Origin of the sequence: Streptomyces sp. HNM0575, from assembly GCF_012726265.1 — a bacterium.
Classification (GTDB): domain Bacteria; phylum Actinomycetota; class Actinomycetes; order Streptomycetales; family Streptomycetaceae; genus Streptomyces.
This window is the reverse complement of the sequence record NZ_JAASAG010000008.1, coordinates 114,519-229,861: the sequence shown is the minus strand read 5'-3', so window position 1 is coordinate 229,861 and position 115,343 is coordinate 114,519. Positions and strand designations below refer to the sequence as shown.

General features: G+C 71.6%; 84 protein-coding genes and 1 riboswitch (2 of these 85 cut by a window edge). Of the genes, 29 read left to right on the top strand and 55 right to left on the bottom strand.

Annotated elements, in window-relative coordinates:
- The 3 genes from HCC61_RS20280 to HCC61_RS20270 form a co-directional block, all read left to right on the top strand.
- Positions 1-153, top strand: the final stretch of a protein-coding gene (locus HCC61_RS20280; protein WP_169137320.1) for an allophanate hydrolase. It extends 1,500 nt beyond the left edge of the window; only the last 153 of its 1,653 coding nucleotides appear in the window; its start codon lies off the left edge, out of view; its stop codon occupies positions 151-153.
- A gap of 352 nt (positions 154-505) precedes the next feature.
- Positions 506-1,573, top strand: coding sequence for a glycoside hydrolase family 16 protein (locus tag HCC61_RS20275; protein ID WP_206322746.1), 1,068 nt, complete (start codon positions 506-508; stop codon positions 1,571-1,573).
- 315 nt (positions 1,574-1,888) lie between these two features.
- Positions 1,889-3,493 (top strand): glycosyl hydrolase family 28-related protein, encoded by a 1,605-nt coding sequence (locus HCC61_RS20270; RefSeq protein ID WP_169137551.1) that lies wholly within the window; start codon positions 1,889-1,891, stop codon positions 3,491-3,493.
- 111 nt (positions 3,494-3,604) lie between these two features.
- Here HCC61_RS20270 and HCC61_RS20265 read toward each other — a convergent pair whose 3' ends face one another.
- Positions 3,605-4,492 carry an aminoglycoside phosphotransferase family protein gene (locus HCC61_RS20265; RefSeq protein WP_169137318.1) on the bottom strand — a complete coding sequence of 296 codons (888 nt, stop codon included), beginning with the start codon at positions 4,490-4,492 and terminating at the stop codon, positions 3,605-3,607.
- 218 nt (positions 4,493-4,710) lie between these two features.
- Between HCC61_RS20265 and HCC61_RS20260 the strand changes: the two genes are divergently transcribed.
- Entirely contained in the window at positions 4,711-5,460 is a 750-nt protein-coding gene (locus HCC61_RS20260) for a GNAT family N-acetyltransferase (RefSeq protein ID WP_169137549.1), read from the top strand.
- A gap of 122 nt (positions 5,461-5,582) precedes the next feature.
- On the opposite strand, the gene HCC61_RS20255 is transcribed toward HCC61_RS20260, so the two are convergent.
- From HCC61_RS20255 to HCC61_RS20220, 8 genes are all read right to left on the bottom strand, one after another.
- Positions 5,583-6,062: a DinB family protein gene (locus tag HCC61_RS20255; protein ID WP_240969156.1), complete on the bottom strand. Its 480-nt coding sequence runs from the start codon at positions 6,060-6,062 to the stop codon at positions 5,583-5,585.
- A gap of 253 nt (positions 6,063-6,315) precedes the next feature.
- Positions 6,316-7,905: a phosphoglycerate dehydrogenase gene (serA, locus tag HCC61_RS20250; protein ID WP_169137316.1), complete on the bottom strand. Its 1,590-nt coding sequence runs from the start codon at positions 7,903-7,905 to the stop codon at positions 6,316-6,318.
- 261 nt (positions 7,906-8,166) lie between these two features.
- The gene (locus HCC61_RS20245) at positions 8,167-10,854 is read right to left on the bottom strand and encodes a glycoside hydrolase family 3 protein (protein WP_169137314.1); all 2,688 of its coding nucleotides are present in this window, start codon (positions 10,852-10,854) and stop codon (positions 8,167-8,169) included.
- A 302-nt stretch (positions 10,855-11,156) separates the two neighbouring features.
- Complete coding sequence (gene ilvC, locus HCC61_RS20240; protein WP_169137312.1) at positions 11,157-12,155, bottom strand: ketol-acid reductoisomerase; 999 nt, start codon at positions 12,153-12,155, stop codon at positions 11,157-11,159.
- Between the two features lie 145 nt (positions 12,156-12,300).
- Positions 12,301-12,825, bottom strand: coding sequence for an acetolactate synthase small subunit (ilvN, locus tag HCC61_RS20235; protein ID WP_169137310.1), 525 nt, complete (start codon positions 12,823-12,825; stop codon positions 12,301-12,303).
- 38 nt (positions 12,826-12,863) lie between these two features.
- Positions 12,864-14,732, bottom strand: coding sequence for an acetolactate synthase large subunit (locus tag HCC61_RS20230; RefSeq protein ID WP_169137308.1), 1,869 nt, complete (start codon positions 14,730-14,732; stop codon positions 12,864-12,866).
- A gap of 286 nt (positions 14,733-15,018) precedes the next feature.
- A complete protein-coding gene (locus HCC61_RS20225; protein WP_346777297.1) occupies positions 15,019-18,843 on the bottom strand; it encodes a bifunctional diguanylate cyclase/phosphodiesterase in 3,825 nt (1,274 codons plus the stop codon).
- Positions 18,844-19,258: 415 nt separating this feature from the next.
- Complete coding sequence (locus tag HCC61_RS20220) at positions 19,259-20,236, bottom strand: 2-hydroxyacid dehydrogenase (protein WP_169137304.1); 978 nt, start codon at positions 20,234-20,236, stop codon at positions 19,259-19,261.
- Between the two features lie 271 nt (positions 20,237-20,507).
- Between HCC61_RS20220 and HCC61_RS20215 the strand changes: the two genes are divergently transcribed.
- From HCC61_RS20215 to HCC61_RS20200, 4 genes are all read left to right on the top strand, one after another.
- Entirely contained in the window at positions 20,508-21,512 is a 1,005-nt protein-coding gene (locus HCC61_RS20215) for an aldo/keto reductase (RefSeq protein ID WP_169137302.1), read from the top strand.
- A 249-nt stretch (positions 21,513-21,761) separates the two neighbouring features.
- Positions 21,762-22,931, top strand: coding sequence for a PQQ-dependent sugar dehydrogenase (locus HCC61_RS20210; RefSeq protein WP_206322786.1), 1,170 nt, complete (start codon positions 21,762-21,764; stop codon positions 22,929-22,931).
- Positions 22,932-22,978: 47 nt separating this feature from the next.
- Positions 22,979-23,308: a DUF6191 domain-containing protein gene (locus HCC61_RS20205; protein WP_169137055.1), complete on the top strand. Its 330-nt coding sequence runs from the start codon at positions 22,979-22,981 to the stop codon at positions 23,306-23,308.
- Positions 23,308-23,568, top strand: a complete 261-nt coding sequence (locus HCC61_RS20200) for a DUF6191 domain-containing protein (RefSeq protein WP_169137300.1) — start codon at positions 23,308-23,310, stop codon at positions 23,566-23,568. Before HCC61_RS20205 ends, HCC61_RS20200 begins: the two co-directional genes overlap by 1 nt.
- A gap of 113 nt (positions 23,569-23,681) precedes the next feature.
- On the opposite strand, the gene HCC61_RS20195 is transcribed toward HCC61_RS20200, so the two are convergent.
- From HCC61_RS20195 to HCC61_RS20140, 12 genes are all read right to left on the bottom strand, one after another.
- The gene (locus HCC61_RS20195) at positions 23,682-26,834 is read right to left on the bottom strand and encodes an AAA family ATPase (RefSeq protein ID WP_346777296.1); all 3,153 of its coding nucleotides are present in this window, start codon (positions 26,832-26,834) and stop codon (positions 23,682-23,684) included.
- A gap of 140 nt (positions 26,835-26,974) precedes the next feature.
- Positions 26,975-27,139: a hypothetical protein gene (locus HCC61_RS20190; RefSeq protein ID WP_169137299.1), complete on the bottom strand. Its 165-nt coding sequence runs from the start codon at positions 27,137-27,139 to the stop codon at positions 26,975-26,977.
- A gap of 368 nt (positions 27,140-27,507) precedes the next feature.
- Entirely contained in the window at positions 27,508-28,149 is a 642-nt protein-coding gene (locus HCC61_RS20185) for a hypothetical protein (RefSeq protein WP_169137298.1), read from the bottom strand.
- 6 nt (positions 28,150-28,155) lie between these two features.
- Positions 28,156-30,762 carry an MMPL family transporter gene (locus tag HCC61_RS20180; protein ID WP_169137297.1) on the bottom strand — a complete coding sequence of 869 codons (2,607 nt, stop codon included), beginning with the start codon at positions 30,760-30,762 and terminating at the stop codon, positions 28,156-28,158.
- A gap of 402 nt (positions 30,763-31,164) precedes the next feature.
- Positions 31,165-32,673, bottom strand: coding sequence for an Asp-tRNA(Asn)/Glu-tRNA(Gln) amidotransferase subunit GatB (gene gatB, locus HCC61_RS20175; RefSeq protein ID WP_169137296.1), 1,509 nt, complete (start codon positions 32,671-32,673; stop codon positions 31,165-31,167).
- 14 nt (positions 32,674-32,687) lie between these two features.
- A complete protein-coding gene (locus tag HCC61_RS20170) occupies positions 32,688-32,933 on the bottom strand; it encodes a hypothetical protein (RefSeq protein ID WP_169137295.1) in 246 nt (81 codons plus the stop codon).
- Complete coding sequence (gene gatA, locus HCC61_RS20165; protein ID WP_169137294.1) at positions 32,930-34,423, bottom strand: Asp-tRNA(Asn)/Glu-tRNA(Gln) amidotransferase subunit GatA; 1,494 nt, start codon at positions 34,421-34,423, stop codon at positions 32,930-32,932. Before gatA ends, HCC61_RS20170 begins: the two co-directional genes overlap by 4 nt.
- 3 nt (positions 34,424-34,426) lie before the next feature.
- Positions 34,427-34,723, bottom strand: coding sequence for an Asp-tRNA(Asn)/Glu-tRNA(Gln) amidotransferase subunit GatC (gatC, locus tag HCC61_RS20160; RefSeq protein ID WP_169137293.1), 297 nt, complete (start codon positions 34,721-34,723; stop codon positions 34,427-34,429).
- Between the two features lie 396 nt (positions 34,724-35,119).
- A complete protein-coding gene (locus HCC61_RS20155; protein WP_169137292.1) occupies positions 35,120-37,408 on the bottom strand; it encodes a bifunctional diguanylate cyclase/phosphodiesterase in 2,289 nt (762 codons plus the stop codon).
- Positions 37,409-37,664: 256 nt separating this feature from the next.
- A complete protein-coding gene (ligA, locus tag HCC61_RS20150; protein WP_169137291.1) occupies positions 37,665-39,857 on the bottom strand; it encodes an NAD-dependent DNA ligase LigA in 2,193 nt (730 codons plus the stop codon).
- Positions 39,858-39,872: 15 nt separating this feature from the next.
- Positions 39,873-40,991 carry a methionine synthase gene (locus HCC61_RS20145; protein WP_169137289.1) on the bottom strand — a complete coding sequence of 373 codons (1,119 nt, stop codon included), beginning with the start codon at positions 40,989-40,991 and terminating at the stop codon, positions 39,873-39,875.
- Complete coding sequence (locus HCC61_RS20140; protein ID WP_169137287.1) at positions 40,988-41,677, bottom strand: SDR family oxidoreductase; 690 nt, start codon at positions 41,675-41,677, stop codon at positions 40,988-40,990. Before HCC61_RS20140 ends, HCC61_RS20145 begins: the two co-directional genes overlap by 4 nt.
- Before the next feature lie 345 nt (positions 41,678-42,022).
- Here HCC61_RS20140 and HCC61_RS20135 point away from each other — a divergent pair, with 345 nt between their 5' ends.
- Entirely contained in the window at positions 42,023-43,087 is a 1,065-nt protein-coding gene (locus HCC61_RS20135; RefSeq protein WP_169137543.1) for an ATP-binding cassette domain-containing protein, read from the top strand.
- The gene (locus HCC61_RS20130; protein WP_169137285.1) at positions 43,084-43,968 is read left to right on the top strand and encodes an ABC transporter permease; all 885 of its coding nucleotides are present in this window, start codon (positions 43,084-43,086) and stop codon (positions 43,966-43,968) included. Before HCC61_RS20135 ends, HCC61_RS20130 begins: the two co-directional genes overlap by 4 nt.
- Positions 43,969-44,062: 94 nt before the next feature.
- On the opposite strand, the gene HCC61_RS20125 is transcribed toward HCC61_RS20130, so the two are convergent.
- Entirely contained in the window at positions 44,063-44,611 is a 549-nt protein-coding gene (locus HCC61_RS20125; RefSeq protein ID WP_240969134.1) for a TIGR00730 family Rossman fold protein, read from the bottom strand.
- Here HCC61_RS20125 and HCC61_RS31535 point away from each other — a divergent pair.
- On the top strand, positions 44,610-47,072 hold the full coding sequence (locus HCC61_RS31535) for an NAD-binding protein (RefSeq protein WP_346777295.1): 2,463 nt from the start codon (positions 44,610-44,612) through the stop codon (positions 47,070-47,072). The genes HCC61_RS20125 and HCC61_RS31535 overlap by 2 nt on opposite strands.
- On the opposite strand, the gene HCC61_RS20110 is transcribed toward HCC61_RS31535, so the two are convergent.
- On the bottom strand, positions 47,036-48,697 hold the full coding sequence (locus tag HCC61_RS20110) for a methyltransferase domain-containing protein (RefSeq protein WP_346777307.1): 1,662 nt from the start codon (positions 48,695-48,697) through the stop codon (positions 47,036-47,038). The two genes, HCC61_RS31535 and HCC61_RS20110, sit on opposite strands and share 37 nt — an antisense overlap.
- 296 nt (positions 48,698-48,993) lie before the next feature.
- On the opposite strand from HCC61_RS20110, the gene HCC61_RS20105 reads away from it, so the two are divergent.
- Complete coding sequence (locus HCC61_RS20105) at positions 48,994-50,007, top strand: rod shape-determining protein (protein ID WP_169137283.1); 1,014 nt, start codon at positions 48,994-48,996, stop codon at positions 50,005-50,007.
- Between the two features lie 125 nt (positions 50,008-50,132).
- On the opposite strand, the gene mnmA is transcribed toward HCC61_RS20105, so the two are convergent.
- Positions 50,133-51,299: a tRNA 2-thiouridine(34) synthase MnmA gene (gene mnmA, locus HCC61_RS20100; RefSeq protein WP_169137281.1), complete on the bottom strand. Its 1,167-nt coding sequence runs from the start codon at positions 51,297-51,299 to the stop codon at positions 50,133-50,135.
- A gap of 82 nt (positions 51,300-51,381) precedes the next feature.
- On the opposite strand from mnmA, the gene HCC61_RS20095 reads away from it, so the two are divergent.
- The gene (locus HCC61_RS20095) at positions 51,382-52,050 is read left to right on the top strand and encodes an N-acetylmuramoyl-L-alanine amidase (protein ID WP_169137279.1); all 669 of its coding nucleotides are present in this window, start codon (positions 51,382-51,384) and stop codon (positions 52,048-52,050) included.
- Positions 52,051-52,223: 173 nt separating this feature from the next.
- Here HCC61_RS20095 and HCC61_RS20090 read toward each other — a convergent pair whose 3' ends face one another.
- The 5 genes from HCC61_RS20090 to HCC61_RS20070 form a co-directional block, all read right to left on the bottom strand.
- Positions 52,224-55,115 (bottom strand): penicillin acylase family protein, encoded by a 2,892-nt coding sequence (locus tag HCC61_RS20090; RefSeq protein WP_346777294.1) that lies wholly within the window; start codon positions 55,113-55,115, stop codon positions 52,224-52,226.
- 163 nt (positions 55,116-55,278) lie between these two features.
- A complete protein-coding gene (locus tag HCC61_RS20085) occupies positions 55,279-56,526 on the bottom strand; it encodes a hypothetical protein (protein ID WP_169137277.1) in 1,248 nt (415 codons plus the stop codon).
- 163 nt (positions 56,527-56,689) lie between these two features.
- Positions 56,690-58,315: an aminotransferase class V-fold PLP-dependent enzyme gene (locus HCC61_RS20080; RefSeq protein WP_240969152.1), complete on the bottom strand. Its 1,626-nt coding sequence runs from the start codon at positions 58,313-58,315 to the stop codon at positions 56,690-56,692.
- Between the two features lie 187 nt (positions 58,316-58,502).
- Positions 58,503-59,915 carry an MFS transporter gene (locus HCC61_RS20075; RefSeq protein WP_169137275.1) on the bottom strand — a complete coding sequence of 471 codons (1,413 nt, stop codon included), beginning with the start codon at positions 59,913-59,915 and terminating at the stop codon, positions 58,503-58,505.
- Between the two features lie 307 nt (positions 59,916-60,222).
- On the bottom strand, positions 60,223-61,401 hold the full coding sequence (locus HCC61_RS20070) for a cysteine desulfurase family protein (protein WP_169137273.1): 1,179 nt from the start codon (positions 61,399-61,401) through the stop codon (positions 60,223-60,225).
- Between the two features lie 316 nt (positions 61,402-61,717).
- Between HCC61_RS20070 and HCC61_RS20065 the strand changes: the two genes are divergently transcribed.
- The gene (locus tag HCC61_RS20065) at positions 61,718-63,424 is read left to right on the top strand and encodes a hypothetical protein (protein WP_169137271.1); all 1,707 of its coding nucleotides are present in this window, start codon (positions 61,718-61,720) and stop codon (positions 63,422-63,424) included.
- A gap of 57 nt (positions 63,425-63,481) precedes the next feature.
- Here HCC61_RS20065 and HCC61_RS20060 read toward each other — a convergent pair whose 3' ends face one another.
- Complete coding sequence (locus HCC61_RS20060; protein WP_169137269.1) at positions 63,482-64,225, bottom strand: Clp protease N-terminal domain-containing protein; 744 nt, start codon at positions 64,223-64,225, stop codon at positions 63,482-63,484.
- 219 nt (positions 64,226-64,444) lie between these two features.
- On the opposite strand from HCC61_RS20060, the gene HCC61_RS20055 reads away from it, so the two are divergent.
- Positions 64,445-65,209, top strand: coding sequence for an A24 family peptidase (locus HCC61_RS20055; protein WP_169137267.1), 765 nt, complete (start codon positions 64,445-64,447; stop codon positions 65,207-65,209).
- 124 nt (positions 65,210-65,333) lie between these two features.
- On the opposite strand, the gene HCC61_RS20050 is transcribed toward HCC61_RS20055, so the two are convergent.
- Positions 65,334-65,798, bottom strand: a complete 465-nt coding sequence (locus HCC61_RS20050) for a DNA starvation/stationary phase protection protein (protein WP_346777293.1) — start codon at positions 65,796-65,798, stop codon at positions 65,334-65,336.
- 208 nt (positions 65,799-66,006) lie between these two features.
- Here HCC61_RS20050 and HCC61_RS20045 point away from each other — a divergent pair, with 208 nt between their 5' ends.
- A complete protein-coding gene (locus HCC61_RS20045; protein WP_169137263.1) occupies positions 66,007-66,897 on the top strand; it encodes an alpha/beta hydrolase in 891 nt (296 codons plus the stop codon).
- Positions 66,898-67,111: 214 nt separating this feature from the next.
- Positions 67,112-68,467 carry an acyltransferase family protein gene (locus HCC61_RS20040; RefSeq protein WP_346777292.1) on the top strand — a complete coding sequence of 452 codons (1,356 nt, stop codon included), beginning with the start codon at positions 67,112-67,114 and terminating at the stop codon, positions 68,465-68,467.
- Between the two features lie 129 nt (positions 68,468-68,596).
- Here HCC61_RS20040 and HCC61_RS20035 read toward each other — a convergent pair whose 3' ends face one another.
- From HCC61_RS20035 to HCC61_RS20015, 5 genes are all read right to left on the bottom strand, one after another.
- Positions 68,597-69,256 (bottom strand): response regulator transcription factor, encoded by a 660-nt coding sequence (locus HCC61_RS20035; RefSeq protein WP_169137259.1) that lies wholly within the window; start codon positions 69,254-69,256, stop codon positions 68,597-68,599.
- Positions 69,253-70,485 (bottom strand): sensor histidine kinase, encoded by a 1,233-nt coding sequence (locus HCC61_RS20030; protein ID WP_169137257.1) that lies wholly within the window; start codon positions 70,483-70,485, stop codon positions 69,253-69,255. Before HCC61_RS20030 ends, HCC61_RS20035 begins: the two co-directional genes overlap by 4 nt.
- Positions 70,482-71,318, bottom strand: a complete 837-nt coding sequence (locus HCC61_RS20025; protein WP_169137255.1) for a CPBP family intramembrane glutamic endopeptidase — start codon at positions 71,316-71,318, stop codon at positions 70,482-70,484. Before HCC61_RS20025 ends, HCC61_RS20030 begins: the two co-directional genes overlap by 4 nt.
- 368 nt (positions 71,319-71,686) lie before the next feature.
- A complete protein-coding gene (locus HCC61_RS20020; protein WP_169137253.1) occupies positions 71,687-72,523 on the bottom strand; it encodes a thioesterase family protein in 837 nt (278 codons plus the stop codon).
- 150 nt (positions 72,524-72,673) lie between these two features.
- Positions 72,674-73,345, bottom strand: a complete 672-nt coding sequence (locus HCC61_RS20015) for a trimeric intracellular cation channel family protein (protein WP_346777291.1) — start codon at positions 73,343-73,345, stop codon at positions 72,674-72,676.
- 428 nt (positions 73,346-73,773) lie between these two features.
- Here HCC61_RS20015 and HCC61_RS20010 point away from each other — a divergent pair, with 428 nt between their 5' ends.
- Complete coding sequence (locus HCC61_RS20010; protein ID WP_169137249.1) at positions 73,774-74,520, top strand: transglycosylase SLT domain-containing protein; 747 nt, start codon at positions 73,774-73,776, stop codon at positions 74,518-74,520.
- 231 nt (positions 74,521-74,751) lie between these two features.
- Here the strand turns inward: HCC61_RS20010 and HCC61_RS20005 are convergent, their stop codons facing one another.
- The 8 genes from HCC61_RS20005 to HCC61_RS19970 all read right to left on the bottom strand — a co-directional run bounded on the left by HCC61_RS20005 (position 74,752) and on the right by HCC61_RS19970 (position 84,394).
- Positions 74,752-75,870 (bottom strand): dipeptide ABC transporter ATP-binding protein, encoded by a 1,119-nt coding sequence (locus HCC61_RS20005; protein WP_169137247.1) that lies wholly within the window; start codon positions 75,868-75,870, stop codon positions 74,752-74,754.
- Positions 75,871-75,884: 14 nt separating this feature from the next.
- Positions 75,885-76,982, bottom strand: coding sequence for an ABC transporter ATP-binding protein (locus HCC61_RS20000; protein WP_169137245.1), 1,098 nt, complete (start codon positions 76,980-76,982; stop codon positions 75,885-75,887).
- Positions 76,979-77,977 (bottom strand): ABC transporter permease, encoded by a 999-nt coding sequence (locus tag HCC61_RS19995; protein WP_169137243.1) that lies wholly within the window; start codon positions 77,975-77,977, stop codon positions 76,979-76,981. Before HCC61_RS19995 ends, HCC61_RS20000 begins: the two co-directional genes overlap by 4 nt.
- Positions 77,978-78,101: 124 nt before the next feature.
- Positions 78,102-79,868, bottom strand: coding sequence for an ABC transporter substrate-binding protein (locus HCC61_RS19990; RefSeq protein ID WP_169137241.1), 1,767 nt, complete (start codon positions 79,866-79,868; stop codon positions 78,102-78,104).
- A 103-nt stretch (positions 79,869-79,971) separates the two neighbouring features.
- Entirely contained in the window at positions 79,972-80,973 is a 1,002-nt protein-coding gene (locus HCC61_RS19985; protein WP_169137239.1) for an ABC transporter permease, read from the bottom strand.
- 606 nt (positions 80,974-81,579) lie between these two features.
- On the bottom strand, positions 81,580-82,338 hold the full coding sequence (locus HCC61_RS19980) for an enhanced serine sensitivity protein SseB C-terminal domain-containing protein (protein ID WP_169137237.1): 759 nt from the start codon (positions 82,336-82,338) through the stop codon (positions 81,580-81,582).
- A 436-nt stretch (positions 82,339-82,774) separates the two neighbouring features.
- On the bottom strand, positions 82,775-83,545 hold the full coding sequence (locus tag HCC61_RS19975; RefSeq protein WP_169137235.1) for an enhanced serine sensitivity protein SseB: 771 nt from the start codon (positions 83,543-83,545) through the stop codon (positions 82,775-82,777).
- A gap of 237 nt (positions 83,546-83,782) precedes the next feature.
- Entirely contained in the window at positions 83,783-84,394 is a 612-nt protein-coding gene (locus tag HCC61_RS19970) for an AAA family ATPase (RefSeq protein WP_346777306.1), read from the bottom strand.
- A gap of 544 nt (positions 84,395-84,938) precedes the next feature.
- Positions 84,939-85,047, top strand: a riboswitch (glycine riboswitch).
- Positions 85,048-85,191: 144 nt separating this feature from the next.
- Between HCC61_RS19970 and gcvT the strand changes: the two genes are divergently transcribed.
- The 4 genes from gcvT to HCC61_RS19950 all read left to right on the top strand — a co-directional run bounded on the left by gcvT (position 85,192) and on the right by HCC61_RS19950 (position 89,808).
- Complete coding sequence (gene gcvT / locus HCC61_RS19965) at positions 85,192-86,346, top strand: glycine cleavage system aminomethyltransferase GcvT (protein WP_169137233.1); 1,155 nt, start codon at positions 85,192-85,194, stop codon at positions 86,344-86,346.
- 198 nt (positions 86,347-86,544) lie between these two features.
- Positions 86,545-86,925 carry a glycine cleavage system protein GcvH gene (gcvH, locus tag HCC61_RS19960; protein ID WP_169137231.1) on the top strand — a complete coding sequence of 127 codons (381 nt, stop codon included), beginning with the start codon at positions 86,545-86,547 and terminating at the stop codon, positions 86,923-86,925.
- Between the two features lie 135 nt (positions 86,926-87,060).
- Positions 87,061-88,335, top strand: coding sequence for a serine hydroxymethyltransferase (glyA, locus tag HCC61_RS19955; protein ID WP_169137229.1), 1,275 nt, complete (start codon positions 87,061-87,063; stop codon positions 88,333-88,335).
- Between the two features lie 75 nt (positions 88,336-88,410).
- Entirely contained in the window at positions 88,411-89,808 is a 1,398-nt protein-coding gene (locus HCC61_RS19950) for an L-serine ammonia-lyase (protein WP_169137227.1), read from the top strand.
- 64 nt (positions 89,809-89,872) lie between these two features.
- Here the strand turns inward: HCC61_RS19950 and HCC61_RS19945 are convergent, their stop codons facing one another.
- Positions 89,873-91,690, bottom strand: a complete 1,818-nt coding sequence (locus tag HCC61_RS19945) for an NAD(P)/FAD-dependent oxidoreductase (RefSeq protein ID WP_169137225.1) — start codon at positions 91,688-91,690, stop codon at positions 89,873-89,875.
- 250 nt (positions 91,691-91,940) lie between these two features.
- Here HCC61_RS19945 and HCC61_RS19940 point away from each other — a divergent pair, with 250 nt between their 5' ends.
- Positions 91,941-93,086, top strand: a complete 1,146-nt coding sequence (locus tag HCC61_RS19940; protein ID WP_240969133.1) for a GAF domain-containing protein — start codon at positions 91,941-91,943, stop codon at positions 93,084-93,086.
- Positions 93,087-93,176: 90 nt separating this feature from the next.
- Here the strand turns inward: HCC61_RS19940 and HCC61_RS19935 are convergent, their stop codons facing one another.
- Positions 93,177-94,280: a hypothetical protein gene (locus HCC61_RS19935; protein ID WP_169137223.1), complete on the bottom strand. Its 1,104-nt coding sequence runs from the start codon at positions 94,278-94,280 to the stop codon at positions 93,177-93,179.
- A gap of 117 nt (positions 94,281-94,397) precedes the next feature.
- Positions 94,398-95,027 carry a TetR family transcriptional regulator gene (locus HCC61_RS19930; RefSeq protein WP_169137221.1) on the bottom strand — a complete coding sequence of 210 codons (630 nt, stop codon included), beginning with the start codon at positions 95,025-95,027 and terminating at the stop codon, positions 94,398-94,400.
- A 403-nt stretch (positions 95,028-95,430) separates the two neighbouring features.
- Here HCC61_RS19930 and HCC61_RS19925 point away from each other — a divergent pair, with 403 nt between their 5' ends.
- The gene (locus tag HCC61_RS19925) at positions 95,431-96,096 is read left to right on the top strand and encodes a methyltransferase domain-containing protein (protein WP_169137219.1); all 666 of its coding nucleotides are present in this window, start codon (positions 95,431-95,433) and stop codon (positions 96,094-96,096) included.
- A 431-nt stretch (positions 96,097-96,527) separates the two neighbouring features.
- Positions 96,528-97,847 carry a sugar ABC transporter substrate-binding protein gene (locus HCC61_RS19920; protein ID WP_169137217.1) on the top strand — a complete coding sequence of 440 codons (1,320 nt, stop codon included), beginning with the start codon at positions 96,528-96,530 and terminating at the stop codon, positions 97,845-97,847.
- Between the two features lie 102 nt (positions 97,848-97,949).
- Here the strand turns inward: HCC61_RS19920 and manD are convergent, their stop codons facing one another.
- The 7 genes from manD to HCC61_RS19885 form a co-directional block, all read right to left on the bottom strand.
- The gene (manD, locus tag HCC61_RS19915; RefSeq protein ID WP_169137215.1) at positions 97,950-99,191 is read right to left on the bottom strand and encodes a D-mannonate dehydratase ManD; all 1,242 of its coding nucleotides are present in this window, start codon (positions 99,189-99,191) and stop codon (positions 97,950-97,952) included.
- A 154-nt stretch (positions 99,192-99,345) separates the two neighbouring features.
- Entirely contained in the window at positions 99,346-101,304 is a 1,959-nt protein-coding gene (locus HCC61_RS19910) for a cellulase family glycosylhydrolase (protein ID WP_169137213.1), read from the bottom strand.
- Between the two features lie 104 nt (positions 101,305-101,408).
- Positions 101,409-102,023: a hypothetical protein gene (locus tag HCC61_RS19905; protein ID WP_169137211.1), complete on the bottom strand. Its 615-nt coding sequence runs from the start codon at positions 102,021-102,023 to the stop codon at positions 101,409-101,411.
- 193 nt (positions 102,024-102,216) lie between these two features.
- On the bottom strand, positions 102,217-102,672 hold the full coding sequence (locus HCC61_RS19900; RefSeq protein ID WP_240969149.1) for an ATP-binding protein: 456 nt from the start codon (positions 102,670-102,672) through the stop codon (positions 102,217-102,219).
- A 500-nt stretch (positions 102,673-103,172) separates the two neighbouring features.
- Positions 103,173-103,940 (bottom strand): enoyl-CoA hydratase-related protein, encoded by a 768-nt coding sequence (locus tag HCC61_RS19895; protein WP_169137207.1) that lies wholly within the window; start codon positions 103,938-103,940, stop codon positions 103,173-103,175.
- 95 nt (positions 103,941-104,035) lie between these two features.
- The gene (locus tag HCC61_RS19890) at positions 104,036-105,262 is read right to left on the bottom strand and encodes an Ig-like domain-containing protein (RefSeq protein ID WP_346777305.1); all 1,227 of its coding nucleotides are present in this window, start codon (positions 105,260-105,262) and stop codon (positions 104,036-104,038) included.
- 472 nt (positions 105,263-105,734) lie between these two features.
- Entirely contained in the window at positions 105,735-106,919 is a 1,185-nt protein-coding gene (locus tag HCC61_RS19885) for an Ig-like domain-containing protein (RefSeq protein ID WP_240969132.1), read from the bottom strand.
- 254 nt (positions 106,920-107,173) lie between these two features.
- Between HCC61_RS19885 and HCC61_RS19880 the strand changes: the two genes are divergently transcribed.
- The 4 genes from HCC61_RS19880 (at position 107,174) to HCC61_RS19865 (ending at position 113,520) form a co-directional block, all read left to right on the top strand.
- The gene (locus HCC61_RS19880; RefSeq protein ID WP_169137201.1) at positions 107,174-107,317 is read left to right on the top strand and encodes a hypothetical protein; all 144 of its coding nucleotides are present in this window, start codon (positions 107,174-107,176) and stop codon (positions 107,315-107,317) included.
- 95 nt (positions 107,318-107,412) lie between these two features.
- Positions 107,413-109,644 carry an ABC transporter ATP-binding protein gene (locus HCC61_RS19875; RefSeq protein WP_169137534.1) on the top strand — a complete coding sequence of 744 codons (2,232 nt, stop codon included), beginning with the start codon at positions 107,413-107,415 and terminating at the stop codon, positions 109,642-109,644.
- 131 nt (positions 109,645-109,775) lie between these two features.
- Positions 109,776-111,629 carry an ABC transporter ATP-binding protein gene (locus HCC61_RS19870; protein ID WP_169137532.1) on the top strand — a complete coding sequence of 618 codons (1,854 nt, stop codon included), beginning with the start codon at positions 109,776-109,778 and terminating at the stop codon, positions 111,627-111,629.
- A 280-nt stretch (positions 111,630-111,909) separates the two neighbouring features.
- Positions 111,910-113,520, top strand: a complete 1,611-nt coding sequence (locus tag HCC61_RS19865) for a M4 family metallopeptidase (RefSeq protein ID WP_169137199.1) — start codon at positions 111,910-111,912, stop codon at positions 113,518-113,520.
- A 228-nt stretch (positions 113,521-113,748) separates the two neighbouring features.
- Here the strand turns inward: HCC61_RS19865 and glgP are convergent, their stop codons facing one another.
- Positions 113,749-115,343, bottom strand: the 3' portion of a protein-coding gene (gene glgP / locus HCC61_RS19860) for an alpha-glucan family phosphorylase (RefSeq protein ID WP_169137197.1). Its footprint extends 1,141 nt past the window's final position; 1,595 of the gene's 2,736 nt are visible here — the last part of the coding sequence; its start codon lies off the right edge, out of view; it ends in the stop codon at positions 113,749-113,751.

Below are 115,343 nucleotides of genomic sequence, written 5' to 3'. Positions count from 1 at the left end.
GCGCTGCCGTCTCCCATGGCGCTGGGTCCCGTCGAGCTGGCGGACGGTGAGCACGTCACCGGATTCCTCTGCACGCCCCAGGCGCTGGAGGGAGCCGAGGACATCACGGCATACGGAGGCTGGCGCGCCTACCGCGCACACATGGCGAGTTGACGGCCGCGACGTCCGGGAGTTCACGCAACGAAGGCAGCGTCAGGCGGGGGCCGTTGCCGTGCGGCGGCTCATCGTCGGAGCTGACACGCCACCTCGGCCGGTGAGTTGGGCGTCGGCGTGGATTCGACAGGTGAACTCATCGCAGACTCTTGACGGTTGGGTGAAGCTGCATGACAGTGACTTGTGAATGAGAGCGCTCTCAGCGGCCGTTCCGCGCGACCGTTCCAGTCGGCCGTTCCGAGCGGCCGTTCCGAGCGCGCCCATCCACCTTGTACGTGCTTTTCCCGCTTCTGTCGGGCTCGCGTGTCCGTACGTCACCAACCGACGTTCCTCCGAGTGAAAGCAGCCCCCCATGTACAAGCTCACTCCCCCACGCAGGACGGCGAACCGCCAACTCCGGCCCAGGCGACGCTTCTTGATTCCGCTGGCCGCCGTATCGCTCGCGCTCCTGGGCCTCACCGCGTCCTCCGGTGCGGCCGCCGCCGGCGAACCGGCCGGACCCGCCGCCGCGAACAAGACGGCTCCGGCCGAGACGAAGGCAGCCGCGGCGAAGACAGGCGAGACGAAGGCAGCCACGGCGAAGGCCGGCGACGCCGCTTCCGCGGCCGACTGGACCACCGTCTTCAAGGACGACTTCGACGGCGCCGCGGGCACCGGCCTCAACCGCGACGACTGGCTCTACGACATCGGCACCGGCTACCCGGGCGGTGCCGCGAACTGGGGCACCGGCGAGATCGAGACGTCCACGGACTCGACCGAGAACGTCTACCAGGACGGCGAGGGTCACATGGTGATCAAGCCGATCCGCGACGACGCCGGGAACTGGACCTCGGGCCGCGTGGAGACCCAGCGCACCGACTTCGGCGCCCCGGCCGGCGGCCAGATGGAGATCAGCGCCTCCATCCAGCAGCCCAACCCGGAGAAGGCGCTGGGCTACTGGCCCGCGTTCTGGGCCATGGGCGCCGACGCCCGCCCCGTCGGGGCCACCAACTGGCCGAGCATCGGCGAGATCGACATCATGGAGGCCGTCAACGGTCTCAGCCAGCACTCGACCACGTTCCACTGCGGCGAATGGGCCGGGGAGTGCCACGACCCGGACGGCATCACCAGCGAACTGCAACCCTGCGAAGGCTGCCAGACCGGCTATCACACCTACTCCGTCATCGTGGACCGCACCGACGCCTCCGCCGAGCAACTGCGCTTCTACCTCGACGGCGACGAGACCTTCACCGTGAACCAGAACCAGGTGTCCGCAGCGACCTGGGAGAAGGCGGTGGACCACGGGTTCTTCGCCATTTTCGACGTGGCGATCGGCGGTTCCTACCCGAACAAGGTCTGCGGCTGCACCTCGCCGGGGGCGGACATCACTTCGGGCGCGGGGATGAGCGTCGACTGGTTCAAGGTGAACGTGAGCGAGTAACCGCACAGCCCCCGGCTCTCGGGGCCGCGCATCGGCAGGCCCCGAGAGAGCCCCCCGAGAGCTACCCCAAAGAGACCCCGTCCCTCCACGTGGGACGGGGTCTCTTCAACGCCGTTCCTCAGCTTGCTCTTTGGGGGGTCACGCGTCCCCTTCCGCGTCCGCCGTCTCCATGGCATGCTCGCGCTCGGCACTCACATGAACAGGGTTCACATATATACATGGTGAGGGGTGGCGGCAGTGCGGCACTTCGGGAACGTCGGGAACGTCAGCAGACGCGGCGTACTGGGCGGGGCGATCGCAGTGGCCGCCGCGGCGATGACCGGAGGACCTGCCTCCGCCGCCACCGCGGGCGGCGGCCGACTGCCGGACATCTGGCGCGAGTTCACCGAGACCCCCTACCGGCACTCGCAGATTCCGTACATCGGCCGTGCCGGATACCGCACCGGCAGCACCGCCTTCGCCCGCCCCCGCCGCACCCTGCGCGCCGAGTCCTATGGCGCCGTCGCCGACGGCGCGACCGACTGCGCGCCCGCGATCAACCGTGCCCTCGCTGCTGCCGGAAGGGCCGGCGGGGGCACGGTTCTCCTCGGCCCCGGCACGTACCGGATCGACGGCCTGATCCACATCGGCCACGACGACGTCGTGCTCAAGGGCGCCGGCAGCTCCCGCACCAGGGTCTACGCCACGAGGAGCCTCACCGAACTGATCGGCGTCTACGGTTCCCGCTACGGCGGCGACAAGTCGTCCTGGTCCTGGGCGGGCGGCCTGATCTGGCTCTGCCCCGAGGACCGCTTCCGTGCGCTGACGGATGCCATCAGGGCGAAGGCCTGGCCCTTCGAGGGATGGACCGGCAACGAGCGCGACGAGTGGCAGACCCTGACGAGCGTTCAACCGGCGGGACTGGGCTCCTGGTCGGTGACGGTCGCGGACCCCGGCCGGCTCCGCGAGGGCGACCTGGTCCTGCTCCGCCTCGCCGACGACGCCGGCCACACGCTCCTGGAGCACATGGCGGGCGGCGGGCCCGGACCCGAGGCGTACGCCTGGGACGACAAGACGAAACTGACCTCGTACGTCCCCTACGAGTGGCCGGTGCGCATCGCCTCGCTCCAAGGGGACCGGGTCACCTTCGAACGCCCGCTCCCCCTCGACGTACGACCCGAGTGGGACCCGCGCCTCACCACGCACGTCAAGGCCCTTACCGGCGCCGGGGTCGAGGGCCTGACCCTGGAGGCGGTCGAGACCCCGCAGTCGCCGCATCTGCTCGACAAGGGCTACAACGGGGTCGCGCTGCAATGCACATACGACTGCTGGGTCGACGACGTCGCCGTGGTCAACGTCGACAACGGCTTCGGGCTCGTGGCGGCGTCCGCCTCGACCCTGCGCCGCACGCGGGTCGGCGGCCGCGGCGAGCACCACCCGTACTTCTGCCGCGAGGGCTCGCACGACAACCTGATCGAGGACTTCACGCTCGAGCAGCGCACGGTCTCGGCCCCCGCGGACACCCAGCTCCACGGCATCAACGTGGAAGGCCTGTCCTCGTACAACGTCTGGTCGCGCGGCCGGATGGAGACGGGCACCTTCGACTCGCACCGCGGCATGCCGTTCGCGAACGTACGCACCGACATCACCGTGAACAACGACGGCGTCCACGGCGGCGACGCCTCGGCCGGGCCGCTGTTCGGAGCGCGCTTCACCCACTGGAACATCAGGGTCACCAACGAGCGCGCGGGTCTGATGAAGCTCGACGAACTGGCGCCTTGGAGCGCGACCGTCGGCATCAATACCGTCCGCGAGTTCGGCCAGATCGACGTCCCCGACTTCACCGGCGACCTCGAATCCCGCCTGGAGCTGTACGGCACGACGGACGAGGTCCGCCCCCGCAACCTGTACGAGGCTCAACGCGCCGTCCAGCCGGGCTAGTTCCGTGACCGCACAGATTCGCCGGGTCGGTCGTCGTGGCGGTGCGACGGCGGCACATCCGGAGCACAGCCGACGACCCCCGGCAGGCGACAGACGACAGGTGACAGACGACTACGCCGTGAGGCGGTCCGCTTCGGCCAGCAGCAGATCGCCGAAGGGCTGAAAGCCGATACCGCAGGCGTAGACGCCGCTGACGACTCGGTGGATGGTTCCCCATTCCCAGATGGCGGTGGCGTCCACGCCCGTGCGGGAAGCCAGTTTCCCGGTCCGCGCCCGGAGGTCGTCGCCGAGGTCCGGGTTGCAACGCACGATCGTGCCGAGATCGCAGGCCGGTTCGGCCCGCAGCCCGGCTGGATCGATGAGCTTGTAGCCGCCGTCACTCGCCTTCAGGGCGTTCATCTCGTGGATGTCACCGTGGACCAGAACCGCGGACCGGTCGTCGTGGGCGAGGCGACGACGGTTCATGCAGTCCAGCGCGTCCGTCACGGTGGCCGGTGAACACGGTCGCCCCGCCTCCTCCCATAGTTCCGGGAGCCGGTCGGCGTACTGCTCGGCCAACTTCGCGCCGGTCGGAAGGTCGATGCCGGGACCGATCGGACGCCACAGGCGGACCGCCGCTTCGCACAGCAAGTCGTGGCGGCTCGTGGGGTCGGTGACGATGTCGTGCATCGGAGCCCCGAGGCGCTCCAGCAGAAGGGCTTGCCGCCCCACGTCCTCGCCCAGCAGCTCGGCGCATCCCTCTCCGTTCGCCAGGCGCAACGCCGTTGCCTCCTGCCCGACGTCCCGGCCCGGCACACCGATCTTGAGGACCGCCGGAGTCCCGTCGACAAGCGTCACCTCGACGACCAGGGCGGCGTGACCGCCCGCAAGGCCGGACCCGATCGTCAGGGACCACTCCTGGGCCAGCGAGTCGACCACGCCCGGCAGTTCGTCCAGCCAGGACTCGTTCCCGTCGGCCATGACCGTCTTGCGGACCTGGTCGGGAATGTGGAGGCTCATGCCGCCAAACCTAGTGCCGTGACCGGCCGTACCTCACTTCCGTACGTCCCGGGTCGCTGCACCTGACGGCGCCGGGCGGCGTGGACGCCGTGATCGGCTCCGGCTGCTCTCCCGCACGGCGGCCGGAGTCTCCCGTACGGGCCGCCCGTGCCCCGTGGGCGCGTAGCGTCGGTGCCGTGACGACCGACGCCGAACTGCTCGCCGTGTACGACGAGTCGATGCGCGGAGCGCCCGCGGTGCCCGGGCCCGGTGTGGTGTACGAGCGTGACGGGCCGCTGACGCGGGCCGTCGGGGGCTTCCGGGGCTTCGTGTTCGGGCCGCGCGACACCGGGCTGCGCGGCGCCGCGCTGGACGGGCTGATCGCACGGCAGCGGGACCGCTTCGCGGAGCGCGGCGAGACGGTGGAGTGGCGGGTCCATGCGCACGACGGGCCGCCGGAGTTGACGGAGCGTCTGCTCTCGGCGGGCTTCGCCGCGGGCCGCACGATGTCCGTACTGGTGGGCGCGAGCGCGGAGTTGGCCACGGAGCCCGTGCTGCCGGACGGGGTCGTGCTGCGCCGTGTGACCCGGGCGCGGGACATGCGGCGGATCGCCGCGCTTCAGGCCGCCGTCTGGGACATGGACCTCGGCTGGCTCCCCGGCTTCCTCACCGCACGGATCGCGGCGGCGCCCGACGACACCGTGGTCCTCGTCGCCGAGCACGAAGGAGAAGCCGTCTGCGCCGCGTGGATCTTCCTGTGGCCGGACCGCCGTTACGCGGGACTCCGCGGCGGCACGACCGTGCCGGAGTGGCGCGGCCGCGGCGTCTACCGGGCGCTGATCGCCGAACGGGCCCGGATCGCCGCCGCACGGGGCGTGCCGTATCTCCAGGTCGACGCCTCGGACGACAGCTTGCCCGTCCTGCGGCGGCTGGGCTTCCGCACGGTCACGACCATGACGCAGTACGTCTGGTCACCGAGCGCCCCCTGATGCCCGCGCCGCTGACGCCCGCGCCCCGCTGACGATCGCGTGTGCTGACGATTGCGGGCGCTGACGCCCGCGGGCGCTGACGGGGGCGCCCGCCAGGACTCCGCATCCGCCCGGCTCCGCCCTCAGACCCCCGTCGTGCCGTCGACCGCCTCGCGGAGCAGATCGGCGTGCCCGTTGTGACGCGCGTACTCGTGGACGAGGTGCAGCATCACCAGGCGCAGCGAGACCTCATCGCCGGTGCGGGCGTTGCGCCCCGTCACATCGAGCGACGCGGCCTCCCGCTCGATCCGGCGCGCGTGGGCGATCTCGGTCTCCCAGGCGGTGAACGCCTCGGTCCGGGTGGAGTGCCCCGCGTCGTACGCCACCTGGAAGTCGCCCTCGTCGGACCACACCAGCGGCACGTCCTCGCCGGCGATCGTGCGCCGGAACCAGGCCCGTTCGACCTCCGCCATGTGCCGTACCAGCCCGAGCAGGGACAGCGTGGACGGCGGTGACGAGGCTCGGCGCAGCTGCTCGTCGCTCAGGCCCTCGCACTTCATCGCGAGGGTCTCGCGGTGGAAGTCGAGGAAGGCGCGCAGCGTTTCGCGCTCCGTGCCGGTCAGGGGCGGAGCGGTGCGTTCCTCCCCCTCGGCCCTGAGGGGCCTGCGGGAATCCCCGGTCACTGCGGTGCCCTGCCTTCCAATTGCCGTGCCCTGGCCCTCGGTTGTGTACAGGTCGCGTACAGGTCGCGTACAGGTCGCGTACGGGCCGCGTACGGGCTGCGTACGGGGCCACCCGCAGCCCCTTGAACAGGCGCGCGCCCGGGCGGCTTCGTCCTCACCGCCCGGGCGCGCCCCGGTGTGCTTCCGCTTCAGGTCAGTCGGAGAGGTCCACGCTGCGCGCGGACGTCGCCCCGATCTCGCCCTTGATCTCGGTGAGGACCGGTGCCGGGATGTCGTCGTCGACGGTGAGCGCCACCAGCGCCTCGCCGCCCGCGACCGCGCGGGCCACCTGCATGCCGGCGATGTTGATGCCCGCCTCGCCCAGGATGCGGCCGACGGTGCCGACGATGCCGGGGCGGTCGGCGTAGCGGAAGAACGCCATGTGCTCGGCGAGCGTCAGGTCGACGTCGTGCTCCCCGACCGCGACGATCTTCTGCTGGTGCTTCGGCCCGGCGAGCGTCCCGGACACGGAGACCTCTTCGCCGCTGCTGAGGGTGCCGCGCACGGTCACCATGTTGCGGTGCTCGTTGGACTCGCTGGACGTGGTGAGCCGCACCTCGACGCCGCGCTCCTGTGCGAAGAGCGGCGCGTTGACATAGCTCACCGTCTCGTCGACGACGTCCTCGAAGACGCCCTTGAGAGCGGAGAGTTCGAGGACCTTCACGTCGTGCTGAGTGATCTCGCCGTAGACCTCGACGTCGAGGCGGACCGCGACCTCTCCGGAGAGGGCGGTGAAGATCCGCCCCAGGCCCTCGGCGAGCGGCAGCGCAGGACGTACGTCCTCGGCGATGACGCCGCCCTGGACGTTGACGGCGTCCGGCACCAGCTCGCCCGCCAGCGCCAGGCGCACCGACTTGGCAACGGCGATGCCCGCCTTCTCCTGGGCCTCGCCGGTGGAGGCGCCCAGGTGCGGCGTGCACACGACCTGGTCGAACTCGAAGAGGGGCGAGTCGGTGCACGGCTCGCTCGCGTAGACGTCCAGCCCGGCGCCCGCGACGCGGCCCTCCTTCAGGGCGGAGGCCAGCGCCGCCTCGTCGACGATGCCGCCGCGTGCGGCGTTGACGACGCGGACGCTCGGCTTGACCTTGTGCAGCGCGTCGTCGCCGATCAGACCGAGGGTCTCCGGCGTCTTCGGCAGGTGCACGGTGATGAAGTCCGAGACCTCCAGCAGCTCGTCGAGCGAGAGCAGCTTCACGCCCATCTGCGCGGCCCGGGCGGGCTGCACGAACGGGTCGTAGGCGACGACCTTCATCCCGAACGACGACATCCGCTGTGCGACGAGCACGCCGATGCGGCCGAGACCGACGACGCCGAGGGTCTTCTCGCTCAGCTCCACGCCGGTGTACTTGCTGCGCTTCCACTCGCCGTTCTTCAGCGCCGTGTTGGCCTGCGGGATGTTGCGGGCGCTGGCGATCAGCAGGCCGCAGGCGAGCTCGGCGGCGGTGACGATGTTGGAGGTGGGAGCGTTCACCACCATCACGCCGGCCTTGGTGGCGGCCGGGACGTCGACGTTGTCCAGCCCGACTCCGGCGCGGGCGACGACCTTGAGTTTCGCTGCGGCGGCCACCGCCTCCGCGTCGACCTTCGTGGCGGAGCGGACGAGGATCGCGTCCACGTCGGCGATGGCGGTGAGGAGTTCGGCCCGGTCGGCACCGTTGCACTGCCGGATCTCGAAGTCCGGTCCGAGGGCGTCGACGGTGGCGGGCGAGAGCTCTTCGGCGATCAGTACTACGGGTTTGCTCACGTGGTCTCCAGTATGGGGGCACCCCCGGGCCCGAGGCCCAGGGGGAGGATCATCCTCGCTGCGGGCAGCGGCGGGGAGCACGGCCGCGTCCCGGCGACCGTGGACAGTGGAGGGGGTCATCCCCGCGGGGCGGCGGCGCAGGGCAGACGCACGACGCTGTGAGCCTGTGGCGCGCTTGGCTTGTCCGTGCAGTGTAGCTACGTACGCACGGTGCGGGCTGCCCCTCCCCGTAAACGATCTTCGACGGGCGGGCGCGGGGCATCACGCCGGGGCGCTGTCGTCCGCCCCCGCACGCACGCTCACCTCCCCGCGCACATCGCGGCTGGAGTGCGCCGTGAGCAGGCGGTACTCACCGGCAGGGGTGCGCCAGACCCGGGAGTCCTCGTACCACACCTGGAAGGCGCGGGGCTCGACGGCGACGACGGCCCGCACGGTCTCGCCGGGCGCCGCCTCCACGACGGTGAAGCCGGCGAGCGAGCGCAGCGGCCGGTGCGGACGGTCTTCGCCCCGCGGCGGCTCCACATAGACCTGTACGACCTCACGTGAGGGCCGGTCGCCCTCGTTGCTCACGGGCACCGTCACCTCCAGCGGCTCGCCGTCGCGCCAGGGCCCGGCGGACGGCTCTCCGTACGACCAGTCCGCATAGCCCAGGCCGTAGCCGAACTCACGGGCGGGCTCGCGGCCGAGGCGGTCCCAGCCGCGATGGCCGACGTCGAGGTCGTCGGTGTAGTCGATCACGCCGTCGCGCGGTACGCCGTCGGGCACCGGGACGTCCTCGGCCGCGGCCGGCAGCGTCCACGGCAGCCGCCCGGAGGGTTCGCACGCGCCGGTCAGCACATCGGCGAGGGCTCCTCCGGCCTCCTGGCCCGGCAGCCACCACCACAGCACCGCCGGTACGTCCTCCAGCCACGGCAGCAGTACGGGCGCGCCCGCGTTGACCACGACGACCGTTCGGGGGTTGGCCTCGGCGACGCGGCGCACCAACTCGTGCTGGCGGCCCGGCAGTCCGAGGTCCGCACGGTCCCAGCCCTCGGACTCCGACTCCGGGTTGGTGCCGACGACCACGACCGCCGCCTCCGCCTGCCGGGCGGCCTCCACGGCCTCCGCGATCTCCGCGTCCGGGCCGGGCTCCGGCGGCAGATGGCGCAGCTCCAGGCGTGCGAAGCGGCCGAACGAACCCACCTCGACGACCTGCACCGTCGCCGACAGCGTCAGCTCCAGGCCGGACTCGGGCACGGAGATCCTCCGCACCCGGCCCTCGGGGCTGCCGGCCGAGGCGTCGAGCAGGACCTCCTCGGCCACGCGGCGGGTGCTCTCGCTGAGCAGTTCGCCATCGATCTCGACGCGGTGCGCGCCGACGGGGGCGACCTCCAGCAGATGCTCGCCGGGCTCCTCCAGCCGCAGCCGCGCCTCGGCCCGTACGTACGAGGCCCCCTCGGGCAGCTCCCGCGGCGGACGCAGTGAACCGTCCCACGGAGCGGTACGGGTCAGTGCGGTCAGCTGCCTGCCGTCGGCGTCGTGGACGGTCAGCTCCACGGACCCGCCGGACAGGGCGCCGGGCTGGACGAGCGGTGCGTGGCGCAGCGTGCGGCCGCCGCGGTGCGCGGTGATCTCCGCGGACGGGAAGGCCTCGCGCAGCGCGTCGAGCGGACGGCTCAGATGCGGCGGCGTGACGTGCGCGCTGCCGCCGCCCTGGACGAACGGGTCGAGCGCGTTCGCGCCGATGAGCGCGATGCGGGAGGTGCCGGGAGGCAGCGGCAGCAGTCGGTCCTCGTTGCGCAGTACGACGGTGGCGCGGGCGGCGGTCCTGCGCAGCAGGGCGCGGGTGGCGGGCTGGTGGCCGGACGGCTGCTCGACGGAGGACGTGCCCTCCGCGGGCTCGGGCAGCGGCCCGGAGTCGACCGGCGTACGGGAATCGGGCGGAGCGCCCGGACCGGACGGGGCACCCGGACCGGACGGGGCACCCGGACCGGACGGGGCACCCGGACCGGACGGGGCACCGGGACCGGACAGTGCATCGGGTTCGGACAGCGCGCCGACCCGGGCCGCGAGCCGCAGGATGCGGCGCACCTTGTCGTCCACGTCCTCCCGCGGCACCTCGCCCGCGCGCACGGCTTCCAGCAGCGCGTCGCCCTCGGCCCACGGACCGTCCGGGCCGGGCATCACCAGATCGAGGCCGCCCACGGCCGAGGCGGCGGTGCTCTTCGTCGCGAGCCAGTCACTGACCACGACACCGTCGAACTCCCATTCCTCCTTGAGGAGTTCACGCAGCAGCCAGCGGTGCTCGGTGGCGGGCGCGGGCCCGTCCCCGTTCGAAGGTCCCAGGTCGAGTCCGTTGTAGGCGGCCATGACCATCCACACCCCGGCGTCCTTCACCACTCGCTCGAAGGGCGCCAGATAGACCTCGCGCAGCGCACGGGCGCTCAACCGCGAGTAGTAGGAGGCGCGTTCGGTCTCCGAGTCGTTGGCGACGAAGTGCTTCACGCACGCGCCGACTCCCTGCCGCTGGAGCGCGGTCACATAGGGGACGGCCATGCGCCCGCTGAGCAGCGGATCCTCGGAGAAGCACTCGAAGTGCCGCCCCGCGAGCGGCGTCCGCTGAAGGTTGACCACGGGTGCCAGCACCACGTCCGCGCTCTTCGACCGCGCCTCGGCGGCCATCAGCGTGCCCGACTCCGCCGCGAGCGTCTCGTCCCAGGTGGCGGCGAGAGCGGACGGCGCGGGCATCTGCGCGGAGGTCGTGGAGGCGAGCCCCCTGCCCCGTACGCCGATGGGCCCGTCGGAGAGCGTGACCGCCCGCAGCCCGGCGGACGGCAGCGGATACAGCATCCAGATGGTCTCACCGGTGAGCACCCGCACCCGGTCCTCGAGACTCAACCGGCCCAGCAGCGCGTCGAGTCGGTCGTCGGTCGGCCGGCCCGACGGTACGGGCCTGCCAGCGGCGGTCATCAACTGCCTCCCGGTGGACGTCGTTGCGGCGCACGGCCGCTTCACCGCACGCATCCTCCCCAGGCATGGCCGTCCGAACCACGACCGGCACCGCGACCGCACGGGCGCAAAGGCCCACGGGCCCACGGGCCCACGGGAGTTCGGGAGTTGGGGAGTTCGGGATCCAGCGGCAGAGTTCGTACGCCGTCCCGGCCCCGCGCCCTCACATCCCCGCAAACGCGCCCGCCCTGTCTCCCCGCCGACGTGGGCGGGGAGACAGGGCGGGCACAGGCACTTCGGGTCGCCCGGCGGCGCGAGCCGCCTTACGCGTCCTCGTCGACCCAGCTCATCAGCCCGCGCAGCTTGCGGCCCGTGCTCTCCAGGAGGTGGTCGTTCGCGGCCTTCTTGTACTCGTTGTACTTCGGCAGGCCCGCGTTGTACTCCTTCATCCAGTTGTTGGCGAAGCTGCCGTCCTGGATGTCGTCGAGGAGCTTGCGCATCTCGGCCTTGACCTGGTCGTTGATGATGCGCGGACCGCTGACGTAGTCGCCCCACTCGGCGGTCTCGGAGACGGACCAGCGCATCTTCTCCAGGCCGCCCTCGTACATCAGGTCCACGATCAGCTTCAGCTCGTGCAGACACTCGAAGTACGCGATCTCCGGCTGGTACCCGGCCTCGACCAGCGTCTCGAAACCGGCCTTGACCAGCGCCGACGTACCGCCGCACAGCACGGCCTGCTCACCGAAGAGGTCCGTCTCGGTCTCCTCGGTGAAGGTGGTCTTGATGACGCCGGCGCGGGTGCCGCCGATGCCCTTGGCGTAGGAGAGCGCCAGCTCGAACCCGTGCCCCGTCGCGTCCTGTTCGACGGCCACGATGCACGGAACGCCGCGGCCCTCCTCGAACTGGCGGCGCACCAGGTGGCCCGGGCCCTTCGGCGCGACCATGCACACGTCGATGTTGCCCGGGGGCTTGATGAACTCGTAGCGGATGTTGAGGCCGTGGCCGAAGAAGATGGCGTCGCCGTCCTTGAGGTTCGGGGCGACGGACTCCTTGTAGACCTTGGCCTGGATCGGGTCCGGGACGAGGATCATGATGACGTCGGCCTCGGCGGAAGCCTCGGCGGGAGTGGTGACCCGCAGCCCCTGCTCCTCGGCCTTCGCGCGCGACTTGGAGCCCTCGTGCAGGCCCACCCGCACATCGACGCCGGAGTCGCGCAGGGACAGCGCGTGGGCGTGGCCCTGGCTGCCGAAGCCGAGAACCGCCACCTTGCGGCCCTGGATGATGGACAGGTCGGCGTCGTCGTCGTAGAACAGCTCGGCCACTTGGGAAATCTCCTCTTTCGGGGTCCGGGGGCTACCCCGGGTCGTTCTGAAGGGGTTTTCGAAGGGGATGCGCCGCCCAACCTACGACGCCCGTACGGCACGTACGCCGCGGGGTCGCCGGCCGGTGCCGCGGTGGCGCGCCGCGCTACGCGGACCGATCAAGCGCGCGCAGGCTCCGGTCTGTGATGGAGCGGGCGCCGCGCCCGACGGCGATGGTCCCCGACTGCACCAGCTCCTTGATGCCGTACGGCTCCAGCATCTTGAGCATGGCGTCGAGCTTGTCGCTGCTGCCGGTGGCTTCGATGGTGACGGCCTCCGGCGATACATCCACGGTCTTGGCGCGGAAGAGCGAGACGATCTCGACGATCTGGGAGCGGGCCTCGTTGTCGGCACGGACCTTCACCAGAACGAGTTCACGCTGGACGGCCGAGGCCGGATCCAGCTCAACGATCTTGAGAACGTTGACGAGTTTGTTGAGCTGCTTGGTGACCTGCTCCAGCGGCAGATCCTCCACGTTCACGACGATCGTGATACGGGAGATCTCGGGGTGCTCGGTCACGCCGACCGCGAGCGAGTCGATGTTGAAGCCGCGGCGGGAGAAGAGCGCGGCGATCCGGGCGAGGATGCCGGGGGTGTTCTCCACCAGGACGGAGAGCGTGTGCTTGGACATCTGTCGTTCCTTCTCTGGATGCTTCCTGAACCCTCGGCTCACTCTTCGTCGTCGCCGAAGTCGGGGCGGACGCCGCGCGCCGCCATGACCTCGTCGTTGGAGGTGCCCGCGGCCACCATCGGCCAGACCATCGCGTCCTCGTGGACGATGAAGTCGACGACCACGGGGCGGTCGTTGATCGCGTTGGCCTTCTCGATCACCGCGTCCAGCTCCTCCGGGTCCTCGCAGCGGATGCCGACGCAGCCCATCGCCTCGGCCAGCTTCACGAAGTCGGGGCAGCGGGTGCCCTTGTTGGGCTGCTGCGCGTCCTCGTCGCCGGGGCCGGTGTGCAGCTTGGTGTTGGAGTAGCGCTGGTTGTAGAAGAGCGTCTGCCACTGGCGGACCATGCCCAGCGCACCGTTGTTGATGATCGCGACCTTGATCGGCACGCCGTTCAGCGCGGCCGTGGCCAGCTCCTGGTTGGTCATCTGGAAGCAGCCGTCGCCGTCGATGGCCCACACCGTGCTCTGTGGCCTGCCGACCTTGGCGCCGAGCGCCGCGGGCACGGCATAGCCCATGGTGCCCAGGCCGCCGGAGTTGAGCCAGGTCGCCGGCCGCTCGTAGCCGATGTAGTGGGCGGCCCACATCTGGTGCTGGCCGACGCCCGCGGCGTAGACGGTGTCCTCCGGGGCCAGCTCGCCGATGCGCTCGATGACCTGCTGCGGGGAGAGGCTGCCGTCCTCCGGCAGGTCGTAGCCGAGCGGATACGTCTCGCGCCAGCGGTCCAGTTGCTTCCACCAGTCCGGATAGCCGGCGGCCGCGGCGGAACCCGCGGTCACCTCGCTCATCTCGGCCTGCACTGCCACCACGAGGTCGGCGATGACCTCCCGGGCGTCGCCGACGATCGGCACGTCGGCGGCGCGGTTCTTGCCGATCTCCGCGGGGTCGATGTCGGCGTGCACGATCTTGGCCAGCGGCGCGAACGAGTCGAGCTTGCCGGTCACGCGGTCGTCGAAACGGGCCCCGAGCGCGACGATCAGGTCGGCCTTCTGGAGCGACGTGACGGCCGCGACACTGCCGTGCATGCCCGGCATGCCCAGGTGCTGCGGGTGGCTGTCGGGGAAGGACCCGATGGCCATCAGCGTCGTCGTCACCGGGGCCCTGGTCAGCTCGGCGAGCACCTTCAGCTCCGCCGTCGCCTTCGCCTTGACCACGCCGCCGCCCACGTACAGCACGGGCCGGCGGGCCTCCGCGATCAGCTTCGCCGCCTCGCGGATCTGCTTGGCGTGCGGCTTGGTCACGGGACGGTAGCCCGGCAGGTCGCAGACGGGCGGCCACTCGAAGGTCGTACGGCCCTGAAGCGCGTCCTTGGCGATGTCGACCACGACGGGACCCGGGCGGCCGGTCGAGGCGATGTGGAACGCCTCGGCGATGGTGCGCGCGATCTCGTCGGGGTCGGTGACGAGGAAGTTGTGCTTGGTCACCGGCATCGAGATGCCGCAGATGTCGGCCTCCTGGAACGCGTCCGTGCCGATCGCCCCGGAGGCGACCTGCCCGGTGATCGCGACCAGCGGCACGGAGTCCATGTGCGCATCGGCGAGGGGCGTGACCAGGTTGGTGGCGCCCGGGCCCGAAGTGGCCATGCAGACGCCGACCTTGCCCGTGGCCTGCGCGTACCCGGTGGCCGCGTGGCCCGCGCCCTGCTCGTGCCGCACCAGCACGTGACGCACGCGGTCGGAGTCCATCAGCGGGTCGTAGGCCGGAAGGATGCATCCACCCGGGATGCCGAATACGGTGTCGGCGCCGATCTCCTCGAGCGAGCGGATGAGGGACTGGGCGCCCGTCATCCCGGCCGGCGCGGCCTTCTGCTGTCCGACGGTACGGGCCCGCGGCTGCGGCTTGGGGGCCGCGGTGGACTGCTCGGTCATCGGTGATCTCTTCTCGGAGATTGAGGGTTGACGCTCGTGTCGTGCGGTGAGTGGTGAACTCGGTGGCTGCGGCGGCTGCGGCGGCTGCGACCTCTGTGACGCCTGCTGCGGCGGAGCCCGCGCTCCGGCGCTGATGCAACAAAAAACCCCTCGTGCCGTGAGGCAAGCGAGGGGAGCGCGTCGCTGTGGTCGCAGGTCCTACGGAACCCGGTCAGTCGACGCGCTTTCCAAGTACGAGAATTCGGGTGCGCATGGCACAGACCCTCCCCCCAGCGCACTTTCCGTGTCAAGTGGGTGGGACGCGCGTCTCAGCATGCGAGCGGGGGTGCGGGGCCGGGGTGACCGGGGCCACATCCTCCCGCATGTCCCCCGACACCAGCCACGGCTGCATGCTCTCCCGCAGCTCCTGCAATCGTACGGGCAGGGCCCCCGCGACCACGACCGAGCGGCCGGCCCCGCGGGCCCCCTGGGCGAGCCCGCCTCTGCCGCCCGCCGCCGCGCCTCCCGAAGGCCCGGAGGGCTGCGGGCCGCCGCACCCGGGCAGACCGCGTGCGAGAGCACGCTCGTCGGGCACGGGCAGGACCCCGCGGGAGAGCGCATGCCGCAGGCGGTGCTCGTCGAGCGGTCCGGAGAAGAGCGTGCCCTGGGCGTGGGTGCAGCCCATCTCCCGTAGCAGCACGGCCTGTTCGGGCAGATCGACGCCCTCGGCGACCGAGGTCAGACCGAGATCGCCCGCGATGCGCAGCAGCCCCTTGGTGATCTTGCGCTGTCTCGCCGAGTCCACGATGCCCTCGATGAGGGCGCGTTCGAGTCTCACGATGTCCACGGGCAGCCGCCGCAGGGCCGACACCGCCAGCGGTCCGCCGCCGAAGCCGTCGAGTGCGATACGGGCGCCGAGGCGGCGCAGTGCGCTCAGTCTGGCCTCCAGCTCGTCCAGGCCGGAGCGGGTGTCCGTGCCTGTCAGCTCCAGGATCAGCGAGCCGGGAGGCAGCGGCCGCCGGGCCGCCACCCCCTCGACCGTACGGCCGCTGCGCGCGGGCTCCATGAGCGATACGGCGGGCAGCCGCACGGAGACGGGCACATGGAAGCCGGCGCTCTGGCGCGCCACCGCCTGCTGCACTGCCTCCTCCAGCAGCCGCTGGCCCGCCTCGGCGGCTCCCCCGGAACGGGCCGCGGAGACCGTCGCCGTCTCCATGTGGACGGCTCCGGCGGCGTCGCCGCCCCCGGCCGCATGCGTGAACTCGGCGGGAGTGAACAGGACGCCCTGCGCCGAGCGTCTGCGCGGGAGCGCCGTCACCGCCGCGATCCTGCCACCGGCCAGCGCCACGACGGGCTGGTGTAGCAGCGTGAACTCGCTTCCGGCCCGCGCCGCGGCCGCCCTCACGGAAGGGCTCACGGCCTCGTGCGTGTCTCCGACGGCGCCGGGGTGACCGGAGCGGCCGGCCTGGCCCGCCGGAAGGGCACGGGCGGTGTCCCCGCGCCGGTGCTCCTCCGCCGCGCCAGCCGTGCCGGCCGTGCCGGCGCCGGGCGCCGGGCCTCCGGACGTGCTCTGAGCGGTGCTGTGCGGTGTGCTCACGGGGACGGTCGGCGTCGTGCTCTCCGGGCTCTCCGGACTCTCCGGGCTCGTGGAACTGTCCGGGCTCTCGGGGGTGTTCGGAGTGCCCGGGCGCTCGGTGGTGCTCCGCGACTCGGCGGCAGCCCCTGCCGGAACTCCTGCCGGAACTCCTGCCGAAGCCCCCGCCGAAACCGCTGCCGACGAAGCCGCCGACACCTCTGCGGTCCCTGCGGGCGTCCCCGCGGCGACGGCCGCCGCCGCGCCCGATGCGCCCTCCTCCGTCCGCGGCGCATACAGCTCGACCCTGGCCTTGCCCGCCTGCTTGGCGCGGTACATGGCCAGGTCCGCGTTGCGCATCAGCGCCGTGGGAGAGATCCCGGGCTCGGCGAAGGCGATGCCGATCGACGCGGCGATCCGCACCTCTCTGCCCTCCACCCGATAGGGCTCGGAGAGCGTCATCCGCAGCCGGTCGGCGATCTCGTGGATGCGCAGCTCGCGTTCGGCGGCGGCGTGTGTGCTCGGGTTGCCGTCGCCGAGGATGAGCACGGCGAACTCGTCGCCGCCGAGCCGGGCCGCGGTGTCCCCCGCCCTGACCGACTCCTGGAGGCGGCGGGCCGCCGCCACGAGCAGCTCGTCGCCGCCCTGGTGGCCGATGGTGTCGTTGACGGCCTTGAAGCCGTCGAGGTCGATGAAGAGCACGGCGTGCTCGCTGTCCCCGCCGCGCCGCCCGACCAGGGCCTTGCGCACGCGCTCGGTGAACAGCGCCCGGTTGGGCAGGTCGGTGAGCGGGTCGTGGGACGCGTTGTGCTGCAACTGCGCCTGGAGACGGACCCGTTCGGTGACGTCACGGCTGTTGAAGATGAGGCCGCTGCGGTAGCGGTTGACCGTCGACTCGACGTTCAGCCAGTGGCCGCGGCCGTGCCGGATGCGGCACTCGATCCGCGTCGACGGCACCTGCTGGTGGGACGTCGCGAGGAAGCGGCGCAGCTCGTGCAGTACGCGGGCGAGGTCCTCGGGGTGGATGAGCGCGGCGAGTTCGGAGCCGATGAGGGCGTCCGCGTCCCTGCCGTAGACCCCGGCCGCCGCGGGCGAGACATAGCGCAGCATGCCCGTCGGGGAGGCGATCATGATGACGTCGCTGGAGCCCTGGACCAGGGACCGGAAGTGGTTCTCCTTCTGGGCCAGTTCCTGGGTCAGGCTGATGTTGTCCAGCAGCATGATGCCCTGGCGTACGACGAGGGCGAGCACGACCGTGCAGGCGGTGAAGAGCACGACGCGGTCGATCTCCCGCCCGGAGACCGCGTTGTAGAGGATCCCCAACGTGCAGACCGCGGCGGCCAGATACGGCGTGAGCGCGGCCAGGGAGCCCGCGATCGGGCGGCTCGGGCTGTCGTCGCCGTGGAACTCACGGTCCGCGACGCCGAGACGGTCGCGGCCTGCGGCGCTCCCGGCGGATCGTGCGGCCCGCGCGGACTGAGCCGCCTGAGCCGCCTGTGCCGCCTGCCGCTCGCCCTTGACCCACGGCGCGTACGCCAGCAGCAGCGAACCCGCGAACCATCCGGCGTCGAGCAACTGCCCCGAGGTGTAGTGCTCCCGGAGCAGCGGAGAGGTGAACAGGGCGTCGCACAGCACGGTCAGCGCGAGAGCGCCGATCGCGGTGTTGACCGCCGAACGGTGTGCGGCGGAGCGCCTGAAGTGGAGCGCGAGCACCATGCTCACCAGCACGATGTCGAGCAGCGGATACGCCAGGCTGAGCGCCGCGCGGGCGACCGAGTCGCCCTCCCAGTACGCGGTGTGCACGAGCGCGAGCGACCAGGAGATCGTCAGCAGCGAACCGCCGATCAGCCACGAGTCCAGGCCCAGGCAGACCCAACCGGCGCGTGTGACGGGCCTCTTGGCCAGTACGAGCAGGCCGATGATGGCGGGCGGCGCGAAGAGCAGGAAGCAGAAGTCGGCGGCGCAGGGGCGGGGCACGGGCTGGTGCAGCACCACCTCGTACCACCCCCAGACCGCGTTGCCCGCCGCCGCCATCAGCGACGAGAGCGCGAACAGCAGCCATGCCGGGCCCAGTTGGGTGCCGCGGTGCGCGCGGGCGTATCGCACGCAGGAGGCGGCGGCGAGGATCCCGGCGGCGCTCAGCCCGAAGTCGCCCATGATCAGCGACAGTTGGCGCGAGCCCCACCCGAAGGCCGCGCCGATCGCATAGCCGCCGCACAGTGCGACGAGCAGCAACTGCGGCAGCACGCTCACCGACGGGGCGCACCTGCGCGCACCGGCCGGCTCACCCGCGGGCGCAACGGTCCGCGCCGCGGGGACCGCACTTGCCTGCCCGTCTCCCTGCCCGTCGCCGTGGCCGCTTGCGTGCTCGCGCTCCCGCACCGGCGCACCGAGGACGGCCGTGCCGGTCGCGGTGGCACCCGCCCCCAACGGGCCGCCCTCGGGCGGCACTTCACCGCCGTGCGGCGACCCGGCGCGCGTCGACGGCGGAGCGAAGGCCGGCGCACCGGCCGGTGTGCGCACAAGGCTCTGGCGCGTGGCCGCGCCCCCCGGGGTCACCGGGTCCTCCTCTGGGACGGAGGCTTCTCGTACCTCCGGTCCGCGCGGACGCGGCACAGGCACACGGACATGCCCGCGCTCCGGCCCCGCCCCGGGACCGGCCGACGGCAACTCGTCCGTGGCGTACTGCGTTTCGTCCACCGGCAATTCGTCCATTGGCCGCGCATTCGCCCGTCGCCCCCCTCGTGTCCGGGTTCGCCCCCCTCTTGGAGGTTACACCAGAACCGTCACAGAGGGACATAGTGCCGATACAGAACGTGACGACCAGGGACGTTGCGGATACGGCGAGCGCTCGTACGCCTCCGGAGAGTATTTTTCGGTGCTTTGGGGAAGCCTTATGGGCGACTCCGGGCCCGCCGGGAGGCAACTCCCGCGGCCCGCAGGGTCATCGGGGCAACTCCTGCGCCCCGCAGGGTCATTGGGCCACGGCCACCGTGTGCTCCAGCGGTTCACCGCGCGCCCAGCGGCCCAGCTGATCGCGCAACAGCCGCTTGGCGCGCGGCAGGAAGGCGGTCGTCGGACCGCCCACGTGCGGGGTGATGAGCACCCCCGGCGCGTGCCACAGGGGGTGCCCGGCGGGAAGCGGCTCCGGGTCGGTGACGTCGAGCGCCGCGCGCAGCCGTCCCGATTCCGCCTCCGCCAGCAGGGACTTGGTGTCCACCACACCGCCGCGCGCCACGTTGACCAGCAGTGCGCCGTCCTTCATTCGGGAGAGGAACCCGGCGCCCGCCAGCCCCCGCGTCTCGTCGGACAGCGGCGTGCAGAGGATCACCACGTCGGCGTGCGGCAGCAGCCGGGGCAGGCTGTCCAGCGCGTGCACCGGACCGTGCGGCGCTTCACGCGCCGTGCGTGCCACCCGCGTCACCTCCGCCACCTCGAAGGGCAACAGCCGCTCCTCGACGGCCGAACCGATCGCCCCGTAGCCCACGATGAGCACGGACTTGTCCGCGAGCGCGTCGTAGACGCCGGGGGTCCACTCCTCGGCGTCCTGCGCCCGTACGAACAACGGCAGGCGGCGCAGCGCGGCCAGCGTGAGCGCCAGCGCCAGCTCCGCGGTCGAAGCGTCGTGCACGCCGCGGGCGTTGCACAGCACCGTGCCGGCGGGCAGGTCCGGCAGGGCGCCCGCGACATGGTCTATCCCCGCCGTCAGGGTCTGCACCACGCGCACCCGCGGCATCTCCGGCAGCGGGCGTACGGCGACGGCCTGACCCTTCATGTAGGGGACGACGTAGAAGGCGCAGCGGGCCGGGTCTGCGGGGAACTCCTCGTCGCCGTCCCAGAAGTGGTACGTGAGTCCGTCGGGGAGTCCGTCGATCTGAGCGGGCGGAATGGGCAGCCAGACGTCCGTGGCGTCCGGTGATGCGGATTCCTGCGGTCCGGGTGAAGGTGCCATGGTCAGAGGCTAAATGCTTCGGCCGGGTACGCGGACGGTGCGGGACGGCGGCCGTACGGACGCGACCGGGGAATAAGGCCCGAACGAGAGCCCGAACGAGGGCCGGGACAACGGCCGGGACAACGGCCGGACAAGGGCGGAACAGGGGCCGGGACAGGGCCGTAATGACGCTCGGACGGGGGCCGTTGGCGCGGCGGGGACGGGGTGCCTCGTCCGCCGCTGTCGCCGGCAGGGTTTAGTTTGGGGTCCGTCAGAGGGGAGTCGGGTCCAGGTGGAGCGCAGGGCAATCGGCGCGGCGGCGCTCGGAGTCGGTGCGATCGGCCTCGGCTGCATGCCGATGAGCTGGGCGTACTCCACGTCCGAGCAGAGCGGCGAGGAGTCGCTCCGTACGGTCAACGCGGCGCTAGACCGGGGCATGACGCTGCTGGACACGGCGGACATGTACGGGCCGTTCACCAACGAGCTGCTGATCGGGCGGGTGCTCAAGGAGCGCCGGCACGACGCATTCGTCTCCACCAAGTGCGGTCTACTCGTGGGCGAGCAGCACATCGTCGCCAACGGCCGCCCCGGCTATGTGAAACGGGCCTGTGACGCTTCGCTGCGCCGCCTCCAGACCGACCACATCGACCTCTATCAGCTGCACCGCGCCGACCCCGAGGTCCCGATCGAGGAGACCTGGGGCGCCATGTCGGAGCTGGTGACCGAGGGCAAGGTCCGCGCGCTGGGCTTCAGCGCGGTCGGTGCGCGGGCGGATCAGCGCGCCCGCGACACCGCGTCCGGTATGCACGCCGCGACGATCCGGCAGCTGGAGCGGGTGCAGGGCGTCTTCCCCGTGAGCGGCGTACAGGCCGAACTGGCCGTCTGGTCACGGGAGGCGCTGGATTCGCTGCTGCCGTGGTGCGTTTCGCACGGTGTGGGTCTCATGGCCGCGATGCCGCTGGGCAACGGGTACTTGAGCGGCACCCTCACGCCCGGCGGCGGCTTCGAGGAGGACGACGTACGCGCCAGGCACCCGCGCTTCACCGCCGAGATGATGGCCGCCAACCAGCCCGTCGTGGCAGGTCTGCGCCGGATCGCGGAGCGGCACGACGGGGCGACGCCCGCGCAGGTGGCGCTCGCGTGGCTGCTGGCCCAGGGGACGCAGGTGATCCCGCTGCCGGGCGCCAAGAAGGAGCGCTGGGTCGTGGAGAACGGCCAGGCGGCGGACCTGGAGCTGACACCCGCGGACATGGCCGAGCTGGACGCGCTGCCCGCGGCGCAGGGCTCGTGGGAGTAGCGGAGTAGCGGAGTAGCCGCCGACGCGTGACGCGACGCCCGCCACCCCTTGCCGCCTCTTCCCGCCTCCGCTCACCTCTTCTCGTCTCCTCTCGTCACGGTCCCTCGCCGTCGCCCGGGCACCCCGCCGGGCCTCAGTACGCGCATCCGTACGGGAAGTTCCGCCGCACCCGGCACCGCCGCCCTCGATGTGGTGTGCTGAGTCCACCGTTCACGCTGTGCTCCGAGCACACACCGACTCCGGGAGGCGCTGCCCGTGCGAAGCCGTTATCTGCCGTCCGTACGAGCCGCCGCGGCAGGGTTCGCCGCACTGGCGCTGCTGACCGCGGGCTGCTCCGACGACTCCGGCGGTCCCTCCGGTGAGAAGTCGTCCCCGGCCTCGCCGAGCGGCGGGTCCGGTCCGAACGCGACGGCGTCGGCCGCGCCCGCGAAGGGCTCCGTGAAGGTGGAGCGCACCCTCACGACGAGGCTCAAGTCGCCGTGGGGGCTGGCGCCGCTGCCCGGCGGCGGTCTGCTGGTCTCCCAGCGGGACGACGGCAAGATCGTCCGGGTCGACGAGCGCAGCGGCAAGAAGACCGAGGTCGGCACCGTGCCGGGAGTGCAGGCGAGCGGCGAGGGCGGCCTTCTCGGCATCGCCGTGCCGCCCGACGACGCCAAGATGGTCTACGCGTATCTGACCACCGCGTCCGACAACCGCATCGTCCGCATGCTCTACGACCCGAAGAAGCCCTCCGGCGACCAGCTCGGCGCCCCCGACACGATCCTCAAGGACATCCCCAAGGGCGAGATCCACAACGGCGGGCGCATCGCCTTCGGCCCGGACAAGATGCTCTACGCCGGTACGGGAGAGTCCGGGCAGGGCGGCCTCGCCCAGGACAAGAAGTCGCTCGGCGGCAAGATCCTCCGCATGACGCCCGAGGGTGAGCCGCCCGGCCAGGGCAACCCCGAGTCCGGTTCCGTCTTCTACACCTACGGCCACCGCAATGTGCAGGGTCTCGCCTGGGACTCCGAAAAGCGCCTGTGGGCAAGCGAGTTCGGGCAGGACACCTGGGACGAGCTGAACCTCATCCGCCCCGGCAAGAACTACGGCTGGCCCGACGCCGAGGGAAAGGCGGGCAAGTCCGGCTTCGTCGACCCGCTGGAGCAGTGGCGCACGGCCGACGCCTCCCCCAGCGGCATCGCGATCGTCAAGGGCTCGGTGTGGATGGCGGGCCTGCGCGGTGAGCGGCTGTGGCGCATCCCTCTGAAGGGCACGGCACCGGCCGCCCGGCCCCAGGCCTTCCTGAAGGGGAAGTACGGGCGGCTGCGCACCGTCGTCGCCGACGGCAGCGACGGCCTGTGGCTGATGACGAGCGAGACGGACGGACGCGGAAGTCCGGAAGGCGGCGACGACCGTATCCTGAAACTGAAGGTGAGCTAGGCACGGGTCCGTCTCGGGCCCTGGGCCGGCCGCCGAGCGGAGGACCGATGTTCAACCTGATCGAGGAGCTCTTCTCCCCGGGCCGCCGGCACACCGAGGACGAACGCCGGCGGCTTGAGCACACACGGGTCGAAGAGGGCAGCAACGATCCGGGGCAGGGTCCGATCGACCTCACCTCGGGGCATGTGCTGATCCGCCCTCCGCAGCAGCGGAGCGCGGAGACGGACACAGGCGCGGACGCGGGCACGGACACCGACGCAGGCACGGACACCGATCAGGACGCGGATACAAGCGGGGAGACGGATACGGGCGCGGAAGCGCGCAGCGGCGTGGGCGCCGAAGCGGGCAACGGCCAGGACGGCGACAGGAGCCGGTGATGGACATAGCGGGCAATATCTTCCTTCCGAGCCAGCAGCACGCTCAGCACGAGCAGCAGCGGCTGGAGCACACCTACGTCGTGGAAGGCGCCGCCGACGGCAGCAACCACCGCGGCCACGGGCCCGTGGACCTGGGCTCCGGAAAGATCGTGATCGCGCTCCAGGAGCAGCACGCCATCCTCCCTGCGCGGCCGAAGGTCGAAGAGGAGGCGGAGGGGGACGACTCGGGCGACGGCGGGGACCCGCCCGACCTCCCCTGACCCCCGTCTCTCCGCGCAGCGATCCCCGTCTCCGAGCGCAGCCGCCGTCTCCGAGCGCAGCCGCTCCGTGCGGGCCATTCGTCCGTCGGCACGGGCCCGGGCCGCATAGGCGCTCAGCCCGCGGCGGACCGCTTCTCCACGCCCGTCACGTCCGCGACGGGCGCTGAGTCCGTCGGACCCGTCACGTCCGTCAGCAGCCGCAGCCGGTAGGCCATCGCCGCCGCCTCGCCGCGTCCGCCCACGCCCAGCTTCGCCAGGATGTTGGAGACGTGCACGCTCGCCGTCTTGGGCGAGATGAACAGCTCCTGCGCTATCTGCCTGTTGCTGCGGCCCGCGGCCACGAGGTGCAGCACGTCGCGCTCGCGCTGCGTCAGCCCGAAGGTGTCCGCGGGGCCCTCCGCCCTGGCCGGCGCCCCCGCCGCTTCCGCCCGGGAGCCGCCGGGCACCGCCTGCGCGGCCGGCGTCACCGGCAGCCGTGCCCGTACCGACAGCTGCTCGATCTCCGTACGCAGCGGCTGCGCTCCGAGCCGCACCGCGACCGCGTGCGCCGCCGCCAGCAGCTCGTTCGCCCGCTCCCGCGCCTCCGCACGTGCCTGCGCGCCGTCCTCCAGCAGCGCCTCCGCCCAGCGCTGACGGGCCAGCGCCAGGTGATACGGACGCTCCTGCGCCTCGAAGGCCCGCGTCACCGCCTCCCACGCCCCGGGTGCCGAGCGCCCTTCCGCACGCTCCGTCTCCGCCTTGACCAGCGCCGAGTGCGCCTCCCAGACGGGCGCCGGGTGCGGGAGCCGCCGTACGGCCGTGCGCAGCTCCGTCAGCACGGCGGCGCGGCCCTCCTCGGCGGCGGGCAGGCCCCGCAGACCCGCCTCGTGCACGGCGGCGGCGTGCAGCAGCGGCCAGGCGTAGCGGTGCGTGCCCGGCGGGAAGCCCGCCTCGATCGCGGCCCTCAGCTGAGCCCGTACGACCGTGAAGTCGCCGCGGCCCGCGGCCACTTCGAGCGCGAAGTGCCGGAGCTGGACGGAGGCGTGCGTGGACGCCGCATGGCTGCCGAGCGCCTCGCGGGCCGCCGCCGCGGCCGCCTCCAGCGCCTCCAGGTCGCCGCGGCCGAGCTGGAGATGGGCTCGCATCAGGGCGGCGAAGCCCCTGGTCTCCGCCGAGCGTGCGGCCGCCGAGGCCTCCTCCGTGATCCGGGCGGCCTGCGCCCACTCGCCCATCGCGTACAGCGACTCGGCCTGATTGCCGAGCGCGAAGCCGCGCAAGTCCGGGCGCCCGTGCGTCGCCGCGCCCTCCGCGGCACGAACGGCCGCAGCGACCGCCTCGCTGGAGCGGCCCATGGACTCCAGCTCCGTGGCGATGTTGATGTCGGCCCGCCCGACGACTCCGAACGCGCCCGCCCGCATGGCCTGTTCGCGTGCGTGGGTCATCTCGGCGATGCCCGCGTCCAGGTCTCCCGACTCGGCCATCAGTATGCCGAGGGTGATGCGGCCCTGAAGCTCGATGACCGTGGCGCCCACGACGCGGGCCAGCTCGACGGCCCGTACGGCCGTGCTCATGGCGTCGGGGCCGGGCCGGTGCATCATGCCCCAGCCGGCCGCACTGGTCAGCACGTCAGCGTGGACGGCGGACGGCGGCAGTCCGCGCACCAGCTCCTGGGCGCGGGCGATCTCGTCCCAGCCGTCGCCTCGGCCCAGCGCCTCGACGCTCCTGGAACGGCTGACCCAGAACCACGCACAGCGCAGCGGGTCGGTGTCCTCGTCGAGCAGGTCGAGGGCGCGCCTGGTGAGAGCGAGGGCACGCTCGACGTCGCCGCCGGTGCGCGCCGCGACGACGGCCTCGGCCAGCAGGTCCATGAACGAGAGCGATTCCGCCGCCGGTTCGCCGGGGCAGCCGTCCGGCCGTGGATAGACCTCCACCTCGTCGATCGGACGCAGCCGCTCCCGCACCTCGGCCGGTGCCTCGTGCCACAGCTCGATCGCGCGCTCCAGCAGCTGGTGCTGCTCGGCGAAGGCGTGCCTTCGGCGGGCCTCGACGGCCGCCGCGAGCACGGCGGGCAGCGCCTTCGCGGTGTCGCGGCCGTGGTACCAGTAGTGCGCCAGCCGCGTCGTGCACTGCTCGGACCGCACGAGCGACGGGTCGGCCTCCAGGGACCGGGCGTAACGGCGGTTGAGCGCCGCTGCCTCGCCCGGCAGCAGGTCCTCGCCTACGGCTTCGCGCAGCAGCGCGTGACGGAAGCGGTAGCCGTCGCCGTCGTCGGTCGGCAGCAGCACGTTCGCACCGACGGCCACCCGCAGCGCGTCCAGCAACTCGGCCTCGGGGAGGCCGCAGACGGCGGCCAGCAGGGCGTGCTCGACGGCGGAGCCGCCCTGCGCGGCGATTCTCAGCACCTGCTGTGCCCGCTCGGGCAGCGCCTCCACCCGTACGAGCAGCAGATCGCGCAGGGAGTCGCTGATGCCGCAGGTCGCGCAGTTCGCCGTGAGCTCCTCGACGAAGAACGGATTGCCCTCGGAGCGCTCGAAGATGACGCCGGCCTGCTCCGGGTCGGGCTCGGGCACGCCCTGGATCGCGGCTATCTGCGCGTGCACCTCAACGCGGGTCAGGCGCGGCAGTTCGACGCGGCGGACGCTGCGCAGCCTGTCGAGCTCCGCGAGGAAGGGCCGCAGCGGGTGACGGCGGTGGATGTCGTCCGAGCGGTACGTCGCGAGGAGGACCAGCCGGCAGGTGTGCACCGAGCGGAAGAGATAGCCGAGCAGCTCGCGGGTGGAGCGGTCCGCCCAGTGCAGGTCCTCCAGGGCGATCACGACCGTACGCCCCGTGGCCAGGCGCTCCAGCAGCTGTGCGGTCAGCTCGAAGAGGCGGGCGCGGCCGTCCTCCTCTTCGTACGCCTCGGCGCGCGCCGCTCCGGGACTGCCGGGCGCGGGCGCCAGATCGGGCAGCAGACGGGCCAGCTCCGCCTCCCGGCCGGCGACGGCCGTGGAGACGGCGGCCTCGCCGAGGGCGCGGTGCAGACCGCGCAGCGCGGTCGCGAAAGGCGCGAACGGCAGCCCGTCCGCGCCCAGTTCGAGACAGCCGCCGACGGCGGTGACCGCACCGGCTGCGGCCGCGGCGGACAGGAACTCCTCCAGCAGCCGGGTCTTGCCCACTCCGGCCTCGCCGCCGAGCAGCAAGGCCTGCGGCTCGCCCGCGTCGGCGCGGGCGAGCGCTCCCGTGAGCAGCGTCAGCTCGTCCTCACGGCCCACGAATACGGGACTGATGGTGGAATGACTGGACACGTCGTACAGCATGGCATCGGCCACCGACATCGCGTCAGCCGCTTTCCGCCACGGTCCTTCCGGCCGGGGCACCGACGCGTTCCCCGTTCCCCGCAGCGTTCCCCGCAGCGCGACGACTCCGCCGCTCGCGGGAGCCGGGCTCATGCGGTACGGAACCAGTAGCGGCCCGCACGGCGTGCCAGGCGCCGGGACTCCTCGTGGTGCTGGCGGCCGCTCTCCACGGCCTCGCGGGCTCGCCGTTCGGCGGCCGCCTTCGCCCGCAGTTCGGCGATGCGGAGGAAGCCCGCCTCGTAGCCGTAGTACATCTCGCACTCCCCTGGTGTCGACGGATCGGACTGCTTCGTCCGGTGTCCACGGTCGTCTCCCAGGGGGGTGTGCCACATCGGGCGTCTGCCCCGTCTTGTGACCGAAGGGGGCCTTAGCCGCGGAGGGGGAGGTCTTAGACGGCCGGTACCGGCCGCGTAGGACCACCGCGCGGGTACTTACGACTTACGCGGACGGTCCTGCTCCACGGGGGCCGGGCATCCGGCGCCCGGCAGAGGTCGAATGCGGAACGGCCGCCGGGGCGTCGGCGAACGGCCGGAACGGCACACGGCCGAGCCGCCCGGCGCCTGTCCGTGGACATGCGACGCGGGGCGGCTCGGCCGGCGGTTCCGTCAGAGGCGGAAGCGGATCACTGCGCGGGCGGGGTGGGCGCGCTCGGGACCTTGGGCGCCGCGGCGAACAGGTCGAGGTACATGCCGCCCGCCACGAGCAGGCCGATCACCCCGAGGACGAGCCCGCCCAGCGCGACGGCCTTCACCCAGGAACGGGTCTCGGCACGCTTGGCGACGAGCGCCAGCAGCACACCGCCGACGAGGACCGCGAGCAGCGCGAAGATCCCGTTGAGGAGCGCGGTCGCGTGCCAGGGCGCCCCGTAGAGCGCGTTGATCTGGTCGGCACCGCCGCCGCCCTGCTGGCCCTGGGCGCTGCTCTCGATCTGGCCGATGAGCTGTTTGCGATCGCGCAGCATCTCGCTGAGCGAGGTGCCGGTGATGGAGCTGAGCCCCAGTCCGGCGCTGACGACGGCGGCGGCGCCGGCGCCGAACCCGCCGCGTGCGCGGACCGTCGTGACGGGCTCGTCCTCCGCGAAGTCCTCGTCGGCGTGCACGTCGTCCGAGAGGATCTCGGTGTCCTCGGCGGGGGCCGCGGAGGCGTCCTTGGCCGCCGTGTCCTTGCTCTTGGTGTCCGTGCTGGTGGTGTCCTTGTCGAGGCCCGTCTCAGTCGCGGCGCCGGCCTCTTCGGTCTTGTCGGTCTTGGTCGTCTCGGTAGCCATGCTGCGTCACCGTAGGGGCCGTTTCTGAGAGTCGGATGAGAGCCCGTTGTGGGGCTCGTCGCGAGGCGCCGGCACCGCTCCGCCCACACCGGCGACGACCGGTTCGGGCACCGGCTCGGGCACGGGTTCGGGGATGGGCTCGGGCTCGATGCTGATGCGCGGAAGCCAGCGTTCCATCCAGCGCGGCAGCCACCAGTTGGCGCTGCCCAGCATGTGCATCAGGGCGGGGACGAGCAGCGTGCGCAGCACGAACGCGTCCAGCGCCACGGCCGCCGCGAGGCCGATGCCGAACATGGCGATGATCCTGTCGCCGCTCAGCACGAACGCACCGAAGACCGCGATCATGATGACGGCCGCGGAGTTGATCACACGTCCCGTCTCGGCCAGCCCGACGCGTACGGATCTGCGGTTGTCGCCGGTCAGACGCCACTCCTCGTACATGCGGCTGACCAGGAAGACCTGGTAGTCCATCGACAGCCCGAAGAGCACCGACACCATGATCACCGGCAGGAACGGCTCGATCGGACCGGAGCCGCCGAGCCCCATCAGACCGCTGCCCCAACCCCATTGGAAGAGGGCGACGACGACTCCGCAGGCGGCCGCGACCGCCATCACGTTCATCAGCGCGGCCTTCAGCGGGATCCCGATGCTGCGGAAGGCGACCAGCAGCAGCGCACAGCCCAGCGAGACCACGACGCCCACGAACAGCGGCAGCTTGCCGAGGATCACCGAGGCGAAGTCGTCGTGTGCGGCCGTGACTCCGCCGACCTGCACGTCGAGGGAGCTGGAGCCGGTCGCCTCGGGCAGTACGTCCTTGCGCAGGTCCTCGACGAGCTGCGAGGTCCGCTCGGCCTGCGGTGCGCTGTCGGGTACGACGGTGATGACGCCGGTGCCGCCGTTGCCGTCCAGTTCGCTGCCCGAGACGTGCGCGACGCCCTCGACGTCGCGCAGCTTGTCGGGCAGCTTCTCGAAGTCGAGCTTGGCCTTGGCGTCGTCGATCTCGCCGACGAGCGTGAGCGGTCCGTTGGTGCCGGGGCCGAAACCGTCGGCGAGCAGGTCGTACGCCTGCCGGGTCGTGGTCGTACGGGGGTTGCTGCCCTGGTCGGAGGTGCCCAGCTGAAGCCCGGTCACGGGCACCGCCAGCACCACCATCACCAGCGCCGCGATGCCGCCGAGCAGCCGCGGGTGGCGTGCCACGAAGGCCGACCAGCGCGCGGTGGCGCAGGCGCGGGCGCGACTTCGGGGCTTGTGCGCCGCATCGGAGCCGGCGGCTTCGCCCGCCCCGTCGCCGGCATCGTCGCAGTCGCCGTCATGGCCCCCGGCCGCGCCGTCCGCGACCCGCGGGCGTGCCGCATCGCCGGAGGCAGCCCCCACCGGGCCCGCGCCCACCGAGGTCTCCCCGGCGCAGCTCTCCTCCCCGCCCACATGCAGTCCGTCCGGCAGCTCCGGCCCGTGCTCCGCGAGTCTGCGCCGCTCGCGTCTGCTCAGGGCGCGCTTCCCGATGACCCCCAGCAGCGCCGGTACGAGCGTCACCGACGAGAGCACGGCGAGCACCACGGTCAGCGAGGCGGCGACGGCGACCCCGTTCAGGAAGCTCAGCCGCAGCACGAGCATGCCCAGCAGGGCTATGCACACCGTCACTCCCGCGAACACCACCGCGCGCCCCGCCGACGCGACGGCCCGCTCGGCCGCCTCCCCGACGGGCAGGCCCTCCTTCAGGCCGCGCCGGTGCCTGGTGACGATGAAGAGCGCGTAGTCGATGCCGACGCCCAGCCCGATGAGGGTGCCGAGCATGGGCGCGAAGTCGGCCACCGTCATCACGTGGCTGAGCAGCCCGATGCCGAGGGTCGCCGTGCCGACGCTGACCAGCGCCGTCACCAGCGGCAGGGACATCGCGGCGAGCGAGCCGAAGGCGACCAGCAGCACGACGGCCGCCACGGCGATGCCGACCACCTCGCTCATATGGCCTTCCTGCTTCTCCGTCAGCGCGATGCCGGGGCCGCCCAGCTCGACGTCCATGCCCGGTACGTCCTGGCCCGCGCGCTGTGCCGTGTCGACGACGCGCTGCACGTCCTTCTTGTCGAGCTTGTCGACGGGCGCGTCGAAGGTCACCGTCGCGTAGGCGGTACGGCCGTCACGGCTGACGCGCTCCTGCTGCTCGCGGTCGCCGGAGCCCGGAGCGGAGCGCGAGCCGGAGCCCGAGTCGGAACCGGAGCCGGAGTCTGTGCCTGAACCTGCGCCGGAGTCGGTGGCCGAGCCGGAACCGGAGCCGCCATAGGGGCTCTGTACCTTGCCGACCCCCGGCAGTGCGGCGATGCGGTCGAGGGTCCGGTCCATGGTCTTCTCGACCTGCGTGTCCCGGACGTCGTCGGTGGCTGCGTCGGTGCCCTTGCCGGTGTGCCAGACGATCGTGTCGCTGTCGCCCTGCCGGTCGGGGAAGTTCTGGCTGATGAGGGTGTTCGCCCGCCCGGACTCGGTGCCCGGCACGTCGTACTGGTTGGAGTAGGACGATCCGCCCACGAGCGCGGAGGTGCCGACGCCCAGCAGCACGGCGCACCAGAGAAGGATCACTGCCAGACGGCGGCGCAGGCACCAGCGAGCGAGAGCCGTCATACGCGTTTCGACCTTTTCCGGGGAGGGCGGTGCGGTTCTTCCGTACGGGTCTTCCGTACGGGAATCCACGCGGTGCCGGGCGGGCGGGAGAGAAGCGGCGAACGGCGCATCGTGGGGACCGTGAGGATCGTGATGCGCTTGTGATGTTCCGTCCTGGCAGAGTGACACCGCGGAAAGATCGTTTGCCACCTTTGTGTCTATGACCACAAATGCGGCGCCGCCCTTGGTGTTACGGCACGTCATCACGTACGGGCGCCCGCAGGTAAGCACCGTCCGAGCCGTGTGCGAACGCGAATCTCCCGGTGCGGGGCGCCCCGCCCGTACGGCGAAGGAGGCGAAGAGCGCGACGAAGGGGCGGCCCGCTCGGGCCGCCCCTTCTCGATGCCCCAGGTCCTCCCCGGGTCAGCCCTCGACGCCGAGCTTCTCCAGGATCAGCTCGCGTACGCGCGCCGCGTCCGCCTGCCCGCGCGTGGCCTTCATGACCGCGCCGACGAGCGCACCGGCGGCCTGCACCTTGCCGCCGCGGATCTTCTCCGCAACATCGGCGTTGCCCGCGATCGCCTCGTCCACGGCGGCGCCGAGGGCGCCCTCGTCGGAGACGACCTTCAGACCGCGCTTCTCGACGACCTCGTCCGGCGTGCCCTCGCCGTCCAGCACCCCTTCGATGGTCTGCCGCGCGAGCTTGTCGTTGAGCGAGCCCTCCTGGACCAGAGCGCAGACCCGGGCGACGTCCTCCGGGCCGATGGGCAGGTCCGCCAGGTCGGTGCCGGACTCGTTGGCGCGGCGGGCGAGTTCGCCCATCCACCACTTGCGGGCCTGGTCGGCGGGCGCGCCCGCGTCGACCGTCGCCACGATCAGCCCGACGGCGCCGGCGTTGAGCACGGACTGCATCTCGTGCTGCGAGATGCCCCACTCCTCGCGCAGCCGGTTGCGGCGCACCCGCGGCAACTCCGGCAGCCCGGCGCGCAGTTCCTCGACCCACTCACGCGAGGGCGCCACCGGAACCAGGTCGGGCTCGGGGAAGTAGCGGTAGTCCTCCGCCTCCTCCTTGACGCGGCCGGACGTGGTGCGGCCGTCCTCCTCGTGGAAGTGCCGGGTCTCCTGGACGATCTTCTCGCCCGCGTCCAGCACCGCCGCGTGCCGCTGGATCTCGAACCGGGCCGCACGCTCCACGCTGCGCAGCGAGTTGACGTTCTTCGTCTCGCTGCGCGTGCCGAACTCGCTCTCGCCCTTCGGGCGCAGCGACAGGTTGACGTCGCAGCGCATCTGGCCCATCTCCATGCGGGCCTCGGAGACGCCCAACGCCTTGATCAGCTCCCGCAGTTCGGCGACGTACGCCTTGGCGACCTCGGGAGCCCGCTCCCCCGCGCCCTCGATCGGCTTGGTGACGATCTCGATCAGCGGGATGCCGGCGCGGTTGTAGTCGAGCAGCGAGTGCGAGGCTCCGTGGATGCGGCCCGTGGCGCCGCCGATGTGCGTCGACTTCCCGGTGTCCTCCTCCATGTGGGCGCGCTCGATCTCCACACGGAAGACCTCGCCGTCCTCCAGCTGTACGTCGAGGTAGCCGTCGAAGGCGATCGGCTCGTCGTACTGGGAGGTCTGGAAGTTCTTCGGCATGTCCGGGTAGAAGTAGTTCTTCCGCGCGAAGCGGCACCACTCCGCGATCTCGCAGTTCAGCGCGAGACCGATGCGGACGGCGGACTCGACGCCCGTCGCGTTGACGACCGGCAGCGCGCCGGGCAGCCCCAGACAGGTCGGGCAGGTCTGGCTGTTGGCGTCCGCGCCGAGCGTCGTCGAGCAGCCGCAGAACATCTTCGTGGCGGTGCCGAGCTCGACGTGGACCTCCAGCCCCATGACGGGGTCGTAGGTCGCCAACGCCTCCTCGTACGGCACCAGTTCGGTGACGGTCACTGGAAACTCGCCTCTCAGTCGTCGAAGAGGACGTCGTCGACGTCGAGCCGCCGCAGCTCACGCACCAGCAGCGCCACGCCCGTGACGATGCCCGCCGCCGACACGGCGACGTCGAGCAGCTGAAGCGTGTCGCCCTCGCGGCGGGCCTCCCTGCCGCGCTTGACGGTGCCGACCGCCCCGAAGAGGGAGGCCGCGATGGACACGTACATCCCGGTCCGGGACTTCTTGAAGCCCTTGGCCTTCTGTAGCTTTCCACTCACAGCGACGGTGCCTCCTCAAGCAGCGGGTGTCCCCAACGTGCCTGGTGAGCGGCTTCGAGAGCCGCACCGACACGATAGAGACGGTCATCGGCCATGGCCGGGGCGACGATCTGGAGTCCCACGGGGAGGCCGTCCTCCGGGGCCAGACCGCACGGTACGGACATGGCGGCGTTCCCGGCCAGGTTGGACGGGATGGTGCACAGGTCGGCCAGATACATGGCCATCGGGTCGTCGGCGCGCTCGCCGATCGGGAAGGCGGTGGTCGGGGTGGTGGGCGAGACCAGCACGTCCACCTCGCCGAAGGCGCGCTCGAAGTCGCGGGTGATGAGCGTGCGCACCTTCTGCGCCGAGCCGTAGTACGCGTCGTAGTAGCCCGAGCTGAGCGCGTAAGTGCCCAGCATGACGCGGCGCTTGACCTCGTCGCCGAAGCCCGCCTCACGGGTGAGCGCGGTGACCTCCTCCGCGGAGTGCGTGCCGTCGTCGCCCACGCGGAGGCCGTAGCGCATCGCGTCGAAGCGGGCGAGGTTCGAGGAGCACTCCGAGGGCGCGATCAGGTAGTACGCGGCGAGCGCCTTCGTGAACGACGGACAGGACACCTCGACGACCTCGGCGCCCAGCTCCCGCAGCAGCTCCACCGTCTCGTCGACGCGCTGGAGCACGCCCGCCTGGTAGCCCTCGCCGCGGAACTCCTTGACGACGCCGACCCGCAGGCCCGCCACGTCGCCGTTGCGGGCCGCCGTGACCACGTCCGGGACGGGCTGCTCGATGGAGGTCGAGTCCAGCTCGTCATGGCCGCCGATCACGGAGTGCAGCAGCGCCGCGTCCAGCACCGTACGGGCGCAGGGCCCGGCCTGGTCGAGCGAGGAGGAGAAGGCGACCATGCCGTAGCGGGAGACCCCGCCGTAGGTCGGCTTCACGCCCACGGTGCCGGTGACGGCGGCGGGCTGGCGGATGGAGCCGCCGGTGTCGGTGCCGATGGCCAGGGGCGCCTCGTACGCGGTGACGGCCGCGGACGAGCCGCCGCCCGAGCCGCCGGGGATGCGGGTCAGGTCCCACGGGTTCCCGGTCGGCCCGTACGCGCTGTTCTCCGTGGACGACCCCATGGCGAACTCGTCCATGTTGGTCTTGCCCAGGATGACGACGTCCGCTTCCTTCAACCTCCGCACCACGGTCGCGTCGTACGGCGGGATCCAGCCCTCGAGGATCTTCGAACCGACCGTCGTGGGCACGCCCTCGGTCGTGAACAGGTCCTTCACGGCAACGGGCACACCGGCCAGCGGACCGAGCCGCTCACCGCGTGCGCGCTTCTCGTCGACCTCGCGGGCCTTGGCGAGCGCGCCCTCCCGGTCCACGTACAGAAAGGCGTGCACCTTCTCGTCGACGGCGTCGATACGGGCGAGATGCGCCTCGGCCACCTCGACGGCGGTGACGTCGCCGCTCGCGATCCGCTCCGCGGTCTCCGCCGCGGTCAGTCTGGTCAGATCGGCCATCGCTCAGTCCTCCCCCAGGATCTGCGGCACCTTGAAACGCTGCTGTTCCTGTGCGGGGGCGCCCGAGAGCGCCTGCTCGGGCGTCAGGCTCTGCCGGACCTGGTCCGGGCGCATGACGTTGGTGAGCGGCAGCGGGTGGGAGGTCGGCGGTACGTCCTCGTTGGCGACGTCGGAGACGGTGGCGACTGCACCGATGATGTCGTCGAGCTGACCGGCGAAGTGATCCAGCTCTTCGTCCTTCAGCTCCAGGCGCGCCAGCCGGGCGAGGTGGGCGACCTCCTCGCGCGAGATGCCAGGCATGCAGCGGTCCTCTGGGTGAGTTTCGGATTGTCCGGGCCCAATCCTATGGCTCCGCGGCGGGGGCCCGTGCCGCCGGGCGGTTTCGGCGTTCGCGGGGGCGGTGTGCGGGGGGGGTGCGGGGCGGCGGTGGTGTGCGGCGGGTGGCGGGTGGCGGGTGGCGGGGGCGTCCCGCTCCGGCGCACATGTCCGGACGGCATGATTTACGCCCGACCTCACGGGACCAGATTGCAGGGTTCGCATCGGGCACAAATCACGCTTGAGTGTCCGGCCACGCACGCCTGCGCGGCCCGCCCCCCTCCCGTGCGCTCGCGGCTATCCCAAGTGGCCGGACACGCACGCCTGCGCGGCCCGCCCCCGAAACCACACACGCTCCGGAGGCGAACACGGCCTGCCCCGTTACTGCACCGGCTGCCATCCCGTGGGGCGGTTTGCGTCGTGGGACTGGGTCGGGTTGGAGGGGCCGCCCGACGACCGCTGGGTCCCGCTCGCCGGGCCCGGGTGGGAGCGGGTGGAGCCGGCGGCCGACGCCGAGGGGCCGCGCTCCAACTGGGGCCGCGCACGGGCGCGTTCCAGGGAGTGGGGTACGCCGTCCCGTGCCCGCAGCCATGCCGTCGTCTCGTCGGGCGGCATCGCCGCCGCCACGAGCCACCCCTGCACCGCGTCGCAGCCCAGGTCCCGCAGGCGCTCCCAGGTCTCGTCGTCCTCCACGCCCTCCGCGACGACCAGCAGGCCCAGCGAGTGCGCCAGGTCGACGGTGCAGCGCACGATCTCCGCGTCCTCCGCGTCCACGGCGAGCCGGGCGACGAAGGAGCGGTCGATCTTCAGCTCGCTGACCGGCAGCCGCCGCAGATGTACGAGCGAGGAGTAGCCGGTGCCGAAGTCGTCGAGTGACATCTTCACGCCGTGCCCCGCGAGCGCGGCCAGCGTGTCCGCCGCGCGCTGCGGGTCCTCCAGCAGAACGTGCTCGGTGATCTCCAACTGGAGCGCGCCGGCGGGGACTCCGTGCCGTGCGAGTCGTCCGGCGACGCCGCCCGCGAAGCCGGGGGCGTGTACGTCGCGCGGTGAGACGTTCACGGCGACCGGCACGGTCAGACCGTCCGAGCGCCACTTGGAGACCTGCCCGAGGGCCGTCTCCAGCACGTACTCCGTCAGGCGCGGCATCAGCCCCGACGTCTCGGCGATCGCGATGAACTCGTCCGGGGGGACGCGTCCCCGCTCGGGGTGCACCCACCGCACGAGCGCCTCCAGGCCGGAGACGACGCCGTCGAAGCCGACCTTCGGCTGGTAGTGCAGCTCGACCTCGCCCGCGTCGAGGGCGCGGCGCAGGTCGGCGAGGAGGGCCAGCCGGTCGGGGGTGTTGCTGTCGCGCGTGGCCTCGTAGACCTCGACGCCCGTACGGTCGCGCTTGGCCTCGTACATCGCCACGTCGGCCCGGCGCAGCAGCCCCTCGGCCTCGCGGGCGTGCTCCGGGAAGACCGCGACTCCCGCGCTCGCCTCCAGCACCAGCGTCAGGCCGTCCAGGTCCAGCGGTGAACCGAGGGCCGAGACGAGGGTGCGGGCGGCGCGCATCGCGCTGGTCGTGGAGTCGGCCAGCGGCAGCAGTACGGCGAACTCGTCGCCGCCGAGCCGGGCGGCCTCCGCGCCGCGCGGCAGCTCCGCGCGCAGCCGTTCCGCGATCTTCAACAGCAGCCTGTCGCCCGCGAGATGGCCGAGGGTGTCGTTGACGGAGCGGAAGCGGTCGAGGTCGATGAGCACGAGCGCGGAGCGCGCCTCCGTGCGGTCGGCCTCGTCCAGTGCGGACCAGGTCCGCTCCAGCAGCCACTGCCTGTTGGGAAGGCCCGTCAGCGGATCGCGCAGCGCCTCCTCGGCGCGGACCCGGGCGATCCACAGCGTGGAGTCCAGGGCGATGAGCGGCACCGCGAACAGCGGCAGCAGTATCGACCGGTACGCGGCGACCACGGCTATCAGCGGCGATATGCCCAGCAGCGCGACCACTACGAGGCCCTGGCGCAGCAGCGCCCTGCGAAGCGCGGTGGGCAGACCCGTCTTGTGCGGCACGTGCGAGAACCACAGCAGGACGCGGGTGACCAGCAGATAGGCGAAGGACGCCATGACGATCTCGGGCAGGGCCGTATAGCCCCAGTCGCCGGGCATCCAGGGATTCGCGACGGACGCGTGCACGCCCACCGCCGCGAGCGACAGGGCCGCGGCGCCGATGCCGAGGATGTCGACTGCGCCCTGCACCACCGCCTGCCGCCAGCGGTGCCGGCGCACGGCGCCCACCAGCACCACCACGGCGAGGCTGACCACCACGGCCGGCGCCCAGCCGTAGAGCAGCAGGATCGCCAGGGTGAGCGCGGCGCCCGAGCCGGTGCCGCTCCACCAGCGGTCACGCCCGAGCGCGACGAGGTGACCCACGATCAGGCCCGTCAGGACCGCCAGCGACCACCCCGTGACCGCGTCCGGGAAGAGCGCTCTGCCGTCGGTGACGACCCGGAACACACATGTGCCGAGAACGATCCCCGCCCCGACGACGACGAGAACCGGCAGTCCGGGCACGCGCAGCGCTGCCAGACGCTGCACCCACGGCACGTCCTCCGCTCCGGCCGTGGACCCCGTACTCCCGCTCGTGCCGTCGGGCAGGCTGGAGTACGGGGGGCCGTGGCCCCCAGGAATTTCCTGCATGCCCGTCCCTCCGCCGGCCGTCTGTGCCTGCTTCCCCAAACCAGGCACACACATCAACAGTAGGCCGCGCAGCGCCTTCAGGGCAGCGATCGGCCCGGGTTGACTGTGTGCGACCCGGCTGATCCGGCCCCATTCACGCACAACAGCCGATAACTGTGCGGCTTCTGAGTGCATACCCGGGCGCAAACGCATGGGACACCTGTGACGGGAACTCAACAGTGGGGAAACCGGGATGACTTGAAGGGCCTTCAGTGCCCTATTCGGGATGCTTTTCGGCCACTTCGCGGGCAGCGTCCGGGCCTTCCTCCAGAAGAACGGCGAGACCGTCATCGTCCAAAATAGGCACCTTCAACTGGACGGCCTTGTCGTATTTCGACCCGGGGCTCTCTCCCACCACCACGAACCCGGTCTTCTTCGAAACGGATCCGGTCACTTTCGCACCACGCTCCTGTAGGGCCTCCTTCGCACCGTCCCGCGTGAACGTCGCGAGGGTCCCGGTGACCACTACGGTGATCCCCTCCAGGGGTCGCGGGCCCGACTCGCCGGAGCCCTCCTCCTCCATCCGCACGCCCGCGGCCCGCCAGCGCTCGACGATCTCGCGGTGCCAGTCCTCGGCGAACCAGGCCTTGAGGGACGCGGCGATGGTCGGCCCGACGCCCTCGGTGGCCGCCAGCTCCTCCTCGTCGGCCTCGGCGATGCGCTCCATCGAGCGGAACTCCCTGGCCAGCGCCTCCGCGGCGACCGGCCCCACATGACGGACCGACAGCCCGGTGATGATCCGGGCGAGGGGACGGTCCTTGGCGGCCTCGATGTTCTCCAGCATCGTCAGCGTGTTCTTCCGCGGCTCGCCCTTCAAGTTGGCGAAGAGGGTGACGACCTTCTCCTGGCCCGTCTCCGGATCGCTCTTCGGCAGGCCCGTGTCCGGGTCGAGGACATAGGACTTGATGGGCAGCAGGTCCTCGGCCTTCAGGTCGAAGAGGCCGCCCTCGTCCTTCAGCGGCGGCTCGGACGGCTCCAGCGGCTGGGTCAGCGCCGTGGCCACCACATACCCGAAGTGCTCGATGTCGAGGCACTTGCGCCCGGCGAGATAGAACAGCCGCTCCCTCAACTGGGCCGGACAGGAACGGGCGTTGGGGCAGCGCAGGTCGATGTCGCCCTCCTTCATGGGGCGCAGCGCCGTACCGCAGTCGGGGCAGTGCGCGGGCATCTCGAACTCGCGCTCGCTGCCGTCCCGCAGATCCGCGACGGGGCCGAGGATCTCCGGGATCACGTCGCCGGCCTTGCGCAGCACGACCGTGTCCCCGATGAGGACGCCCTTGGAGCGCACCACCTCCTGGTTGTGCAGGGTGGCGAACTCGACCTCCGAGCCGGCGACCGTCACCGGCTCGACCACCGCGTACGGCGTGACCCGGCCCGTGCGGCCGACGCCGACGCGGATGTCGACCAGCCTGGTGTTGACCTCCTCCGGCGCGTACTTCCACGCGATGGCCCAGCGCGGTGCGCGCGACGTCGACCCCAGGCGCCCCTGGAGGCGCACCTCGTCCAGCTTCACCACGACGCCGTCGATCTCGTGCGCCACCGAGTGCCGGTGCTCGCCGTAGTGGGCGATGAACTCGCGGACGCCGGCGAGGCCTTCGACCACCTTCGTGTACTGCGAGGTGGGCAGGCCCCACTCGTGCAGCAGCCCGTACGCCTCGCTGAGCCTGGCGACGTCGAGGCCCTCGTGGGCGCCGATGCCGTGCACCACCATGTGCAGCGGGCGCGTGGCCGTCACCTTCGGGTCCTTCTGGCGGAGCGAACCCGCCGCGGCGTTGCGCGGGTTGGCGAACGGCTTGTCACCGGCCTCCACCAGACGTGCGTTGAGCTCCTCGAAGCGCTCCATCGGGAAGAAGACCTCCCCGCGGACCTCGACCAGCTCCGGGATCCGCTCGCCCGCCAGCCGCTCCGGGACGTCCGCGATCGTGCGCACGTTGGGCGTGATGTCCTCGCCCGTGCGCCCGTCTCCGCGGGTGGCGGCGCGGGTGAGCCTGCCGTGCTCGTACGTCAGGTTGACCGCCAGGCCGTCGATCTTCAGCTCGCAGAGGAAGTGGTGCTCCACGCCCTCGAGTTCGCGGGCGACGCGCTCGGCCCACTCGCCCAGCTCCGTGTCGTCGAAGGCGTTGTCGAGGGACAGCATGCGCTCGCGGTGGGCGACTTCGGTGAACTCCGTCTCGTACTGACCCGCGACCTTCTGGGTCGGCGAGTCGGGCGTGACGAGCTCCGGGTGCCCGGCCTCCAGCGCCTCCAGCTCACGCAGCAGCCGGTCGAACTCGGCGTCGCTGACGACCGGGGCGTCCTTCACGTAGTACCGGAAGCGGTGCTCCTCGATCTGCTCGGACAGCAGCTGATGCCGCTCGCGCGCTTCGGCGGGCGCTGCCGCCGGCTTCGACGTCTGCTCTTTGCCGGCCACCGTCTCGTCCTCCCGTCACTCAGGGTCGTCGGCGAGGGATCTCGCCGCCCGGACACAGTGGGCGAGCGCCGCACGCGCATACGCGGGCGAGGCTCCCGCCATACCGCACGCGGGGGTGACCACGACCGACTCCGTGAGGAGAGCGGGGGACAGCCCGAGCCTGCGCCACAGCGCCCTGACACCACTGACGCTACCGGCAGGGTCCGACAATCCAGCCGACGGCGGCCGGTCCCCCGGCACCACCCCGGCGAAGAGCACCGTCCCGCCCTCGACGGCCTCGCCGACCGCGTCGTCCTCACCCTCGGTGAGCAGGGCGGCGTCGAACGAGACGCCGGCGACGCCCGCGCGGCGCAGCAGCGCGAACGGCGGCCGCGGCGCGCACGTGTGCACGACGACGGGCACGTCCTGCGCCGCGAAGGCGCCGGTGATCTCCCGCAGCGCGCCCTCGGCCACCGCACGGTCCACGGCGCCGTGGCTGCGGTATCCGCTCGCGGTGGGCACCCGCCCCAGCAGCACGGCCGTCAGCATCGGCTCGTCCAGCTGAAGCACGGGGCGCGCACCGGGCACCCTGCGCCGTAGGTCCGCAAGGTGCGCCAGCAGACCCTCGGTGAGGGACGCGGTCACGTCGCGGCAGGCGCCCGGGTCGCCGAGGACGGCCTCTCCGTTGCGCCGCTCCAGGGTGGCGGCAAGAGTCCACGGGCCGACGGCGGAGAGCTTCAGCGCGCGCCTCCCGCCGTCGCCGCCCCACGCGTCGCCCTGTGTGAACTCCTCGACCGCGTCGAGGTCTTCGCCCAGCCACGACCGTGCACGCCGGGTGTCGCGTCCCGGCCGGTCGCTGATCCGCCAGCCGCTGGGTTCGAGGTGCGCGTACAGCTCGGCGAGCAGTCCCACGGTGCGCCCCGTCATGTCGGCGCCGGGCCCGCGCGCCGGGAGCTCAGGGAGGAACGGGAACGCCTCCAGCGTGCCCGTGACCGTACGGGCCGCCTCGCGTGCGTCCTCTCCGGGCATCGAGCCGATGCCGGTGGCGGCGCCCGCGCCCCACACGGGGCCGCCCGCGTTCCCCGCGCTCTGCCGGTCCTGGGTGCCGTGCGCGCTGTGGGTGCTGTGCGCGCTGTGGGTGCTGTGCGTGCTCATGCGACCGGCTTCACTGTCAGGTCCGTGACCTCCGCGCCGCGCGGCATGTCCAGCGCGGTCAGCAGAGTCGTGGCGACGGCCTCCGCCGGGATCCACCGCCCCGGGTCGTACTCCTTGCCCTCCTGGCGGTGCACCTTCTCCTGCATGGGCGTGGCGGTGCGCCCCGGGTAGACCGAGGTGACCCGGATCCCGTTGCCGCTCTCCTCGGCGCGCAGCGCGTCGGCGAGGGCCTTCAGACCGTGCTTGCTCGCCGCGTACGCCGACCACTGCGGATTGGCGCGCAGCCCCGCACCGGAGTTGACGAAGAGCACGTGGCCGCGGGCCAGACGCAGCTGCGGCAGCAGCAGGCGGGTCAGCTCCACGGGTGCGACGAGGTTCGCGGCGAGCGTCTGGTTCCAGACCCTCGCGCTGAGTTCGCCGACGCCGCCCAGCTCGACGACGCCCGCGATGTGGTGGAGCGAGTCCAGCTCCCCCGGCAGGTCCTGCTGGCCGAGGGCCCAGGAGAGCCGCTCCGGTTCGCCGAGGTCGCCGACGACCGTACGGGCGCCCTCGAAGCGCTCCCTCAGCTCCTTGGCGCGGCCGGCGTCGCGCGCCAGCAGCCACAGTTCGTCGCCGCGTTCGAGAAGCCGCCGGGTGACGGCGGCGCCGATGCCCGAGCCGGCACCGGTGATCAGATGCGTTGCCATGCCCCCATCGTCTCCCAGCCGCGGTACGGCAGATGACCCCGGTGGCGGGCGGGCGCCGCCGCACCGGGTGCCCGCCGCTCACCGATGAGTTTCCGCGGGGCGTCCGGTCTGACCGCTGTGAGCCGGGCGGCACCCGTGTACGGGCGTCCGGGAGAGGTTCGTACGAGGGAGGCAGCGGTGCCGGCGGACACGGACGCGGAGACGGCCACGGCCACAGCCACAGCCACGGCCACGGCCACGGAGACAGTCACGGAGACAGTCACGGGCAGAGACGAAGGCACGGTCACGGGCGCGGGCCCGTACCACGGGGCGGCCGCGGAGACGCCCGCCGCCGAGACGCACGGCCTGGTGAAGGTCTTCGGCGTCGACCGCGCGGTCGACGGCATCGACCTTCGCGTGCCCGCCGGTTCGGTCTACGGGGTGCTCGGACCGAACGGCGCCGGGAAGACCACCACCGTGCGGATGCTGGCCACGCTGCTGCGCCCGGACGGCGGGCAGGCACGCGTCTTCGGGCACGACGTGGTGCGCGAGGCCGCCGCCGTGCGCGCCAGGGTCAGCCTCACCGGCCAGTACGCCTCCGTGGACGAGGACCTGACCGGTACGGAGAACCTCGTACTGCTGGCACGGCTGCTCGGCCACGCCAAGCCCGCCGCACGCGAGCGCGCGGCCCGGCTGCTGGACGCCTTCGGGCTGGCGGACGCGGCACGGCGCCAGGTGAAGCACTACTCGGGCGGCATGCGCCGGCGCATCGACATCGCCGCGAGCATCCTCGGCACGCCCGAACTGCTCTTCCTCGACGAGCCGACGACCGGGCTCGACCCCAGGAGCCGCAGCCAGGTATGGGACATCGTGCGCGCGGTCGTCGCGCAGGGCACCACGGTGCTGCTGACCACGCAGTATCTGGACGAGGCCGACCAGCTCGCGGACCGCATCGCCGTGATCGACCACGGGCGGGTCATCGCGGAGGGCACGCCGGGACAGCTCAAGTCGTCGGTCGGGGCGGGCTCGGTGCATCTGCGGCTGCGCGACGCGGGGCAGCGCGAGGCGGCGCGGCGCGTGCTCGCGAAGGCGCTCGCCGCTCAAGTGCAGCCGGACAGCGACCCGGTGGCGCTGACGGCGCGGGTGCCGGGGGACGGGACGCGGGGCGGAGCGACCGCACAGGCCGCGCAGGCGCTGGCCGAACTCGCGCGCGCAGGGATCACCGTCGACCACTTCTCCCTGGGCCAGCCCAGCCTCGACGAGGTCTTCCTGGCCCTCACCGACCGGCCGGCGCACGCCACGGCAGGCGCCACGGCGGACGCGACCCCGAACGCGACCGGCACGGACACGACCGCCTCAGCGGCGGCCGCGACCGCACCCGCGACGACCGCACCCGCGACGACCGCTTCGGCAGAGGAGGCGACCCGATGAGCACCGCTGCCGGCCGGTCCGTACAGCCCCGTACGCCCGCGCCTCGTGCCGCGGCACAGCCGCAGCCCCCGGCCGGGCCGGCGACCGGACTGCCCGCCGGGCTGCTGGCCGGCAGCCGGCCGCCCCGTCCGGGCGCGCTAACGGTGTGCATGGCGTTCGGGCACCGGGCGATGCTGAAGATCAAGCACGTGCCCGAGCAGCTCTTCGACGTCACCGCGTTCCCGGTGATGATGACGCTGATGTTCACGTACCTCTTCGGCGGTGCGCTGGCTGGCTCGACGGGCGAGTACCTCCAGTTCCTGCTGCCGGGGATCATGGTGATGAGCGTCGTGATGACCACGATGTACACGGGGGTCTCGGTCAACACCGATATCGGGAAAGGGGTGTTCGACCGCTTCCGTACGCTGCCGATCTGGCGGCCCGCCCCGATGGTCGGCTATCTGCTCGGCGACGCCTTCCGCTACACCACGGCCTCGGTGGTGATCCTCGGCGTGGGGCTGCTGCTCGGCTTCCGCCCGGCGGGCGGCGTGACCGGGGTGCTGGCGGGGATCGCGCTGCTGGTGGTGTTCTCCTTCGCCTTCTCGTGGCTGTGGACGATGTTCGGGCTGCTGCTGCGCACGGAGAAGTCGGTGATGGGCGTCAGCATGATGGTGCTCTTCCCGCTCACCTTCCTCAGCAACATCCTCGTGGAGCCGGCGACCATGCCGGGGTGGCTGCGGGCGTTCGTCGAGGTCAACCCGGTCACCCATCTCGTCGCGGCGGTACGGGGGTTGATGGCGGGCGAGTGGCCCGGCGCCGAGATCGGCTGGACGCTCACGGCGGCCGCCGTGCTGGCCGCGGTGTTCGGGACGCTGACGATGCGGCTCTACAACCGCAAGTAGACGGCGCCGCGCCGGACGCCGCGCCGGACGCCGCACCGGGCACCTGCCCGGACGCCTGCGCGGCCCGGCACGCGCCCCAGCCGTAAGGCCCCCGTCACGCCTCCAGCAGCCGCAGCGCGCTCGCCCCGTCGTCCGCGAAGGCGACCAGCTCCGACAGCGGCAGCGGCAGGAAGCCCTCCGCCTCCATGCGGGCGAGCTGCTGCCGCAGGCCGTCGTAGTAGCCGGCGGTGTTCAGCAGCACGACGGGCTTGGCGTGCAGCCCGTGCTTCTTCAGTTCAAGGATCTCGGTGGCCTCGTCCAGGGTGCCGGTACCGCCCACCATGATCACGAACGCGTCGGCGCGGGCGAGGAGTTGAGCCTTCCGCTCGGCGAGGTTCGCCGTGACGACCATCTCGTCCGCGTCCTCGCGGGCCTTGCTCTGAAGGAACTCCACCGAGATCCCCACGAGCCGTCCCCCGGCCCCCTGCACGCCGTCCGCGACGACCTTCATCAGTCCGACGTCCGATCCGCCCCAGACCAGGGAATGTCCCCGGCGGCCGATAAGCTCGGCGAATTCGCGTGCCGACTCCGTGTATACGGGGGCGAGTTCGGCCGCGGAGCAGAAGACGCAGATGTTCAAGGGGGAACTGTCCTTGGAGACCATGGACAGCAGCCTAGGGCGGGGCCTGCGCGGGCACATGGTGGTCTGCGGTGACAACGCGCTCGCGCAGCGGGTCACCAGGGAGCTGGCCACGGTCTACGGACAGCACGTCACGGTCGTGCTGCCGTCGCTGCGCGGCGGCAGCCACGGCCCGCAGATCGCCGGACTCATCGACAGGCCGGGGATGTGGGTGGAGGCCGTCGAGACCCGGGTGCCCGACGACGACGCGCTCGTACGGGCGGGCATCGAGCGGGCCAGCGCGCTCGCGCTCACCTCGGGCGACGACCAGCTCAACATCTACACCGCGCTGCGCGCCCGCCGGATCAACCCGCGGGTGCGGCTGGTCATCCGCATGTTCAACGGCAACCTGGGGCAGTACCTCGTGGATCTGCTGGACCGGGCCGCGCGGCTCAACAGCCCGCGCCGTCGCGGCAGTCGGCAGACGTCCTCCGCGGAGGACGCCACCACGACGGTGCTCTCCGACTCCGACACCGCCGCGCCCTCGATCGTCGCGGCGGCCGTCGTCGGCAGCGCCAAGGTGCTGTACGCGGACGGGCTGTTACTGCGCGCCAAGGAGCGCACCCTGCGCACCGTCGACCGCCGCAATCCGCTGTGCACTCTCGCGCTGATGCCCGCCACCGGGGACACCGAGAACGGCGAGGGCGCCTCCGACGACAGCGAGAGCGAGAGCGACCAGGAGGGCGCGGGCGACGGGGGTGGCGACGGCGACGGGGCTCAGACCGCCGACGACGGGGGCGGCGCCCGTGACGACCGGAGCGACCGCGAAGACCGGGGCGACCGGGGCGACCGGGGCGAGGCCCACGGGAACGGCGGCGCGCCCGCCGGTCACGGCCCCGGCGGCTCCCAGGGTTCCCACGGCTCCCACGGCCCCGGCACCGCCGCGGGCTCCGTCCCCGCCCCGGGCTCCGGCACCGCCCCGGGCCGTGCGCCCGGCCATGCGCCCGGCCGCGCTCCCCGCCACCGCGGCGCCCCCGGCCGCGGTCCCGTACTGCTCCCGGACGACGAGGAGTTGAGCGGGCTGCCGCCGTCGCGCGAGGCGGTCGTGCTGGAGGCGATCACCCGCAGGCCCAGCCACGCGGCCGGCCCCCGGTCGTCGAGGCTGCCGCGGATGCCCGCCGTGCAGCGGCTGTTCTCGCGCCGGCTGCGCTACTCCCTGCTGGCCATGGCCGGCGTGGTGCTCGCCCTCGCCGCGGTGCACTGGGTGATCAGCCGTGACTCCCCCCTGCACGCGGGATACGTGACGCTTCTCGACCTGTTCGCCATCAACGAGCCGAACCTCGAGGAGCCACCGGCCGAACAGATCCTCCAACTGCTCGCCGGGCTGACCGGGATGGCGCTGCTCCCGCTGCTGCTCGCCGTGGTCCTGGAGAGCTACGGCTCGTTCCGCAGGACCGCCGCCCTGCCCACTCCCCCGCGCGGCCTCGGCGGCCACGTGGTGCTGGTGGGTCTCGGCAAGGTCGGAAAGCACGTGCTGGAGCGGCTGCTTGAGCTGAACATCCCCGTCGTGTGCATCGAGCAGAACGACGAGGCGCGCGGCATAGCGCTCGCCCGCAGGCACCGGGTGCCGACGCTGATCGCCGACGTCACGGAGGACGGCGTGCTGGAGGACGCCAAGATCAAGCGCAGCCGCGCCCTCCTCGCCCTCACCAGCAACGACGGCATCAATCTGGAGGCTTCGCTCAACGCCCGCCAGATCAAGCCCGAACTGCGCGTGGTGATGCGGCTGTTCGACGACTCGTTCGCCACCACCGTGTACCGCACCCTCCGCGACACCTATCCCGCGGCGCAGACCCACAGCCGCAGCGTCTCGGCCCTCGCGGCCCCCGCGTTCGCGGGGGCGATGATGGGCCGGCAGGTGCTCGGCGCGATCTCGGTGGGCCGCCGGTGCTGGTCTTCGCCGCCGTGGAGGTCCGGGGCAATCCGCTGCTGGAGGGCCTCACGGTCGAGCGTGCCTTCCAGACGGAGGCCTGGCGCGTGGTCGCCATGGACACGGCCTCGGAGGACGAGCGGCAGCAGGACCTCTCGTCCGTCACGTACACGGGCGCGAGCGAGCTGGAGTGGCGTCTGCACCCCGGTTACGTGCTCAAGGCGGGCGACCGCGTCGTGGTCGCCGCGACCCGGCGCGGTCTCAGCCGGCTGCTCGCGGCCGGTCCCGCACCCAGCAGGCCGCACATCCCGGGCACCGGGGAGCACCGGTTCCCGGACCCGCGCACGCCCTGATCCGTGCGCGGGGTCCGTACGCGGCCTTCAGTACAGGGAGTTCAGTGCACGGCGTTCAGTGCACAGCGTTCAGTACGCGGTGATCCCGTACGCCCGAACCCCGTTGGGGGGTCCCCCCGAACACGCCAGGGGGACCGTGCCCCGCCCCCGTACGAGAGGGGCGGGAGCAGACAGCAAAATCGTTTCTCAAAGCCTGAAGTGGAAGATTCCCCAGGTGAGTTGACGCTGATTGCCGCCGCTGACCCAGTGGCCCAGGCCCTTCTTCATGTTGGTGAGGTACTCCGAACTCACCTTCCCGGCAAGCCCTTCGATCCCCAGCGCCTCCTGGCGCTCGGTCTCCTCCAGCACGCGCCCGTAGTGGTTCACGAGCTGCTCGCGGTGCTCCTCGAAGCCTCCGCTGCTGGCCGAGCTGAACCCGAGCCGCGCCAGCTCACGCCGGTAGAAGCCGGGCGAGCCCATCGTGTCGAGATGGATGCGCTCCAGGATCGGCTTCAGTACGGCCGTGGAGGTGCCGTCCGCCGCCATCGGGTCGGTGAAGACGAGCTGTCCGCCCGGCCGCAGCACGCGCGTGACCTCCTCCAGCACCCGTGTGCGGTTGCCGCTGTGCAGGAAGGCGTCCTGCGACCAGACGACGTCCACGCTGTCGTCGGGGTAGGGGATGCTCTCGAACGAGCCGTCCACGACCTCGACCTTGTCGGTGAGGCCGCGCTGGGCGTTGAGTTCGCGGTTCCGCTCGTTCTCCACCTCGCTGAGGTTCAGCGCGATGACGCGGCTGCCGTACGTCTCGGCCAGGTACCGCGCCGAGCCGCCGAAGCCCGCACCCAGGTCGAGCACCACCGACGACTCGTCGAGGTCGAGCTTCTCCGCCATCCGCTGCACGGTGCGGCGGCTGGCGTCGGCGATGGGCTCCTCGGAGCTCTCGTAGAGACCGATGTGGATGTCCTCGCCGCCCCACACGGATGCATAGAACTCGTCGGCGTCGGACGAGTTGTAGTACGTGCGGGCCGTGCTCACGGCGGCCGAGTACGCACCTTCGCCCTCCTCGTCCATGCGGTACTCCTTCTCCGCGACGTGCACAAAGAAGTCCGGCTGTTCCTCACGGTAGGTGTGCTGGAAGTCGCCGTAGGTCTCGATGTGCTGGAATCCCACCTCGGACATGAGCCGGCGCGTGTAATCCTTGCGCAGCGGAAACATGTTGAGGTGATACACGGAGCTGTCGGAGAAGTTGTACCGCATGCGGCACAACCCCTCGTCCAGATACTCCGGTTCGACGGCCACGTCCTCGCCGCAGTAGTAGTACGTGTGCTTGCTGGAGAATCCGCGGTCCAGCATCGCGTCGTAGTTCCGCTGGTCGAGGATGAGCACTCCGTCGTGCTTCAGCATCGCGTAGAACTCGGCCAGCGCCTTGCGGCGGTCGCGCTCCGAGAACAGGTGCGTGAAGGAGTTGCCGAGGCAGACGATGGCGTCGTACTCCCCGTGCACGTCCCTGTTGAGCCAGCGCCAGTCCGCCTGGACGACGCGGAGTATGTGACTTCCGTTCTCCATTCCGTTCTTGAATGCCTTCGACAGCATGTCGGCACTGCCGTCCGCACTGACGGCGTCGAATCCTGCTTCGAGCAGTCGCACCGAGTGGAACCCGGTCCCCGTGGCGACGTCGAGCACACTCTTCACGCCCCGCTTGCGCAGCAGGTCTATGAAGAAATTGCCCTCACTGTGTGAGCGCTTTTCCCAATCAATGAGAGAGTCCCATTTGTCGACGAAGCTCGGGACGTATTCCTCCGTGTAGTGACCGGTTTCCCGGACGTCGACAGGGTTCTCTCCGAATTCCTGCGTCGGTCGCGCGGTAATGGGGTACCTCCGATTGCTGAGAGGGTGGCCTACGGCGCGGCCGACCCGGGACGCCAAGGCTTCAGTCACGGGCACCGCGCGCTCGGACTCCAGCGCATAGCTATCCACCCAAGCCCGGGTCTATGCCACCTAACCGAACGGTCGGCTCCTTGTTCGAGCGTGAACCGCGCTCCCACCAGCACGTTTGCGATCTCAGGTTTCCGGAGGCCGAGTTGTCCCGAAACCAGGACAGTTGGGTATGCTGCAAGCCCAGCACGACAATTCGGCACACCCTGCACCGAACACGGCGAGAACACATGGCGAAGAGCACCTCGTTCAGCACGCGTGACATCGGCATAGACCTTGGCACCGCCAACACGCTGGTGTACGCGCGCGGACGCGGCATCATCCTCAACGAACCGTCGGTCGTGGCGGTCGAGTCCCGCACCGGAAAAGTGCTCGCCGTGGGCACGGAAGCGAAAGAGGCAGTGGGCCGCACTCCGGGCTCCATCACCGCCACGCGTCCTCTCAAGGGCGGCGTCATCACGGATTTCGAAGCCACCGAGGGAATGCTGCGGCATTTCATCCGCGCGGCGAGAGTGGGGCGCGGCAGAGGACCGCGGGTCGTCGTATGCGTTCCGAGCGGCGTCACGGGAGTCGAGCGGCGCGCGGTCCTTCAGACGGCCGCGAGGGCCGGTGCGCGTTCCGTGCATCTCATCGAGGAGCCGATGGCGGCCGCGATCGGCGCCGGGCTGCCTGTGCACGAGGCGCGCGGCTCGATGGTCGTCGACATCGGCGGCGGCAGCACCGAGGTGGCGATCATCTCCCTGGGGGGCACGGTCGTCACGCACTCCGCACGCGTCGCGGGCGACGCCCTGGACGCGGCCATCGCGTCGTACATCGAGCTGCACTTCGCCATAGGGGTCGGTGAACGCACCGCGGAGGACGTCAAGATGTCGATGGGCAGCGGCGTTCCGACGCCGGTGCGCGGCCGGGACAAGGAGACCGGCATGCCCAAGACCGTGGAGCTGAGCGAGGACGAGATCCGCGAGGCGACGGAGAAGCCGGTCGCGGCGATCGTCGACGCGGTGCGCACCGCGTTCGACGCGTGCCCGCCGGAGCTGTACGGCGACATCATGGAGCGCGGCATCGTGCTGACCGGCGGCGGCGCCCTGCTGCACGGCCTGGACGAGCGGTTGACGAAGGAGACGGGCATGCCCGTCTATGTCGCGGAGGAGCCGCTGAGCTGTGTCGCCGTGGGCACGGGCCGCTGCCTGGAGGAGTTCGACAAGCTGGAGAAGGTCTTCAGCGGCACGGTGCACGGGGCGTAGGCGCCCGGCCCCCGGCTTCGGCCGGGGCGCCACGGGCACGGCGGGCGGCCCCCGGGGCGGTGGCGTTCCGCAAGTCCCCCGGCGGGCGGCCCTGTTGCGGCCGCCCGCCGTGAAAAGTCTCTCCGTCAGGCGCTGTTGACGCCCGCGGGGCTGGTCCGCTCCGTCGTGGCGATCGTCGCCGAGCCGATGACGCGCGTGCCGTCGTAGAGGACGATTGCCTGGCCCGGGGCCACGCCGCGTACCGGTTCGGTGAAGCGGACCCTCAACTCGGCCCCGTCGTCCGCCGGTTCGGCGGTGACCTCCGCCTCGCCGCCGTGGGCGCGCAGCTGGGCCGTGTACGTGCCGGGTCCTGCGGGCCCGGTGCCGCACCAGCGGGGCTTGACGGCGGTCAGCGCCGCGACGTCGAGGGAGGCGGCGGGGCCGACGGTGACCGTGTTGTCCACCGGTGAGATGTCCAGCACGTACCGCGGCTTGCCGTCGGGCGCCGGGTGCCCGATGCGCAGGCCCTTGCGCTGGCCGATGGTGAAGCCGTAGGCGCCCTCGTGGGTGCCGAGCTTGTGGCCGTCCTCGTCGAGGATGTCGCCCTCGGAGGTGCCGAGGCGGCCGGCGAGGAAGCCCTGGGTGTCGCCGTCCGCGATGAAGCAGATGTCGTGGCTGTCGGGCTTCTTCGCGACGGCGAGGCCGCGCCGCTCCGCCTCTTCCCTGATCTCGTCCTTGCTGGTGAGCGTGTCGCCGAGGGGGAACATGGCGTGCGCCAGCTGACGGGCGTCGAGCACTCCGAGGACATAGCTCTGGTCCTTGGCGGCGTCGCTCGCGCGGTGCAGCTCGCGGGTGCCGTCGTCGCGCGTGACCACCGTGGCGTAGTGGCCCGTGCACACCGCGTCGAAGCCCAGGGCCAGCGCCTTGTCCAGCAGCGCCGCGAACTTGATCTTCTCGTTGCAGCGCAGGCACGGGTTCGGCGTACGGCCCGCCTCGTACTCGGCGACGAAGTCCTCGACGACGTCCTCACGGAAGCGCTCGGCCAAGTCCCAGACGTAGAAGGGGATCCCGATGACGTCCGCGGCGCGGCGGGCGTCCCGGGAGTCCTCGATCGTGCAGCAGCCGCGGGCGCCGGTGCGGAACGACTTCGGGTTCTCGGAGAGGGCGAGGTGCACGCCCGTGACGTCGTGGCCCGCCTCGGCGGCGCGCGCGGCGGCGACGGCGGAGTCCACGCCGCCGGACATGGCGGCGAGGACACGCAGCCTGAGAGCGCCGCCGACGGGCGGCCCGTGGGTGCGGGAAGCGTCAGTCATAACCCGTCCAGGGTAGACGCAGCGGGCCGCGTCCCCGTAAGCGAGCGGAACCGGGACGGCGGGCGCGAGCGTTTGACCGGTCATGGGATCGGTCTCTCGGCGCACTTGGCTCATCGGCGGCGGCAGCGGCGTGGCACTGGCCGCGGCCGCCGCCCTCAACTGGGACACGGCCTCGCGCCTGTGGTGGCGCGTACCGGGGGTCGACAAGCAGCGCAAGGAGGGCGAGGTCGACGAGCCCGGCGTGCACTGGGTCGCCGCCTCGGAGGGGAATCTGCGCTTCGCGGACCGGCCCGCCGACTACGTCATCGACCGCGTCGTGATCCACGTGACCGAGAGCGACTTCCGTACGGCTGTGAAGGTGTTCCGCGATCCCCTGCACGAGGCCGCCGCGCACTATGTGGTGCGGGCGAGCGACGGGCGGACGGTGCAGATGGTGCGGGAGCTGGACGTCGCCTACCACGCGGGGAACCGCGGCTACAACGAGCGCAGCATAGGCATCGAGCACGAGGGCTTCGTCGACCGTCCGCAGAACTTCACGGAGGCGATGTACCGGTCCTCCGCGCGGCTCACGGCCCGTATATGCAAGCGGTACGCCATACCCGTCGACCGGAAGCACATCGTCGGGCACAACGAGGTGCCGGGCGCCGACCACACCGATCCGGGGCCGCACTGGGACTGGAAGCGGTACATGGGCTACGTGCGCGAGGCTCGCGAGGCCGAGGCGCGGGGCGGCTCCGCCGCGCGTCGGTGAAGCGGCAGGGCGGTGGGCCGCCGGGCGGTCAGGCCCTCGGTGAGCCGCCGGGCGGGGTCAGTAGCCGGCGGCGGCCACGACCGGCCGCCACGGCCCGGCAACCGTCACGGCCCGGCAGGACCGACCGCCCGGCGCCGGGCCGTGACGAAGGTGCCGAGACCGTGAGGGAGGGGTCACCGCGCGGACGCGCCCTCGCGCCGGGCGGGGAACTCCACGACCTGCTGGTAGGTGGGCCGGTTCTGCCAGGCGATCCGCGGCACGGTGATGCCGCCCATCGCCCGGTGCACGATCGAGTCGGCGCACACCTGGTCGCCCGCGTCGCACTCCTCGTCGCCGGGATAGGTCTTCTCGGCGGGGACGGCGGCGGCCTCGGCCAGCGTCGTCAGCAGCATCCTGCGGCACTCGGCGAGTGAACCGCCGCCGCAGTAGGGCCTGTCGAGCGGGGACTCGACGTCCTCGCCCTGCACGGCGCGCAGATCCTTCTGCACGAACGACCACCAGCCGTGCTGGAGCGCCGAGCCCTTGTGCGGCTGGCCGGCTCCCACACCGCCGCTCCCTTCGCCGCCGTTCTGGCCGCCGGACGGCGACTCGTTCACCGGCGCGAGCGAGGTCAGCGACCGGTAGAGCTTCTCGCCCAGCTCCGGTTCGAACTCGCCCTTCACCAGCAGCGGCCACCAGGCGTCCAGCACCCTTATGGCTTCCGCGTGTTCATACTCGCCGTCGTCCCGCGCGGCCTCGCGCCGCTGCGAACCGGACTTCACCCACGCACGCAACTCCCCGACCGTGCGGGCCAGTTCGGAGTCCGTCACCTTGGACGAGCCGATGACATCGAGGACTTCGGGCAGCACCTTCTCCGCCCGCAGGTCCGCAGCCGCCGCGTTCTCCATCGCCTGTACCAGCTTCGTACGCGTCACGGAGCCCTGTTTCACCAGTGCGGCGACCCTGGTGTCGAGCAGGTCTCCCCGGTGCACCGGGCCGTTGGCCCAGTCCGCGGAGTAGCCGTCGGCCTGCTTGTTGTTCCAGTTGACGAAGTAGTCCTGGTCCACGGAGTTCGGATGCTCGGCGGGCGGCGTCACGGCGGACGTGTTGGTCTGCGGGTCCCAGTCCTTCCACTCCTGCGCCTTGCCCGCCCGTATCGGCTGGTCGGGATCGGTGTCCTTCGAACGCACCGGATTGTCACCGGAGTTGAAGTACGCGGTGTGATCGGCGTCCGCATAGAACCAGTTGAAGGTGTAGCCGATGTCCTGCGCCGCCCGCTGGAAGCTGCGCGCGGAGGTGATCGCCGAAGGGTCGTTGAACTTCTGGAAGCCGATCACCGAGTCGGCTTCGTGGAGGTACGTGGAGCGCAGCGCGGTGAAGGCAACCGGCTTGCCGTCGACCTTCCCCGTGTGGCTGACCAGGCCGTACGCGGAGCGGAGCGTCACCACGTCGTACGAGCCGGCCTTCGTGCCGTCGGCGAGGGTCGGCTTCCACTCGTTGTGCCTGGAGAGCCTGTCGAACGGCGTGCACTCGCCGTGCAGCATGTAGCTCTGCGACGCCGTGGTGGGCTCCGCGCCGGACTGCTCGCAGAGCTCGACGGCGAAGGTGTCGGTGATGTCCTGGCCCGCGGATGTGGCGCTCCAGGAGTAGTCGAGGCCGCGGCCGAGCTCCACGTAGAAGCCCAGTCCGGGGAAGGAGGCGCCGCGAGAGCGCAGTCCGGGCCCGTCCAGCTCCTGCACCATCAGGATCTGCGGAGAGAAGTAGCCGGTCTGCGGGCCGAAGACGGCGATCGGACTGCCGGAGGCGGTGTGCCTGCCGGAGACCATCAGCGCGTTGGACATGCCCTTCCTGGCGCTGATGAGGTCGCCGGGCAGCACGCCCGTGCTCCGCGCGGCGGCGTCCGTGCCGTCCTCGTTCTGCGAGTGGTCGTATGCGGTGACGGAACCGCCGTCCGGTGCGGCCACGCCGCGCGGCTTCTTCGGGGAGCCGGCGTACGGAAACTCCTTGCCGTGCACGGTGGTTGTGGCCCCGGTGTCGTTCTGCGCACGCCACGCCGTGTACGCCTCGTCGCCGGCCGTCTTCCCGTACTGCTGCCGGAACGCCAGCCTGGCCAGGGCGTTGCCGACCTCGCCGCCGCCTCCGTTGCCGAAGATCGCGCCGATGACGGAGGCGATCGCGACGACGTCGGTGACCTTGAAGTCCTCGATCTTCGAGCCGTGGCCGGTGAGCACGTACTCGCCCGGGTAGTCCAGCGCACCGCGGCTGTCGTCGATGTAGGCGTTGAGCCCGCCGACGTAGCTCTTGATGTCGTCGTAGGCCAGGGCGCCGCGTGCGCCCGAGTCGCGGATCCGGGCGACCTGCCGTTCGAGGTCCTTCTCGGTGTACGGGGCGGTGGCCCAAAGGCTCTGCTCCAGCTCCCGGTTGCCCTCCGCACCGCCCGCGAAGGACGACAGCCGGCCGCGTCCGACGTGCCGGAGGACGTCGATGAGCCACAACCGGTCCTGGCCCGCGGCGTATCCGGCGCCGAACTCCGTCCCGGCACGGGTCGTGCCCTTGATGTGCGGCGTGCCCGTGGCCTTGTCGCGGGTGACGGTCACATCGGCACGTGGCTTCTCGGCGCTCTCCACCTGGTCCGCGGGCACGCCGAAGGAGGCGTCGTTGAAGTAGTCGCCGAGCTTGTCGTCGCTCAGGCCGGAGTAGTCGTGCAACAGGTCCGCGTACGGGCCGAGTTGGTCGGCCGAGTGCTTCGGGCGCAGGCCGGTGGCCTTGTGCAGCAGTATCTCGGTGAGGGTGGCGTGGCCGTTCTGCCCGGCGGGGAGGATGTCGCGGCACTGGCCCCGGCAGGGGTCGCCGGATGCGGGCCCGGACCGCGCCGTGTGTGCGGCTCCGGCCGCGTACGCCGGTGAAGCGCCCACGAGGGGTGCGAGAAGCGCGGCCGCGGCGACGGCGACCACCGTGCGGCGCAGCCTCTTCGCGGTGAGCCGGGTGCGCCGGGTGAGCCGGGGCTCCCAGGTGCGCCGGGTCCGCGAGGTCCGCCAGGTGCGCCGGGTCCGCCATGTTCCGTACGAAGCACGGGAGTTGATCACCGGAATCTCCTGCGGGGTGAGATGCGGCAGCTTGCGGCGAACGTTAACCCTCGTTACTACCCCTGGGTAGATGCGCGGACGGCGGTACTCACACAAGGCGCAAAACAGCCGCTCCCCGCACCTGGAGCGCAGGTGCGGGGAGCGGGCCGTTCACCGGGCTCGGTCAGCCCGCGTCGTAGCTCACCACCCCGGCCCGGCGGAAGTTGGCGTCGCCGTGCGAGCCGAGCGTGATGGTGCCCCCGCACCACACCTGGCGCGTACCGGGCACGAGGACCGCCTTGTCGTTCACGAAGCCCTGCTTCTTGTCGACCGGTTCGACCTTCCCCGAACGGCCCGGCACGGGCTCGGCCTTGGCGATCTTGTGAAGTGCGCCGTCCTTGGTCATGTGCAGGTCGGTGTCCAGCATCAGTCCGCCGTCGCCGTCGGAGGCCAGCATCTCCGCCTTCTTCGCCGCCTTCTCGGGGGCCTCCTTCCACGCGTTCCCGTCCCAGCGAAGCAGGATGACCTCGTCCTCCGGTTCGGGGCCTCCCTCACCGTGGTTGTAGTCGTGGCGGCCCAGGGCCCACACCTCGTTCTCCGAGACGGCGACCACGGCGTCCAGGCTGGAGGCCTCCTCCGCCGGCGGGTCCGGGAAGTGGTACTCGGGGGTCTCGGCGGTCTTCCACTTCTTCCCGTCCCAGTGCATGGCGGACGGCTGGCTCATCGGGCCGCCACCGTCGTCGTCTCCCGTGTCGCGGAGGCCGACGGCCCACACGTCCCGGCCGCCGGTGCCGGCGATGTCCATCGCCACGGCGGGAAGCTGGGACTTGGTCCACTTCCTGCCGTCCCAGTGGTAGGCGTTCCGTTCCCCGCCGAGCAGCCATACATCGTCGGCGGCGAGCACGGCCGTCGAACGCGGGCCCTCCCAGCGGTCGTTCGCGACGGGCACCTTCATCTCGTGCCACTGCTTCCCGTCCCAGCGGAAGGCGACGGGCGGCTTCTCGCCGGCGGTCTTCATGCCGAAGACCCATACGTTGTCCGGGCCGGAGGCGTCGACCCGGGTGAGAAGGGTCTTCTCGCCGCCCTCAGGGACCGGGCTCGGCTTCCACTCCTTGCCCTTGCGGTGCAGCAGGATCTGCTTGGCCTCCCCGCTGCCGTCGTCGTTCCGCGACGTGCCGACGGCCCAGCCCTCGTCTGCCGAGACCGGGGCTATGTCGGTCAGTTCGGCCTCCAGCGACTTCCCCCAGTACGAGACCTTCAGCTTCGGCGCGGCCGGTGCCTGCGCGCTGGGCGCCATCGAGGCCGGCGCCGGGGAGGTGGATCCCGACTGGCGATGCGGCCCGGATTCACTGCCGAAGGCGGTCTGGTACCCGACTCCCACCAGTGCGGCGGCGGCGAGCGCGGCCGCACCCTTGAGATGCAACGGTTTCATGCTTTCCCTCTGGAATCACGTGGTCTTGCGCGCGGCCCCGCTTTCCCGCCTCGTGCTTGTGCACGCCGTCACGCACGCTCCCCCGTTCGGTCATCTGACACGACGACAGGAGACCGTTCGCCGGTTGCAGTCGGGGCGCCGGGGCGCCGGGGGCGCCGGGCCGTCAGACCCGGAAGACCGAGCCGACGTACTCCGTCAGCAGGCGCTCCTTGAGCGGCACGGGCAGCGCGTCGAGCAGGGCGAGGACGGGAGCCATCCGTACCGTGCCCGCCGTGCCGCCGCCGTCGGCCCCGCTGCCGCTGCCCGCGCTGTCGCTGCTCCCGCTGTCGTCGCTGCCGTCGAGGGTGCCGTCGAGGCCCGCGTACGACAGCACGGCGGCGACCTCGTCCGGGCCGAGGGTGGAGGGGTCGAGCCCCTTGGCGAGCCGTGCGAGCTGCGGGTCGACGCCCACGGGGGCGAGCGCCCGCGCGGCCGTGAGCGCCTCGCGGAGATCGGCGAGCAGCGCGTCGACCTGGCCCGCCGTCGCCGGGGTCAGGGTGAGATGCAGATTGGGCGGCATGCCTTCGAAGCCGAGCTGGGGCTGGAGGTACCAGCCGCGGATCCGCATCTCGTCGGCGAGGTGCAGCACGAGGCTCAAGTCGCCGTGGGGCGCGCCGGGTTCACCGCTGCCGCCGGGGTGGTCAGCGCCGCCGGGGTGGTCACCGCTGCCGGGGTCACCGCTTCCGGATGCGGCCCCGGGCTCGCCGCCCCCGGCCGCAGCGCCGCCGTCGAGCGTGAACGCGACCAGCCCGGCCTCCGGCCGCCCCAGCACCCGTACGCCCTCCAGCTCCCCGAGCCCCGGCAGCAGCCGGTCTGCCGCGTCCGCGATCCGCCGCGCCAGCTCCTCGTACCCGTCGTCGCCCACGTGCCGCAGCACCGCCCACGCCTGCGCGAGCAGCCCGCCGGACTTGGTGCCCTGCACGGTCGGGTTGACCACTGGATAGCCGGGCCAGCCGGCGTGCGCGAAGAACTGGTACCTGCGCAGCTCCGCGTCCCGGTACAGCACCACGGACGCGCCCTTGTCCGCGTACCCGTACTTGTGCAGATCCACGGAGAGAGAGGTGACTCCCCTCAACTCCATCCCGAACGGGGGCACTTCACGTCCCGCACGGCGCAGGTACGGCAGCAGCCAGCCGCCGATGCAGGCGTCGACGTGGCACAGCACTCCCTTCTCGGCCGCGGCGAAGGCGATGCGCTCCACCGGGTCGACGACGCCGTGCGCATAGGACGGAGCGGAGGCGACCACCAGCACGGTCCGCTCGTCGGTCGCCTCGTCCATCGCCGCGGCGTCGGCCCGGTAGTCCGCCGGGTCGACGGGCACGACCACCGGCTCGACCCCCAGATACGCCGCCGCCTTGTGGAACGCCGCGTGCGCCGTGGACGGCAGCACCATCCGGGGCTCGGTCACCTCCCGCACCGAACGGGCGTGATCCCGCGCCGTCTTGACGGCGAGCAGGATGCTCTCGGTGCCGCCGCTGGTGAAGGTGCCCTGGGTGCCGGGAGCGCCGAGCAGTGCGGCGGCGCTGCGCACGATGTCGTTCTCCAGCCGGGCGACGCTCGGAAAGACCGTCATGTCCAGGCCGTTGACGGTGGCGTACGACGAATAGGCCGCGGACGCAAGCTCGTCGAGCCCGCCGAGCGCCGCGTCGTATACGTAGGCGAAGGTGCGGCCGCCGCGGGTGGGCGCGTCCCGGCCGCGCAGCGCGCGCAGTTCGGCGAGCACCTCGTCCGCGGGACGCCCCTTCGGCAACGGGGCGGCTCCGTCGGGGCGGGCCGCCGAACCGGCAGGGCGAGCGGGGTGAGCAGGGCCCGAGGTGCCGGAGGCGCCGGACGGGCCGGAGGCGCCGGACGGGCCGGAGGCGCCGGACGGGCCGGAGGTGCCGGACGGGCCGGAGGTGCCGGAGGCGCCGGACGGGCCGTCCGGGCCGGGCGCGGATTCAGTGCTCACTGCGGGTCTCGTCCTCCAGGGTGCCGGGGGCCGCCGCCGCAGGCGACGGCTCCTCGTGCTCCTCCCGGTACCTGCTCAGCAGCCACAGGCTCACCACCGCGAACGCGGCGGGCACCAGGCTCATGCCGAAGGTGATCCCGGTAAGCGCCGAGCCGGGCTGCTCCACCGCGTGCGCCGCGTCGGAGGACCGGAAGCCGGTCACGGCGAGTACGGCCGCGAAGGCGCCCGCGCCCAGCGCGAACGCCAGCGTCTCGGCCGCGGTCCACAGCCCGGTGAAGGTGGCGGCACGCTGCCGTCCCGTACGCACCGCGTCGGCGGCGAGGTTGTCGGCGAGCATCCGCAGCGGCAGCAACTGAAGCCCGCCGTATGCGACTCCGACCGCGGCGATCGTCGCGTACGCGGGCCACGCGCCCGCCCACGGCGTGAGCACGAGTACGAGCGAGGCGCCGAGGAACACCCAACTGGCGCAGAACTGCGCGTACTTGACGCCGCGCGCACGCGCGAGCCGGTTCCACAGCGGCATCACCAGCGCCAACGGGCCGATCATGCAGGCGAACAGCGGGGTCACGGCGCTCGCCGAGCCCAGTACGTAGGTGGCGAAGTACTGCACTCCCGCCAGCATCACGCCGACGGCAAGGGCCTGCGCCATCCACATCCCCACCAGATACAGGAAGGGCACGTTGCTGCGCGCCGCCGTGAGCTGGGCCCGCAGCGAGGGCTCTGCCGTCGTATGGGCGGCGCCGGGCGCCCGCCGCGTGCCCCGCCACGCGGCGAGCATCCCGCACGCGAGCAGCGCCGCCACGGAGAGCCCCATCAGCCGGTAGCTCGCGGGCGTGTCCCCGCCCGCGTGCGCGATGGCCGGTGCGACGGCCCCGGACAGCAGGATCGCCGCGCCGAGGAAGCCCACGCGCCAGGCGAGCAGCCTGCCGCGTTCGCCGGTCTCGTCGGTCATCTCCGCCGGCATCGCCACGTACGGGACCTGGAAGACGGCGTAGGCGGTGGCGGCCAGCATGAAGAGCACGGCGACATACGCCGCCGCCGCTGCACCCCGCACCGGGGGCGCCGCGAAGAGCAGCGCGAACAGCGGCGGCAGCGTGCACGCTCCGGCCAGCAGGAACGGGCGGCGCGGTCCGCCGCGCAGCCGGCTGCGGTCGCAGACGACGCCGACGACCGGATTGATCAGTACGTCCCACGCCTTGGGCAGGAAGAGGGCGACGCCCGCGAGCGCCGCGGGCACGGCCATCACGTTGGTCAGGTAATAGAGCAGCAGCAGCCCGGGCACGGTGGGGAAGGTCCCGGTGCACAGCGAGCCCAGGCCGTATCCGATCCGTACGGTGGCGGGCAGCGGCGGGCCCGCGCTGTCCGCCGGTGCGTACGCCTGATCCCGGGTCGGACCGCCCACTGCCCCTCCTTCGCCGAGCGCGGGACGCCGGTCGCGGAACGCGGGGATCCGGCGCGGCCCTGCCGCTCACCGGCCGGGTGCGGGCTGCACGGGCCGGGGGTCGCCAGTCAACGGCACAACGGGCCGGGCGTCCAGACGGTGATCGGCAACGTTCGGGGAAACAGCCGACGTTCGGAGAAAGGAGGGGAGGAAGCGGCGGGGGCGCGTTCGTTGGAGAGTCGCGGAGAGCGGAGAGTCGCGCAGAGCGGTCGCGGGAGGTTCGCGGGACGGGCGGCTCGCTCGAAGGGCGGCTCCCCCGAAGGGCAGCTCAGCTCAGCCCCGCGCCACGCGCCCGCTCCACCGCCGGCCCGATCGCCGTCGCGAGCGCTTCCACGTCGGCCTCCGTGGAGGTGTGCCCGAGCGAGAAGCGCAGCGTCCCGCGCGCGAGATCGCGGTCCGCGCCGGCGGCGAGGAGGACGTGGCTGGGCTGGGCGATCCCCGCCGTACACGCGGAGCCGGTCGAGCACTCGATGCCCTGCGCGTCCAGGAGCAGCAGCAGCGAGTCGCCCTCGCAGCCGGGAAAGGAGAAGTGCGCGTTTCCCGGGAGCCGCCCGGCGGGGTCGGGGTCGCCGTTGAGCACCGCGTCCGGCACCTCCGTACGCACGCGCTCGATCAGCTTGTCCCGGAGCGCGCCGATGTCCCGCTCGAAGTCCGCGCGCCGCTCGGCGGCGAGTTCGGCGGCGGTCGCGAACGCGGCGACGGCCGGCACGTCCAGCGTCCCGGAGCGCACGTCGCGCTCCTGCCCGCCGCCGTGCAGCAGCGGTACGGGGGTCTGCTCGCGCCGCAGCAGCAGCGCACCCACGCCGTAGGGGCCACCGATCTTGTGCCCGGTCAGCGTCAGCGCGGCCAGCCCGGACGCGGCGAAGTCCACCTCCGCCTGGCCCACGGCCTGCACCGCGTCCGAATGCAGCGGGACGTCGAACTCGGCGGCTGCCTCGGCGAGTTCGGGCACCGGCATGGTGGTGCCGATCTCGTTGTTCGCCCACATCACGGTGGCCAGGGCGACGCTGCCGGGATCGCGCGCGATCGCTTCGCGCAGCGCCCGCGCGTGCACCCGGCCGTATCCGTCGACGGGCAGCCACTCGACGTCCGCGCCCTCGTGCTCGGCCAGCCAGTGCACCGTGTCGAGTACGGCGTGATGCTCGACGGGGCTGGCGACGATCCGCGTACGGGCGGGGTCGGCGTCCCTGCGCGCCCAGTACAGGCCCTTCACCGCGAGATTGTCGGCCTCGGTGCCGCCGGCCGTGAGGACGACCTCGCTGGGGCGCGCGCCCAGCGACGCCGCGAGCGCCTCACGCGCCTCCTCGATCGTGCGGCGGGCGCGGCGGCCCGACCCGTGCAGCGAGGAGGCGTTCCCGGTGACGGCGAGACGGTCCGTCATCGTCCGCACCGCCTCGGGATACATGGGCGTCGTGGCGGCGTGATCGAGGTAGACGGAGCGAGCCATGATCCCTCGATTCTACGTACGGACGTCTGCACCCGCTTACGGCGGCTTACGGAGGCCTACGGCGGCGAACGTCACGTGCGCGGACGCTCCGCCCGGCGCCCGGACTCACCGGCCGCGCCGTCCGCCCCTGCTGTTAATGTTCCAGGCGCCGCTACCGTGGCGGCGGGTCCGGACACAGCCCGTGTCAACACCGGGGCGTGCGGCGGTTATTCCACAGGTTCCGGAGCTTCCAGAGGTCCGGCAGGTCCACGGAATCCCACAGATGTGCCGGGCCGCGGAAGGCGGCGGGGCCGAAGAATAAGAGGGTCAGGGGGGTGTGGCGATGCCACAGGTGCGGGTGCTGGGCAAGGGCGCACGGATCACCGGGGGGATCTTCTGTCTCCTCTTCGCACTGCACACGTGGATCTGGGTGCTGCGCGACATCCAGGAACTGGACTTCGCCACCACCTGGGACGTCTGGACGGGAGCGTTCGGCGCCGGAGCCCGCGCCGGCCAGCTGACCGACATCCCCGCCACGACCCCGGACGACATCGGCCTCGGACTGCTCCAGCTCGCGGCGGCCTTCGCCGCTTTCACCCGCGCCTGGACGGCGGGCGGCCTGCTGGCCGCCACGACGGTGCTCACCCTCGCCTGGCGGCTCCCCGTGATCTGGCACGCGGGGCTGCACTCCGAGTCCTCGCCCTACTACGCGCTGCCCGGCTTCGCCGACGACCCGTCCATGGACAGCGCGTTGGCGGGAGCGGTCGGGATCGTGCTCTTCTGCCTGGTGCTCGGGATCGTGCTGGCGGCGGGCAACCGTCCCTGGACGGGGCAGCCCGCACGGTCGGCATCACCGGGCCCGCAGGCGCAGCCGTACGGACAGCCACCGCAGTTCCCGCCCCCGCCGCAGTTCGCCCAGCCGCCCCAGCCCCAGTTCCAGCCCCACCTCCAGCCCCAGCCGTACGAGCCGCCGCTGCCGAGCGAGTCGCCGCAGCGGCCGACGGGGGCGCATGCGGCCGTGACGGCGGTCTTCTTCGGCGTGGTGGCGCTGTTCAGCATCGGCTGGAACATCCAGGCCGTATCGACGGCCGGCGGAGGGTACTGGCTCCGCCTCTTCACCGGCGAAGGCACCGTCTTCACCCTTCTCGACGTCTCACCGGGCTGGTCCTGGCTGACGCTGATCGCCGCGGGCGGCACCGCCGCCGTGCTGGCCATGACGCGTGCGCTCTCCGCCCGCGGCTTCTCGATGGGCCTCGCCGTGGCGCTGCTGCCGCAGGCCGTGACGACTCTCTGGGCCTACGCCGACGCCGGGACCTTCTTCGAACTGGGCGACGTGGCGCCCGTGTCCGGGGCGTTCAGCCGTCTCCAGCTGCTGATCGTGCTGGCCGGGTCGGTGACGCTGATCGTGCTGACGCTCCGGCCCGGGGTCGCGGCACAGCCGGGGAGCGGGCCGGTGGCGGCTCAGCCCTTCGGAGCGGCGCAGCCCTTCGGGGCCGCCCAGCCCTTCGGGACGCCGATGCCGGGGGCACCCGTCCCCGGCGGGCCCGTGGCGGGCGGGCCGATGCCGGGGGCGCCAATGCCGGGGGCGCCGATGCCCGGGGCTCCGGCGCCGGGGGCCGCCGCGCCGTTCGGGGCGCCGGTGCCCGGGCAGCCGCCGCAGGGCCAGCCCCAGCCTCAGCCGTACTTCCCGCCCCAGCCGGGCCCGGCACCCGCGGGTCCCGGCCCTGTGCCCGCCGGTCCGGGGCCTATGGGCCCGGCACCCGCCGGACCCGCACCCGCCGGTCCCGGGTACGCACCGCCCGCGCAGCCCGCGGGGCCGCCACCGGCAGGACCTCCCCCGGCCGCGCCCCCGGCGATGCCGCCTGGTGCCCCGCCCGGGACTCCACCGCCTCCGGCCGCCCCTCCCTCCCAGGAGACGGCCGAGGCCCCGGACCGCCCGGACGGCGCGGACTCCTCAGGCGCCCCGAGCGACGGCCCGGACGCTCCGGAAGGTGACCAACGGCCCGGCACCGGCGGCACGTTCGGGCCTCCGCCGGTCTACTGACGGTCCACTGACCATACGGACGGCCCCGGAGCGTGCGCGGTGCGTGCCGGGACCGGGTCAACCGCCGTCGCGGGACTCGCCCTTGGCCGCGAGCGCGGCGGTGACGGCCGCCTCGGTGACGGTCTTGTCGATGCCCAGACCCGTCAGCGTCCCCTCACCGTCCTCGAGTTCCAGGAGCGCGAGGAGGATGTGCTCCGTGCCCACGTAGTCGTGCCCGAGGCGCAGGGCCTCCCGGAAGGTGAGCTCCAGCGCCTTCTTCGTCTGCCCGTCGAACGGGATGAGCTCGGGCGCCTCCTCGCCGGAGCGCTCGGGCAGCGTCCCGTTCACCGCCTCGCGCACCGAGTCGAGCGACACCTTCTGGGAGACGATCGCCCGCCCCGCGAGCGCTTCGGGTTCGCCGAGGAGTCCGAGCACCAAGTGGCCTGTGCTGATCTGGTGGTGGCCGGCCCGGCGGGCCTCCGCCTGTGACTGCACCACGACTTTCCTGGCGCGGTCGGTGAAGCGGTTGAAGCCCTGAGCGACGTCGAGGTCCGGGCCCTCGCCGGACGCCTTCGGCACGAACCGCTTCTGCGCGGCCTGCCTCGTGACGCCCATGCTCTTTCCGATATCCGTCCACGAGGCGCCGGAACGGCGCGCCTGGTCCACGAAGTGGCCGATGAGATGGTCCGCGACGTCCCCGAGGTGGTCCGCCGCGATCACGGCGTCGGAGAGCTGGTCGAGCGCGTCGGAGTGCTGGTTCTTTATGGCTTCGATCAGGTCGTCCAGGCGTACCCGACCGGCGATGGGAAGAGGATCCGTCATATGGCAACCTTAGGTTGACACCGAGGTCTCGTCAACCCGTGGTTGACACTATCGGGGACGGCCGGCTGAGACACTTGCCGGACGGCGGGAACGAAACGGCGGTGTACGGCACCGCCGGCACCGGTGCCCGGCCAACGCCCGCACCGGCACCGGCAGTTGGCGATGTGGATGCCGACGCCGAGGGCGGTCGCCCGCTTCGACTTCCAGGGGGAGTAGCCGATGCCCGTGATCGTGCCCGTACTCGCGATGTGCTCGGCGGCATACGGTGCGGTCGCGGGCGCCCTTCTGCCGCGCGCCGTCTACCGGTTGGCGGTGCCGCCGGAGACTCCCTGGCGGCGGCAGTGCCCGTCGGGCCATCGCCTCGCGGGCCCCGCGCATGGATGGCTCGGCCGCGCGCGCTGCCCGGCATGCGCGGGCGCGACCCCCGAAGTCCCGGCGTCCTACGGGACTTCGGAGCGCCTGCTCGCCGGGATCTGCGCCTCGGCGTGCGCGGCTCTGGCCCTTTCCGTGGGCGTACGGCCGGAGTTGGCGGTCTGGCTGACGGCCGCACCCATCGTGCTGCTGCTGACGGCCGTCGACATCCGCGCTCAACGCCTCCCGGACATACTGACGTTGCCGCTCACCGCGGCCACGGCGGCGCTGCTCGGCGTCGCCGCCCTCGCGACGGGCGCCGGCGGCAGCTGGACGGGCGCACTGCTCGGCGGGACCGTGCTCGCCGCCGGATTCTTCGTGCTCTTCCTGATCAACCCCCGTGGCATGGGCTTCGGCGACGTGAAGCTGGCCGCGCCCCTCGGCCTCGCCCTCGGCTGGTACGGCTGGGACACGGTCCTCGCCGGCACGCTGCTCGCCTTCCTCTTCGCCGCGGGCTACGGCGTGACGCTACTGCTGGCAGGCCGAGCGAGCTGGAAGACGTCGGTGCCCTTCGGCCCCTTCCTGGCGGCGGGCACCCTGGCGGGCATCGTCCTCGGCGGCCTCACGACGTGACGGAGGCGGGTCCGGCGGGCCGGCGGCCTCCGGACCGATACGGGCGGGCGGGGCCCAGGTCCAGCCTGAGCCCCGCCTGAGACGGGTCGCCGGAAGCGCCCCGACTCCCCCGGCTGCCCCGGGATCAACTGCCGTTCTCTGCCTGGAACATCCAGTGGTGCTTCTCGAGGTCACCGATGAGCTGTATGAAGATGTCCTCCGTCACCGGGTCCGGCTCGCTCACCGAGGCCATGCGCTCGCGGCAGCGGCCGATGACCGACTCCAGCGCGTGGACCATCGTCCGTACGGCGTCGGTGTCCTTCTGCCAGCCCTCCGGGACCCTGTCGATCGCGCTCGTGGCCGACACGGTCGTCGAGCGGCCGTCCGGGGGCAGGCCCAGCGCGGAGGCCCGCTCGGCGACGCTGTCCGAGTAAGAGCGTGCCGTGGAGACCACCTCGTCGAGCTGGAGGTGGATGGACCGGAAGCGGGGCCCGATCACGTTCCAGTGGATCTGCTTCGCGACGAGCGAGAGATCGACGAGGTCGACGAGCGCGCCCTGCAAGGCCTCGCCGACGGTCTTCAGGTCGTCGTCCGGGAGTGTGCTCTTCACTGCGTAGGTCACAACCTTCTCGCTTTCTGACGGCCGGCCCTGTACTTCGCACTCCTCGGGTAACCCGACGAGCGACCGCAATTCATGTGCGCCGGACCGGGGGGCCGTGACATCACGCACAGGCGCCGGCCGCTTGCGCACAGCCACACCTGCCGTCGCAAGGCAAACCGGGGTGCGGGCTCCCCTGCCGCTCGCCGAGACTGGGCGGATGACGGTGCGGAACGCCGGGGCCCCCGGAGCCTGGGAGAGCTGGGCCGGGACCCTGGACCAGACGTACGAGAGCTCGTCCGGCACGGTCCGGTGGGGCCGGCTGGGCCCCGACGACGGGCCTCCCCTGGTACTGCTGCACGGGACGCCCTGGTCGTCCTACACGTGGCGGGAGATCGCGAGGGCCCTCGCACAGCGATTCCGGGTCCACGTGTGGGACATGCCCGGATACGGCACGTCGGCGATGTCCGACGGCCAGGACGTCTCGCTCGCCGCACAGGGCCGGATCTTCGCCGAACTCCTGGGCCACTGGGGCCTCGGAGCGGACGCGGCACACCAACCGGCCGTCGTGGCCCACGACTTCGGCGGCTGTGTCGCCCTGCGCGCACATCTGCTGCACGGGGCCCGATACGCGCGCCTGGCGCTCGTCGACGTGGTGGCGCTCGCCCCCTGGGGGTCGCCCGCGTACCGGCTGCTGGGCCAACAGGCGGAAGTCTTCCGGCAGTTGCCGCCCGCACTGCACGAGGCGCTGGTACGTGAGTACGTCGCCTCGGCGAGCGCGCGGGGCCTGGACCCGCGGGTGCTGGACGCGCTCGCGGAGCCCTGGCTGGGCGAGGCGGGGCAGGGCGCGTTCTACCGGCAGATCCAGCAGAACGACCAGCGGTTCACGGACGAGATCGAGGGACGCTACGGCGAGGTCGAAGCCCCCGTCCTCGTGTGCTGGGGCACGGCGGACACCTGGATCCCCGTCGACCGCGCGCACCGGCTGGCCGGGCTGATCCCCGGGGCACGGCTGGAGCTGATCGAGGGTGCCGGCCATCTCGTACAAGAGGACGCACCGGCTCAACTGGCCGCTGTCCTACTGGAGTTCCTGCACGGCAGCGCGCGGTAGCCGCTCGTCGCAACGGTGGCCGGGCGGGCCGCGCAAGGCAGAAGGTACCCGCAACTCCCCCTCGATCTTTGCAAAATCGCTGCATCGTACAGAAAAAATTCGAAGGCGGGCTTCCGCTCCTAGCGTGCGGCAGATGCTCCATGCAGGCATCGAACGGGCTCCGCTCCCCCCACTGCGTGCTGAACCCGCCCCCGGTGCCCGTGACTTACCGGTGGTGCCGGACCGGGACGGTACGGGCGAGACGGACCGTGCGGGCCCCGCCGCGGCGCGGGAGACGCGCGGCGTGCGGGACGAGCGGGACGGCGGCAAGCCGCGCGACCCGTACCTGGACAACGCGAAGTACCTGACCATCGTGCTCGTCGCCGTCGGGCACGCGTGGGCGCCGCTCACGCTCGGCAGCCGTTCAACCAGCGCGCTGTACTACTTCCTGTACACGTTTCACATGCCGACCTTCATCATCGTCTCCGGCTATCTCTCCCGCCGTTTCGAGTGCAGGCCGCGGCAGATCAAGCGGCTGCTGACCGGCCTCGTCGTGCCGTACCTCGTCTTCCAGGCGGTCTTCACCCTCTTCATGCGGTGGGCCGGCGACGATCCGGAGCGTGAATGGAGCTTCCAGGAGCCCGCGTTCGCGCTCTGGTTCCTGGTGGCGCTCTTCCTTTGGCGGGTGACCACGCCGATCTGGCAGCAGTTGAGGTGGCCGCTGCCCGTGTCCGTGGCCGTCGGCGTCGCCGCGAGCGTGACGCCGACGATGAGCGACGACCTCGGGATGATGCGGGTGGCGCAGTTCCTGCCGTTCTTCGTGCTGGGTCTGCGGCTGCGCCCGGAGCACTTCGAGATGGTGCGGCGCCGCGCCGTGCGGATACTGGCCGTGCCCGTCGCCGCCGTCGCGCTCGCGGTGTCGTACGCGGCGGTCCCGTACATCTCCGGCGCCCCGTTCCTGCACGACAAGGACGCACAGAGCCTGGGGCTTCCGGCGTGGCTGGGAGCGGCCATGACGCTCACCTCATACGGCTGTGCGCTGGTGATGACCGTGTGCTTCCTGGCCTGGGTGCCGCAGCGCGGCATGTGGTTCACGTCGCTCGGCGCGGGCACGCTCGGCGCCTATCTGCTGCACGTCTATCCCATCGAGTACGCCAAGGAGATGGGCTGGTTCGAGGCCGACGGGGCCAGCCATCCGCTGGACCGCTTCGCGATCACGGTGCTCGCCGCGGGGATGATGACGCTGCTGTGCACGCGGCCGGTGCGGCGGGCGCTCCGCTTCGTGGTGGAGCCGAGGCTGCGCTGGTTCTTCACACCTGAGGCGAACTCCGGCCCGGCAGCGGCTCCCGAGGCGGCGGGCCCGGGCGTCCCGGCCGTGGGCGCTCCCCGGCTGCCGAACGCCACGGGCGCGGGTGCGCCGGAGCTGCAACCGGCGCCGGCGCCCCCGCGGTCCTCCTTCACCGGTCCGGAGACGGAGGGCGCGGTAGAGGCGGAAGGTCCGGGCAACGGCGGTGTCGGCGGCACCGGCGGCGCCTCCGCAGGCGGCGGGCCTGCCGGTGCCCACGGCGCCTCCGCAGGCGGCGGGACGTAGACCGGGCACCGCCGGTCCGGGGATCGGGACCGGGAACCCGGCTTCCCGGCCTGCCGCGCGCGCCCTACCTGCGGGGCGGCAGCTCACCGGATGTCGCAGCTCACCGGGCGCCTCGGGTCACCGACCGCGTCAGGTCACAAGCCCGTGGCGGTACGCGTAGACGACGGCCTGTACGCGATCGCGGAGCCCGAGCTTGGCGAGGACGCGCGACACGAACGTCTTCACGGTCTCCTGGCTGATCACGAGGGTCGCAGCGATCTCGCTGTTGGAGAGGCCGTCAGCGATGAGACGCAGGACCTCCAGTTCGCGCGGGGTCAGCGGAATGTCGTCCGTGCTGCCCTCGGCGGGCCGGATCCGGGCGGCGTACATGCCCACCAGCCGGCGCGTCACCTCCGGGGCCAGCAGTGCCGCGCCCGTGGCCACGGTCCTGATCCCGTTCAGCAGCCGGTCCGGCGGCGCGTCCTTGAGCAGGAACCCGCTCGCTCCGGCGCGCAGCGCCTCGTATACGTACTTGTCCAGGTTGAACGTGGTCACCACGAGCACCTTCACCGGATGCGGAACCCCGGCACCGGCCAGCCGGCGGGTGGCCTCGATGCCGTCGAGCACCGGCATGCGCACGTCCATCACGACGACGTCGGGGCGCAGCCGGGCGGCGAGTTCGACCGCGGCCTGCCCGTCCCCGCACTCCCCCGCCACCTCCAGGTCGGGCTGAGCGTCGACGATCGTCACGAGGCCGGTGCGGACCAGCATCTGGTCGTCGCAGATCAGGACCCGTACCGGCGCGGTCACGACGGGTTCCCGGCCGGTATGCGGGCCCGTACGAGGAAGCCGCCGCCGCTCCCCCGGCCCGCGCTGAAGTCGCCGCCCAGGACCTCGACCCGCTCCCCGAGACCGGCGAGGCCCCGCCCGCCACCGCCGGGCGACCCGCGCCGCGATCCTTCCCCCGAGCCGGAACCGGAGTCCGAGCCGGAACCGGAACCCGAGCCGGGCCCGGGGCCGTCCGTGCCGACCTCCACCGTGATCTCCCGTTCGCCGTGGTGCACATGGACCGACGTACGGCTGCCGTGCGCGTGCTTGAGGGCGTTGGTCAGTGCCTCCTGTAGGACCCGGTAGGCGACGAGGTCGGCGCTTCCTGCGGACTCCGCGGGCGTGCCCTCCTCGGTGAACTCGACCGGCTGCCCGGCCCGCCGGGTCTGCTCGACGAGCGCGCTCAGCCTGCCGGCCGGTGGCGTCCTTGCCTCGCTGTCGCCATCACCGTCGCCGTCGCCGTCGTGGCCGGGGTCGAGCAGGTCGAGCAGGTTCCGCAGGTCGGTGATGGCCTGGCGGCCGGTGTCGGTGACTGCGGTCAGGGCCGTGTCGAGGCGGTCGGGTGCGCCGGTGAGATACCGCGCGGCCTCGGCCTGCACGACCATCGCCGTCACGTGGTGGGTTACGACGTCGTGCAACTCGCGGGCGATACGGGTGCGTTCCGCGGCGCGGGTGTCCTCCGCAACGCGGCGGCGGCGCTCGGCCTCGGCGGCACGCGTGGAGCGCAGCCAGGCCCCGCCGCCCCAGGCGAGGGCCAGCGCCAGGTAGAAGGTCACGAACTCTTCCACCGGTTCGCCCGAGCCGAGCCGGAAGAGCGTGACCGCCAGCGGCACGTAGGCGGCGGAGAAGAGGAGGGCGGTGGCCCGCCTGTGCCGTTCCAGGTGAGCGCCGGCGCTCAGCAGCGCGACGGGCAGCGCGGCGCCCGCGACCGAGTGGTAGCCGCCGAGCTGGTCGGCGGCGAAGCCGAGCGAGACGAGGGCGAGACAGACGACGGGCCGACGCCGGCGCATGGCGAGCGGAAGGCACTGGAGGGCGACGGCCGCGAGGGCCGCCGTGTCGAAGGGGCGGGCGGGGACGCCGCCGAGCTGCGTCCCGTGGCTCTGGAACGCCGGCAGGAACGACAGGGCGAGGAAGAGCAGTCCCAGCGGGAGGTCCCGGAGCGTGACGTCCGACCGCCGCCACAGTTCCGGGACCCGCCGAAGTTCGGTCACCGGGGGATTGTAGTGGGCGCGTCGGCCCGGTCGGCCGGGCGCCGGCGGGGCAGCAGCCGGCCGCGACGGTGTGCCAGCCGCAGGAACACGGCCGTCGCCAGCACGCCGAACAGCACCGAGTACACGCTTCCCTCAGGCCCGAAGTCGCCGCCGGTGATCAGGACGGGCCCGGAGGTCGAGGCGTCCAGCAGTCCCTGCGGGGTGCCGTTGCCGGAGACCTCGGTGCTGAAGATGGCGGAGGCGGCGAAGTTCCAGCCGAAGTGCAGTCCGATGGGGAGCCACAGGCTGCGGGTGGCGGCGTACGCGGCGGCGAGCATGGCCCCGGCCTCGATCGCGATGGCGACGGCGCCCCACAGGTCGGCGTGCGGATTGAACAGGTGCACCATGCCGAACAGCACGCCTGTCAGCGTCAAAGCGATCCATGTGCCGGTGCGTTCCTCGATGATCCGGAACAGGACGCCGCGGAAGATCAGTTCCTCCGTCGCCGCGGCGGCGGCCATGAAGCCGATCAGCCCCACCGCGCCCGTCGCCGATCCCGCTCCCTTGACCTCGTAGCTCCCGAGGAAGGCGAGGTTCGCGATGACGGCGCCGAATATCGCGGCGCCCGTCAGCAGCCCACGGCCGGCCGCGGACACCGCGCCCTCGCGGGCCAGTTCGGTGACCGGGCGCTGCTCGGTCCGCCGCACCACCTTCCTGTACACGGCCACCGAGAGCACCGCGGTCAGTGTGCCGAGGACGAGCGTCAGCCACGGGTTTCCCTGCACCGCGGCCACGGACCGGCCGCCGATGAAGGCGACCGCCGCCACGGCCGCGAGCTGCCAGACCAGTCTCATGAGTGCTCCTTCGCCTGATCCGCGGCCCGGACGGCCGCGGCTGTGCCCACACGCTAGGGAGCCGGCGGCCCGGAATCGTCACCTCGGAGTGGACACCTGCGCGTAGCTCGCACGGGGGACAGGCCGGGGGCGACCAGCATGATGGCCGCCCTGTGGCACCGGTCGGCAGCGGTGGTGCCGGCTGCCGGCGCGGGCCGCCTGCGACTGGTGCCAGGCGGCGGGGGCCGGTTGCCGGACGGCAAGGGTCAGTTGACGGCGGTCAGTTGACGGCGATCAGGGAAGCGCGGGCGGCCGGGACGCAGAGGAGGCCGTCACCGGAGTCCGGCACCCGGCCGCGCCCGGCTGCACCCCGCTGCGCCAGGCTCGTTTCAACTCGCCCGGGCCAGCTGCCGGGACTGGGTGACCAGCCGTCCTGCGCTGTCCCAGATCTCGACGTCCTCCTCCAGGAAGCCCCCGGCGAGATTGACGGTGGTGACGGAGATCCGCAGCGGTCCCGGAGCCGGGCGGGCGCGCACGTGCACGGTCAGCTCGACGGTCGGCACCCAGCCGCTGAGGCCCAGCTCGAAGGCGGTGGGCGGCAGCGCGTCCACGGCCATCAGCAGCGAGAGGGGATCCGCGTCGCGGCCGTCGGCCAGGCCGAACCAGGCGCGCATCTCACCGCGTCCGCTGGGCGCCCCGACCGCCCAGCCGCACGTCGCGGGGTCGAGCCGCAGATCGAGGCGCTTGCCCATCTCCGGGCCCGCGTCCGGCCCCGCCGGGTTGTCCTTAGTGCTGAAGCACCGCTCACGGGGCGGCATGGCGGGCGGCTCGGCGCTCGTACGGACGTCGCCTTCGACGGTGTCCAGATCCCCGTACGAGGCGAGGACGCGGATACGCTCGGTCTCCTGGCCGTCCGCGCCGGTCTGGAGGAGGCTCGCCGAGCCGGTGGACAGGGTGCGCCCGGTGCGCACGGTCTCGCTGCGGATGACGGCTGGACCGTGGGTGGTGGCCGAGAGGTAGTGGGCCGTGATCGTGAAGGGGTCTGGGTGCGGCAGCGTCTCGCCGAGGGCGCGGGCGACGGTCGCCAGGAGATAGCCCCCGTTGAGGGCGTGGCCGATCGCCCAGCCCGGGGAGAGGCAGGCGTCGTGGACACCGGGCCGGCGCAGCCGTACGGAGGTGTCGCGGTCGAACTCGCTGAGGGTGGCTTCGGAGATGGTTCCGGACATGTGAGCACCGTACACGGAGAAGTTACCCACGGGTAGTCACGTCACGGGCGGCGCCCGTCCCGGGCGCTCCGACCGGGCTCCCCCCGGCCCCGATCCGGCCCTGATCCGGTCCCGATCCGGCCCCGGCAGCCCGGCCCCAAGAGGCCCGGCTCACGTGCTGCCCGGCTCCGGATCCTCCACCGTGGAGCGCCGGTGCCACGCACGCGGTGCGCGCCACCCGAAGCGCAGCGCCAGCAGCCGCACGACGAACGCCAGGGTCGCGGCCAGCAGCATCGTCACGGCGTTGAGGGTCCCCGAGCCCAGCAGCAGGGCCGTCACGCTGGCGCCCACGATCGCGGGCACGGCATAGAGGTCCCGGTCCCAGCGCAGCAGCGAGGGGACCTCGTTGGCGAGCACGTCGCGCAGCACACCGCCGCCCGCCGCGGTGGCGAGGCCGAGGACGGCGGAGGCGGACAGGCCGAGCCCGTATTCATGGGCTTTCACGGTGCCGGCGACGCAGAAGAGCCCGAGGCCGGCGGCGTCGAAGACGTTGATCGCCTTGTTGATCCGCTCCACGTGCGGATGCAGAAAGAAGACGAAAACGGTCGCGATCAGCGGTGCGTGGAAGTAGCCGAGGTCCGTGAAAGCAGCGGGCGGCACGGCGCCGATCACCACGTCCCGGAAGAGCCCGCCGCCGAGCCCGGTCACCTCGGCCAGTACGGCCATGCCGAAGACGTCGAAGTTCTTCCGCACGGCGAGCAGGGCGCCGGATATCGCGAAGACGAAGATCCCGGCGATGTCCAGCCAGTGCTGCACGTCCGGGTCGAGCAGTTGCTGATTCACGCGGCCCATTCTTCCCCCGGCTCCGGGGGCCGCCGCACCCCCACGACCTGGGGCGATGATGCTTCGCCATGAATACGGACAAAGCACCACGGGAGCGTGCCCATATGTGTTCCGGCGAGCACGGGGCGTCGATACGGAAGGCGCCCCGTGTGAGGCGGCGCATAAGACCCACGTCACATATGAACCCGTTTAGTAGCGGGACCGCACCACCTTTCCTCTTGCCACGGCATAAGGCAGCCCTCAACTCCGGCAATCCGCTCAATACCGGCATATCAATCCGTAGCCGCTTAGTACGTCACATATTTGGGCCCGGGTGGCGCCTGCCTTTACCAATGTCAGCGTCGCTTCGCGCCGAAGACCGAACTCGGCGCTCCCGCCGGAATCCGGCTCTCACGCGACGAAGGCAATCGAAAGGTATTCGCTCTTCCATGCGCATTTCCGCTATCAACCGCCTGACCAGGACCCAGAAGTCCGCCGCCGTCGGCCTCGCGGCCGCCGCAGGAGCGGTCGCCCTGACCGCCGGCGCAGCGCCCGGTGCCCACGCGGACGCCCAGGACCGCGGCCCGGCCAAGCCGGTTGCCGGACACTCGGTGAACGTCGCCGGCCACCCCTCGACGAAGGCGGCCAATCTGGCCACGGGTGCGGGCGACCACGCCACCGACAACACGCGCAGCCACCTCCCGGCCAAGCCGCTGGTCAAGGGTGAGCAGACCAAGCAGGTCTCCGCCGCCAAGCCGGTCTCCACGACCGACAAGGGCGACAAGGCCGAGCAGGCAGAGAAGGCCAAGGAGGCCCGCGGTGACAAGGCCGACCGCAGCGGTCGCAGCAGCCTGAGCGCCGAGCGCGCCACCAAGGGCGACAATCTGGACGGCTGGATCAAGCAGGCCCGCTCCATCATGAAGGAGGAGGGCATCCCCGGCTCGTACCACGGCATCAAGAAGAACATCATGCGCGAGTCGGGCGGTGACCCCAACGCGATGAACGACTGGGACGTCAACGCGCAGAAGGGCACGCCCTCCAAGGGCCTGCTCCAGACCATTCAGCCGACGTTCGACCAGTACCACGTCAAGGGCACCAAGCATGACCTGACCGACCCCGTCGCGAACATCGTGGCCGCCTGCAACTACGCGCAGGACAAGTACGGCTCGATGGACAACGTGAACTCCGCGTACTGATCCGGCGCGGGGGATGAGCACCACAACAGGACAGACAGCAGAAGAGACAACAGCGGACAACAGCACAGAACGGCTACGAGAAGGGCGGTCGCGGCTCACGCGGCCGCCCTTCTTCGCGCCTCGGCCCGCGGCCCGGCCCGTTCAGCCCGTCCGTTCGGTCAGCCCGTTCAGCCCGACCGTTCAACCCGTCCGTTCAGCCGGCTCGTTCAGCAGGTCCCCCGCGGCCGTGCTTCAGCTCGCCGCCGGCCTGCTGTCCTCCGGGTGCCGGTCCGGCGCGTTCTCCGGGTGGTGGCAGGCGGCCTCGTGACCGGGCGCCATGGAGACCAGCGGCGGCTCGGCCGTCTTGCAGATCTCCGTCGCCTTCCAGCACCGGGTGTGGAAGCGGCAGCCGCTCGGCGGCTTGATCGGCGAGGGCACGTCGCCCTGGAGCAGGATCCGCTCCCGGCCGCCCTCCGCCCGGCGCCGCGGGTCGGGGACCGGCACGGCGGACAGCAGCGCCCGCGTGTACGGGTGCATGGGCGACTCGTACAGCGACCGCCGGTCGGTCAACTCCACGATCTTCCCCAGGTACATGACCGCGATCCGGTCCGAGACGTGCCGGATCACCGAGAGGTCGTGCGCGATGATCACGTACGTGAGGCCGAGCTCGTCCTGAAGGTCGTCGAGGAGGTTGATGACCTGCGCCTGGATCGACACGTCCAGGGCCGAGACGGGCTCGTCCGCGACGACGAGCTTGGGGCTGAGGGCCAGCGCGCGTGCGATGCCGATGCGCTGCCGCTGGCCGCCGGAGAACTCGTGCGGATAGCGGTTGTAGTGCTCCGGGTTGAGACCGACGGTCCCCAGCAGCCGCTGCACCGCCTTCTTCACGCCGCCCTCGGGCGTGACGCCCTGGAGCTTGAAGGGAGCGCTGACGATCGCGCCGACGGTGTGCCGCGGATTCAGCGACGAGTACGGGTCCTGGAAGATCATCTGGACGTCGCGCCGCAGCGGGCGCATCCCGCTCACGCCGAGGTGCGTGATGTCCCGGCCCTCGAACTCGACGGTGCCCGCGCTCGGTTCGAGCAGCCGCGTGATCAGCCGTCCCATTGTGGACTTGCCGCAGCCGGACTCGCCCACGACGCCGAGGGTCTCCCCCGCCCGCACGTCGAAGTCGATGCCGTCGACGGCTTTGACCGCGCCGACCTGCCGCTTGAGGATCCCCTTGGTGATCGGGAAGTGCTTCTTCAGGCCCGAGACCCGCAGCAGCGACTCGCCGGGCTCCGGGTCGGCCTTCGTCTGCACGGTGCCGGCGGCCGTCTCGGCCCCGGCGGCAGCGCCGGCGCCGTTCGCGCGCTGGGACGGGATCGTCATCTGCTCGTCCTCACTCACAGCTTCGGGGCAATCTCTTCGTTCCAGATGCGGTCCCGGTCCGTCTTGTCCATGTGGCAGGCGGAGAGATGGCCGGCGCCCACGTCCCGCAGTTCGGGACGTTCGGTACGTGTGACATTGCCCTTGGGCACATCCGCGTACGGGCAGCGCGGGTTGAAGGCGCAGCCGGCGGGGATGTTGATCAGGCTGGGCGGCGAGCCCTTGACGGGGATGAGCCGTTCGCTCTGGGCGCGGTCGATGCGCGGCATCGAGCCCAGCAGGCCCCAGGTGTAGGGGTGCTGCGGTTCGTAGAAGACGCTCTCGGCGGTGCCGTACTCGACGCAGCGGCCCCCGTACATCACGAGGATGTCGTCCGCGAGCTCGGCGACCACCCCGAGGTCGTGGGTGATGATGATGACCGCGGAACCGAACTCCTTCTGGAGGTCCCTGATCAGGTCGAGGATCTGCGCCTGCACGGTGACGTCGAGCGCGGTCGTCGGCTCGTCGGCGATCAGCAGCTCGGGGTTGTTCACCAGCGACATGGCGATCATGGCGCGCTGCCGCATGCCGCCGGAGAACTCGTGCGGATAGCTGCCGAAGCGCTGGTCGGGCTGTGGAATGCCGACGCGGTCGAGGAGTTCGACGGCGCGCTTCTTGGCGGTCGCCTTGTCGACGTCGTTGTGGACGCGGTACGCCTCGACGATCTGGTGCCCGATGGTGAAGTACGGGTGCAGCGCGGAGAGCGGGTCCTGGAAGATCATCGCCATCTCGCGCCCGCGCAGCCTGCGCACCGAGTCCGGGTCGGCGGAGAGGAGTTCCTTCCCGTCGAGCCAGATCTCACCGGACAGCTGCGCCTTGCGCTTCCCGTACTGCCCGACGGTGTGCAGGCCCATCACGCCCAGCGACGTCACGGACTTGCCCGACCCGGACTCGCCGACGATGCCGAGGGTTTTGCCCTTCTCCAGCTGGAAGGAGAGCCCGTCGACGGACTTCACCAGGCCGTCCTCGGTGGGGAAGTGCACGCGCAGATCGCGCACTTCGAGGAACGAGCGGGCGGGGCGGCCGACGGCGGGCTCGTCGACAGCCGAAGCACCCGTCTTGTGGGATTCCGTCATGCGAGCCTCACTCGGGGATCGATCACGCCGTACAGCAGGTCCACGACGAGGTTCGCCACGACGACCGCGGAAGCGGTGATCAGCGTGACGCCGAGGATCACCGGCAGGTCCTTCTCACCGATGGCCTTCAGCACGGCCTGGCCGAGGCCCGGGAGGCTGAAGGTGGTCTCGGTGAGGATCGCGCCGCCCATCATGGCGCCGAGGTCGACACCGAGGAGGGTGATGACGGGGGTCATCGTGGAGCGCATGGCGTGCTTGCGGATGACTACCGGCTCGCGTACGCCCTTGGCACGGGCGGTACGGATGTAGTCCTCGCCCATCACTTCGAGCATGGTGGCCCGGGTGAGCCGCGCGTACATGGCGCCGAAGAGGAACGCGAGGGTCAGCCAGGGCAGGATCATCCCGCTGAACCACTGCGGGAAACTCTCCTCCATGGGCGTGTACTCGTTGCTGACCAGGTTCAGTCCGTAGGAGAAGACCGCCAGCGACAGCAGACCGGTGAAGTAGATCGGCAGGGAGACCCCGCCGAGGGCGATGCTCATCGCCGCGCGGTCCCAGAAGGTACCGCGGCGCAGCGCGGAGACGACGCCGGCGGAGAGACCGATGACCAGCCAGATGATCGCGGCACCGATCGCGAGGCCCAGGGTGACGGGCAGCCGGTCGGCGAGGATCGTCCACACGGCCTGCTCGGTCTTGAACGAGTAGCCGAAGCACGGCGCCGGGCAGTGGAGGGTGTCGCCGGCGCTGGTGTAGTCACGGCCGACGAGGACGCCTTTGAAGAAGTCGAAGAGCTGGACGAGGATCGGATCGTCCAGGCCGAGCTTCTGCCGGATGCCCTCCAGCGCCTCCGCGTCGGTGTTCTTGCCGGCGAACATCGTGGCGGGGTCGACCCCGGACCACTTCGGGATCAGGAAGAAGATGGCGAACACCGCCAGCATGACGACGATCAGCATCACGATGACGGCGATGAGCCGCCTGATGAGATAAGTGAGCACTGCTTCCGGCCCGGAGGGGCCCGGTGAACACGCCCCGGATCACGGGGAGTTCACCGGGCCCACCACTGCGGCCCTCACCTGCCCTTCGTGACTGGCGGCGGGTGCGCCGACAGGTTCGGACGGGTCACTTGACGCCCAGCAGGGCGTAGTCGTAGCGGCCGCTCCACGCGTCCGCCGTGCCGACGTTGGTCAGCCTGCTGGAGCGCCAGATGATGTTCTTCTCGAACGTGAAGGGCAGGTAGTAAGCGCCCTTCATGACCTCGGCGTTGATGTCGGCGTACTTCTTGGCCGCCTTGTTCTTGTCGAGTTCCGCGATGGCGCCGGCGAACATCTTGTCGATCTTCGGGTCGTCGATCATGGCGTAGTTGTTGTTGCCGTTGGGCAGGATGTACTTGCTGTGCCACAGCGGCATTCCGTAGCCCTGGCCGGACGGGAAGTCCGGGCCCCAGCCCATGATGATGATCCCGTAGTCGTGCTTCTTGACGTAGTCCGGGTTGCCGATGATCCCGGTGGTCTGCGCGCCGTCGTACTCGTCGACCTCGGCGTCGATGCCGATCTTCTTCAGCGACGCCTGCATGGCCTCCGCCGAGGCGATCTCGACCTGCTTGTTGTTGCGGACCGCGATGGTCGTCTTGAAGCCGTTCGGCTTGCCGCACTTCTTCAGCTCGGCCTTGGCCATCTTCTCGTCGGCGGCGCCGTCGTTCTTGGCGATGCCGTACGGGTCGAACTTCAGGTCCGAGCCCGGGACGAGGGCCGGCAGCATGTTGGTGCCGATGTCGCCGCCGGCGAGCGGGCCGCCGCGGGCGTTCTGGATCGACTTGTGGTCCGAGCCGTAGATCATCGCCTTGCGGCAGTGGATGTTGTCGAAGGGCTTCACCGTCTGCGGGAAGACCGCGTAACGGATGTAACCCGTGCTCGGGTTGTCGATGTTGTCCTTGTTCTCCTTGAGGGCCTTCTGCCGGCCCGCCGCCTCCATGCCGGTGGCGTTGATGTCCAGGTCGTAGTCGCCGGCGATGAGGCGCTTGTCCATCTCGTCGGAGTTGGTCAGCAGCGTCAGCGTGATCTTGTCCGGCAGTGCCTTGCGGACGTCGTCCGAGGACTTCTTCCACTCCGGGTTGCGGACGAGCGTGAGCTTCTTGTTCGGCGTGTACGACTGGAACTTGTACGGGCCGTTGGAGAAGGGCTTCAGGCCGTACTTGGACTTGGTGTCCTTGTCCTGCCGCACCGGGGCCGCCGCCGGCATCGCGAGCATCTGCTCGAAGTCGCCGTTCCGCTTGGGCAGATGGAAGACGATCTTGTTGTCGCTGGGCGTCTCGATCGCGTCCAGGCCGAGCTTGTCCTTGGCCTTGTCCTTGTAGGGGCCCTTGTACTTGTCGTCGGGGTCGAGCACGTCCTTGAGGTAGACGGGACCGCCGGACAGCACGTCCTGCGCCCACTGACGCTCGATGCCGTACTTGATGTCCTTGGAGGTGACGGGCTTGCCGTCCTCCCAGGTGATGCCGTCACGCAGCTCGTAGGAGTAGGTCTTGCCGTCGTCCGAGATCTTCGCCTTGGACTTGGCGAGGTCGGGGACGAGGTCCGCGCTCTCCTTGCCGGCGACGGGCTTGCTGGTCATCAGCGTGCGGCTGTAGTAGCGCATGAAGTCCCAGGCGAAGCCGTAGTAGCCGCGCGTGGTGTCCCAGGAGTCGGCGTCCTGGGTGCCGATGAACTTCAGCGTCCCGCCCTTCTTGTCCGACGCGTTGGCCAACTTGCCCTTGGCCGCGTTGAATCCGGGCGCCTTGCCGTCTGCGTCGTCGTCGCTGCCGCCGCCACAGGCGGCGGTGGACAGGAGGGCCGCGACCGCGACGGCCGATGCGGCGATCCTGCGCCTCGATGAGCGTTGGGTTGTCACGATTCGCATCCTCCGTTGTGAGTCACGGCCCGGACGGCTTCGCCGGGCCGGGGTCCAGAACCAGGACGGACCTGGCGATGGGTGGTGTGGGGGGTCGTCGGCGTCATCGGGAACCCTTGGGGTCGAGCGCGTCGCGCACTCCGTCGCCGAAGAGGTTGAAGGAGAGAACGGTGATGAAGATGGCCACACCCGGCACCACCATGTACATCGGGTCCGCCTCGTAGTAGTGGACGGCCTGCGAGAGCATCTGCCCCCAGGACGCCGTCGGCGGCTTGACTCCCACGCCGAGGAAGCTGAGCGCCGCCTCGGTGAGGATGTTGGTGGGGATCATCAGCGTCGTGTAGACGGTGATGGGCGCGATGAGGTTGGGCAGCAGCTCCTTGAAGAGGATGTAGCGCCGCCCCGCACCGAGACTGCGCGCCGCCTCGACGTACTCCCGCTCGCGCAGCGAGAGCGTCTGCCCGCGGACGATGCGGCCGATGTACGGCCAGCCGAAGAAGCCGATCACCAGGATCATCACGGTCAGGCGCACGCCCGTACCCGTGAGCCCGAACATCGAGTTCGGCACGACGGAGATCAGCGAGATGATGAACAGCAGTTGCGGGAAGGCCAGCAGCATGTCCATCACGCGGCTGATCACCGCGTCCAGCCAGCCGCCGAAGTAGCCCGCGAGAGCGCCCAGTACGGTGCCGACCACCACGGCGACCACCGCGGAGAGGAAGCCGACGAGCAGCGAGACGCGCGCGCCGTAGACGATGCGGCTGAAGACGTCGCGTCCGTTGCCCGGTTCGACGCCGAGGAGATGGTCGGGGCCGATGCCGCCGAGCGCGCCCTTCGGCACCTGGAAGAGGGGATCGATCGCGTCCTCGTTGTGCTGGTCCGGCGGATGTCCCAGCAGGCTGACGATGAGCGGCGCGCACACCGCGACCACGATCAGCACGAGTACGACCGCGCCGCCGGCGAGGGCCACCTTGTCGCGCTTGAGGCGGTTCCACGCGATGCGTCCGAGAGAGCGCCCCTCGATGGACTTGCTGTCCTTGCCGTCACCGAGAGCAGGATCGACAGGCGCGGTCTCCGCGGTCGTGTCGTGCAGTGGTGCCGTCATCGTGGGGGAACCCTCTCTCGGCCGGGGGGTGACCAGCCACGTCCGCCGCTGTAGCGGCCAGTTCGCAGGTAATGCGTTCACAGGGCCGAGTGCACTCGACGGTCGGGAGTCTTCATCGGCCCCGCGATCACCCGCCAGTCCCCATCTGGAAAGGATGCCTAACTGTGATGTGACACGTCAGATTCCGTTATACGAACGGGAACCGGCGACTATCGGATCGGCATCAATGCGCGTGGACGACCGCCCACCTGCGGTTCCTTCCGCCACCCTCCCCCGGCCCGGAGCCCGTTGGGAGCCGACCGGCCGGACGGGCGGAAATGCGCGCGGCCGCCCCGCGGATGCGTGCGGCAGTCATGAGCCGAGCGGGAAACCGGGCGGAAACCGACCGGCAATCCGACGGAATCGGGGCGGGGTTCGGACGCGGATCCGACGCGGATTCTGATGCGTATCGGATGCGGATCCGATGCGTACCGGACACGCATCGGACGTGGACCGCACACGCGGGTTCGTACACGGACGGACCGGACGTGGACGGACGCGTGCATGTACGCGGATACGACCGGACGCGTACGTGTACGTGCACGCGGATACGAGTCGCCCCGTACGTCAGGAACGCGGATAGCCGTAGCCGTGCTGCGGCGCGGCCGGTGCCGTCGTCACGTCACGGTCGAAGAACGGCCGCGAGTTGCGCCGCAGCCACATCGCCACCGGGTCGTAGTCGTCGGACATGGCGACGCTGGAGACCGGCAGCCCGTCCGGCACCGCGGCCACGGACTGACGCATCATCTGCTGCGCCGACTCGACCGCCTGCTGCCCCGTGTCGTACAGATCAAGGCCGATCGCGAGATAGCCGGCGCCCAGCGCGGGCTGCACCCAGGCGCGGCGCAACGAGCGCACGGCCGGGGTGCGGTGGGCGTTCTGGCTCAGCTGTGCGTAGAACTGCGCGACGTCCAGGCTCGGTTCGCTGATGCGCAGCGGTCCGGCGGGCAACTGGCCCAGGCCCAGGGCGATGCGCCGCAGATCGAGCCACGGAATGCCGACGCCGCCGCCCGGCGCGTGCGGATTGAGCCAGATCCCCCAGCGCTCCGGGAAGAGCGCGGACGCGATCTCGCGGCCCGTGACGATCTCGTGCGAACGGTCCCAGCCGGAGGCGGCGAGCTCCTGGGCGGAGGTCACGCAGGGCGCATAGCCGTACCCGTCGACCTCCATGTTCCCATACTGCGCGTCGGGCGCTCCCGGGCGGCCGTTCCACAACAGCATCCACACCTCGCCGTCGGTGAGCGCATCGAGCAGCGCCTCATAGGTGTCGTACCTCGCCGGGGACACCTGCCCCAGCAGCTGCTCGACGCCTGCACCCGCGCTCACCTGGCCGCCCTTCCTGCGTAAACGCTCCCGCACCTCGCCGGCCTCCCCCAGGGCCTCCGCCCCGGGTGCCGGCCCCCCGTGGGGGCGCCACCCGGCGAAGCCAGGAGGAGCAGCCAGGGAGCGTACCCCCCGGCCGCGAGGCCGGTGAGGGAGCGGTATCCCACCATGATCCTTACAGGGCCGGCGAACGCGGCCCTCCCCGTCGTCCCCGTCATCCAACCAGCTTACGAGCAGGCACCGACACGGTGCGTCCTGCTGAAGCGCTACGTCCTGGGGCGGAGCGGCGCGGGGCGGCGCCCGGCCCCGGTCGCGGACGGCGGCCGGCCGCGGGTGCCGTCCGGCGCTTCCGGGTGCGGCCCGTCGCGGGCGCCCGGCGGCCCCCGGCGCCGTCAGCGAGTCCCGCGTACAGAGCCGTCAGTCCCGCGTATGGAGCCCGTCAGTCCCGCGTATAGAAGGGCCGCACGCAGTGGCGCATCCAGTCGACGACCGGATCCTGAGCGGCGTCCATCATCACCAGCTGCACCAGCCACTCCACGGGTACGAGACCCAGGGCGCGGGCGAGCGCGTCGTGGACCGCCTGCCGGATCTCCGGGTCGAGCCGGTCCAGCTCGATGCCGACGAAGAGCGCGGGAGCGTCGCCCTCGGAGCTGGCGAGCGCGCGGCGTGCCGTACGCAGCCACGGCAGCGCGGAGAACTCACCGGCCGCCGCGGCGAGGAAGTCGACCGGCTCCTCCTGCCAGTTCGGCTCGAAGAGCCGCACCCGCGCGCCCCGCGCCACTCCCCAAGCCGCCTGCTCGCCGGGGGTGTTGGCGCACAGCTCGGCGACCGCCTCGGGCGGAAGCGGCATGCCCACGGTGCCCTCCGGGTTGACGGCGATGCCGACCTGCGGCGGCAGTCCGCGGGCGAACTCCCGCGCGGGCGCGACCGTGAACGACATATGGGCGCCGACGACGTGCAGGAACTGCTGCTCGGAGCTGAAGACCGGCACGTACACACCGCCGTTCAACTCGACGGTCGGCAGGTCGAGGTCGGGGCTCTGCGGGCCACCGCCCTCGGGCAGCGGGACCCAGAGACTGCTGCGCCCCAGCACCTCCAGCAGCCGGGCGCCCGCGCCGGGCACTTCGAGGGAGGCGGCGAGGGCCTCCTCCAGCTCGTTGCCGGGCCAGCCTCCGCCGTGGCCCGGTCCGTACTGCTGAGGAATGGTCATGGGCCAACCCTAGTGCGGTGGTCACAGGGGGTCGCGGGCGGTCCTGCCGCTGCGGCGGGGCCTCACGCCGGCACGTCCGGAACGATCGGAACGGACGGGGACGAAGGGGAACGGACGGGCCCGCGGCCGGGCGACGACCGGCTCCCGCGACCCACGGCCGCGCGCCCCACCACCCGCGACCCGCGACCCGCGACCCGCGAGGTCGCATCGCATCCGGGAATGCCGGGCCCGGGACCGCTACTCGAAGGCCATCCCGGCGAGCGCCCCGGCGGCGCCGCGGTCGAGGAGCACCACCGACTCGATCCCGGGAGGCAGCCGCCCGGCCTCGGCGTCGGCGATGAGCCGGCGCACGGCTCGGCGGTGACGCGCGAAGGCGTAGCCGGAGACCGTGCGCCCGCGCTCGGCCTGGCTGCGCAGCGCCGTCGCGGGCGGCACGTCGAGCAGGACCAGATGGAGGCCGCGTCCGCGTACGCGCGCGTCGCGGGCGAGCCAGTTGCGCACCCACGCCTGGCTGCCGCAGTCGTGTACGACGACGCTCGCACCGGAGGCGAGGGCGCGCCGCAGCCCCGCGTAGTGCGCGATGCGCACGAGGGGCCGGTAGACGGCGTACGGGAGGCGGCGGGGCAGCGCGGCGGCCCACCCCTCCCGCACGTCCTGCGAGTCGATGCGGCGCACCGCGTCCTCCAGCGCGAGCACGCGGCGGATCAGCGTCGACTTGCCGCTGCCCGGGAGGCCGGAGACGACGACCCGGTCACCGGTGGGGAAGCGCAGGGTGCGCCGGGCGGAGGTGCCGCGCAGGTCCTGCCACGGCGCGGAGCCGCCGTCCGGCGCGGGCACGGCGGCGGGCACGGCGCCAATCGCGGGCACATGAGCGGACGTTGACGCGGCGGGCGTCGACGCGGCGGGCGGTACGGCGACGTGCCCGGTCTTCCGGCCGGGCGCGGCGGACGGTGCCGCGGCCTCAGTGACGGCCCCCGTGACGCCGTCCGTCAGCGTGTCCGTGTCCGCAGTGGCGTCCGCAGCCGTGTCCGCGCCCGCGTCCGCAGTGGCGCCGGCCGCGTCTCTGCGCTGGCCGGAGACCGGAGCCCCCCAGCCCGTCACGGTCGCGTACGCACTGCGCAGGCTGCCCACCTGATCGCCCTCCCCGGATCCTGCCGCCGTCCCGGCGGCTCGCCCCCGAGAGTGTCAAGGAAAGGTAATGCGCAGCAAGGCGGCATCGCTCCCCGGAGGGCTCTCCCGGGTTGAGTGCAGTCGTACGGGCAGTCGTACGGGCAGTCGTACGGGCGGTCGCAGGGGACGTCGTACGGCCGTCGCACGGGCGGGAAACGCACCGTCGACGCCCCTGTCCCGCCATGCCATGATGAGCGGGCCAGTCAACTGGATACCGGCCGTTTGAATCCACGCGGGAGAGTCCCCGGGCGCGCGCAGCGCGCGGCATGCCGGGGCGCCGAAGGAGCAAGTCCTCCCTTGAATCTCTCAGGCACCGATACCGCGCAGGACGAGGCAGATCTGAAAAGCGGGCCGCCACGGGGCGGCTCCACCCACGGTGCAAGCCGCAGCCTCTGCGAGGGGGCTCGTGGCGAACCTCTCAGGTTCCGATGACAGATGGGGAGGACATCCGCGTCACCGAGTCACGGGAGCCTGACATGAGCGACATCCACAGCGGCGCCGCCGACGGCCCGCGCACCACCGCGCTGGACGCCGTACACCGCGCGCTCGGCGCGACGATGACGGACTTCGCCGGCTGGGACATGCCGCTGCGCTACGCCAGCGAGCGGGACGAGCACATCGCCGTACGGACGCGTGCGGGCCTCTTCGACCTCTCCCACATGGGCGAGATCACGGTCACCGGGCCACAGGCGGGCGAGCTGCTGGACTACGCGCTCGTGGGCGAGCTCTCGCGGCTGTCCGCGGGGCGCGCCCGCTACACCATGATCTGCGACGCCTCGGGCGGCATCCTCGACGACCTGATCGTCTACCGCACCGGCGAGGAGACGTACATGGTCGTCGCCAACGCCGCGAACGCGCAGACCGTGCTCGACGCCCTCCGCGAGCGCGGCGCCGGCTTCGGCGCCGCCGAGGTGCGCGACGACCGGGACGCCTACGCGCTGATCGCCGTGCAGGGCCCCGAGGCCGGCGGCATCCTGAAGGGCCTCACGGACGCCGACCTGGACGGGCTGAAGTACTACGCCGGGCTGCCGGGCACCGTCGCCGGGCGCGACGCCCTCATCGCCCGTACGGGATACACCGGCGAGGACGGCTTCGAGCTGTTCGTCTCCCCTGCCGACGCGGTCGCCGTATGGGAGGCGCTCACCGAGGCGGGCACGCCCGCGGGTCTCGTGCCGTGCGGGCTGAGCTGCCGCGACACCCTGCGCCTCGAGGCGGGCATGCCGCTGTACGGGCACGAACTGACCACGCGTACAACGCCGTTCGACGCCGGCATGGGCCGCATCGTGAAGTTCGGGAAGACCGCCAACGACGGCGCGTTCGTCGGGCGTGAGCCGCTGGAGGCGGCTGCGGCACGGGCGGAGACGGCGCCGCCGCGCAAGCTGGTCGGCCTGATCGCGGAGGGCCGCCGCGTGCCGCGCGCGGGATACGCGGTGGTCTCGGCGGCGGACGGTTCGGTGATCGGCGAGGTGACGTCGGGCGCGCCGTCGCCGACGCTCGGCAGGCCGGTCGCCATCGCGTACGTGGAGCCCGAGTTCGCGGGGCCCGGCACCGAGGGCGTCGCCGTGAACATCCGCGGGAAGCACGAGCCGTACGAGGTCGTGGCCCTTCCCTTCTACAAGCGGCAGCGCTGAGTTCGCCGTACGGGCGGCAGCCGGACCGCCCGCGCGCCGCCGCCGGTGCGGGCCCGGTGACGTGCCCGTGACGCGGCCGGTGAGGCGGCCCGTGCGAGGCGCCTGCCGCCCCGGGGTCCGCGTCCCCCGACGTGTCATCCGTCCCACTGACCAAGACCGGTTCCCTCCGTCCCCCTCTCATCCAGGAGAATCCTCACCATGAGCAACCCCCAGCAGCTGCGCTACAGCAAGGAGCACGAGTGGCTGTCGGACGCCGAGGACGGCGTCTCGACGGTCGGGATCACGGCCCACGCCGCCGACGCCCTCGGCGACGTCGTCTTCGTACAGCTCCCCGAGACCGGGGACACGGTCACCGCGGGCGAGCCCTGCGGCGAACTGGAGTCGACCAAGTCGGTCAGCGATCTGTACGCGCCGGTCTCCGGCGAGATCACGGAGATCAACCAGGACGTCGTGGACGATCCGGCGCTGGTCAACTCCGCCCCGTTCGAGGGCGGCTGGCTGTTCAAGGTGCGCGTCTCGGACGAGCCGGACGGCCTGCTGTCCGCCGACGAGTACGCCTCGTTCACCGCGGGGAGCTGACGCCCGGCCGCTCAGGATCCGCACGCCGCACGCCGTACGCCCGACGACCCGCGACCGCTCGCTTACGCGCTCGGACGCACGCCCGCCCGTATGTCCGCCAATGTGCCCGACCGGCCTGCCACCAGGGATGGTTCCATGTCGCTTCTGAACAGCTCTCTCCACGAGGTCGACCCGGACGTCGCCGCCGCCGTCGACGCCGAACTCCACCGCCAGCAGTCCACCCTCGAAATGATCGCGTCGGAGAACTTCGCCCCCGTGGCGTCCCTGGAGGCCCAGGGCTCCGTCCTCACCAACAAGTACGCCGAGGGCTACCCGGGGCGCCGCTACTACGGCGGCTGCGAACACGTAGACGTCATCGAGGACATCGCCCGCGAGCGCATCAAGGCCCTCTTCGGCGCGGACGCCGCGAACGTGCAGCCGCACTCCGGCGCCTCCGCCAACGCCGCGGCCATGTTCGCCCTGCTCAAGCCCGGCGACACGATCATGGGCCTGGACCTGGCCCACGGCGGTCACCTCACGCACGGCATGAAGATCAACTTCTCCGGCAAGCTCTACAACGTCGTCGCCTACCGCGTGGACGAGGAGACCAGCCGGGTCGACATGGACGAGGTCGAGCGGCTCGCACGCGAGCACCGTCCGCAGATGATCATCGCCGGCTGGTCCGCGTACCCCCGGCAGCTCGACTTCGCCGCCTTCCGCCGCATCGCGGACGAGGTCGGCGCCCTGCTCATGGTCGACATGGCGCACTTCGCGGGCCTGGTCGCGGCCGGACTGCACCCGTCCCCCGTGCCGTACGCCGACGTGGTCACCACCACGACGCACAAGACCCTCGGCGGGCCGCGCGGCGGCGTGATCCTCTCCAGGAAGGAGCACGCCAAGAAGATCAACTCCGCGGTCTTCCCCGGCCAGCAGGGCGGCCCGCTGGAGCACGTCATCGCGGCGAAGGCGGTCTCGTTCAAGATCGCGGCGTCGGAGGAGTTCAAGGAGCGCCAGCAGCGCACCGTGGACGGCGCCCGGCTGCTGGCCGAGCGGCTGCTGAAGCAGGACACGGTGGACGCGGGCGTCTCCGTGCTCTCCGGCGGCACGGACGTCCATCTGATCCTCGTCGACCTGCGCGACAGCGACCTGGACGGCCAGCAGGCCGAGGACCGCCTCCACGAGATCGGCATCACGGTCAACCGGAATGCCGTCCCGAACGACCCGCGCCCGCCCATGGTCACCTCCGGGCTGCGCATCGGCACTCCTGCGCTGGCCACCCGCGGCTTCCAGGAGGAGGATTTCCGCGAGGTCGCCGACGTCATCGCCGAGGCGCTGCTCCCCGGTTTCGACGAGGACAAGGCGAAGTCGCTGAGCGCCCGCGTCACCGCGCTCACCGAGAAGCACCCCCTCTACCCCGGCCTGGGCGAGTAGCACGCCCCCTGCCGCCGCGGCGCGGACGCTCCGCGCCGCGGCGGCACGGCCCCGCACGGAAAGGAGGCGCCTGCCATGGCGGTCTCCGTCTTCGACCTCTTCTCCATCGGCATCGGCCCGTCCAGCTCCCACACGGTCGGCCCGATGCGCGCAGCCCGCATGTTCGCCCGCCGCCTGAAGAACGAGGGCGTGCTGGCCCACACCGCGTCCGTACGTGCCGAGCTGTACGGCTCGCTCGGCGCGACCGGCCACGGGCACGGCACCGCGAAGGCCGTGATGCTGGGGCTGGAGGGCGAGTCGCCGCGCACCGTCGACGTCGAGGGCGCCGACGACAGGGTGGAGCGGATCCGTTCCTCGAAGCGGCTGCGGCTGCTGGCCGCGGACATAGGGGACGCCCATGAGATCGGCTTCGACGAGGCGTCCCAGCTGATCCTGCACCGGCGCCGCTCGCTGCCGTACCACGCGAACGGCATGACGCTCCTCGCCCGCGACGCCTCCGGCGCCGCGCTGCTGGAGAAGACGTACTACTCGGTGGGCGGCGGCTTCGTCGTCGACGAGACCGTGCTCGGCGAGGGGGACGAGGCCGGCGCCCGCATCAAGCCCGACGACACCGTGCTGCGGCACTCCTTCCGCACCGGTGACGAACTGCTGCGGCTCACCCGGGAGACCGGGCTGTCCGTCTCCGAGCTGATGCTCCGGAACGAGAAGGCGTGGCGCTCCGAGGAGGAGATCCGCGCCGGGCTGCTGGAGATCTGGGAGGTCATGCGGGCGTGCGTCGCGCGCGGGCTGAGCCGTGAGGGCATCCTGCCGGGCGGCCTGAAGGTGCGCCGCAGGGCGGCTACCGCCGCACGCCAGCTGAGGTCCGAGGGCGACCGCGCGGCTCACGCCACGGAGTGGCTGACGCTCTACGCGATGGCGGTGAACGAGGAGAACGCGGCGGGCGGGCGCGTCGTCACCGCGCCGACCAACGGAGCGGCGGGCATCATCCCGGCGGTGCTGCACTACTACACCGAGTTCGTGCCCGGTGCCGACGAGGACGGCATCGTGCGTTTCCTGCTGGCCGCCGGGGCCGTCGGACTGCTCTTCAAGGAGAACGCCTCGATCTCCGGCGCCGAGGTGGGCTGCCAGGGCGAGGTCGGCTCGGCCTGCTCGATGGCGGCGGGCGGCCTCGCCGAGGTGCTGGGCGGCGGCCCGGAGAAGGTGGAGAACGCCGCGGAGATCGGCATCGAGCACAACCTCGGACTGACCTGCGATCCGATCGGCGGGCTGGTGCAGATCCCGTGCATCGAGCGCAACGGCATGGCGGCCGTGAAGGCCGTGACCGCCGCCCGCATGGCGCTGCGCGGCGACGGCCGGCATCACGTGTCCCTGGACAAGGCGATCAAGACGATGAAGGACACCGGGGCCGACATGAAGGTCAAGTACAAGGAGACGGCCCGCGGCGGCCTCGCGGTCAACGTCATCGAGTGCTGAGCCGGCCGCCTCCTGCCAGGTCGGCCGGGCCCGCGCCGGTCCGGCCCGGGCCCGGCCGTCCGGCTCAGGCGAGGTGATGGACCTCCTGGAGGCCGTGGACCGGGGTGGGGACGCCTTCGTAGCGCGCCTTGAGCTGTAGGGCGAGATACAGCGAATAGTGCCGGGACTGGTGCAGGTTGCCGCCGTGGAACCACAGGCCCGGCTGCTGGGTGGGCTTCCACATGTTGCGCTGCTCGCCTTCCCAAGGGCCGGGGTCCTTGGTGGTGTCGGAGCCGAGTCCCCAGCACTTGCCGACCCGGTCCGCCATCTCCTGGCCGCACAGGTCGGCGACCCAGCCGTTCATGGAGCCGTACCCGGTGGCGTACACGACGAGGTCGGCGTCCAGTTCGGTGCCGTCGGCGAGCACGACACCGGTCCGGGTCAGGCGGTCGACCTGTCCGTGGGCGAGCTTGATGCTGCCGTCGGCCACGAGCTCGGCCGCGCCAACGTCGATGTAGTAACCCGAGCCGCGGCGCAGGTACTTCATGAACAGGCCCGACCCGTCGTCGCCCCAGTCGTGCTCGAAGCCGGCCTCGGCGAGGCGCTCGTAGAAGTCGGCGTCGCGCTCGCGGATCCTGTCGTAGATCGGTGTCTGGAACTCGTGCATGATCCGGTAGGGCAGCGACGCGAAGACCATGTCGGCCTTGTCGGTGGTCATGCCCGCGCGTACGGCGCGTTCGGAATAGAGATCCCCGAGGCCCAGGTCCATCAGCGAGTCCGACTTCACGATGTGCGTCGAGGAACGCTGGACCATCGTCACGTCGGCACCGTGTTCCCACAGCGCCGCGCAGATGTCGTGCGCGGAGTTGTTGGAGCCGATCACGACCGCCTTCTTACCGGCGTACCGGTCCGGGCCCGGGTGCTGCGACGAGTGGTGCTGGTCCCCCTCGAACTCGTCCGCGCCGGGAAACGAGGGCACGTTGGGCTTGCCGGACATGCCGGTGGCGAACACGAGGTGGCGGGGCGTGAGCACGACTTCCTCGCCGTCCCTGTCGACCACGACCGTCCAGGTCCCGGTCGTCTCGTCGTACGCGGCCGAAGTGACCTCCGAACGCGTCCAGTACGGCACGTCCATGACCCGGGTGTACATCTCGAGCCAGTCCGCGATCTTGTCCTTCGGCGCGAACACCGGCCAGTTGTCCGGGAAGGGCAGGTAGGGAAGGTGGTCGTACCAGACGGGGTCGTGCAGGCACAGGCTCTTGTAGCGCTTCCGCCAGGAGTCGCCCGGCCGGTCGTTGCGCTCCACGACCAGGGCCGGCACGCCCAGCTGACGCAACCGGGCGCCGAGTGCGATCCCGCCCTGGCCACCGCCGATGACGACCGTGAACGGCTGCCGGCCGTAACCCAGTTCCTCCTGCTCCAGTTCACGCTCCTCGGACCAGGACAGGCGGTTCTCGACCGCTCCGTGCCGCGTGCCCGTGGGCCGCAGGTCGCCGCGTGGCTCGGGGAAGTCCTTCAGCTCGCGAAGGCTGGTCAGCAGCGTCCACGCGCCCTCGTCCTTGAGCCGCAGATGGCCCGTCGCCCGACCGGCCGCGGTCTCGAACTCGATCCACGCCTCGACGACGCCGTCCGCCTCCGCCGGCGTCTCGGTGGTACGGAAACCGGACGGATCGGTGTTGCCGAGGCATGCCGTGAGCAGGTCCGCGACTCCGGCCCGCCCCTCCACGGTCTTGATGTTCCAGGTGAAGGCCACCAGGTCCCGCCAGTAGCTGTCGACGGCGAACAGCGAGGCTGCGGCCTCCACATCGCGGGCCACGAGTGCGGACTCGAACCGGGCGAGCCAGTCGTCCGCACGCGTCTGAGGGGAACGCTCCTGCTGCGCCGCGTCCATCGTCTGTGTCATCGCGACTCCCTCCGATCGGCGCTCATGCCGTAGTGCCGATCACACGCCGACCGGGGATCCGTCGACAAGGGTTGCATCGAATTGCACGCGCGCACGGCCGTGGTTATTGGCCCGGCCCGCTCCTATCCTGAAGCGGCTGACGCGATGGTGCGGTAGCCCGGAGGTGGTGGTGCGCGTGCGCGGTGCCGTCCCACAGGGCCGGAACCTCCCGACCCATGCCAGGGACCTGGTCCGGATGCATGAGGCGGTCATGTCCGGCACGCCCCCGCCGGTGCGTCCGCGCGACGTCGTCTCCCACTCCTGGTCGCGGATGCTGCAACTCGGCCTGACCGCGGACCGCGTGAACAAGCGCGACTTCTTCTCGGAGGACGAGGTCGCACGCCGGCGTCACGACTCGCCGCTGCGCGACGTCGTCGACCGCATCGCCAAGATGTTCAACGCCTCCTCGGACGCGGCGACCATGATGCTCGTCGTGACCGACGCCGACGGCGCCGTCCTGTGGCGGGCGGGCACTTCCGCCGTCCGCCGCCGGGCCGACGAGCTCGAGTTCACCGAGGGCGCGGACTGGACCGAGGCCAAGGTCGGCACGAACGCGATCGGAACCGCGCTCGCCGAGGCCGCACCCGTCGAACTCCTCGCCGGCGAGCACTTCGAACAGGGCCAGCACGCCTGGTATTGCAGCGCCTCACCGATCCACGACCCGCGCACCGGTGACGTGCTCGGAGTCATCGACGTCAGCGGTCCCGCGCTGGCCCTGCACCCCGCGGTCGGTGTGCTGGTCGAGACGGCGACGCGGCTGGCCCAGGCGGAGTTGTGGCTGTCGCACCAGAAACGGCTGGACGCGCTGAGGCAGCTCGCCGAACCGCTGCTGGCCGGGAGCACGGAACCGTCCATGGTGGTGGACGACGACGGCTGGGTCGCGCACCGCACGGGCGTTGCCGTGGGCGACCGGATCGCCGCGCCGCGGGCCGGGCAGGCGATCGCCGTGCCCGGCCTGGGCACTTGGCTGCCGGAGAAGCTGGCACACGGCTGGCTCGTACGCCCGCTGGGCCGCGCCCGTACCGTGCTGCTCGGCCTCGATCTGTCCAGGACGCCGGTGCTGCGGGCGAGTTCAGGCGACGCCGGCTGGCGCCGGAGCATCACCCGGCGCCACGCCGAGATCCTGCTTCTGCTGCACGCGGCCGGACCGGACGGACTGACCGCGGCCGCGCTGAGCCGGGCCCTGTTCGGCGACCCCGACCACCTCGTCACCGTGCGGGCGGAGGTCAGCCGGCTCCGCCGCCTGCTCGGCGCCGTCGTGGCCACCCGGCCCTACCGGCTCGCCGACGGCGTGCAGCTCTCCGTCCACCCGTCCCGGACGGTGGCGGATCACCTTGCCCGCTCGCGTGGTTGCTGAGCATCCCGCGCGCGGGCGGCGGCAGGGCCGCCGGGGTCCTGCGAGGCCAGGGGCCGACGGATCGGTGAGGCGACGGATCGGTGAGGCGGGTCAGCGGGCCGGGTGCGCGGTCGCCGACGTCGGCGCGGATTCCGTGGATTCCCTGGATTCAGTGGGCCGAGGCGGGTGCGATTCGCCGGCACGCAGCCGTACGGCCGCCACCGCGAGCACGAGCAACGCACCGAGCGCCAGCACGATGTGGCTCAGCAGCTGGACCGCGTGCGTCGCGGGCACGAACGGCCTGGTCTGGAACCCGTGCCAGGCGTAGGTCAGCAGTGCGCCGCCGGCGAGGGCGAGTTGGTGTCCCCGCGTCCAGCCCGTACGGGCCGACCAGCGGGCGACCAGCAGTACGGCGGCGAGCCAGGCGACGAGTACGGCACCGGCGAACACCCACGGCTGGATCGAGGGCCGGCCCCCGTACCACGCGATGACGAAAGCGGAGGTGAGGATCAGCGACTCCGTGCCCAGCAGCAGCGGAGCCGGCACCCGCCCGGCGGCCGACGACCCCGCGGCCGACCGACCGGCGACCGACCGCGACGGCTCGCCGTCCGCCCGCCTCCGGCCGGCCCGACGCCCCAGGAAGACCGCCAGCCCGGTCAGCGCGACCAACACCAGTGCGCTCACCGTCAGTTGGGCGGTCGAGGCGGTGAACCCGCCCTGTGGGCGCGACTGGAAGAAGTTCACGGACACTCCGGCCGCGCAGACGACCGCGACGACCGCGAGGCCGATCCGCCCGAGCCACGGAGTGCCGCGGCGCTCGTGGACGATCGACTCCACCAGCACGATCGGCACCGAGATGCTCCACACGACGTGCAGGGAGAGGACGAACAGCGTGTACGGCAATGCGATGCCGAGCGCCGGTACGTAGCCCCGGTCGAGCAGATGGAGATGCCTGCCGCCCCAGTCGGGGTCGAACAGCGACTGGGTGACGATCGTCTCCTCCAGGATGCTGTACGCCAGCGCCAGGATGAGCATGCTCGGCCAGCCCCACCCGAAGCGGCGGCAGACCTCGCGGATCAGCAGCGCTGCGCCGCCGTACATCGGGGCGAGCACGACGAGCGCGAACAGCGCGGTGACGGGAAGGTCGCCGAGCAGGTACTCCGCCACCAGCGGCGACAGTAAGAACAGCCCGATCGCGGGCAGGATGCGGCGCATGAAGTCCTCCTGGGGACATGGGTGTTCGCGGCGCCGGCCAAGCCGGCATCGGCGCCGGTGTCTGCGAAGGTGCGAGGTGCGAGGTGCGTTCGGGGGAGGGTGCGGTTCGCGGGCGGGCTACGGGACGGGCAGCCCCGCCGCGAGTTGACGGATCGCGTCCTGGAGCTTCGGCGCGACCGGACCCGGCGCATCGGTGTGCACCCAGTGCAGCGTGGCGCAACGAAACGCCCCGCTGACGGCGGCGGCCACCAGATGCGGATACATGTCGCGGTCGAGGTCGGTGCCCGTACGGTCCGCGATCGCGGCGGCCAGCTCGGCCTCCTCGGCGACCCCGATCCGGGCCAGCTCGCCCCGCACGGCGGGCTCGGTGAGCATCAGGCGGATCCCGGCGACCCAGTGCTCGTCGGGGGCGCCCCGCCCGTTGCCGCCCTGGCCCAGGCTCAACTGCGCCAGGACCGCCTGCTCGATCGCCTCCCACAGCGGCTCCGACGCCGGCCGGTCGCGCAGCTCCCCCGCGATCCGCCGGGCACGGTCGAGCTGCCGGGTGGCGACGGCCTCGGCCTTGCCGGAGAAGTAGTTGTTGAACGTACGCGCTGTGACGCCGACTTCGGCGGCGATGTCCTCCACCCGTACGTTGGCGAACCCGCGCTCGACCGCGAGGCGGATGGCGGCCCAGCTCAGCGCGATGCGGGTCTCCTGCTTCTTGCGTTCCCGCAATCCCGTGCGGGCGTCGTCCTGGGTCGTCATGGGAAACAGCATGGCCACTTTTTTCGGAGCGCGCAAGTTTTCTTGCCGCGAAATTTTTCCGATACGCCGGGCCCGCGTTCGCGATCGTGGCTGGAATCACACCCCGACTGGTCGGCTTCGCCCGCTTCCGTCCCGTTGCGCTCGCACCTGCGGCATCGGCGGGCAGCCGGGAGGTTTCGGGGAGATGCTCCACATACGCCAGTGCCTTGCACGGCACGCGAATTCACAGGTCAGCGGGTTACCGGCCATTAGCCCCACGGGTGTGCCCGTGATCCCCGGATCCATGGGTACGGTGGTCCTCGCGAGGTCGCGCCGTCCCCGCCGCAGCCCCTCAAGTCAGCCATCAGAGGCGCTGCGCTCCTGGCCGGTCTCGAGCCCTTGACGTCCCCGAGAGGCAAGAGCGTTGACGAGCGAGACCGGCACGATGCTGCGCGAGTTCCTGCGATCACCGGCCGAAATCGGCGCGGTGGCCCCCAGCTCCCCCAGATTGGCCGAAGCAGTCACCGCCCCGGTGCCGGAGCTCGGCGACCCGGTGGTGGTCGAACTCGGCCCCGGGACCGGAGTGGTCACCAGCATCATCGAGGAGCAGCTGAGCGGCCGCGGACACCAGCTCGCCGTGGAGGCCAATCCGCGGCTGGCCGACCAGCTGCGCGACCGCTGCCGTCGCGTGGAGGTGCTGAACGCCGACGCCTCCAAGCTGCCGGGGCTGCTCGCCGAGCGCGGCCTGGACAAGGCGGACGTGGTCGTCAGCGGCCTTCCCTGGGCGTCCTTCTCCGACGACGTGCAGCGCGAGATCCTCTCGGCCGTGAGCGATGTGCTCGCGCCGGACGGGGCGTTCACCACGTTCGGGTACATCCACGCCCTGCGGCTCTCGTCGGCTCTCCGCTTCCGCGACCTGCTGCACACCACCTTCGAAGAGGTGGTGCCGGGACGCACCGTGTGGCGGAACCTGCCGCCCGCGCTGGTCTACCACGCCCGCCGGCCGCGGGCGTTCGCGTCCCGCGGCATCGCCACGGTGCCGTCGCGCCGGTACCCGGCGGGCGTCCCGGATCCGACATCGGTGCGGTGAACTTCCCTGCTTCCGTGAAGGAACAGAGGTGGCATGACGGGGGGCCTGTGAAAGGCCCCCCGTCATATGTCCATCACGCTTGGGTCCCAACTACCCGCGTAGCGAAGCGGGTTGGTCTGGGCCGACGGAAGCGGAACGGGCGCCGCCAGAGCGGGAAACGGGCACGCCCTACCGCTCCGTAATGACTTCTTCACTGGTGAGCGAAGTCGAACCCAGCCTCAACTCGGGCAAAAGCAGGCAGGATTGACGGCTATTCGGGCTTTTTCTCCGGTATCACGGGCATGTAGAACTCTCCGCACGATCGGCGTCACACTGCGTACGGGTGCCGACCACACCCCTACGCAGGGCTGCGCAAGAACCACGACTAGGAGAGCCCTGTGTTCAAGTCCCGGTTCGAATCCGGATGCAGAGGGAGGACGGTAAGAGTCGTGATGGCCGCGGCCGTCACGGCGAGTCTGCTCACGGCTTGCACCTCGCAGGACAAGACCCCTCCGGAGAAGAAGTCCATCAAGGTCCTGATGGTCGACAACCCTCAGATGCTGGAGCTGAAGAAGCTCACCGCCGAGCACTTCACCAAGAAGACGGGCATCAAGGTCGACTTCACCGCGCTGCCGGAGAACGAGGTGCGCAAGGAGGTCCACTCGGACTTCGCCACCCAGTCCGGCCGCTACGACCTGGCGACCATCAGCAACTTCGAGACGCGGAACTACGCTGCCCGCGGCTGGCTCAGGCCGCTGGACACGTTCATCACCAAGGACCGGGGGTTCGACCAGAGCGACATCCTGCTGCCGATCCAGCTCTCCCTCAGCGGCGCGAACGGGAAGATGTACGCGGAGCCGTTCTACGGCGAGTCCTCGTTCCTGATGTACCGCAAGGACGTGTTCGACAAGCTCGGCCTTGAGATGCCGAAGAAGCCGACCTGGGGCCAGATAGCGGAACTCGCCGACCGCGCCGACCGCCCGAAGAAGGACATGAGCGGCATCTGCCTGCGCGGCCAGCCGGGCTGGGGCGAGATGACCGCGACGCTGACCACCGTCGTCAACACCTTCGGCGGCACCTGGTTCGACAAGGACTGGAACGCCAGGCTCACCGACCCGGCCTTCGCCGACGCCGCGCAGTTCTACGTCGATCTCGTACGCGACCACGGGGAGGACCACCCGGAGAAGTCCGGCTACGCGGGCTGCCTGCGCAACATGAAGAACGGCAAGTCCGCCATGTGGTACGACGCGACCGCCGGCGCCGGGTCCCTGGAGGCCGAGGGGTCGCCTGTGAAGGACAAGATCGGTTACGTGCCGGCGCCGATAGAGAAGACCAGCTCCTCGGGATGGCTGTACACCTGGGCGTGGGGGATGCAGAAGTCCACGGAACAGCCCCGTTCGGCGTGGAAGTTCATGTCGTGGGCGTCGAGCAAGGAGTACGAGAAGCTGGTCGGACGTGAGATCGGCTGGGCCAACGTACCCGCCGGGAAGCGGGAGTCGACGTTCGACCAGCCCGCGTACAAGAAGGCGGCCGGCGCCTTCGACGACGCCATGGAGAAGGCCATAAGGGAAGCCGATCCGCGCAGGCCGGGCGTGCAGAGGCGGCCGACGCTCGGCATCCAGTTCGTCGGGATACCGGAGTTCACGGGCCTCGGTGACAGCGTCTCGCGGGAGCTGAGCGCTGCCATCAAGGGGGAACAGTCCGTGGCCACCGCGCTCCGCAAGTCGCAGACCGCCGCGTGGCGGGTCGGGGCGAAGTACCAGACGCGCTGAGGATCGGCCCGTGCGTGCCGGTCCCGCCGCCCGGAGCGCCGCACTCGGCGGTCCTCCGGGCGGGACCGGCCGTGCTTCCAGGCGGGACGGGCCGCGGCCGGTTCACCAGTCGTGGACGGTCCCGTCGGCGAGGCGGTTGACGGGCAGATAGGCCGGTTCGTACGGGAAGCGGGCCGCCGCGTCCGTATCGAGCTCGACGCCGAGGCCCGGGGTCGCGGACGGATGCAGCAGCCCGTCCTCGAAGGTGTAGGACGTACGGAAGACCTCCAGGGTGTCGGCGGAGTGCCGCATGTACTCCTGGATGCCGAAGTTGTGCACCGCCAGGTCGAGATGGAGGGCGGCGGCCATCCCCACGGGCGAGATGTCGGTCGGCCCGTGCAGGCCGGAGCGGATGCCGTAGACGGCCGCGAAGTCGAGCAGCTTCTTCATCGCCGTGACGCCGCCGGTGTGGGTGACGGCCGAGCGCACGTAGTCGATGAGCCGCTCGCTCAGCAGAGTCGTGTAGTCGTGCACCGAGTTGAAGACCTCGCCGATGGCCAGCGGCGTGGTGGTGTGCTGACGGATCAGCCGCAGGGCGGCCTGGTCCTCGCCGGGCGTGACGTCCTCCAGCCAGAACAGGTCATACGGCTCAAGGGACTTGCCCAGCTTCGCCGCCTGGATCGGCGTCATCCTGTGGTGCCCGTCGTGCAGCAGCGGCAGCTCCGGACCGAACTCCTCCCTCACGGCCTCGAAGACCCGCGGCACATGGCGCAGATAGGCCCGGGTGTCCCAGGTCTCCTCCACCGGCAGGGCCGGTCCGCCGGCGGTGCGGCGGGCCGGCTCGTAGTCGTAGCGCTCGCCGGAGCCGGCGCTGGAGGCGGCCACCCCGTAGACCGAGTCGAGGCCGGGGACGCCGGTCTGGACGCGGATCGCGCGGTAGCCGTCGTCGAGATGTGCCCGTACGGAGTCGAGGAGCTCGGGGATGTCGCGCCCGGAGGCGTGCCCGTAGGCGAGGGCGCCGCGGCGGCTGGCACCGCCGAGCAGCTGGTACAGCGGCATGCCCGCCGCCTTCGCCTTGATGTCCCACAGGGCGGTGTCGACGGCGGCGATCGCGGCCATGGTGACCGGGCCCCGCCGCCAGTAGGCGCCGCGGTAGAGGTACTGCCAGGTGTCCTCGATGTTGCGGGCGTCCCGGCCCGTCAGCAGCGGCGCGACATGGTCGCGCAGATACGAGGCGACGGCCAGCTCACGGCCGTTGAGCGTGGCGTCGCCGAGGCCGGTGACGCCGTCGTCGGTCACCAGACGCAGGGTGACGAAGTTGCGGCCGGGGCTGGTGACGACCGTCTCGGCGGACTCGATCCTCATCTGGCGCTGTTCCTCTCCTCGTCACGGCCCTCGCGGGGACCTCGAAGCGGTCGTGACCGCAGTCCTCACCGCGGCCCTTGTCCGGGATCCCCGTTCGGGCCGTGTGCTGCGCACAACGGTCAGCGTGCCCACACCGTGCGGTACGGCACGGTGCTCACGGTGCCATCTCCCCCACGACCACCTGGAAGGGGGGCAGCTCGAATTCGCGCAGCTCCTCGCCGCCGGGGCCGGTGAGCCCCGCCCCGGCGGCACCGCCGGAGAGCACCGGCCGCACCGTCAGCGGCTCGTCGTGCTGGCTCACGAACCACACGAAGCGGCGGCCGTCCTCGTGCTCCATCAGCGACGTCATCACCCGCGGATCGGCGACCGACACCTCCGGTGCCGCCCCGGACTCGGCCGCGAGCGCCGCGTACAGCCGCCACGTCGGCTCCGGGTTGACCCGCGGCGTACGGGCCGCCATGTGCTCCACGGGATACGTGCACAGCACGAACGCGCCCGCGCCGGTGCGGCGGCGCAGCAGCGCCGGGCGGCCGTGCGCGTCGGTCGCGAGGACGTCGGCGCCGTCGGGCTCGACGGGCAGGTACGAGCGCGAGTTCTCCGTGCCGCCGACGGGGAGGACCAGCTCCTCGCCCGCGGCGATGCCGCCGAAGTCCCGCCGGAAGACCATGCGCAGCTCGTCGTCGTCGACGGGGTCCGCGAGCCCGTAGCGCAGCTGCTTGCGCACACCGAAGGTCTCGTCGAGCTTCGGCCACCACGCGCCGCGCTGGTGCGCGTGCTCGCCCGCGTAGTACGAGGCGTAGACGGTCGCGCCCGACTCCGCGAGCCGCCGCAGCCGCGTCCAGCCGGGCGCGGTGAGCTGCTTCGCCGACGGCAGCAGGTACAGGGCGCAGTCGCCGGGGATCCCGTCGGCCTCCCTGGCGAGGCCCGCGCCCAGATCGGCCTCTCGTGCGGCGACGTACGACTGGCGGGTGTTGGTGAAGACGGCGGTGCGGTCGTCGGGCTGGGTGAAGGGATACATCTTCTCCAGGAACGACGAGACGACGATCGCGACCCGGGCGTCGGGTCGGCGCAGCCGCGGGGCGTCGGTGCGGCCCAGCACCTCGGTGAAGCGCCGGATCTCCCGCAGCTGCTCCTTGGGGCGGCCCTCGCTGTCCGTGATGCCGAAGTGCATCTCGAACGGGTGGTGGCTGTAGGGCTCCTGCTCCTCCAGCGCGTCGTAGTCGGTGTTGTTCCAGGCGATCCAGCCGGTGGCGCCCGCGAGGAGGGTGTTGTGGAGGACCTGCCGGTAGTAGTGCGCGGCGTTCTCCTCGGAGGCGTAGTCGGAGGTGAGCCCGAACTCCTCCATGATCACGGGCTTTCCGCCGATGTCGAGCAGCTCGCAGACGAACGCCGCGCCCAGGTGCTGGCGCACGACGTCGTTCTCCATGTTGTAGACGTGCGGCCCGTGGAAGTCGACGAGCGCGGACAGTTCGCGGATGCGGAAGCCGTTGTCGGCGCCGGAGGTCTCCACGCCCCAGGCGCCGTCGCCGATGGAGACCGGCTGGGCCGCGCCGGTCGAACGGACCGCGTCTGTCAGGGTCTTGGCCCAGTCGGTGACCGTGGGGGCGTCGAGGGTGCCGATGCCCCGCGAGGGCCAGTCGGCGTAGATGGGGATCTCGTTCGTCAGCAGCCAGCCCGCCACGGCCGGGTGGTCCTTCCAGCGTGCCGTCGTCTCCCGTACGTACCACTCCTGCTGGGCGACGAACGACGCGTCACCGAAGACGTCGCGGCCGTCGCGCCAGGCCGGGTCCCAGTTCTGCCCGGACATGTGGCCGACGAGGTAGGTGGGGACGGTGTGCATGCCGAGGGCCGCGTGCCGCTCCAGGAAGTCGTCGAAGCGCTCCAGCATCACCGGATCGAGGGTGTTCTCCTCGGGCATGAAGTCCGGCCAGTAGAGGAAGCTCCGGGTCAGGGTGACGCCGTGGTCGCGCATGGTGCGCAGCTCCTCGTCGACCACCGCGGCGTCGTAGTGCCGCCACATCAGCGGACCGCCGGTGCGCGACCAGTAGTTGACGCCGACCCACAGCAGCGGCGTCCCGTCGGGGGTGCGGAGTTTCGCGAAGTGGCGCTGCATGGCCTGCCCTTCCTCTACGAGGCGGCCGGTGCACCGCCGCTCCGGCGGTCCACCCTCCGCCGCGGGGCGATCAAGGGCAAGGGGGCGGGTCCTGCCCCCGCTCGTCACTTCTCCGCGGAGATCCTCGCGACGGCGCTGTCCTCGCCGATGGACGTGAACTCCATGGTCACACCGTTCATTTCGAGCGAGCCCCTGGTCCTGCCGAGGCGTCCGCCGCACGACCCGTTCGAGCAGGAAGTGGAGGACACCTGCGCGCCCTTGGCCGACATCGAGACGCGGCCGCCGCTGAAGGCCGCCGTCCACGTGATCACGTGGTCCTCGATCTTCTCGACGGTGAACTCGTCCACGCCGTGCGACGAGCGCGGGTGCAGTTCGTCGCCCGCGGAGAGCTCCACCTCGCACTCGGCGTCCTCGCAGGCTCCGGTGTCGGTGCCGTCCGCGGCGGCTGCGGCTCCGGATCCGTCCTTGTCCGAGTCCTCGCCGCCGGATTCCTCGCCGTCCTTCCCCGCGCCCGGCGAGGAGGAGGCCGACGGCGGTGAACCGGCCCTGTCCCCCGGCGACTTGTGCGACGAAGGCTCCCGGGGCGCGGGCTTCCTCACGTCGCCTTCGCCGTCGTCGTCCGCGCAGCCGGCCACGCCCATGAGCAGAGCCAGCGTCAGCAGCGACGCACAGAGCAGCGCCCTCCGGGGCCTGGAACTCCCGTGCCGCACAGCCTGCATGCTTCTCGTCCCCCGTGCTCGTCGTGCCGACGGGGCGCGCCGTCACGCTGAAGTGCCATCGCCCGTCCCCGTCCTGGAAGTCCGTACGGACGGACCTGACGGACCTTCCGTACAACGCCGCACAGTATGCCGGACATGACTGACATCGCGTCGGCGGCGACGCTCCGGGCCGCCACTGACCGTCGGCCGGCCGTCAGTTGCCGATGCGCATCTCGAACCAGGTCGTCTTGCCGCGGGGCAGCAGGTCGACGCCCCACCGGTCGGAGAGGGTGTCGACGAGGAACAGGCCGCGTCCGCTGGTGTCGAGGCCGTGCACGGGCAGCAGGCACGGCAGCCCGCGCGAGGGGTCGCGCACCTCGACCCGGATCCAGCCCCGGCGGCGCATCATGCGCAGCCCGAAGACGAGGGCGCCCGTGTGGCGGACCGCGTTGCCCACGAGCTCCGAGACGAGCAGCACCGCCTCGTCGGTGACCGATTCGGGCAGCGACCAGTGGGACTCGAGCACGGTACGGGCGAGTCTGCGGGCGCGTCTCGCCGACTCGGGACGGTTGGGCAGACGTACTTCACCGATCGTCGGGTCGCCGACGAGATCGAGAACACCGCCCGAGAGCTCGTCGTCGCTCGACGGTTCACCGGGGACCTCTGGCATTCGCTCGCTCACGCTCGCCACTTCTCCCTGTCCCGCCATGACCACCATCATGGCGCGAGCAGGGAGGGCGTGTGGCTGTTCAGCCAGATCCCGATTCCCCGGACAACTCGCCCGGTACTGCCCGACGTTGGGCACCCGCTGCCCGACGGGCGCGCGCGGACCGCTCTGACCTGGTACGCGACCTCGTGCGCGCGGGCGGCCGGTCCCGTGCCGGGGGGCGCGCGGGACGCCGGGCGGACTTCTGCCCGTGGTCCCCCACAAGAGCGGCGGGTCCCCCACAAGGGCGGGGCCCAGGGCGTCGGCGCGGTGCGTCGTTCCGGCCGCCCCGCCCCGCGCCGGGCTCCGCGCCCGGCTCCGCGGTGCCCGTTCGGTGCCCGGTTCGGGGCACCGTTCGGTGCCCGGTTCCGGGGTCCGATGCGGCGCGCCGTGCCACCACGCCTTCGTGCCCGGCGCACCCGCCCTCCAAGAGCCGCCCCTCCGGGAGCCGCCCATCCGGAAGGTCAGGCGAACTTCGCCTTCCCCGGGCCCTCTTCGACGAAGCTGCGCATGCCCGTCGCACGGTCCTCGGTCGCGAACAGCCCCGCGAACCAGTTGCGTTCGACGGCGAGCCCCGTGTCGATGTCGGTCTCCAGACCGGCGTCGACGGACTCCTTCGCCGCACGCAGCGCGATCGCCGGCCCCTTGGCCAGCCGCTCCGCCCAGGCCCGCGCCTCCTCGTAGACCTGCTCGTCGGGCACGACCCGGTCGACCAGGCCCATCTCCAGCGCCTCGGGTGCCTTGACCTGCCGCCCGGTGAAGATCATGTCCTTGGCCTTGGCGGGCCCTACGAGCCGGGCGAGCCGCTGGGTGCCGCCCGCTCCGGGGATCAGGCCGAGCAGGATCTCCGGCTGCCCGAGCCTGGCCCCCTCACCCGCGACGCGGATGTCCGCGCACAGCGCCAACTCGCAGCCGCCGCCCAGCGCGTAGCCGGTGACGGCGGCGGCGACGGGCTTGGGGATGCGCGCCACCGCGGTGAAGGAGTCCTGGAGCCCCTTGGAGCGCTTGACCATGGCCGCGTGGTCCATGGCCTGCATCTCCTTGATGTCGGCTCCCGCGGCGAAGACCTTCTCGCCTCCGTAGATCACGACGGCCCGTACGTCGTCGCGTGCCGTGGCCTCCTCGGCCAGCTCGCGCAGCCGGTCCTGGGTGGCGACGTCCAGCGCGTTCATCGGGGGACGGTCCAGGCGGATCGTACCGACGCCGTCGGCGACTTCGAGATTCACAGTCATGGGGGAAGGTTAACGGGCGTTACGCGCGGGGCCGACGGCGCGGCCGCAGCGGATCCCCGCCCCTCCCGGCCGCACGGGTCTCGGCCGCACGGGCCCTACTTCTGCGGGGCCTTCCACTCGTCCCAGTCCATGTTCCAGCCGTTGAGTCCGTTGTCCGGCTGGACCGTCTTGTCCTTGGAGTTCTTGATCTCGACGACGTCGCCGACGATCGACTCCTTGAAGAACCAGGCGCCCGGCGTGCCCTTGTCTCCGCCGCCCTTCTTGTCGAAGAGCCCGACGCATCCGTGGCTGGCGTTGACCGTGCCGAACTGCTGCTGCGTCAGCCAGTAGTTGCCGTGGATGAAGGTCCCGGAGGTGGACAGCCGCATCGCGTGCGGCACGTCCTTGATGTCGTAGCCGCCGGCTTCCTCGTCCCGCCCGAAGCCCACGGTGTCGCCGTCCATGCGCGTCTCCTTGTGACGCTCGCTGATCACCATGCGGCCGTTGTACGTGGGGTGCTCCGCGCTGCCCGAGCTGATGTCGACCTTCCTGAGCGTCTTGCCGTCGCGCTTCACGGTCATCTTCTTCGTCTTCGCGTCGACGACGCTGACCTGGCTGCGGTCGATGGTGAAGTCCACGGACTTGTCCTGCTGGCCGTAGACGCCGTCGTAGCCCTCCACGCCGTCGAGGTCCAGGTCGAGCCGGACCTTCGTGCCGGCCTTCCAGTAGTCCTCGGGCCGGAAGTCGAGGCGGTTGTTCCCGAACCAGTGGCCCTCGACGTCGACCTGCGGATCCGAGGTGACGGAGATGGCCTTCTCCACGGCCTCACGGTCCTGGATGGCGTGGTTGAAGTTGATCGAGACGGGCATCCCCACGCCCACCTTGGCGCCGTCCTCCGGGGTGAAGCGGCCTATGTAGGTGCTGTCGGGGGTGAGCGTGGTGAAGCGTGCCCGCTTGGTGGCCTTGCGGCCCTCGGAGTCCTTGGCGAGGGCCTCGACGGTGTACTTCGTCTTCGTCGTCAGGTGCTTCGCGGGCGTCCAGGACTTGGCGCCCTTCGCGAGCTCACCGTCGACCGCCTTGCCGTCCTCGTCCTTGACGTCGACCTTGACAAGCTTGCCCTTGTCTGCGGTGACCTTCAGGGCGTCCTCGGTGCCGACGCCGTGGGCGCCGTCCTTCGGCGATATCTCCACCACCGCACGGGACTTCTGCGGCTTCCCGGCTCCCGTCTTGCCGCCGGCTCCGGCGCCGCCGCACGTCGTCAGCGTCAGCAGCAGCACCACCGCGAGAACGACGAGGCCCACGGCGGACCCGCCTATGACCTGAACCCTGCTGTCTCCCTGCACGGACCCCTTGAGTCCTTGCAGAGCCCCCCGTATCGCCTCCGGGTTGAGCTTTTCCTTCGCTTCCCTGGCGACGGTCTTCAGATCCACAGCGGGCTACTCCCCTCGCACGGCTGCATGCACCATCGTGCGGTCCCCGGGCCGAAAAATACGACTGTGCAGGCGCTAGGTAATCACACCGAGATGGAGATGGAATCCCCGAGAGTGTCACCGTTCCGTCGCGATTTCTTTCCTTCCGCGACGGTCGTCAACCCCCCTCCGGTACCCGCCGGGGAAAGCGCGCAGTCCAGCGCACGCACGGCGCTCGCGAAGCCCGTCCGGCGCCGAGCGGACCGGCGCGTGAGGCAGCGCGTGGAACAGTACGCGAATCAGTGAGCAGACCGGTACCGGAAGGGAAGCCGGCCGGTACCGGGGCCCGTGCGGGATCCGTGGGTGGATCAGCGCCGCAGTACGCCGCAGTGCGCCTCAGTGCGCCTCAGTGCGCCGCCGCGGGCAGCGCCGAGCCCGCCGTCCACTGGCTCCAGCCCATGTTCCAGCCGCTGAGGCCGTTGCCGGGTGCGACCGTGCGCTCGCCGGAGTTCTTCACGGTGATCACGTCGCCCGTGAGGGAGTCGCGGAAGAACGCCCCGGCCGGACTGCCCGGGTCGCCCCCCTTCCTGTCGCGCAGCCCGATGCATCCGTGGCTGACGTTCGCGCGCCCGAACGTCCGCTTGGAGGCCCAGTAGTTGCCGTGCAGGAAGGTGCCGCTGTCGGTGAGGCGCATCGCGTGCGGCACGTCGTCGATGTCGTACTCGCCGCCGAACCCGACGGTCCGCGCGTTCATGCGGGTCACCTTGAACTTCTCGCTGATGACCATGTCCCCCGCGTACGTCGGGTTCTTCGCGGAGCCCGTCGTGACGGGCAGGGTCTCCACGACCCGGCCGTTGCGCGTCACCGTCATCGTGTGGCGGCGGGCGTCGACCACGCTGCGCTGGTCCCGTCCGACCGTGAAGTGGACGCGCTTGTGCTGCACTCCGTACACGTCGGGGGCGGCGCGCACGCCGCGCAGCCGAAGATCCAGCGTGACGCGGGTGCCCGGCTCCCAGAACTCCTCGGGGCGGAAGTCCACACGGGACGTGCCGAACCAGTGCGGCGCGACCTTCACGGGCGGGGACGCGGAGACGCGGATGCCGCGCTCGACGGCGGCGCGCTCGATGATCGGACGGTTGAACCTGATCGAGAGGATCATTCCCGTACCGACGGTCTGCCGGTGCTCGGGCGTGAAGAAGCCGATGAAGCGACGCGGCTGCGCCTTGGTGGTGAACGTGGTGTGCCGGGCGGCACGCCTGCCCTGCTCGTCGAGGGCGACGGCGTCGACCCGGTACTCACTGCCGAGTTGGAGCCGGCGCGCGGACCCCGACGGCCGCCACGTGCGCCCGTCGGAAGAGATGCTGCCGGGGACAGCGTGCCCCGCACCCTTGCTTCTGCGGGTGACCCGCACCTCGTCCAGCCGGCCCTCCGTCGCGTTGACGCGCAGGATGCCGTCCTTCGTCACGTCCTTGCTGCCGTCACGCGGCAGCACCTCGATCAGCTGGGCGGGAGTCCGGGGTTCGACCATCGCGCCGCAGCCCGCCAGCAGAGCGCCCGCCGCGCACAGCGCCGCCGACGAGCACCTCAGCATCGTGCTTCTCAGCAGCAGGCCCCTCCGGCCCGCTCGTCCCGTCCGCCCCACCCGATCCATGTCCGCACTCCCCGTGAAGCTCGTCCGTACGGAGACCAACGACCCGCCGCCGCAGGGGAAACGAATCGGTCACGCACGGTGCTGGAGACATTCCGTAGTGGAAGCATCGCGGGCGGACGAGCGACGTGCGAGCACCGACTCGGCGCGAAAAAAGCAGATGAAGCACGCAACCACCCGACCGTAGTCTCAGGCCGGTGACGACCGGGGCGGGGACGACCAGCGGAGCGGACGGGGACGCCGGCGACGGAGGCGGCGACGCGGCAGGTGACGGTACGGGCGGCGGCGCGGGCGCCCGTGCGCGGCCGGGGCCCGTGCCGTGGCCGAGGACCGTGCCGTGACCGAGGACCGTGCCGTGACCGGGGACCGTGCCGTGGCCGGCGCCCGTGCCGTGACCGGGGACGGCGACCGCTCGGTGGTGCGCTCGCTGCTGCGGATGTGGCCGTATGTACGGCCGGTGCGGGTCCGGGTGTTCGGCGCGGCGCTGGTGGCCGCGCTCGCCTCGTGCACGGGTCTGGTGATCCCGCTCGTACTGAAGTGGCTCGTCGACGGGCCGGTCGCCGACCGGGACACCGCGGGCGTCTGGGCGGGCGGTGCGCTGCTGCTGGGGGTCGGGCTGCTGGAGGCCGGGCTGTTCGCCGTGCGGCGGTGGCTGAGCGCCCGTCCGCTGGCGGGTGTCGAGGCGGCCATGCGCGCGGACTTCTACCGGCATCTCCAGCGCCTTCCGGTCTCCTTCCACGACCGCTGGCCGAGCGGGCAGTTGCTCTCCCGCGCGACCACCGACCTCGAACTGCTGCGCAGATTCCTCTCCTTCGGCGTGACCTTTCTCCTGGTGAACGTCGTGACGGTGGTGGTCGGTTGCGTCATTCTGCTGTCGCAGCGGTGGACGCTGGGGCTGGTCGTCCTCGGCCCGTTCGTGCCGCTGGTGTGGCTGTGCACCGTCTTCGAGCACCGGTACTCGCGAGCCGCGCGCCGGGCCCAGGACCAGATCGGGGACCTGACGACGCTCGTCGAGGAGGCGGTGCTCGGCATCCGCGTCATCAAGGGCTTCGGGCGGCACCGCAGCCAGGCGCTGGCCTTCCGCGCGCTGTCGGGCCGGCTGCTCGGCACGGAGCTGGACAAGGCGCGGCTGCTGGCCCGCATCTGGGCCGTGATCATGCTGCTGCCGGAGCTGGCGGTCGGGGCCGCGCTGGTGCTCGGCGCCATGCAGGTCGCGGAGGGCGCCCTCTCGGCGGGCACGCTCGTGGCCTTCCTCTCCACGGCGCTGGCGCTGCGGTGGCCGGTGGAGACGACGGGGTTCCTGCTGGCGCTGAGCAACGAGTCGGCGACGGCGACCGACCGCTTCTTCGAGGTCCTCGACGAGCCGCTGCCGCGGGACGTGCTGCGCGACGCGCACGAGGCGCGCGAGGCGCATGGCGCGACTGACGTGGACGGCGGCCTTAGGAAGGGGCAAGCGGCGGCGACGGCCGGGGAACCGACGACCGGGGACCGTGCGGCGGACGGGCCGGACGGGCTGCGCTTCAGCAGTGTGGTGTTCCGCTACGCCGACGCACCGGATTGGGACCCGCCGGTCCTGGACGGCGTCGATCTGCACGTACGGCACGGGGAGACGATGGCCCTCGTCGGCGCGACGGGGAGCGGCAAGACGACGCTGACGGCGCTCGTGCCGCGACTGCACGAGGTGACGGCGGGTCACATCACCCTGGACGGCGAGGACATCGGGGCCATGCGCCGGGCGGAGCTGCGCTCCCGGGTCGCGGTGGCGTTCGAGGAGCCGACGCTGTTCTCGGCGAGCGTGGCGGAGAACGTACTGATGGGCGCGGACGGGGAGTTGGACGCGGAGCCCTACGGGACGCTCGGCGCGGGGCCGGGCGCGACACCCGGCTTGGCGCCCGACACGGCGCCCGACGCGGAGGGGAACGCGGCGCCCGACGCGGAGGGGAACGCGGCGCCCGACGCGGACCGGGATGCGGCGCCGGACGCGGACCGGGGCGTGGAGCCGGACAGCGTGCCGTACGCCGAAGTGCCCGCTCTCGTACCGGCGTCGGCGTCCGCTTCCACACCCGGCTCCGTATCCACACCCGGCTCCACGACCGACTCCGCATCCACACCCGGCTTCACATCCGCATCCACGCCCAACTCCGCATCCACACCCGGCTCCACACCCGGCTCCGTATCCAGAGCCGTTCCGGGTCCGCTGCCCGAGCCCCGGGCGGCGGCCGCCGACGGCCCGGGTCCGCAGGCCGGGCTGGACCGCGCGCTGCGGGTCTCGCAGGCGCACGAGTTCGTCGCCGCCCTCCCGCAGGGCCCTCGGACCCAGGTCGGGGAGCAGGGACTGAGCCTGTCGGGCGGCCAGCGGCAGCGTCTCGCCCTGGCCCGTGCCGTGGTCGGCCGCCCGCCCTTCCTCGTGCTCGACGATCCGCTGTCGGCACTCGACGTGCACACGGAGGCGGCGGTCGAGGCGGCGCTGCGCGAGGTGCTGACGTCCACCACGGCGCTGGTGGTCGCGCACCGGCCGTCGACCGTGCTGCTCGCGGACCGTGTGGCGCTGCTGTCGGGCGGACGCATCACAGCGGTCGGCACGCACCACGAGCTGCTGCGCGGCAGCGCCGAATACCGCCGTCTGATGTCCGGTGACGGCGACAGGCAGACGGGGGTGGGGAGTTGACCGGCGGCACGGCGGACGCTCGGGAGGACCAGCGGCACCGCACGGAGGACGCGGACGTACGCCCCGATGGGTCGGACGGTTCCGGCGGTACGGGCTCGCACGGCGCGGGCGGCGTTTCAGACTCGTCCGGCCTGCCCCAAGTCCCGGGCCCGTCCGATCCGTTCGACGGCGACGCCCTGCCCGCTCCGCCCCACGCCGCGCGCACCCTGCTCGCCTCGCTGCTGCGCCCGCACCGTCTGCGCGTCGCGGTCACCGGTCTGCTGCTGCTCCTCCAGCAGGCCGCCGTGCAGGCGGGCCCCCTGCTGGTGGCCTTCGCCATCGACCGGGCCGTGCCTGCGCTGCGCGGGGAAACCGGCGGCGGCGCGTCCGGCCACGCGCCCCTCGGCACCCCGGACCACGGCCCGCTCGTCGCGGTCGGTCTCGCATATCTGGTCTGCGCGCTCGCGTCGGGCGGCTTCCAGTACGCGTTCATCGTGGCGGCCGCCCGCGTCAACCAGCGGGTGCTGCTGGATCTGCGCGGCCGTATCCACCGGCACGCACAGGCCCTCGACGTCGACTTCCACGACCGCTACACCTCCGGCCGCCTCATCTCCCGTTCCACCACGGACGTCGCGTCCCTGCGCGAACTCCTCGACGAGGGGCTCCAGGAGCTGCTCGCCGTCGTCGTCTCCGTCGTGTACATCGTGATCACGCTGCTCTGGCTGGACGCCGGTCTCGGGGCGGCGGCGCTGGGCAGCTTCGTTCCGCTGGCGCTGCTCGTACGGAACTTCCAGAGCCGCTCGAAGCACGTCTACCGGGGCAAGTCGACGGCGATGGCGGCCGTCATCGTCAAGTTCACCGAGACCGTGGGCGGAATCCGCGCCGTTCAGGCGTTCCGGCGCGAGCGCGCGAACGACGCCGCGTTCGCGAGGCTCAACGGCCGCCACTGGAAGGTGAACGGCGACTCGCTGCTGGAGATGGCGCGTTACGTCGTCGGCTCCCGCGCGACGGCCAATACGGCGATCGCCGCGATCGTGCTGTGGGGCGCCTATCGCGTCGCCGCCGGAGACCTGGCGCTGGGCGTGCTCGCCGCCGCGGCGCTCTATCTGCGCAGGCTGTACGACCCGATCGACCACCTCGGGATGTTCCTCAACTCCTATCAGTCCGCGGCCGCTTCGCTGGAGAAGATCGCGGGGCTGCTGGCCCAGCGGCCGTCCGTGCCGGAGCCGTCCGCGCCGCGCGCCCTTCCGCCGCGCCCGGAGGGACGGCACGGGCGCGAAGTCGTCTTCGAATCGGTCTCGTTCGGCTACCGCACCGGCGGCGAGGTGCTGCCGTCGTTCCGGCTGACCCTGCACGCGGGACGGACGGTCGCGCTCGTCGGCGCCACGGGCGCGGGCAAGTCCACGCTGGTGAAGCTGCTCGCCCGCTTCTACGACCCGACGGGCGGGCGGGTGCTGCTGGACGACGTCGACCTGCGCGACCTGGAAGCTTCCGAACTGCGGCGCAGTGTCGTGATGGTGACCCAGGAGGCCTTTCTCTTCTCCGGCACCGTCGCGGAGAACATCGCCATCGGCCGCCCGGACGCGACCCGCGAGGAGATCGAGGGCGCGGCGAAGGCCCTGGGCGCCCACGACTTCATCGCCGCGCTCCCCGAGGGGTACGACACGGACGTACGGAAGCGGGGCGGGCGCATCTCGGCCGGGCAGCGCCAACTCGTCGCGTTCGCCCGTGCGTTGCTCGCGGATCCGGCGGTGCTGGTGCTGGACGAGGCGACGTCCTCGCTGGACATTCCGGGCGAACAGGCCGTACAGCAGGCGATGTCGACGGTGCTGCGGGGACGTACCGCGGTGGTCATCGCGCACCGTCTCTCGACGGTGGAGATCGCGGACCGGGTGCTGGTGATGGACGGCGGCCGGCTGGTGGAGGACGGCACTCCGGCCCAACTGACCGCCGACAACGGGAGATTCGCAGATCTTCACAGCGCGTGGCGCGACAGTCTGGTCTAGCGGCACCCGCCGGCGGCCGCACCGCCGTGACCAGCGGCGATCCCCAACTGACCTTTCACAGACGTCCGTTATCCGGATAACGAGCGCTCACCAACGGACAAAAGTTGGTCAAGCCGTGAACGCCGTCTGGCGGAAACGGTGACATGCGCGCGTACCCGACAGTAGTCTGAGGCGGTCGTGCATTCGCACGATGAACAACACTTCGCATCTGTTCCACAGTTCTGCACGGGCAGCCCGAACATGGCAGCCGCCCGGCCCCCACGGCAGAAGGAGCCACCGAGTGAGATCCATCAGCAAGAAGCAGCGGATATCCGCCCTTGCAGCCACGGCCGCGATCGTCGTGGCCGGCATCACCGCCGGCACGGCCACCGCCGGCCCCTCGGACAAGGAGTCCACCGCGAAGGCCGGTGCCCAGCCCGCCGCGGTGAGCGCGACCCAGCAGACCCAGCTCATCAAGAAGGCCGACACCACCGAGGCGAAGGCCGCGGACGCCAAGGCCCTCGGCCTCGGCTCCAAGGAGAAGCTCCAGGTCAAGGACGTCATCAAGAACGCGAACGGCGCGACGCACGTCCGCTACGAGCGCACCTACGACGGCATGCCCGTGCTGGGCGGCGACCTGGTCGTCCACAAGGCCAAGTCGGGCAAGCAGACCGGTGTCACCAAGGCCACGAAGGCCGACATCAAGGTCTCCACCGCGGGCGTCACCGCCGCCGCGAAGCCGGCGACCCCCAAGGCGAAGGGCAGCAAGGCCCCGCGCAAGGTCGTCTTCGCCTCCCACGGCAAGCCCGTACTGGCCTGGGAGACCGTCAAGGGCGGCCTCCAGAAGTCCGGCGCGCCGAGCAAGCTGCACATCATCACCGACGCCAAGACCGGCAAGAAGCTCGACCAGTACCAGGCCATCCAGGAGGCCGACGGCACCGGCACCGGCCAGTACGCCGGCGACGTCAAGCTCACCACGGAGGGCTCGGACGGCAACTTCACGCTGACCGACAAGTCGCGCGGCGGCAGCAAGACCACTGACCTGGGCAACAGCGAGAGCGGTGACGGCAAGGAGTTCACCGACAAGGACAACAAGTGGGGCACCGGCAAGCCGGACGACGCCCAGACCGCCGCTGTCGACGCCCACTTCGGCGGCGCGGCGACCTGGGACTTCTACAAGGACGTCTTCAAGCGTGAGGGCATCGCCGGTGACGGCAAGGGTGCACCCAGCCGCGTCCACTACGGCGACAACTACGTCAACGCCTTCTGGGACGACAGCTGCTTCTGCATGACGTACGGGGACGGCGAGGGCAACAAGAAGCCGCTCACCTCGATCGACGTCACGGGCCACGAGATGTCGCACGGTGTCACCGCGGCGACCGCGGGTCTCGAGTACGCGGGCGAGTCCGGCGGCCTGAACGAGGCCACCTCGGACATCTTCGGCACCGCCGTCGAGTTCCACGCCAAGAACAAGGAAGACGTCGGTGACTTCCTGATCGGCGAGAAGATCGACATCAACGGCGACGGCAAGCCGCTGCGCTACATGGACAAGCCGAGCAAGGACGGCAACTCGCTCGACGAGTGGAGCGACAAGGCCGGCGACGTCGACGTGCACTACTCGTCCGGCATCGCGAACCACTTCTTCTTCCTGCTCTCCATGGGAAGCGGCAAGTCCGAGCTGAACGGCGTCAAGTACGACTCGCCGACCTCCGACGGCTCCACCGTCAAGGGCATCGGCATCACCAAGGCCCAGCAGATCTGGTTCAAGGCGCTGACCGAGAACATGACCTCCAACACGGACTACAAGGCAGCCCGTGAGGCCACGGTCAAGGCGTCGGACGACCTGTACGGCAAGGACAGCACCGAGTCCAAGGCCGTCGAGGCCGCCTGGACGGGCGTCGCGGTCAAGTGACCCCGGCTGACCGGCTCGTCGGCTAGTCCGACGGCACAGCACACCGGCGGGGCGGGCACCGTGCGCGGTTTCGCGCACGGCACCCGCCCCGCCGTCATGTCCGGCGCCTTCACATACGGCGCCGCTTCAAGCGCTTCCGCTTCAAGCGCCTTGTTCACCCGCTTCAAGTGCCTTGTTCAGACGCCCGGTTCAGACGCCCGGTTCAGACGCCCGGTTCAGACGCCCGGTTCACACGCCGGCGCCGCCCGGCGTCTCGTCCGCCGCGTCCGACGGCACGGCGGCCAGGCCCAGTTCGGCGCCCGACGCCAGCAGAGGGTGCGCGGGCAGCACCCGCACCGTGTATCCGTAGGGGCCCGCGCTGCCGGGCGTGACGGTCCCCTCGTACGTCCAGCGGCCGTCGAGGTCCGCGCCGCCGCCGGCCGAAGTGACGGGCTTGAGCGGGACCTTCAGCGCGTCACCGCCCGCGATGCGGTCCGAGCCGTCGACGGGTCCGGCCACCGCCTGCACCTCGACGTCCTCCGGTGACAGCCCTCCGAGGGCGACCTTCGCACGCAGTGTCAGGCTGGCCCCGAGACGCAGCCCGGAACCGGCACCGCCGCCCGGCTGTTCGTGCTCGCCGCCCCGGTTCTGCTCGCCGTGCCGTTCGTGCCCGCCCTGCCGGTCGTCTTCGCCGTTCCCGTCGTCGGCGTCGTGCTCCACGGACCCGAGGGCGACCGACACCGAGGGCCACGCCGCACGCACCCGCGCCTTCCAGGCGCCCAGTCCGCGGGCCGCCGCCTCGTCGCTCAGCTCGCGGTGGGAGCGGGCAGCGGGCCCGTACAGCCGCTCGACGTACTCGCGCACCATCCGCTCCGCCTGCACCTTCGGACCGAGCCGTGCGAGGGTCCTGCGCACCATCCCCACCCAGCGGACGGGCACTTCGGGCACCCGGCCGCCCTCCGGTGCCCGGCTGCCTTCCGGTGCCCGCCCGCCTCCCCGCACGCCGCCGCCGTCGTAGAAGCAGGGCGCCACGTGATCCTCGATCAGCGAGTACAGCGCGGCGGCCTCGACGCCGTCCCGGCGGTCCTCGTCCGCGGCGGCGTCGCCGTCGGCCGTGGGCACGGCCCACCCGAAGTCCGCGTCGAACCACTCGTCCCACCAGCCGTCCCGCACCGAGAGGTTGAGACAGCCGTTGAGCGCGGCCTTCATTCCGCTGGTACCGCACGCCTCCAGCGGCCGCAGCGGGTTGTTGAGCCACACGTCGCAGCCGGGGTAGAGGTCCTGCGCCATGTCCATCCCGTAGTCGGGCAGGAAGACGATCCGGTGCCGTACGCGCGGATCGTCGGCGAACCGCACCAGCTCCCCGATCAGCCGCTTGCCGCCCTCGTCCGCGGGATGCGCCTTGCCCGCCACCACGATCTGCACCGGGCGCTCCGGGTGCAGCAGCAGCCGGGTCAGCCGCTCCGGATCGCGCAGCATGAGCGTGAGGCGCTTGTACGACGGCACCCGGCGCGCGAACCCGATCGTCAGCACGTCCGGGTCGAACACCCCGTCCGTCCAGCCGAGTTCGGCGTCCGCGGCGCCGCGCTCCCGCCACGAGGCGCGCAGCCGCGCCCGTACGTCGTGCACGAGCTGTTCGCGCAACGTGCGGCGCAGCGCCCACAGTTCGGCGTCGGGCAGCGCCGGCGCGTCGGCGGGCATCCGCGGCGAGCGCCAAGTCGGCGCGTGCACACCGTTCGTGACGGAGGTGATGGGCACCTCCGCCGGGTCGAACCCGGGCCACAGCCCCGCGAACATGGTGCGGCTGACCTCGCCGTGCAGGCTGCTCACGCCGTTCGCGCGCT

Bases quoted from the DNA above. Each gene is read 5' to 3' on its own strand.
- HCC61_RS20275 (WP_206322746.1), top strand. From the start codon at position 506: ATGTACAAGCTCACTCCCCCACGCAGGACGGCGAACCGCCAACTCCGG.
- HCC61_RS20270 (WP_169137551.1), top strand. From the start codon at position 1,889: ATGACCGGAGGACCTGCCTCCGCCGCCACCGCGGGCGGCGGCCGACTG.
- HCC61_RS20265 (WP_169137318.1), bottom strand. From the start codon at position 4,492: ATGAGCCTCCACATTCCCGACCAGGTCCGCAAGACGGTCATGGCCGAC.
- HCC61_RS20260 (WP_169137549.1), top strand. From the start codon at position 4,711: ATGCGCGGAGCGCCCGCGGTGCCCGGGCCCGGTGTGGTGTACGAGCGT.
- HCC61_RS20245 (WP_169137314.1), bottom strand. From the start codon at position 10,854: ATGACCGCCGCTGGCAGGCCCGTACCGTCGGGCCGGCCGACCGACGAC.
- ilvN (WP_169137310.1), bottom strand. From the start codon at position 12,825: ATGTCCAAGCACACGCTCTCCGTCCTGGTGGAGAACACCCCCGGCATC.
- HCC61_RS20230 (WP_169137308.1), bottom strand. From the start codon at position 14,732: ATGACCGAGCAGTCCACCGCGGCCCCCAAGCCGCAGCCGCGGGCCCGT.
- HCC61_RS20220 (WP_169137304.1), bottom strand. From the start codon at position 20,236: ATGGCACCTTCACCCGGACCGCAGGAATCCGCATCACCGGACGCCACG.
- HCC61_RS20205 (WP_169137055.1), top strand. From the start codon at position 22,979: ATGTTCAACCTGATCGAGGAGCTCTTCTCCCCGGGCCGCCGGCACACC.
- HCC61_RS20200 (WP_169137300.1), top strand. From the start codon at position 23,308: ATGGACATAGCGGGCAATATCTTCCTTCCGAGCCAGCAGCACGCTCAG.
- HCC61_RS20190 (WP_169137299.1), bottom strand. From the start codon at position 27,139: ATGTACTACGGCTACGAGGCGGGCTTCCTCCGCATCGCCGAACTGCGG.
- HCC61_RS20185 (WP_169137298.1), bottom strand. From the start codon at position 28,149: ATGGCTACCGAGACGACCAAGACCGACAAGACCGAAGAGGCCGGCGCC.
- HCC61_RS20180 (WP_169137297.1), bottom strand. From the start codon at position 30,762: ATGACGGCTCTCGCTCGCTGGTGCCTGCGCCGCCGTCTGGCAGTGATC.
- gatA (WP_169137294.1), bottom strand. From the start codon at position 34,423: ATGGCCGATCTGACCAGACTGACCGCGGCGGAGACCGCGGAGCGGATC.
- gatC (WP_169137293.1), bottom strand. From the start codon at position 34,723: ATGCCTGGCATCTCGCGCGAGGAGGTCGCCCACCTCGCCCGGCTGGCG.
- HCC61_RS20155 (WP_169137292.1), bottom strand. From the start codon at position 37,408: ATGCAGGAAATTCCTGGGGGCCACGGCCCCCCGTACTCCAGCCTGCCC.
- HCC61_RS20145 (WP_169137289.1), bottom strand. From the start codon at position 40,991: ATGAGCACGCACAGCACCCACAGCGCGCACAGCACCCACAGCGCGCAC.
- HCC61_RS20140 (WP_169137287.1), bottom strand. From the start codon at position 41,677: ATGGCAACGCATCTGATCACCGGTGCCGGCTCGGGCATCGGCGCCGCC.
- HCC61_RS20130 (WP_169137285.1), top strand. From the start codon at position 43,084: ATGAGCACCGCTGCCGGCCGGTCCGTACAGCCCCGTACGCCCGCGCCT.
- HCC61_RS31535 (WP_346777295.1), top strand. From the start codon at position 44,610: ATGGACAGCAGCCTAGGGCGGGGCCTGCGCGGGCACATGGTGGTCTGC.
- HCC61_RS20125 (WP_240969134.1), bottom strand. From the start codon at position 44,611: ATGGTCTCCAAGGACAGTTCCCCCTTGAACATCTGCGTCTTCTGCTCC.
- HCC61_RS20105 (WP_169137283.1), top strand. From the start codon at position 48,994: ATGGCGAAGAGCACCTCGTTCAGCACGCGTGACATCGGCATAGACCTT.
- mnmA (WP_169137281.1), bottom strand. From the start codon at position 51,299: ATGACTGACGCTTCCCGCACCCACGGGCCGCCCGTCGGCGGCGCTCTC.
- HCC61_RS20095 (WP_169137279.1), top strand. From the start codon at position 51,382: ATGGGATCGGTCTCTCGGCGCACTTGGCTCATCGGCGGCGGCAGCGGC.
- HCC61_RS20085 (WP_169137277.1), bottom strand. From the start codon at position 56,526: ATGAAACCGTTGCATCTCAAGGGTGCGGCCGCGCTCGCCGCCGCCGCA.
- HCC61_RS20070 (WP_169137273.1), bottom strand. From the start codon at position 61,401: ATGGCTCGCTCCGTCTACCTCGATCACGCCGCCACGACGCCCATGTAT.
- HCC61_RS20060 (WP_169137269.1), bottom strand. From the start codon at position 64,225: ATGACGGATCCTCTTCCCATCGCCGGTCGGGTACGCCTGGACGACCTG.
- HCC61_RS20055 (WP_169137267.1), top strand. From the start codon at position 64,445: ATGCCCGTGATCGTGCCCGTACTCGCGATGTGCTCGGCGGCATACGGT.
- HCC61_RS20045 (WP_169137263.1), top strand. From the start codon at position 66,007: ATGACGGTGCGGAACGCCGGGGCCCCCGGAGCCTGGGAGAGCTGGGCC.
- HCC61_RS20025 (WP_169137255.1), bottom strand. From the start codon at position 71,318: ATGAGACTGGTCTGGCAGCTCGCGGCCGTGGCGGCGGTCGCCTTCATC.
- HCC61_RS20020 (WP_169137253.1), bottom strand. From the start codon at position 72,523: ATGTCCGGAACCATCTCCGAAGCCACCCTCAGCGAGTTCGACCGCGAC.
- HCC61_RS20010 (WP_169137249.1), top strand. From the start codon at position 73,774: ATGCGCATTTCCGCTATCAACCGCCTGACCAGGACCCAGAAGTCCGCC.
- HCC61_RS20005 (WP_169137247.1), bottom strand. From the start codon at position 75,870: ATGACGATCCCGTCCCAGCGCGCGAACGGCGCCGGCGCTGCCGCCGGG.
- HCC61_RS20000 (WP_169137245.1), bottom strand. From the start codon at position 76,982: ATGACGGAATCCCACAAGACGGGTGCTTCGGCTGTCGACGAGCCCGCC.
- HCC61_RS19985 (WP_169137239.1), bottom strand. From the start codon at position 80,973: ATGACGGCACCACTGCACGACACGACCGCGGAGACCGCGCCTGTCGAT.
- HCC61_RS19975 (WP_169137235.1), bottom strand. From the start codon at position 83,545: ATGACCATTCCTCAGCAGTACGGACCGGGCCACGGCGGAGGCTGGCCC.
- gcvT (WP_169137233.1), top strand. From the start codon at position 85,192: ATGAGCGACATCCACAGCGGCGCCGCCGACGGCCCGCGCACCACCGCG.
- gcvH (WP_169137231.1), top strand. From the start codon at position 86,545: ATGAGCAACCCCCAGCAGCTGCGCTACAGCAAGGAGCACGAGTGGCTG.
- glyA (WP_169137229.1), top strand. From the start codon at position 87,061: ATGTCGCTTCTGAACAGCTCTCTCCACGAGGTCGACCCGGACGTCGCC.
- HCC61_RS19950 (WP_169137227.1), top strand. From the start codon at position 88,411: ATGGCGGTCTCCGTCTTCGACCTCTTCTCCATCGGCATCGGCCCGTCC.
- HCC61_RS19945 (WP_169137225.1), bottom strand. From the start codon at position 91,690: ATGACACAGACGATGGACGCGGCGCAGCAGGAGCGTTCCCCTCAGACG.
- HCC61_RS19940 (WP_240969133.1), top strand. From the start codon at position 91,941: ATGTCCGGCACGCCCCCGCCGGTGCGTCCGCGCGACGTCGTCTCCCAC.
- HCC61_RS19935 (WP_169137223.1), bottom strand. From the start codon at position 94,280: ATGCGCCGCATCCTGCCCGCGATCGGGCTGTTCTTACTGTCGCCGCTG.
- HCC61_RS19930 (WP_169137221.1), bottom strand. From the start codon at position 95,027: ATGACGACCCAGGACGACGCCCGCACGGGATTGCGGGAACGCAAGAAG.
- HCC61_RS19920 (WP_169137217.1), top strand. From the start codon at position 96,528: ATGGCCGCGGCCGTCACGGCGAGTCTGCTCACGGCTTGCACCTCGCAG.
- manD (WP_169137215.1), bottom strand. From the start codon at position 99,191: ATGAGGATCGAGTCCGCCGAGACGGTCGTCACCAGCCCCGGCCGCAAC.
- HCC61_RS19910 (WP_169137213.1), bottom strand. From the start codon at position 101,304: ATGCAGCGCCACTTCGCGAAACTCCGCACCCCCGACGGGACGCCGCTG.
- HCC61_RS19905 (WP_169137211.1), bottom strand. From the start codon at position 102,023: ATGCAGGCTGTGCGGCACGGGAGTTCCAGGCCCCGGAGGGCGCTGCTC.
- HCC61_RS19900 (WP_240969149.1), bottom strand. From the start codon at position 102,672: ATGCCAGAGGTCCCCGGTGAACCGTCGAGCGACGACGAGCTCTCGGGC.
- HCC61_RS19895 (WP_169137207.1), bottom strand. From the start codon at position 103,940: ATGACTGTGAATCTCGAAGTCGCCGACGGCGTCGGTACGATCCGCCTG.
- HCC61_RS19885 (WP_240969132.1), bottom strand. From the start codon at position 106,919: ATGCTGAGGTGCTCGTCGGCGGCGCTGTGCGCGGCGGGCGCTCTGCTG.
- HCC61_RS19875 (WP_169137534.1), top strand. From the start codon at position 107,413: ATGTGGCCGTATGTACGGCCGGTGCGGGTCCGGGTGTTCGGCGCGGCG.